Source organism: Providencia sp. PROV119 (assembly GCF_028482435.1).
GTDB lineage: Bacteria > Pseudomonadota > Gammaproteobacteria > Enterobacterales > Enterobacteriaceae > Providencia > Providencia stuartii.
Map to the genome: position 1 here is coordinate 1 of NZ_JAMPQL010000025.1, position 106,351 is coordinate 106,351.

The window sequence follows — 106,351 nt, forward strand, 5'->3', positions numbered from 1 at the left end:
GGGTACACAACACCACGACTTTTTCACGGTCGGTAATATCAAGTGGAATAAAACGAAAATGAGGGTATTGCTCAAGAATATGTAGACGAGACTGTTTCAGACCCTGATCGTAATAAGCATTCATGTTGTCGATTCCAACAACCTCATGACCACTATCTAATAAACGCTGACATAGTCTAAAACCGATAAAACCTGCACTACCAGTAACTAAATATTTCATGTTAATTATCTTTTAGTATTAAACCATTCTCACGACTCAATATAAGCCGCATTCAATATCCATTTAGAGTTAAGACCTGTAAATGTAACAATGGTTTTATTTCTAAAGAAATAAAATAATGCTCTCAGTGAGCTATTCGAAAGTTTCTGGTATGGCTTGTGATAGTGCAGATTGATTAATTTCACTTAATGTCGGTGCACCCGCGGGGCCTTGCTTACTGACAACGATGGCAGCAACTTGGTTACCAAAGTCAACACAATCGCGTAATGACCAGCCTTGGGATAATCCCGCCAATACTCCTGCGGTATGTGCATCCCCAGCACCAATCGTATCCACAACGGCAACTTGGTATGCAGGCACGAACAGTGGCTGTTGATTCGGTTGACATAGCCAAGCACCTTGGCTATCCAAGCGAACAATCAGCGTAATACCACGACGATACGCATACTCCGCTGACAACCTTACAAGGTCACCTTCACCACAGAGGAAACGCGCCTCATCACGGTTGACCGTTAAAAGGGTTCTATTGGCGGGTAATTGCTGTAAGAAATTCTGAGGAAGCGCTGCAAGTCTTGGCCCTAAATCTAAAACGAGGGTTTGTGTTGGGCAGTCATTCAGCAACCATTGTTGTAACGCTTCCCCTTGCAAGCAGCCTAGTTCGTAGCCGCTCGCATAGATAATACTGTCGTTCGGTAAAGCGAGAGTTTGTAGCTCCTCCCTATTCCACTCTTCTTCACAACCCGCGATAGAAATAAACGTCCTTTCGCCGTTAGGCTCTGTTAATGCAAAGCACCAACCATTATCTTGGGTTTCGCTAACGAAAAAAGGTGACACACCAAGCTCTGATAGCGCTTGGCGAACTCGCTGTCCCCATTGTCCATTGCCCACACGAATACCATTAATTATAGGGAGTTGTAGACGAGCTAAAGCACGAAGAACATTAAATGCACAGCCACCGATTTGCCAGCCGTGATCGTGGGCTGCGATATCTTCACCACTACGTGGCATTCTCGCGACGCTTAAAACGCAATCACCAGCAGCAGCCCCTATCACGGCAACGGTACGCATGATTAATCTTTCTCCGCTGAATGACTAAACATCAAGTATAAGCCGTAAAGCAAAAAGCTTAATACAAATGAAAGAAGAATGGATAAACTAGAGCCTTCAAAAATCCCTGTTGCCCAAGGCCCTTTAATAAACTCATTATCACTGACTAACAAGCCAGCCAGCGCACCTAACAGCCAGCACAGCAGCGGTATCCAACGAATTCCTGCGTTCGACTGACCAAACAGTTGCTCAAACTTATAACCTTGGCGACTACGCAATACGGCATAATCCAACATAAATACCGCTTCCCATGAGGCTAAGAACACGCCACAAAATAGTAAGAAAGCAATAAATGAATTAATAAATTCGCCTGAAATAAATAGGATATAAATCGCCACACCCATGACTAAAATAGCATCTATTGCGACCGCATAAACTTGGCGAATTTTTATGCCAATCGTCAGTAAGTTGAGACTCGCAGAATAGAGGCTTAGTACCGCAATAGTAATAATACCCGCAGTTGCCGTTAATAAATAAGGGATAGACATCCAACTTGGCAGCTCTGCACCAATTAACGCAATCGGGTTTTCAGCGGAAGCTAATTCCGGCAAGCGTGCCGACAGCAAAATCCCTGTAAATAACAGAATAAATAGCGGTAGCATCGCTCCAAATGTGACGGCATTAAAAATAGATGATTTTGATGACCGTTCGCTTTGATAACGGCTGTAATCTGCTCCTGCAATCCCCCAGCCAATACCTGTTCCTGCCGCAATAATTGAGACAGCAGGTAAAAAGCCCGTTAGCCAGCTACCAGAAGGCATGGATAACACTGCCTGCCAATCTGTATGCCAAATAATATACAGCGCGGCAATCAAGGTCATGGTGCCAAAGATACGCGTGATCCAGCTTTGCATAACCACAACCGTTGCTTGCCCGAGTAGGCTAATAGTGATAGCTAAACCACCAAATAACACCATACAGACAACGGTTAATGTCACTGAATCACTAAATCCAAGCACCTGAAAAAGCGCCTTTAATGTCAGTGTCCCAGTGATCATGTTGATGGCTTCCCATCCCATCAAAGTGACCCAACTGAAAAATGTCGGGGCTATATTCCCTGTTTTGCCGAAAATGGTTCGCGAGAGTGTTAGTGTGGAGGTGCGGCCTTTTTGGCCAGATAAACTGATGTAACCAACTAATGCGAAGCTGGCTATACCGATAATCGCCGCGAGCAGCGATTGCACGAAAGAGAGACGAAAAGAAACAATAATTCCGCCATAAACAATACCGAGGATCCCGATATTCGCGGCAGACCAGATCCAAAATAACTCAAGAGGAGTGGCTGTTCGCTCATGCTCAGGTACGATATCAATACCTGTATTTTCGATTTTCCATGCTTCATTTTTTTGTGCAGCGTCAGGTAGTGCACTCATTCAACTCTCCTTAATGACGTAAGGCGCTGAGTATTTTTGCGTAGGGATAAAAATCTATATTATTAGAATTGTTAATCATTGCAATCCATTCTTCAGGAAAAGATTGAATACCTGACAAAGCTCCCGAAATCGCTCCGGCCATAGCACCAATGGTGTCCGTGTCTCCCCCCAGGTTGGCACAATATTTCGCACACATGACAGGATCACCATTTGTTAGGTCAACTATGGCCAGAGCGCAGGGAATAGACTCTATCGTGTCCATACCGGCCCCGATAAAATCGTACAGCTCTTTAAGTGTTGTTTGAGGAGAGCATGTTTGCAACTCGCTAGCCTTCTTAAAGGCCAATAAAATTCGTTGGCCTAAAGATGGACTAAACGTTGAGGCATATAACTGTTGCACCTCATCGGCGAGTAGTGGAAGTTCTTGTTTTATTTGAGGCCATGGAGTTTGCTCGATAGCTCGGCTAATTGCCCAAGCAATGACACAGGCACCTGCAATCGCAATGTCCGACTTATGTGTCGGGATACAAGCCGCTTCAACGGTTTTTATAAATTGATTGCGATCAGCAGTTGAAGCAATGCACCCTACAGGGGCTATCCGCATTGCCGCACCATTGGTGACACCATTTGACACAATATCGTTAATTGGAACGCCTGCTTGAATAGCTAATAGAGATTGCTTGGATGTTGGTCCAAAAATATTTTTATCAAAGGCATTAATGCGGTCTGCCCACGCTAAAATATTTTGTGCAACCACCTTCGGCTCTACCTGACCATTACAAGCGATAATCGCATCCATTAACGCAATTGCTTGATGAGTGTCATCCGTCACTTCACCAGCACGAAACCCAATCGCGGCAATATTTTCGTCTGGCCCTGGTAAAAAGTGATCTATCCAGCCGAAAAATTGTTGAACTTTGTCTTGGCGCCATAGTTCAGAAGGCATGCCCATGGCATCCCCTGTAGCCTGACCATATAAGCATCCAAGTATCGCCGCTTCAATGTTGGGTTTCAGGCCCATTTTTACTCCCAGTACTTTCCTTAACAACACTAATTATATTAGCAGCAATTAAGTCCAATACCAGTCCAATCAGTTAAAAAATAATGCCAATGTAAGTCCAATCGATGATATTATGCATATCCTGAACTCTGTTATAAACTTAATTTGTTGAAAGTTTTATGGAAAAATACAATGCAAGTACGCTTTCTTGAATGGATTAAGAATCAACTAGATGTGAATTCCACAATGCCTCTGTATCGCCAATTGCAACAAGCGATTGAATCCGCGATTGAGCACAAAATTGTGGATGCAGGCGATTATCTTCCAGCAGAGCGCTATCTTGCACAACAGTTAAATCTTTCTCGAGTGACAATCAGTAAAGCAATGCAATCTCTTGAAAAAAAGGGAGCCGTTGTTCGGCAGCAAGGGGTTGGTACTCAAGTCGCAAAATATCTAGGTTATTCGTTATCACATGAAAGTGGTTTTACCTCTCAAGTGATTAAAGCAGGTGGTACAGTCACCACACAGTGGTTATTGCGCACACTCACCGAAGCAACGGCCGATATTGCCGCAAAATTAGGTTTAGCTGTTGGTAGCCAAATCGCGCAATTAAGGCGTATCCGTATCGCAAATGGTCAGCCTGTTTCTTTTGAAAATAACTATATTCCTGCTCAATATCTTCCTGAACCGGAAAAACTGACCGACTCTCTCTATGCCCTATGGGGGAGCCAAGGTATTACTTTCAATCATGTGCAACATAAAGTGAAAGCGATCAGTTGCAATGAAGAGTATGCAAATTGGTTAAACACAACGGTAGGGGCTCCATTATTACAGGTGAAACAAACTAGCACCCTGCAAGGTGGCGTGATCATTGAGTACAGTGAAATCATCTGCCGTGGGGATATCTATGAGTTGGAGTTTAATTCACCATAACGCTTGGCGTGATCTTATCCACGAACACGATTGATAATTTAGATTACTTAAACATTTACCTTTATTCTAATTAATAGTCGTTTTTACTATTAAAGAGAGGGGGTAAATCATGCAGGTTTCTGCTCGTAACCAATTAATCGGTACAGTTAGTGAAATTAAAGAAGGTGCAGTTAACAACGAAGTGGTGCTCAGTTTAGGCAACGGAGAACAACTTACCACCGTCATTACCTGTGAAAGCTGCAAAACCTTGGGGTTAGAGGTAGGCAAAGAGGCGGTCGCTATTATTAAGGCCCCTTGGGTGGTACTCGCCACACCGGACTGTGGTTTGCAATTTTCAGCCCGTAATCAATTCAACGGTAAAATCAGCAATATTATTGAAGGCGCCGTCAACAGTACCGTTCTCCTCGTCACCGATAAAGGTGTTGAGCTAACCGCCGTGATCACCAATGAAAGTCTAAAAGAGATGGCGCTCACTAAAGGGGTCGATATCATCGCCTTAGTGAAAGCCTCTAGTGTGATCCTCGCGACTCGCCAGTGATTGCAGCGGAGATAAAAAATAGCGGAGCACAGCCCCGCTATTTTCCTACCCCTTATTCCTCGACGTTTTTATTCGCCGCCTGTAATGTGTGATAGATGTAGTGGTGATAACTCTCTAATAATTTTTTATCTTCACAGTCATCTAACTTGCCATCACACAAATGACGCATCTTAATATTCGCTTCATAGAACGGGGAAACATGTAAATTTGCGCGCTCTAATATTATCCCTCCAAGGAAGGCAATATCGGTTAACGGACCCGTTTTAATCTGATTACCCGATTTCAAATTATCACGTAACGTAAATTGTGTGATAAAGGCGGGGTTAGAAAATTCAGATTGATATTGATTTAAGCTGATCCCCGGCTGGTGGTCACCAAAATATAAAAACATTAATGGACGTTTGCGCTTCGCCATAAATTCTACAAAATCGCGTATCGCGTTATCAGACGCGACGATTTTTTCCATATAATGGCTAAATTCACCAACGGAGTCTGCATTTTTTACCTTCCCTTTTAAACCATAATCATCATGATGGCTCTCTTTATAAGGGCCATGCTCATACATGGTTAACGAGAAAATAAATACTGGTTTATCAGTCTCTTTTGCTAAAATTTCTTTGACATATTTCAGCATATCTTCAGTGCTGATCGTCCATAAGTTATCTTGTAATTTTCCTGGGTAACCCAACTCTTGAGGCTGAATAATTCTATCGACACCTAATGTTTGATAAGCATGGCCTGAATGGTAAGCACCACGGTTAAATGGCGTCAGAACGACGGTATAATAACCATTTGCCTTCATCTCTTTAAACAAGCTGTTATTTAGATGGTCGACAATAAAGTAAAAGACACCACTTTTTTGCGAACCAAAGTCATCACTGTTTAGTCCTGTTAAAGCGGCAAATTCAGACAACCAAGTTCCTCCCCCGAAAGTTTGCACTCGCATATGGCTATGCGCGATCAACTCGTTATCCTGTTGAAACATAAATAAATCGGGTAGTTTAGTGCCGTCTGGTAATTTATAGATGCTTGGATTAACAGTGGACTCTTGTAATAACAACAAGATATCCGGTTTTTCTGTTATATCAGATGCGGGTAATGATACCGTTGCCGCTTTTTGTATAAAATAATCAGATGAACCTTTAATTTGGGGGGAATGGTAATTTGAATTTTTCGCCGACATAACCAAGTTGGTAACGGTTCCTCTACCTTTAGGTAAGGTCTCCGTCCATTGGTTGTAATAATGGGAGGCCGCAAAGCTCGCGCCAAAATAGCCACCAACGCCAAGTAATATGCCGATTAATCGCCAAGAAAATGTTTTCGTTGGGCGTAATAGACGCCAACTAAGCACTGCATTAATGATTAACAAAATCAATAATCCGATCAATGCAACGCCAGCTAACCAATAATGCCCCAAGGTTCCCATATTTGACGTATCCGTCATGATATTAATATCGGAATAAAATAATTGCTCTTTATAATAGTGAACTTTGAGTTGGTTAAGGAATTTAATAATAATAAACAGCGTACTGGTAACAACGGCAGAAAATAACCATCTAGCTGAGACAAGATAGAGCACCCCAAAGATAACGGCATAAACACTTACCGAGATCAATCCGGGGTAAATCACACTCGTTTTCTCGAAGACTAGGAAAAGGGAAGCAATGAATATCAGTGTTAGATAAACGGCGGAAAATACTCTTTTCTTCATCGGGTTTACCACAAAATATGTAAGTATCGACGACCTCCAACAGATAAAGGCCGCCACAGACTGGCTATTTTAACTAATTTAGACGATAAATCTATTCAACAAAAATGCCTTTATCTCGTAAAAAGTGCCCATCGCCTTTGCGTCTAGTGAAGCCACTTCTATCGAAAAACTCAAGAATTTGAATCGCCAATTTCCGACCAATCCCTAATTCATTGCGAAAATCAGCGGCGCCTATTTCTCCTTTATGCGTACAGTAACGCAAAATAAGCTCGGCAAATTGCTTTATTTGGTCACTACTGTAGTAGCGGTCACGGATAATCGCCGTCACTAACCCCATTTGTGCCGCTTTTTTCATCGCACGTCGGACAGCGTCTTCATCATGATTGATTTCTTTAGCCAGATCACGGACCCACCATGCCTCGGCTCGAGGGAATAAAGGCGCTATTTGTTGCCAAATTTGTTGTTGTTCCGTATCAAAGACTAACCCATGTTGTGGCATGTGTAGCCAACCACGGGTCTGTTTAATACGCTCATCAGCAATCAACTCATTAATTAATTTAAAAACTAATGATTCACTTACTGTCGGTAATGCCATGCGTTTTAAGCGTGCTTTCCCAACCCCAATTTGGTCACTGTGCACTTCATGGAAATCTTCTAATGTTTGAACGAGCCGTTCTTTCGCCACTTGGGCTTTAAAAGCAGAAAGAGCCAAATCCCCTACGCGAACGAGTTCAACCTGTGATAATAGCTGTTCAAGGGCGGGCGGGGTTAATTGACGAGCCCAACTATAACGCTTTAAATCTAACTCACCATTAGGTAACTGTAATTTCAGATGGGTAAGTTCATCATTTGTCATACAGAGGCGAGTTAACCATTCAATGAATTCAGGTAATCTCTTACCTCGACGTGGAGAGGTAAGCCGGATCACTCTTGCTGACGCCAGTGTTTCTCGCGCACTAATATCACGAATGATGAGGCGGTCGTTATCCACAAGCCACAACGGTGTATCGAGAATGAGTTCCGCGAGTAAGGGCGTCGAGCCAAATTCGGTTAATAATGAAACTCGACCTGTAATATGGCTCGCACCATGGTATAAATGGACCGGCTGCCAATGTTTAATCACCGAATCACACTCTAATTCAACAATCACTCTTGTTGCCGCAGCGAAAGGCTTCTCTGATAGCAGCCAATCACCACGTGTAATAGCCGCTTTATCAATATCTCCTGCTAAATTGAGTGCAACCCGGTCACCCGCTTGAGCTAGCTCTGCTGGCTGATTTTGGCGGTGGATCCCCCGAATACGAACAGTGGTGTCAGCGCCCGTTAACCATAAAGTATCACCAAGCTGCACTTGCCCTGCTAAGGCTGTGCCTGTGACAACAATACCGGCCCCTTTGACATGGAATACACGGTCAATCGCTAAACGAAAACGTTGTTGACGATTTTGGTGATCGGCTCTTTGCTGGTGTAATTGTTGTAAGTAAGCCTGTAATTCCGCGATTCCGCGTCCATCGTTGGCCGAGGTCACAAATATCGCAACGTCAGGCCAACCTTGGTGCTGTAGCTCATTTTTCACTTGCAAAGAAATGTGTGCAATTCGCTCTGCATCAACTTTATCTGCTTTCGTCAAAATGGCTGTTATATTTTGGCAACCAGCTAAACGTAAAATCGCTAAGTGCTCTCGCGTTTGCGCCATGACCCCATCATCACAAGCAACCACCAGCAAGGCATGATTGATCCCGCCGACCCCCGCTAACATATTCCCTAAAAATTTTTCATGTCCGGGAACATCGATAAAACCGATTGAGCTACCATCTTGTTGAGGCCAATAAGCATAGCCGAGGTCGATGGTCATGCCCCGTTTTTTTTCTTCGGGTAAATGCGCCGTATTCACCCCAGTGACTGATTGAATTAGCGATGTTTTACCATGGTCAACATGGCCAGCAGTAGCAAAAATCATGACAACAATACCTGCAATAATCCATGTTCATCATCTAAGCAACGGAGATCTAGCCATAATTTGCCATCTTTTAATCGACCAATTACTGGTTGGTCGGTGTGACGCCAACGTGCCGTCAGTAAAGCCAACGTATTGCCCCGCCCATCAAATGGCGTAAACGTCACGGCATAACTCGGTAGCCTATCAATCGGTAATGAGCCGCTACCAATTTGGGATAAACAAGGCTCCATTTCTACGACAAATTTATCGCCATAGAAGGCTTGTAATGGAACGATCAAACGTTCAGCTCGCGCTTTGATTTCATCGGCACTACGTGTTAACCAGCGTAGTGTTGGAAGCTCCGTGACCAGTTTTTCGGGGGTTAAATAGAGTTTTAATGTGGCCTCTAATGCGGCTAACGTCATTTTATCAGCACGTAAGGCACGCTTAAGCGGGTGCTTTTGAATGGCTTCAATCCACTTTTTCTTCCCGAGAATAATCCCTGCTTGCGGCCCTCCCAGTAGCTTATCCCCAGAAATAGAAACAAGGTCAATCCCTTGAGCAAGGTACGTTTGCGGCATTGGCTCGGCAGGTAGTCCATAGGCGGTCATATCGATCATTGATCCGCTGCCTAAATCAATTGCGGTCGGCAACTGATGCTGTTGACCTAATTCCGCCAATTCAGCGCCTTCAACTTCCGCGGTAAACCCTTCAATACTGTAGTTGCTGGTGTGCACCTTCATCAATAACGCGGTTTGCTCATTAATAGCGCCCGCATAATCACGCAGGTGAGTCCGGTTGGTTGTTCCTACTTCGACTAATTGGCAACCTGCTTGTGCCATCACGTCCGGTACTCGGAAAGCACCGCCTATTTCAACTAATTCGCCACGTGAAACAATAACTTGCTTGCCTTGAGCCACCGTCGCCAAAAGCAATAATACGGCAGCAGCATTATTATTCACAATGCAAGCATCTTCGGCGCCCGTGAGTTGGCATAGCAATTCAGCCAAAGCGCGATCACGATGCCCTCGCGTCGCGCCATCAAGAGAGTATTCCAAAGTCACAGGTGAGCTCATCACCTTATTAACGGCAGCAATCGCTGAAGAGGCCATCACCGCGCGACCAAGGTTGGTGTGCAGCACCGTTCCCGTCAGGTTAAACACGGGTTTTAATGCGCTTTCTTGTAAAGCACCATGGCGCCTAACCAACTCAGCAACCCAATCAGGATGCCAAGCGGGCAACTGACTATGTTGTCGGATATACTCGCGAGCTTGCTGTTGCATCTCTCGCAACTGCTCGGTTACCCAGTGGTGTCCTGACTCGATGACGAGGGTTTGCACCTCGTCAAGTTGGAGGAGTTTATCAACAGCAGGAAGCTGGCGGTATAGTTCGGCGGTGGAGTCTGCCATCGTGATTACTCTCTTTTAGTGACTATTTTTCACCGGGAAATAAAAATGGGTTAAGGCTACTACGGGCAAAGCCCTCTTCTTCCATCCGAGCATCTAGGATGATAGACGCCAGATCATCAGCAACGGCTTCGACTTTCGCATCTTTTTCTTGATAAAGAATTTTGAGATAACTACCGCAGTCACCACAACTTTCTGCTTTTACCGCAGCATTCTCATCATCAAGAGACCAATAGTGGAGATCACGGGTTTGTTCACAGTTACTGCATTTGACACGTACCATATGCCATTCTGTTTCACACAGGTTACAGTGCAAATAGCGTAGGCCTTGCGTTGTGCCAATTTGTACAATGCTAGACACTGGCATGCTGTTACAAACGGGGCAGAAGTGGCGATGATCACCATGTTCAGCGCGCGCTTTTCCGGGAATTTGTGCTGCCATTTGTGCCCAATACACAGACAATGCCGCCCAAATAAACATGGATTTATCAGCGGGAACCTTCTCAAATTGCTCGTTAAGTAGCGCAGTCGCCATCTCTTCAAGCTCATTTTCAGACGCCTTATCGAGATTCTCTAATGCAGGGCGTACTGACTCTGGAACCACTGGTAATAATTCAGCAATAATCGCATTTAATAACTTATGCCAATGGGCTGTACGTGGGAATGTTTTCGCATCAAGAGGCGGATTATTGGTCGCCGTTGCGCGCTCTAATACCGCATTCATATCCATTTCTAAAGGATTATCATGCTGCGCATTGTTTTGTGCTGTTGCCACTTCCGCTGCAAAATTAAGATAATCTGCAAAAGGATGTTCATCCACACCCAATGCTTTTAATCTTTCTGCGCGTCGTTGATACAGATTTTTTAAATTCGGGAATAGGACAGGCGGGATAAAACCAATACCTTTTTCTTTTAGTCTTTCTTGCCCTAATTCTTCTTTAGGGACGATACGAATACCCATCGCATTGCTCTCTTTCAAATTTTTAAAATGATAGCTCTAGGGGATTTCCCTAGAGCTATCTATCGTATTGTATGCTTATCAGCGGAAATTGCTGTTATCTATCGCTCAGGATAAAACAAAAGTCGCTCAGTAGCCACCTTGTTCCCTTTGTATCGTGCGTATCGCCTGCTTTTTATATCAGAGCGAAGCAATCTTTATACCGTTTCTTTAGATGAGGTGATGTGGAGAAGGAAATGATGATATTAAAGATAATGGGTGATTTCACTACGCCTGAATATCACCCATATCGCGTTATATTTGTTAAACGGACTCAGACTAATTTGAATCAATAGGTAAGCTACTGTCTTCTTTTGCGAAATGTCGCCCCATGGTAAAAATCAAACATAATGGGATTAGGGTAATTAATAATGCGTATTCTCTCGCATAGTCAGCTAACATTGCCATCATAAAAGCACCACCAGCAAAGCCAAATAAGGTTAAAAAGTAGCAATAACTTTTGTATAACGCCTCTTTGCGCTCTTGCCCTTTAAATGCCACGGATTCTGCTAATGAGCTAAAACCTAATTGTACGTTAAGTGTCACAGCAATATTGCCATATAACATGCCATTAATTTTATGGAACGCATTACCTTGCATACCCGCAATAAACGATAGCGCCCATACCGCGTGGAAACCACTTGCCTCCACTTTAAAAAAGTAAATATAAGCAATGAGCAGTAACAGCAGTATGATTTCTAAAGATAGCAGCGTAAATGTCCATGTTTTCTCATCGGTATTGTATTTATAACGTAATAACGCCAATAACATAGCACCTGCGCCAAACGAAAAAATTGCAATAACATAAGGAATTACTGCCGTAATACCGTGCTTAGCAAACTCATAGCCTAACATGATGATATTACCCGACTGAAAGGTAGCAAATGATTTGGTCGTAAAAAATGCATAGCCATCGAGCATGCCTGATGTGATTGCCAATAAAAACGCGATGGTCGGCAATTGCATAAATGGAATTTTGGGTGTTGAAGTTGTCATTGTGATTAAACCTATCAATATATTGTTATTTTTAGCGATTACAGTGCATCTGGATTTTCTGAGGCTGCTTTTTTGGTTTGGCTTAAGCGACTAATCACTGAGGTAATATAAACGGTAAATATTGGGAATACCGTCATCCCTGTCGCTGCCAATACAGTGGTAATGACTTTTCCTGCAGTTGTCACAGGAATGATATTCGAGCCCAATGTCGTTACCGTCATTGCCGCCCACCAGATCGCATCACCATAATTTTTAACTTCAGCGTTATTGCCTCGTTCAAAAATAAAAAAGATCAAACTGATAAAATACACTGTTAAAAAAAGTAGAATAATATAAGAGAGAAAGAGTGCCGTGGTGTTTCGTTTTACAACCATCATCATGAGCATCACAAAAGCGGCTCCGCCACGAAATAAAGGAATAAAACGAATTAAATAAATTTGTTCTTCCGTAAATTGAATCGATGTGTAATCTAAAATGGTCAAATACGGAATCGAAAGAAAAATAATAATAAAATATTTAGCGATAAACTTTTTTCTATTTTTCGATAGAAATAAAAAAATGAAAAAATCGATCGTAAAATAAATACAAATCCAAAATTGAATATCGAAATAAATCGAATGCGCCAAAAATGGATCATGCCGAAATGTCTCTAGAGAAATACTTGCAATCAAAAATAGCGAAGCCACAACACCGAGAAAATGCAGTGTTTTGATCAGGGTTTGCTTGCTATAGAGCGTTTGAGGTGCTGTTATGTTCATTTTATCTTTATCATCAAATAGGTAGGTAACCTATTCGATTACCTACCTAACAACATGAATATAGGTAAAGGGTTTAAGACACAAGCGGCGTGAACCAAATCGCCTGTTGCCCACTGATCAGGCGTTCCTGATTGATCCACGTAAACGGTGCTGGTACTTGCGCTTGTAGCCTAACATCAGATGCACCACGCTCTGCGGTCAGAGTCGGTGTTAATACGACTGGCTCAGGCCCATAAATTGCCGCTGAGGTGAAGTCTCGTTCTTGACGCCCCCCACACACAACCCATAGTTGGTTTAGCGTCGCTATTGCATAAGGGATAAAGTCGGCTCGTCCTGTTGGTGGATTCTCTACCGAATAGAGATGGCTTTCGATTTCAACACGTAAATCACTCGGCATTCCAGCAGGGGCCGCAATAATGTCGGCACGTAACGTGCTATAAAGTCCGCCAACTTCGAGCACTTCTAACTCATGTGCCGCCGCCAACGCAATGCGCCCAATCGGTGTAGCGGTAACACTCATGACGTTCCCAGCACTCGCCCAACCTTTATCACGCTCATTCAAGTGAGTAACACGGTATCGTGCTAAAATATCGCCCGTAGGACCCGCTAATACAACCGTGTGATAGAGTTTATCGACATCAATTTCAGGGTAACTCCCAACAACATAGCCTTTCCCATCAGCGGCTATTTTACTGAGCGTCTGCTCAAAGGTTCCCCCCTGCTTCTGCGCGTGAGACAACAGTACATTAGGGTCATTGGTGTACGGCAGTGCTGAAAACTCGGGTAGTACCAGCAACTCATTTTCACCCACTGTTGCCGAAGCCAAGTCAGAGGTGGATTTATCCCATTGAGCAGCAATGAATGTTGTTTGCGTTTTAGTGGTTGTCGCATTGATATCGGTCGGGCTGCGGTGAAAAGCCAGCGTAGGAAAATATAATTCAGGGCGACGTTTCGCCAGTATCGCTTCTCGCTGTTTATCCGCCTCATCAAGGTCGATAGTCGCACAGAAAATACCATTCAAACCCGGCTCTAATTCAAGTGGACTTAACACAGGAGATTGAGCCACTTTATGGCCTGAAGGCGCCCATATACTCGACCCACCATTATAGTAAAGCTGACCTTGTGTGATTGGATTTGTTTCAATGCCACTACGCGTAGCACAAATAACCCACATCCCATTAAATGCGCTCATATGCTGAACATGTGCAATGGTTGAGTGATCACCTAACATTTCTGCGGGCGTTGCATCAGGCATCATACGGTCCGATACTGAATGCCACCCCAAAATTTGTGCACCTTCTAATGCCGCTAAACGCGCATATTGCCAATAAGTATCATCATAGCAAATTAATAATGCTATACGCCCAATCGCGGTATCAAATGTTTTCACCCCCGTATTTCCCGGTGCAAAAACTTTTTGGTCTTGAGAGTTCAAACCAATTTTGCGATATTTACCAATAATCCCTTCCGGCCCCATTAAAACGGCTGAGTTATAAGCTAATCCGGTCTCGGTATCACGTTCTGCAATACCAACACTCATATACATCCCTGTACGCGCCAATATGGGTAAAATTGCCGCCGTTGTTTTTCCTGGGATAGTATCTAAATAAGGTGCTAATTCTGCTGAATCAGAAAATAAATAACCACTTACTGCCGTTTCGGGGAATACCGCATAATCAACGCCTTGTGCCGCCACTTTTTCCGCTGCTTCCGCGAGACGGCGAATATTCCCCTCTAAGTCGCCCCAAGCGGGAACAAAATCAACAGCAGCAACTTTACTGCTTTTTTTCACTGTTAAATGGTTCATGCTATTCGTCCTTATTTAATAACCACCGTTATTGTCAGAAGTCATATAAAGCAGCCCAACTATTGGCTAAACCAACAAATAACGAATATTCAAAAAATGGATGAGTGAAGCCGCCTCATCAATAATGATGAGGTAACAAACTTCTTAATTGATTTATTACGTTTATTTAATTAATGCGTAGCACTCTTATTTCGATATCATTAATCTCTATTATTTAGCCGCAGCCCAATTAATTTATTTAAATAATAAAATTAATTGGGCTGGATAATTTAAATAACTTTTTTCGTTTTCATTTCAGCTATTTGTTGTTCGCTATAGCCTAACTCTTTTAAAATTTCGCTATTATGTTCACCTAAAAGTGGTGCACTTTTTATTTCAGGCGTAAAAGCTGAAAATTTCATTGGGCAACCCACCGTCAAATAATGGCCTCTCAATGGTTGTTCTACTTCAACAATAGAGCCACTGTCACGCAAAGATGGGTCATACATAATCTCTTTCATACTCAAAACCGCCGAGCAAGGTACGCCGAACTGGTCAAAGTAATCTGTTAGCTCATGTTTATCTTTGTCTTTAGCAATCTCTTCAATAGCATCCCAAACATCTTGGATATGGCTGACCCGTGCTTCTGTGGTTGCAAAGGCAGGATCGGTTTTCCACTCAGGTTTACCTAATGCATCACAGGTATTGGCCCAGTTGTGATCTTGATTGATAAAATAGATATAGGCATTCGGGTCATGATCACTCCCTTTACATCGCAACATCGTTCCCGGTTGCCCTCCACCGCTGGCATTACCGCCACGCGGTACTGCATCACCAAATGAACCATTTGGATATTGAGGATACTCTTCTAAAAAACCGAGTTTTTCGAGGCGTTGCTGGTCACGCAATTTAACGCGGCATAGGTTAAGCACGGCATCTTGCATCGACATAGTGACACGTTGCCCTTTCCCCGTTTTCTCACGTTGCAGTAATGCCGCTAATAAACCAATTAATAGGTGCATACCAGTATTGCTATCGCCTAGTGCCGCTGAACTCACAACCGGTGGGCCATCAGGAAAACCCGTTGTTGATGCGGATCCCCCCGCGGCCTGCGCAACGTTTTCGTAGGCTTTCACATTCGCATAAGGGGAGTTTTCATTGAACCCTTTGATGGAGCCAAAAATCAGGCGTGGGTTTAGCTGTTGAATGACTTCCCAGGTAAACCCCATATGGTCAATCGCTCCCGGATGGAAATTTTCAACCAAAATATCCGCTTGGCGGATCAGCTTTTCCATCACCTCTTTGCCTTCAGGGGTTTTCGTGTTCAGCTCTAGCGAACGCTTATTACTATTGAGCATGGTAAAATACAATGCATCAACATCAGGAATATCTCTAAGCTGGTTACGGGTGACATCCCCAATACCCGGTCGCTCAATTTTTATTACATCTGCCCCGAACCAAGCCAACATCTGAGTACATGATGGGCCAGACTGTACCCCTGTAAAATCAAGAACACGAATGCCTTCAAGTGGAAGTGGAAAAGCCATAATCACTCCTTATTGTATGATGGATACGAGGCATCTATTTGATGCCTCACATTCATCTATTTATTATGCAACCAAACGCGCAACGTAGATCCACAACGGTGCAGCGATGATAAAACCAAGTACACTTACTGCGAGGGATGCTGTTCCCGTACGGGTATACAGGTTAAAACGGCTCGCGATAATAATTCCAGAGAAGGCAGGCGGTAATGCGCCGGCTAATACCATCATCTGTAGTTGCTCTGAGCTCATATTAAATGTCATACCAACTAGTAATAATAAGCCCGGCATCAATATTAATTTGAGTAAGGTGTTGTAGATAATTTCACCATCAAATTCGAATTTATTCGCGGCTAGTGTCAGGCCGGCTGCAAATACCGCGACACCGGAGTTAGCTTTGGCAATAAGGTCAAAGGTCGGGTCCCAAACATCAGGAATTTTAATACCGATTAATACCAAAACTGTCGCCAATACTGGTGACCAGACAACAGGCTCTTTGAATGCCGAAATAAGAGCATCCATACCGCCGCCGCCTTTTTTACCATCAGCATTGGAAGGGTTAAGTAAGAATAAGCCAATTGGGATAGTAATCGCATTCACGATAATCGAAATAATCGCCACAACTAAACCGGTTGATACGGTTTGCCCATAGATAGGATCCAAAACCGCAAAACCAAGGAAGCCAATGGTAGGAGAGCCAGCAATCAATGCACACACCGCGGCTTCACCACGACTATGTTTAAAAATGTACTTACAACTAAAGAAAGAAAAGAAAAAACAGACCAATAGCACGACAAACGAAATAATTGTTAGCTTAGTATCTGCAAAAATCATTTCACGGTTTGCACGTACAATGGAGACAAATAACGCGGCAGGCAAAGCATAGTTTAAAACCAGTTTATTAAATGCTTTTGCTTGGTCATTGGTAAATACGTTGCGTTTACCGCTAGCGTATCCCAGAACCATAATGATAATTATGGGCAATAAATCGCTCATAAATATCTTAAACATAAAATCAGCCATATGATTTTCACCTATTTTGGGCAAAAGCGTTCCTATGCCACTTAAAAGAATAAGTGGCACAGAAACCATTTAAATATTTATTTCATTGAAATAACGCTAGTTTTTCACAACAGATTTCGGATTTAAGTTACCAATATGGCCACTTTCTGTTCCTACTGCTGGATCAATAACCACATTAATCAATGTCGGTTTACCAGACTCAAGACCTGCTTTTAGCGCCTGTTGAATTTCATCTGGTGTCGTTGCGTTATAACCGATGCCGCCAAAAGCCTCGATCATCTTGTCATAACGTGCGCCTGCCATTAATACCGTTGGGCACGGATCCTTATCGCCATGTAAATTGACGCCATCGCCACGGTAAATCCCCCCATTGTTAAAGATTAAAATGGTGACTGGCAGTTGATAACGGCAGATAGTTTCAACTTCCATACCACTAAAACCAAACGCACTATCTCCCTCAATAGCCACGACAGGCTTACCGCTAGTGACCGCTGCACCAATCGCATAACCCATACCAACTCCCATCACGCCCCAAGTACCACAGTCGAGACGTTTGCGAGGTTCATACATATCGATGATATTTCGTGCATTATCGAGGGTGTTAGCCCCTTCATTCACCACATAAACGTCTTTATGGTCGACTAACACATCGCGAATTGCGCGCAATGCATTGAAATAGTTCATCGGTGATGTATCGGTATTCAGCTTAGCGGCCATCTTCTCGCTATTTGCTTTCTTATGCTCATCAATCCCAGCCATCCAATCGCTCGGTGACTTCACTGGTGTGGTTTTTAATCCTTCAAGTAGTGCGGCAACACTTGAATAGATATCGCCGACAACAGGGGCTGTTATTGGACGATTGCTATCGATTTCAGATGGCTCAATATCTAATTGAATAAATTTCGTCTCTGGCGACCAGTGTTTGCCTTTTCCGTGATCTAATAGCCAGTTTAGGCGTGCCCCTATTAATACGACGACATCGGCATTAGAGAGTGCATGGGAACGTGCTGACGCGGCTGATTGTGGGTGATTATCTGGCAATAACCCTTTTGCCATCGACATAGGCAAGTAAGGGATACCTGTTGTTTCAATAAATTGACGAATATTTTCATCCGCTTGGGCATAGGCTGCCCCTTTACCTAAAATAATCAACGGACGCTTTGCCGATGCCAATAATTTAAGTGCTTTATCAACAGATTCAGGCGCAGGTAGTTGGCGTGGAGCAGGGTCTTCAACCGTAAAGATTGTTTTGTCTGCTGCATCTTTGTCCATAACCGCAGCCAATACTTCGGTTGTTAAGTCAAGATAGACGCCACCAGGACGACCAGAAACAGCAGCACGAATTGCGCGAGCCAGAGCAATACCAAGGTCTTCCGGTTTATTGACTCGGTAGGATGCTTTAACAAAGGGCTTAGCGGTATTCATTTGATCCAGCTCTTCATAATCGCCTTGTTGTAGGTCGATAATTGCTCTATCACTGGAGCCGCTGATTTGTATCATTGGAAAGCCATTGGTCGTCGCATTCGCTAATGCCACCATACCATTTAGAAACCCCGGTGCAGACACCGTTAAACAGATGCCGGGTTTTTGGGTTAAAAAGCCGCTGATTGCCGCAGCATTACCCGCAGATTGCTCATGACGAAAACCAATATAACGAATCCCTTCAGCCTGTGCATGCCTAGCCATATCCGTCACAGGGATCCCCACAACACCATAAATTGTGTCAATGCCATTTTTTTTCAGTGCATCAACAATAATATGCATACCATCAGTCAAATTTTGGGTTTGATCAGTCGACATATCCACCTCATGAAATATGTAAAAAGAAAGTGTGGAGGGGGCTTATCAGCGGCCCCCTCATTTATTCGCGTTAAATGGCTTTATTGGTGCGCATTGAGGCGATCTGCTCCGCGCTATAACCTAACTCAGTTAACACTTCCTCGGTATGCTCACCTAACAGTGGCGCACTCTTAATCTCAGGGGTGAATGATGAGAACTTCATTGGACAACCAACAGTGAGATAAGTCCCGCGTTTTGGTTGCTCAACTTCAACAATGCTGCCGCTATCGCGTAATGATTGGTCACGAGCAATCTCACGCATGCTCAATACAGGCGCACATGGCACACCATATTTGCTTAAATATTCAACGGCTTCATGTTTGTCTTTATCGGCTAAGAATTTTTCAATTTCAGCAAAAATATCGAAGATATGTGGTTGGCGCGCCTGTGGCGTGCTGTAGGCAGGGTCTTTCGCCCACTCTGGCTTGCCAATAGCAATACAAGTTTGCTCCCAATCTTGCTCTTGGATAGTAAAATAGATGTATGCGTTTGGATCCGTTTCCCAACCTTTACACTTCAAGATCCAACCCGGCTGGCCACCGCCACCAGCGTTGCCCCCACGAGGAACGGCATCACCGAATTTACCGTTTGGATACTGAGGATACTCTTCAAGATAGCCCACTTTTTCTAAACGCTGCTGGTCGCGCAACTTCACACGGCAAAGGTTTAATACGGCATCTTGCATCGACATTGTCACGCGTTGCCCTTTTCCGGTTTTTTCACGGTGTAACAAGGCGGCTAGTAGACCAATTAATAGGTGCATTCCCGTATTGCTGTCGCCTAGTGCTGCTGCACTGACTAATGGTGGGCCATCCCAAAAACCTGTGGTTGACGCCGCTCCACCCGCAGCTTGCGCAACGTTTTCATACGCTTTTACATCTGCATAAGGGGAGTTCTCATTGAACCCCTTGATAGAGCCAAAGATTAACCGTGGATTTAGCTCTTGAATATGTTCCCAAGTAAAGCCCATATGGTCGATAGCACCCGGATGGAAGTTTTCAACTAATACATCCGCTTGCTTAATCAGGCGTTCCATGACCTCTTTGCCTTCCGGCGTTTTGGTATTCAGTTCAACAGAACGCTTATTACTGTTGAGCATGGTAAAATAAAGCGCATCGACATCAGGAATATCTCTTAACTGATTGCGCGTCACATCACCGACGCCTGGGCGTTCAATTTTAATTACGTCAGCACCAAACCACGCTAACATTTGGGTACAAGATGGCCCTGACTGTACACCGGTGAAATCGAGTACTTTGATACCTTGTAAAGGAAGATCCATGAATTACCTCATTATTTAGCTGTCGTAAATGGAATTGAATATTTATTTAGCTGTGGTGAAAGTCATTTCAAAAAATAAAGATTTTATTTAGATGGATTTTATTAATAAATAATGATTTACACCGTTATAATAAATATTTCACTTAATGTCTAGGCGACAGAAATAATGTGTTTTAATAGCTCAATTATCCTTTCCTATTAATGATTAACAGTTATTAATACCCTATTCTTTCAATAATAGAACAAACCTCTATCTATATATACCAAAATAAACAATATGGATTATTATAATAAGACATTATTACATCTTATTTAGAGAATCCTATTTGGTTGACTAAAAATCAATAACATAATTGGATACTCTTAAATAAACATTCACAAACAACAAATTATATTTAAAATCAATTAATTAACCGCATTGCTGTTTTATTGGATTAAATAAAATTCAACAATAAGTTAATTATTATTGAATAATATTCAATTATTATTTATTTGATCTACTCCTTAATCAGGTGAATAAAACAATTCATAAAAAGAAGGTGATTAATAATGATCTTTATCGGTACGTCATATTTGTTTTATTAAAATAGAATCGGTTATGTATTTTTCTATATTATGATAATAGAGAAAAAAATTATTACACTCATTATGTTTATTCTTAAAATTAATCAAAGCGCACACTTTATATGAATATAAAAAGAAAGTGTTCCATTTTTTAATCCTCTTTTTATGAAAAAAACCCACAAACAATATTTTTGTTTGTGGGTTTATTATCAGAACTCAACAATTGAAAGGTTTAATTTTTCTCTTGTTGCTGCTGTTTCTCTTTTTCGACGATTTCACGGTACCAACGCGGGTGATGCTTTTTCGCCCAACCACGGGTTACCCAACCTTCCACCATCGCACGCACAGAGCCTTTCACCCAGATTGCGGCATAAGCGTGCACGATAATCATAATGATCAGAGCTATCGCTGAAATGGAGTGCACGATAATCGCTGCACGATAAATTGGGATTGAGAAAAAGTCTGCAAAGTAAGGACGCCACATAATCACGCCACTTACAGCCAGTAGCACTAAGCAGATAGAGACAACCCAATATACCCCTTTTTGACCAAGGTTATATTGACCAACATCCCCAGCTTCTTCGTTTTTCAATACTTTACCGATATTTTTCGCCCACTTAATATCTTCTTTGTTGATAAAGTTGTGGTGAAAATAACGGAAAAACATAAAGACGAACAGCAGGAACATCGCGGTACCAACAAAAGGATGCAGGATCCTAGCAAGTTGTGATGTGCCAAAAATGTTCATGAACCAGTTCAGTGATGGGAAGAAAAACCCCAATCCACTGATAGCAGTGAACAAGAAGCAAATCACAACCGCCCAGTGATTGATCCTCTCAATCGGCTTATGCCGAATAATTTTTTCATTATCCTGCGGCATCATTTTTGATCCTCCCCTTCAACTGACTTTGAAGTCTCAGAAGATTTTGAGCCCTGAATATCTTTCAGAGCCTCTTCTTCTTCTTTCTTGGAGACGCGGTTCGGACCAATACCCACATAGTGGAAGATGGCCGCCGCAAAGGTCGCAGCAAAACCAACCGCTGCTAACGGCTTCCAGATACCTTTCCAGAAAGTGACTGTTGGACTGATTGTCGGGTTGTCCGGCAAACCATGATACAACTGAGGTTTATCAGCGTGATGCAAAACATACATTACGTGTGTACCACCAACGCCTTCTGGATCATAAAGACCCGCGTTGTTGTAACCACGTGTTTTCAGTTCAGCCACACGGTCGCCTGCCAGCGCCGTCATATCCTCTTTGCTACCAAAATGAATCGCGCCAGTAGGACAGGTTTTCACGCAAGCAGGCTCTTGTCCAACTTCAACGCGGTCGACACAGAGCGTACATTTGTATGCACGGTTATCTTCTTTGTTGATGCGTGGAATGTTGAACGGACACCCCGCAATACAATAGCCACACCCAATACAGTGCTCAGATTGGAAGTCAACAATACCGTTTTTATACTGAACGATCGCACCTTCTGACGGACAAGCTTTCAAACAGCCTGGGTCATAGCAGTGCATGCAGCCATCTTTACGGATCAGCCACTCGAACTTGCCATTTTCTTCCACTTCAGAAAAGCGCATAACGGTCCATGACTTCGCGGTCAAATCCGTTGGGTTATCATATACCCCAACGTTAGTGCCGATTTTGTCACGAATATCGTTCCACTCTGAACATGCTACCTGACAAGCCTTACAGCCAATACAGGTAGTCACGTCAATCAGCTTCGCCACTTCTTCCTTAAAGTCCCTCACTTGCGCGGGGGGCGTCAGGGAATTGGTGGCGGAGCGACGAATAATGTCTTGTGATTGCATTGACATAATTTATCTCCTTACACCTTTTCCACATTGACAAGGAATGATTTAAATTCCGGCGTTTGCGTGTTGGCATCACCCACATATGGTGTCAGTGTATTTGCAATAAAGCCTTTCACTGCTAAGCCCTCAAAGCCCCAGTGGATAGGAATACCAATCGTATCCACATCTTTGCCGTTGACTTTCAACGTATGAATACGTTTCGTCACAACTGCTTTCGCTTTGATATAGCCACGCTTAGAGCTGACTTTCACCATATCACCTTGTTTAATACCTTTTTCTTTCGCCAAACGATCACCAATTTCAATGAATTGTTGTGGCTGAATAATGGCATTCAACAACGCATGTTTTGTCCAATAGTGGAAATGCTCTGTTAAGCGATAGGTTGTTCCAACATAAGGGAACTCTGTCGCTTTACCCATTTGCGCCCAGTCATCTTTGAACACACGCGCAGCCGGGTTCGAGACCACATTTGGATGTAATGGGTTAGTATCGAGCGGAGTTTCAATCGGTTCATAGTGTTCTGGGAACGGACCTTCTGCCATTTTGTCTAGTGCAAATAGGCGACCCATCCCTTCCGGTTGCATAATAAACGGATTCACACCACTTCCCGGAGGCGCATTGCTATAGTCTGGTACGTCCATACCAATCCACTTGCTGCCATCCCACTCAAGAATTTGACGGCGAGGATCCCATGGTTTACCCATTGGGTCAGCAGATGCTCGGTTATAGATAACACGACGGTTTAATGGCCATGCCCACGCCCAACCAAGGGTATTACCTAGGCCAGTCGGGTCAGAGTTATCACGGCGCGCCATCTGGTTACCTTTCGGTGTCCAGCTACCAGCAAAGATCCAACAGCCACTTGATGTCGTACCATCATCACGCAATTGAGCGAACGAACTCAGTAGTTCGCCTTTCTTCACAATGATGTTGCCATCGGCATCTTTCAGATCCACCAGCGCATAACCATTGCTTTCCTGAGCCACTTCTTCCGGTGTTGGATTATCACGGTCAAAGTAGTTCCAAGTCATGTTCAAGACTGGCTCTGGCGACTCACCACCTTCTGTTTCATAGAGTTGGCGTATACGGTGGTAGATACCCGACAGAATTTCGCCATCGCTAATCGCTTCACCGGGTGCATCTGCACCTTTCCAGTGCCACTGTAGCCAACGCGCTGAGTTAACAATCGAACCATTTTCTTCAGCAAAACAGCAAGATGGCAGACGGAAGACCGTTGTCTGAATTGCAGACGGGTCAACGTCATTCATTTCACCGTGATTTTGCCAGAAGTTTGACGTTTCTGTGTTCAGCGGATCGATGGTGACCAAGAATTTCAGCTTAGATAGCGATTTGATAATTTTGTTTTTGTTCGGGAATGAGGCTAATGGGTTAAAGCCTTGGCAGATATAGCCATTGACTTCACCTTTATCCATCATCTCGAAATAACGCAATACGTCGTAGCCCTGATCCCATTTAGGCAACCAGTCAAAGCCCCAATCATTCTCTTTCTGCGCTTTATCACCATAGAATGTCTTCATCATACTGACGAAGAATTTCGGGTAATTGCCCCAATAGTTAACCTGACCTGGTAGGGTCATTTTGGGTGTATTCGCAGCCAAATAGCTTTCGAGGGTAGTTTGTTTTTCTGACGGTAAAGTCAGATAACCCGGTAAGCTTTGAGATAATAAACCTAAGTCAGTCAGACCTTGGATATTCGAGTGACCACGCAATGCGTTAACACCGCCACCTAGCATACCCATATTACCTAGCAGTAACTGGATCATCGCCATCGTACGGATGTTTTGCGCACCGATAGTATGTTGTGTCCAGCCAAGTGCGTATAGGAATGAGGCCGTCTTATCTTTCGCGCTCGTTTCTGCAATGTACTCGCAAACTTTCAGGAAATCTTCGATTGGGGTACCGCAGATGTTATTCACCACTTCTGGTGTATAACGGCTAACGTGCTCCTTTAGTAAGTTCAAGACACAGCGAGGGTGAGTGAGCGTTGGGTCGCGTCGTGCGAAACCATTCTCATCCATCTCGTAGTTCCACGTCGTTTTATCATACTGACGTTTTTCGGGATCATAGCCTGTGAACAAACCATCATCAAAACCGTAATCTTCACGGATGATCAGGCTGGCGTTAGTGTAGGCTTCCACATATTCTTGCTGGATTTTTTTATTATCCAGTAGGTATTTGATCACACCTGACAAGAACGCAATATCAGTACCAGAACGTATAGGCGTGTAGAAATCCGCCACTGCCGCTGTACGGGTAAAGCGTGGATCAATAACAATCAGTTTGGCTTTATTATGGATTTTGGCTTCCATCGCCCAGCGGAAACCGACTGGATGCGCTTCTGCCGCATTACCACCCATAACAACAACAAGGTTAGCGTTTTTAATATCAACCCAGTGGTTGGTCATCGCACCGCGACCAAATGTTGGAGCAAGACTTGCTACCGTTGGTCCGTGTCAGACACGCGCTTGGTTATCCACGGCAAGCATGCCGAGGGCGCGACTAAATTTTTGGGTGACAAAACCTGTTTCATTACTGGCGGCTGATGCACAGAGCATACCTGTTGTCAGCCAACGGTTAACCGTTACACCATCTTTGTTCTGTTTAATAAAATTGGCATCACGGTCTTCTTTCATCAACTTGGCGATGCGGTCAAACGCTTCGTTCCAAGTGATACGTTTCCACTCATTCGTACCTGGTTCGCGTACTTCAGGGTATTTGAGTCGACTTTCACTATGAATAAAGTCGATAAGTCCTGCACCTTTCGGGCAGAGTGCGCCGCGGTTTACCGGATGGTCCGGGTCACCTTCGATATGAAAAATGCTCTCTTTCGCATTTTTCGCTCCATCGCCTAAGCTATACATCAATAGCCCACAACCGACAGAGCAGTACGTGCAGGTATTTCGGGTTTCTTTCGCACGCAGTAATTTATACTGACGTGTGGACGCTAACGCAGTTGAGGGTGCAAAACCCAATGCTGCTGCCGTCGTACCCGCCATACCGCCAGCACAGATCTTAAAGAACTGTCTTCTGCTGACTTGCATGGGGATCTCCTCATTTACATTGCTCTTGTTACCCGGTGAATGTTTTAAATCGCATTATTCAGGTAAACTGTTCTTATTCAACGTCTTCCGTATCGTATTCAGGTTCATTGCCTGATAAATGGTGTAAATTCTTTTTACCCATAATCAATATTATGTATCATTAATGCTAGGAATTCATCTAATGCATGAAACAAATAACACGAAATTGTCAAAATCCATCAAAATGATTGGCGCAAATCACACAAGTGTGCAACAAAAAGGCAACCTCGATCAGTCTGTAACTGATTGGGTAGCCGAAGAATTACCTGTTGCTTTGGTTTATAATGGGATATCTCATGTCGTTATGATGGCGACCCCAAAAGATTTAGAAGATTTTGCTGTTGGGTTCTCATTATCGGAAGGGATCATACAGTCAAGGCAAGAAATTCGTGGAATTGATATTGTTCAAGGCTGCCATCGTGGTATTGAAGTGCATGTTGAGTTATCCAGCCGCCGTTTCATGGGGTTGAAAGAGCGCAGGCGCAACCTCGCCGGCCGGACAGGCTGTGGTATTTGCGGCACGGAACAACTCGACGAAATTTTTAAACCTATTTCCCCACTGCCATTCACCCAAACTTTCTCACTAAGTCACTTAGATAACGCATTATCTGAGCTAAAAAAAGTGCAAGAAATCGGAGCACTCACTGGATGTACTCATGCTGCCGCGTGGATTTCACCAGAGGGCCAATTGGTTGGCGGTTGTGAAGATGTAGGCCGCCATGTCGCATTGGATAAACTTTTAGGTATGAAACACCGTCATGATTGGCAACAAGGTGCCGTATTGGTTTCTAGTCGAGCGAGTTATGAGATGGTGCAAAAGGCGGCAAGCTGTGGCGCTGAAATTTTGTTTGCTGTTTCTGCTGCGACCTCATTAGCCATTGAAGTCGCGCAAAAAGCAAATTTAACGTTAGTCGGTTTCTGCCGCCAAGGAAAAGCCACAGTATTTACCCACAGTAATCGAATTACAGATTAAGCCACCGACTGATATTTCAAATAAACAATTAAAAAAGAAAAATATCAACGTCCTAACATTAAAAATAGTATGGCATGCGTAAACATTTACATAGCACTCCCTTTATTCATTTCCCAGAGAGTGCAACATCCAAAGGTTAGGCTCGATATATTCGCCCCATTGAGCTTGTGTATCGATATTAACGGGAACTAACGCCTGCGGTACAATATATTGGCCAGACTGCATAAAACGCATGCCTGTCCATGACTCCCATTGTTTAATGGTGCCAGCAATCACCATAGAACGATATACAGGCTGTAAAATTTTACCCCCTAATCGCCAATGTGTGCGTATCCAAGGGTCAAAAGGCTCCCCTTGTGTATTTTTCCATGCACAATAATCGTCAAATGATTGTAGAGGATAACGATGCTTTAAAGTGGGTCGTACAGGAACAACAACCGCCTTCGCCCCATACGCTACAGCCGCTTTTTTCAACGCATTAATCAGTAGTGCTGGAATTTGATAACCACGATATTCAGGCTCAATCGTCACTGATAATGCAGAAATATAGCGATCTTCACCTTGTTTGTTCTCAACCGCAAAATTGAAAATATCATCCCAACCAAAATCAGGCAGTTTTGTCAGATTTTCATCAGGCCATAGAAAGGAGATCGCTTTAATGACACCGACGACCTTCTCTTTTCCATCCACATTCGCGACAGCTAAAAACTGAAATTGTGCATTCGGCTTTTCATACAATACTTGCCAATATTCATCACAAACAGCAGTTTGGCTCATAAACTCTGGCCATAATTTATCCAGCAGTTCATCGGATTCATCGATAAGGTCAGGTCGCTGTACAAAATTGTAGATGTGTATATTGGTAGGAAGCTTAATGCTCATGAATATAACCTATGACTAAAATTAGCTCGACATTATAAAAAGAAAAATCACAAGAAGGATTAAGACAAAATTAACGTTAAGCAGACATCATCCAAATAATAAGTATTTCTTAATGATGTTAGCACTATCACTGCTCTTTGCCATATATTGCGATATTCTCTTGATAATTAGATGAAATAATTAAACTAACACTCTAATTATATTATTTTTATAATAATCAAAGGAATACTATATGAATGATATCAAAACAAAAAAGCTAATATATCATCTTACTAGTTTGAAAAATATAAGAAATATATTGATTGAGGGCTTAAAGCCAAGAGTAGACATTAAGAAATTTCATGATATTGCAGACAAAGAGATCATCGAAGGTAGAAAAAAACATCAATTAGATAGCTATGTTCCGTTTCATTGGTTTTCACGCAATCCCTTTGATGGCAGAGTGCAAAAAAATTTTCCTAATGAAAAATTTGTACTCATTACGATTAAAAGAGAGTTGGCTCAAAAAGAAAACTGGAAAATTATCCTAAGGCACCCTTTGGCTTTTTGCCAATAGTTTATATGCAGGAAATAGTGAACATCTGTCACCGAATTGGGTGACTATTGACAATACAGACCTCATTAGCCGCCGTAAAGATACCTTTTGTATTAACCGATCGTCATGCATATCCTGTGAAGTCTCAGTTTTATAACCAGTTAACAGATCTAACGGCGATAGATTGACTGCAGCTTGCTGATAAGATAGCAAGCTGCCACAACTTTTAGCTAAGCAAATTTTTACTTGCCGATACAGAAACTGGAGAAAATACGGCCTAACAGGTCATCTGATGTAAATTCACCGGTGATCTCGCTCAGCTCTTGCTGTGCAAGGCGCAACTCCTCTGCAAGTAGCTCACCGGAGCGAGCAACGACCAATTGCTCATGACCTTGAGCTAAGTGCATTGCCGCTGCATCAAGGGCTTGTAGATGACGGCGACGAGCCAAAAAACCACCTTCGGTATTACTATTAAAACCCATCGTCTCTTTTAGGTGATCGCGCAACAAATCAATCCCTTTCTCTTCACGTGCAGATAGGCGAATTAATGGGTAACGAACATCTTCAACAAACTCAATTTTTTCACCTGTTTTATCCGCTTTATTGCGGATCACAGTAACAGGCAATGTTTCTGGCAGGCGTGCCATAAATTCAGGCCAAATCTCTTGAGGCTCTGTCGCATCCGTGGTGGTGCTATCAAGCATAAACAAAACTCGGTCTGCCTGTTCAATCTCTTTCCATGCTCGCTCAATACCAATACGTTCAACTTCATCACTCGCTTCACGTAAGCCCGCTGTATCAATCACGTGCAATGGCATACCATCAATATGAATATGCTCACGCAAAACATCACGTGTGGTTCCTGCAATATCAGTCACAATCGCTGCTTCACGACCTGCTAACGCATTCAATAAACTCGATTTCCCTGCATTAGGACGACCCGCAATCACCACTTTCATCCCTTCACGCAACAAGCTGCCTTGGCGAGCTTCTGAGCGTACTCGCTCTAAATCCGCTATCACGTCATCCAATTTGGCTTCAATTTTACCGTCAGAAAGAAAATCAATTTCTTCATCAGGGAAATCGATGGCAGCTTCGACATAAATACGCAATGTCGTCAATGCTTCGACCATTTGATGGATTTGTGCTGAAAATGCCCCTTGTAACGAGTTCATTGCCGAACGGGCGGCTTGCTCTGAACTTGCATCAATCAGATCTGCAATCGCCTCAGCTTGTGCTAAATCTAATTTGTCATTCAAAAATGCGCGTTCAGAGAACTCACCTGGGTTAGCAATACGCACCCCATCAATCGTCAAAATACGTCTAAGTAATAAATCAAGAATGACAGGACCACCATGGCCTTGCAGTTCTAGAACATCTTCCCCTGTAAATGAGTTAGGGCCGGGGAAAAAAATGGCAATACCTTGGTCCAGTACGGTGTCATCGACGTCACGAAAAGGTAGGTAATCCGCATAACGCGGTTTTGGTAGCTTACCCAACACAGTTTGAGCAACTACAGCCGCTTTTGGGCCTGATACACGTAAAATACCGACCCCACCACGACCGGGAGGTGTTGCCTGTGCAACAATCGTATCGTTGGTTTGCATGATGTCTCTCTGTCATTCCTATAAAAAATTAAGGCGGTCATGAATGGCCGCCTTAATACTATATCCTGAAATAAGCTTCTTGCTTACCCAAGACCTCTATTATTTCTTCTCTTTTTTATCGCGGCTATGTAGACCACGTTTTTCCAGACCGCGGTAGATGATCTGCTGCTGGATAATGGTCACCAAGTTACTCACGATGTAGTACAGTACCAGACCAGAAGGGAACCACAGGAAGAAGATAGTAAAGACGACCGGCATATAGGTCATAATCTTCTGCTGCATAGGATCGGTCACGGCTGTTGGCGACATCTTCTGAATAACAAACATAGTCACACCCATCAACACTGGCAGGATGTAGTATGGGTCTTGTGCTGACAAGTCCTGAATCCAACCAAAGAATGGTGCATGACGTAGTTCAACAGAACCCATCAACATGTAATAAAGAGCAAGGAAGATTGGCATCTGGATAAGCAGCGGTAAACAACCACCTAGTGGGTTGACTTTCTCTGCTTTGTACAACGCCATCATTTCTTGGCTCATACGCTGTTTGTCATCACCAATACGCTCACGCATTGCCGCCAGTTTTGGTTGCAATAAACGCATTTTCGCCATTGAGGTGTACTGTGCTTTAGTCAGCGGGTACATAATACCACGGACGATAAAGGTAATGATGATGATAGCAATACCCCAGTTACCGACAAAACCGTGAATAAATTTCAACAGCTTGAACAGTGGCTGAGAGATAAACCATAACCAACCATAATCAACCGTTAAGTCTAAATGAGGTGCCACTTCAGCCATTTCTGACTGGATTTCAGGGCCTACCCATAGCGTCGATGAATAAGTACCAGCACCATTAGCAGCAATCGTTAATGGTTGGCTCTTATAACCGATAATCGCCTCTTTTTGACCAAGGTCGATGGTGTAGAACGTGCTATTTTCATTACTTGCAGGAACCCACGCGGTTGCAAAGTATTGTTGCAACATCGCCACCCAACCACCTTTAGTGGTGACATTGAGTTTTTTATCTTCGATATCACTAAAGCTATATTTTTTATAGTTAGATTCATCTGAAGAATAGGCTGCACCACGGTATGTATGTAATGCGAAGTTGCTGCTACCTGTATCACGTTCTTTTGGTAGTTGGATAGTTTGTTTTAACTGACCAAAGAAGGCAAGGTTCAAAGCTTGCGCTGTTGGGTTCTGAATATTGTATTCAACATCAACATTGTAGTGGCCGCGTTTCAACACATAGGTTTTTTGATAAACCACACCGTTTTTGTCGGTGAATGTCATCGGAACACGTAGCTCATCTTGGCCATCCGCAAGAATGAAACTTGATGATTCCACACTATAAACAGGGCGTTGACCATTGCTATTATCTGGGTTATCTGGGCCATGTTGGCCAATCAGACCACTTTGTGCCTGATAGATAAAATCGGGTGTAGTTTCCAGTAAACGGAAGGGACTTTCCGAATGAAGGGTTGCAGGATAGGCTAACAAGTCAGCCTCATCGATATCACCACCACGAGTATTGATGCGTAAATCTAACACATCCGTTTTCACTGTGATTAGCTTACCTTGCCCACTGCTTGTAACAGCTTGGGAATCACTGCTTGGCATATCTGTTTGTTGTGTCGTTTGGACAGTTTTTAGATCCTGAGCAGCTTTATCGCTTTCCCAGGCCTGCCATACTAAGAACGAAACAAATAGCAAAGCGATGAGTAGAAGATTGCGTTGCGAATCCATCGTTATAATTCTCTATTATCATCGTTTTTTTTAGGCGGAACAGGATCGTCTCCACCAGCGTGTAAAGGGTGGCATTTTAATACGCGTTTCGCCGTTAACCAACTACCTTTTAACATTCCAAACCTGCGCAATGCCTCAATTCCATAATTTGAACAAGTTGGATTGAAACGGCAACGAGGCCCTAACAGTGGGCTAATTGCCAATTGGTATCCCCTAATCAACCCAATCAGGAGTTTTGAGCCAAGCGACAGTGTCGACGCCATAATTTACCCAATGTTTCCGTTATTTGTTGATTATCGAGATTAGCAACCCCTTTTCTTACCAATACCACAAAATCCATGGGAGGCAACTCATGTTGATGCAAACGAAAATATTCACGGGCTAATCGCTTAATACGATTTCGCTCATGAGCTCGTTTAACATTTTTTTTGGCGATGGTGAGACCGATGCGGGGATGCCCCAGCTCGTTTAGGCGACCAAGGATTGTTATCTCTGGGGAACTCGCCCTCTGCGGCTGCTTAAAGACATTATCGAAGTGCCTGGGAGTTAACAAACGTAACTCCCGGGTAAAAGCGAGCGTAACCACTTGAATAGAGGGCTAGCTTTATTACTTAGATGAAACGGTCAGACGAGCGCGGCCTTTAGCACGACGGCGAGCCAGAACCTGACGACCATTTTTAGTGGCCATACGAGCACGGAAACCGTGTGAACGGTTGCGTTTCAGTACGGACGGTTGAAAAGTGCGTTTCATAACGATTTCTACCTAACTTTAAAATTTATTACTGATTCAGTAAACGCGTTGGCAACCAGTGGAAACTGATTTACACCTGTGCCTCTATCGCAACAATATAGAAAGAGGCAGGATTGTAATAAAACATAGGGGGTCACGTCAATGAAATGACGCAATCAAACCACTTTATTTATAGCCTGGCTGACAGGTTTGCTGACATATGCTGCAACAGCGAATGAAGCGCCATTTTCATAACTTACCTCGAAATGGTCTATCGTGAAAATCACTTCAATGCAGTACACAGGGTGGAAGATTATACGGACTCCGCCTCAAAGCGCAAGGATCATCGGCCGATCTAAAAATATTTTTTGATCCTTAGAGAAAATTTTTCATAAATCGTCTAAAGTTATCCCCAGCTTTGTGGAAAAATAGCAAATGATCGAGATCAAACAAGAGGGTTCTCCTCTAATCGCGATGTCTTACCACAATTACCTGTGGATAAAAAGCATAAAAACTGTGTAAAAGAATGAAGATCTCTTGCCAATTTTACGGTATGATCTCTGGTCACGTTTCTGATCTGAGGATCGGAAAAATACGATGAGTAAAAATGAATCACTTTGACTTCTCTGGCGCTTGCATAAAAAAGCGGCCAGTAAAAAATTCTTTGTTTAATCTGTACTTCTTTTGTTTCATTGATCTTGTTTAGGGGAGTCCACCGTGTCACTTTCGCTTTGGCAGCAATGTCTTGCCCGATTGCAGGATGAACTACCTGCCACAGAATTCAGTATGTGGATACGCCCTCTTCAAGCTGAATTAAACGATAATACACTGGCACTTTATGCCCCGAATCGTTTTGTCCTTGATTGGGTTAGAGATAAGTACATCAATAACATCAACGAGTTATTGAATGACTTTTGTGGTACTGATGCGCCAGCTCTGCGTTTTGAGGTGGGGAGCAAACCCATCACCGTTTCTCCTACCAATACTCAGGCTCGCCATACCCATGAAGCGCCAGCTATCGCCGTTCCGTCGGCGCCAGTGAAGCCAAGTTGGGATAACTCAACCAAAGCGCAACCTGATGTTGCCTATCGCTCCAATGTTAACCCCAAACACACCTTTGATAACTTTGTTGAAGGTAAATCAAACCAACTCGCTCGTGCTGCTGCGAGGCAAGTTGCCGAAAATCCAGGGGGAGCATACAACCCATTATTCCTTTATGGGGGAACGGGCTTAGGTAAAACACACTTATTACATGCTGTAGGCAACAGCATCATGCAGCACAAAGCCAATGCGCGTGTCGTATATATGCATTCTGAACGTTTTGTGCAAGATATGGTCAAAGCTTTACAAAACAATGCGATTGAAGAGTTTAAACGCTATTACCGCTCTGTTGATGCACTGCTGATTGATGATATCCAATTTTTTGCGAATAAAGAGCGTTCTCAAGAAGAGTTTTTCCATACCTTCAATGCGCTGTTGGAAGGCAACCAACAAATTATTTTGACTTCCGATCGCTACCCTAAAGAGATCAATGGGGTTGAAGATCGTTTAAAATCGCGTTTTGGTTGGGGTTTAACGGTGGCCATTGAACCACCTGAATTAGAAACCCGTGTAGCGATTTTGATGAAGAAAGCCGATGAAAATGAGATCCAGCTTCCGGGCGAGGTGGCTTTTTTTATCGCTAAACGCCTACGCTCCAATGTGCGTGAACTGGAAGGTGCGTTAAACCGTGTTATTGCCAATGCAAACTTTACTGGCCGCGCTATCACCATTGACTTTGTGCGTGAAGCGCTGCGAGATTTGCTAGCACTACAAGAAAAACTGGTAACTATCGATAACATTCAGAAAACTGTGGCTGAATATTACAAAATAAAAGTTGCGGATTTACTTTCTAAACGTCGTTCTCGCTCTGTCGCCCGTCCGCGCCAGATGGCGATGGCGTTGGCGAAGGAACTGACCAATCATAGTTTGCCTGAAATCGGGGATGCCTTTGGTGGCCGTGATCATACAACGGTATTGCATGCTTGCCGTAAAATTGAACAATTGCGGGAAGAAAGCCATGACATCAAAGAGGATTTTTCTAACTTAATCAGAACATTATCATCTTAATTGCTATGAAATTTACTATTGAACGCGAGCAGTTATTAAAACCGTTGCAACAGGTTAGTGGTCCATTAGGTGGGCGTCCAACGCTACCTATTTTAGGTAATCTTCTTTTACAAGTTAAAGAAGGCGCTTTGCTATTAACCGGAACCGACTTAGAAATGGAGATGATGGCCCATGTTCCTTTAACGCAGGAGCATGACGTTGGAGCAACCACCGTTCCAGCACGCAAGTTTTTTGATATCTGGCGTGGGCTTCCTGAAGGTTCTGAAATTCGTGTAGAACTCGATGATGACAGGCTGCTTGTTCGCTCAGGGCGTAGCCGTTTTTCACTATCGACATTACCAGCCACAGATTTCCCGAATTTAGATGATTGGCAAAGTGAGGTGGAGTTTTCGCTTCCACAGTCAATCCTCAAACGCTTAATCGAAGCCACTCAGTTTTCAATGGCTCATCAAGATGTCCGTTATTACCTCAACGGCATGCTATTTGAAACCGAAGGCCAGTTATTAAGAACCGTTTCAACCGATGGGCACCGCCTTGCTGTATGTGCGATGGATATCGGGCAAGATTTACCTTCACATTCGGTCATCGTGCCACGCAAAGGGGTCATTGAGTTAATGCGCCTCTTGGATGGCGGTGATACCCCTGTCCAATTGCAAATAGGCAGTAATAATATTCGTGCCCATGTGGGTGATTTTATTTTCACCTCAAAACTGGTTGATGGCAGGTTCCCTGATTATCGTCGTGTTCTGCCGAAAAACCCGGATAAGACATTAGAAGCTCGTTGTGATCTGCTCAAGCAAGCATTTTCACGCGCGGCCATCTTATCGAATGAAAAATTCCGTGGCGTTCGCTTATATTTCAGTGAAAATCAGTTACGCATTACGGCAAACAACCCAGAGCAAGAAGAAGCGGAAGAGATTGTTGATGTGAATTATCAGGGTACTGAAATGGAAATAGGCTTTAACGTTAGCTATATCCTTGATGTGCTCAATGCCCTGAAGAGTGAAAACGTCACTCTGTTTTTAACCGATGCTGTGTCGAGTGTTCAAATTGAAGACTCCGCAAGTAGCGCGGCTGTTTACGTTGTTATGCCAATGCGTTTGTAATCGTTTTATGATCCTTTCGCGTTTATTGATCCGCGATTTTCGTAACATTGAAGATGCCGATCTCGCTTTAGCTAATGGGTTCAATTTTTTAATTGGCCCCAATGGGAGCGGCAAAACCAGTGTGCTTGAAGCGATATACACCTTGGGACATGGTCGTGCTTTTCGTAGTATCCAAGCGAACCGCGTGATCCGCCACGAACAGGCTCAATTTATCCTACATGGGAAATTAGGCCATCTGGATGCATCGCGCAAAGCATTGTCGTTAGGGTTGAGTAAAAACCGTGAGGGTGACAGTAAAGTCAGAATTGATGGCACAGACGGTCATAAAATTGCAGAACTGGCAAAATTACTGCCAATGCAATTAATTACCCCAGAAGGGTTTACCTTACTAAACGGTGGCCCTAAGTATCGACGTGCATTTATCGACTGGGGCTGTTTTCATAACGAACCGTTGTTTTTTTCCGTTTGGTCAGACTTAAAACGGTTATTAAAGCAACGCAATGCTGCATTACGGCAGGTCAGTCGCTATGAACAAATACGCCATTGGGATCAGCAATTAGCTCCGCTTGCAGAGCAAATCAGCCAATGGCGTAGTGAATATATTGCAGGTATTGCGGAAAATATTGAGCAAACCTGCCAACAATTTTTGCCTGAATTTGTATTATCGGTCTCTTTTCAACGCGGTTGGGATAAAGAAATCGATTATTCAGAGCTATTAGAACGCCAATTTGAGCGTGATAAAATGTTAACCTATACCGCCTCTGGGCCACATAAAGCTGATTTGCGGATCAGGGCGAATGGAACCCCTGTGGAAGATATGCTTTCACGCGGTCAATTGAAACTTTTAATGTGCGCATTAAGGTTAGCGCAGGGTGAGTTTTTCACCCAACAGAGCGGGCAAAGATGCCTGTATCTACTGGATGATTTTGCCTCAGAACTTGATTCGGGACGCCGTCAATTATTGGCTGCTCGGCTTAAGGCTACGCAAGCTCAAGTGTTTGTTAGTGCAATAACACCTGAGCAAGTTAAAGACATGATTGATGTAAATAGCAAGATGTTTAGCGTAGAACATGGCAAAATAGAAGTTAAACCACAGGAATAAATATAGCGGGAAACGTTGATGTCGAATACATATGACTCCTCAAGTATCAAGGTATTAAAAGGGCTGGATGCCGTGCGTAAGCGCCCAGGCATGTATATCGGTGATACCGACGATGGTACAGGTCTTCATCACATGGTCTTCGAGGTTGTCGACAACGCTATCGACGAAGCCCTCGCCGGTTTTTGTGACGACATCGTGATCACAATCCATGCTGATAACTCAGTCTCTGTTCAAGATGATGGTCGTGGTATTCCAACAGGTATCCATGAGGAAGAAGGGGTATCAGCAGCAGAAGTTATCATGACGGTACTGCATGCGGGCGGGAAATTTGACGATAACTCCTATAAAGTCTCCGGCGGTCTACACGGAGTTGGGGTTTCTGTTGTTAACGCCTTATCCGAAAAATTAGAGCTCACTATCCGCCGTGATGGTAAAGTTCATGAACAAACTTATTGCCACGGTGAGCCACAAGGCCCACTAACTGTTGTTGGTGAAACCGATCAAACCGGAACTCGCGTCCGTTTTTGGCCAAGCTTAGACACCTTCAAAGGCGTCACTGAATTTGAATACGACGTTTTAGCTAAGCGTCTGCGCGAACTGTCATTCTTAAACTCTGGTGTCTCAATCAGACTGATTGATAAACGTGATGGCAAAGAAGACCATTTCCACTATGAAGGTGGAATTAAAGCGTTCGTTGAGTATTTAAGCCGCAATAAAACCCCAATTCACCCATCTGTATTCTACTTCTCAACTGAGAAAGATGGTATTGGTGTTGAAATCGCCATGCAGTGGAACGATGGCTTCCAAGAAAACGTTTATTGCTACACCAATAATATTCCACAGCGTGATGGGGGTACTCACCTTGCAGGCTTCCGTGCCTCAATGACACGTACACTCAACAACTACATGGATAAAGAAGGCTATCAGAAAAAAGCTAAAGTCAGTGCAACCGGTGACGATGCCCGTGAAGGCTTGATCGCGGTTATCTCTGTTAAGGTGCCTGATCCTAAGTTTTCATCACAAACAAAAGAAAAACTCGTTTCTTCTGAGGTGAAAACAGCCGTTGAAACCATGATGAATGAACGGTTTGTTGAGTATCTATTAGAGAACCCAACTGACGCAAAAATTGTTGTTGGTAAAATTATTGATGCAGCGCGTGCGCGTGAGGCAGCACGTAAAGCACGTGAAATGACTCGCCGTAAAGGCGCCTTAGATCTGGCGGGTTTGCCGGGCAAACTGGCAGACTGCCAAGAGCGCGACCCAGCACTTTCTGAACTCTACCTTGTGGAAGGGGACTCCGCGGGCGGCTCTGCAAAACAAGGCCGTAACCGCAAGAACCAAGCTATTTTGCCTCTAAAAGGTAAAATTCTTAACGTTGAGAAAGCGCGTTTCGATAAGATGCTCTCCTCACAAGAGGTCGCTACGTTGATCACCGCTTTAGGCTGCGGTATTGGGCGTGATGAATATAACCCAGATAAACTGCGTTATCACAGCATTATTATCATGACGGATGCTGACGTCGATGGTTCGCATATCCGTACGCTGTTATTGACCTTCTTCTATCGCCAAATGCCTGAAATTGTTGAGCGTGGTCATGTTTATATCGCTCAGCCTCCACTGTACAAAGTGAAAAAAGGTAAGCAAGAGCAATACATCAAAGATGATGATGCGATGGATGAGTATCTCATTTCTATTGCACTTGATGGAGCCGCGCTACATCTAAGTGCTGATGCACCGGCGATGAAAGGCGAAGAGCTAGAAAAACTGGTTGTTGAATACAATGCTGCACACAAGATCATTCGTCGTCTTGAGCGGCTCTATCCACAAGCATTACTGAATAGCTTGGTGTATCACTCTACCTTGACGGAAGAAGCTCTGAAAAGCAGTGAACAAGTCGAAGAGTGGACTAAAGGCTTAGTTCAACGCTTAGAAGACAATGAGCAGCTTGGTAGTACTTACAGCTATACCATCAAGGAAAATCGCGAACGTCAGCTATTTGAACCGACCATTCGTATCCGTACTCATGGCGTCGATACTGACTACAATCTCGACTTTGATTTTGTTCACGGTAGCGAATACCGCCGCATCACCCATTTAGGTGACATGATTGCCGACCTAATTGAAGAAGGTGCTTATATCGAACGTGGTGAACGCCGCCAGAATATCAAAAACTTCGAGGAAGCGCTGGCGTGGTTAAGTCGTGAGTCACGTCGTGGCCTATCGGTACAACGTTATAAAGGTCTTGGTGAGATGAACCCTGAGCAACTTTGGGAAACCACTATGAACCCTGATACACGTCGTATGATGCGCGTCACCGTAAAAGATGCTATCGCAACCGACTTGCTGTTCACCACTTTGATGGGTGATGCCGTTGAACCTCGTCGTGCCTTTATCGAAGAGAATGCTCTGAAAGCGGCAAATATTGATATCTAATTTGCGGCGAGAAAAAACCGTTATCAGCTTGAAAACCCTGTGTGAAAACATAGGGTTTTCTTTTATCCATGACTTAACATAACGCTAGTTTACAGTTTTTTACCCCTTGTATATTGATTAAACTCTCTTTTTTTATGTTATAAACGCTTAATACATACCTAATTAACTTAATTAAAAATAATACCCAATTAAATCTTTAAATTAGATATAACCAATCATTATCACTATGCGTTTATTTATCACTTTAATTTACTTTTTGCTGATTTCCGCTATACCCGCACTATTGGGTGGTGATATTAGTTTACTTTCCAAGCTCGCGATCACCGTAACGGGCGCATTAGTTATGTTGCTTTGTGCGGGGATCTACCGCACGCTGGCTGGGAAAATCATCACGGTATTTGTTACCTTTTTATGGGCGCTCAACCTCTCCGTTTCATTTTTCTTTTATCAAAAACACGATATCCGCTTTTCCTCGTCGATTGCCGAAACATTTATCAACACCAATAGCAGTGAAACTGTAGGCATGCTCTCCTACAACAAATACTATGTTCTATTTTATATTATTGTTTTCGCTGTTTATTTTTTGAGTATTCGTCAAGGTGCTAAATACCTCAATTGCAAAGTCACTTGGGCAAGCTTGGGGGTATTTTGTGGTTATCTTGTGTTGATCCCAACCTATTATTCCGCGTTATTCGCGAAACAAGATAGCTATCTACTTTTAGGGGAACAATATCTCTCTCACACCCCTTTTTATAACGCGTCTGCACTGATCAGAAATTTATATGAAAATAGAGGCATTCGGAAGATATCCAGTTATACTGTTCAATATCAATACGATAAAAAAGAAACTGCTGCCGATGTTTATGTCTTGATCATTGGCGAATCGGTACGCCGAGACCACCTAAGCCTTTATGGTTATCAATACGATACAACACCCAATTTAAACCGCCGTAAACCACAAATGCTGCTGTTTAATCAGGCCTATTCGCCTGCACCAGTCACCATCCTATCGGTGCCAGTGTCTCTCTCAAACATTAGCTTTTCACAGATGCAGGATAAGCAGCACTATGCTGATAACATTATTGCCTTAGCTAACCATGCGGGCTTTGATACCTATTGGATCAGCAATCAAGGTAAAACCAATAAAAAAACCAGCGTTATCTCCACCATTGCTAGCATGGCAAAACACAAGAAATGGAATGAGTTTGTCGGTTACGATGAAGAGATTTTAGACTATTTCGACCAAGCCATTAGCGATGATCCGCAGAATGGGAAAAAGAAAAAACTGATTGTATTACATACCTATGGTAGTCATGAACCATCCTGTAATCGCTTCCCTGAAGACCAATACCAAGAATTTAGCAAGCAAGAGGATGATAACTGTTATGATAGTTCGATTGCCTATACCGATAAATTTATCGATAAGATCTTGCAAAAATTAGATGGTAAGGCTGCAACCGTCATGTATTTTTCTGATCATGCCTTACAGCGATTAGACAGTGACCGTAACATTCACTACCACCATGGTGTCAATAGCCCACGCAAAGAGGCCTATGAAATTCCCCTGTTTATATGGTACAGCCAGAGTGCGTCCAAACCTGTATTGAACGAAACCGCCCTCAATCAGCCCTATTCTACCGCGAATAATTATTGGCTAATGAGTGATTGGTTAGGAATACAACAGCGCTCCTCTAAAGCCTGTTTATCTCCACTACGCGAGTGCTATCAGCCACAGAAAACGATCACCATGATTGATGGTAATCGGAACTTATTGGAGCTCAATACGCTCCCCTCAGAACAGACATCACCACAATAATCAGGCAATGGCTCGCTCTAAAATCATTGGAGCGAGTGCATCACTCTTGGTTATCCGTAAACCGTTCAGGGAAATCTTTAATAGAAATATCAACGGCATTCTTTGCCAGACTGTCAAGAAAACCAAATAGTTGCTCAGCGTCTTGTTCCGTTAAATCTGCCGCCAAGTAATCATTCCACTTATTTAATTTATCATTCAGCTCCTCAACAATTTGCTCCCCAATCGCCGTTAGCGAGATATGGTAAGCACGCTTGTCAATTAAGCTACTCTTCTTTTCGACCCATCCTTGCTCAAGGAATTTACTGATCCCGCGCGTTGTCACCGACTTATCAATCACCATTGCACGCGAGATTTGCTCAAGCGTCGATTCATCATATTGCTGAATATGAAGTAACATCAAACACTCAATCGCATTGATCCCATAAGGCTCCCCCATCCATTTCATATAGCGATGGGCTGCACGGCTAATTATCCCAAAAACACGCGCTTGGTCTGTCCGCATAAATACCCCATTAGTTGATTTTATCAACTAATTAGTTAATAATCTGTTATCCATTTAGTTGATAATATCAACTAATCTTACTATTCACACGCAGATATTACCCATATTCAATACTTTATGTCACAAAATAATGCTTTGTTGCAGCGTTTAGGTTTTAATTCAGATCGCTTACGCTTTGCCACAATCACTGCTTGCGCCTCAATTATTGCGCTGTTTGTTGCTCAATATTTTCAGCTTGTCCATCCACAATGGGCAGCGATGACTGTGTGGGCATCTGCTCAGCCTTGGCGTGAAAACTTACTCGAAAAGAGTTGGTGGCGTTTTGCCGGTACTGTCAGTGGTGTACTCGCTGGGGTACTACTCATCTACCTGCATTTTATCCACCCGCTACTGTTTATCTTTGGGCTTGCCGTATGGTTAGGGACGTGTAGCGGTATTGGGCAACTCCAAAAAGGATTTGTGGCTTATGGTACGTTACTCGCAGGTTATTCTGCCGTGATGGTAAGCATGCTTAGCGTACATGACTCAAACAATATCTTTTTGGTGGCTTGGGATAGGCTATGGACTATCTTGGTCGGCGTTCTCTCTGCTGTGATTTTTAATTATCTATTCACGCCAAAGCGAGACCAAGCACCTATAACTGTTTTAAAAAACCAGATAAATCAACAGTTTTATACTATTTTACATCGAGCCTTACATAAGAAAGAAGCGATTAAACCAGATGATATTCATCATCTCTGGCAGCAAATCGCAAGCTATGATGAGCAGTTAGAAGCAAACCGTATTGGTTGGCGCTACCATCGAAAACAGGTGACTCAAGCACGGCAACGATTAATTGCCCAAAGCCAAATATTACTGCATTTAACGCAATTTAAATCGATTGCCGCATTCCCCTTTCCAGACCAAGAGCCGTCAGAAAGAGAGTGGAAACACTTATTATCACTTTGCCCAAATGGCCCCTTAAAAAATCTTTTGGTCACGCTCTATTACGCAATTAAAGGCACCTCGATAAAGCGTGAAAGCCGAGTCGATAAGCTCAAATTACATCAAGACAAGATTTCGGCATGGCATGCATTTTCGCGGTCATTTATCACCATTGGTGTGGTTGGGGTGCTTTGGCTATTAACACAATGGCAGACACTGGCTTATCTCACTTTAGGCCTTTCAGTGATGCTAACCATATTTGCTTCATTTGATTACCCCGATAAGTTCATGAAAAATGTTTTCACGGGGCAATTTTTGGGGGCTATTGCCGCTTTAATTTGCAGTTGGTGCCTGTGGCCTTTTGCAAGCTCATCATGGCAAATGACCTTGTTAATTATCCCTGTCATCATTAGCGGCATCATTATTTTTGCTCATAGCCGATTAATATTTATTGCTTTTGATTACATAATGGTTTCACTGATCTTACTGCAACCTAGCTACCCATTTTCAATTTCTTTTACAACCAGTGTGGGGAATGCGATTGCGATTGTCTGTGGACCTCTTGTGGCTATGATTGCCTTTATGTGGATTTATCCGACTAACCCCCAAAAACGTTACCAACATCTGCTTCAACTGGCTGATCAACAATTTAAGCAAGGGGTTGCACAGCTTATTCAAGGCCATAAACCATCAACAACGCGCCTAATGCATCGTTTATTAAATGGGTTAATACTTGCCAAAAAAAGCGAGCAGTCTTTCTCTGCTACACTTGATTTCTTCGAGGTAAGGCAAGGTATCTGGTTGATTTTAGTTATACTGCATAAACAATTTATGCATCAACCCTCAAAAAAACGCGCCCTAAATGCATTAGTTTTTCGCTTACAACACGACAAAATCGATGCAAACAAGCTAGAGCGAATCATTCAGCGATTAAGTAATAACCACGATAATCCAAAGAGGCTAATGCTATTACAGGACTATTTGAACAGACTGGCGGAGCAGAAAAGAAGATAAAAAACTGCACCTCCACGTTGGATGTGAGGTGCAGATTAATATGTCTATATGGCTTATAGTAGGATGTTTAGCATACGACGTAGTGGCTCGGCAGCACCCCACAACAGTTGGTCACCGACGGTGAAGGCAGACAGATATTCTGGCCCCATATTCAGTTTACGCAGGCGGCCCACAGGGGTACTCAATGTGCCAGTCACCGCAGCAGGTGTCAGCTCACGCATGGTGATTTCACGATCATTCGGGACGACTTTCACCCATTCATTGTGAGAAGCCAGCAACTGTTCAACTTCATTGAGCGGGATATCTTTTTTCAGTTTTAATGTGAATGCTTGGCTATGGCAACGTAATGCACCAATACGTACACATAAACCATCAACAGGGATAATATTACTACCTGTTGCCAAAATTTTGTTAGTTTCCGCTTGGCCCTTCCACTCTTCACGGCTTTGGCCATTTTCTAGCGCTTTATCAATCCATGGGATCAGACTGCCTGCCAAAGGTACCCCGAACGCATCGGTTGGCATGGTGCCGCTACGAGTAAAGTCGGTCACTTTTTTCTCAATATCTAAAATGGCCGATGCAGGATCTTGTAGCTCTTTAGCCACTTGATTATGTAATGCACCCATTTGCATTAATAGTTCACGCATATTGCGCGCGCCAGCCCCTGAAGCTGCCTGATATGTTGCGACAGAAGCCCATTCAACGAGGTTATTGGTAAACAAGCCGCCTAGCGACATTAGCATCAAACTGACCGTACAGTTACCACCAACGAAGGTCTTAATGCCTTTATTCAGTCCATCTTGGATATGTTGTTGGTTGACGGGGTCGAGAATGATGATCGCATCATCTTTCATACGTAAGGCTGATGCCGCATCAATCCAATAGCCTTCCCAGCCTGATGCACGTAATTTAGGGTAAATATCATTCGTATAATCACCGCCTTGGCAACTAATAATGATATCTAGCGCTTTTAATGCATCAATGTCATTCGCATCTTGCAGCGTTCCGCGATGCCCACCATAAGTTGGCGCTTCAGCGCCATGTTGCGAGGTGGTAAAAAATACAGGATGAATTGCATTAAAATCACCTTCTTCTACCATTCTCTGCATCAAAACTGAACCGACCATACCTCGCCAGCCGATAAATCCTACATTTTTCATTATGTTCACCCTGTCTGTTTAAAATTCTCCCCCCGAATAAATGCTCTGCTCCATCCGAAAACAGGTTTTGCTCTCAGCAGAAACAAAAAATTTATTGGGTACATTAAAGCTGACAAAATATGAACCAGTGTGCAAGTGAATTTATTCACTAATAGTAAGAAGATTAGAAATGTGCCTAATGATCCCCCTATCTTGGCGCTTATACCCTACGCGCAAAAGGCTAAACGTAGAGGGGCTAATGAAAAAAAACCATCGCGACACAGGACTGCCGCGATGGCGCAGGAAAACTGAAGTCAAGAAAATCAATCACTAACAGTTCCTAGATAAGCTTAACGTTTCTTTCTACAACCCTGTACCGCCTTAAAACGTGGATTCGTTTTGCAAATCACATAAACACGACCACGCCGACGAACGACTTGGCAATCAGGGTGGCGCTGTTTAGCGGTTTTTAATGAACTCAAGACTTTCACGTTTATTTCTCCTCTTTTGATAGGAAGCGAGCAAAACGTTTCTGGAACTGCGCGGTTTTCCCTTCTTGTGAAATCATTTTTTGTTTACCGGTATAAAACGGGTGTGACTGTGAAGAGACATCCAAAGTGACATATGGAAAGCGTTCACCTTCAAACTCTATTGTTTTTTCCGTTTTAATCGTTGAACCAACTTTAAAATAAGCATCAGCACTGGTGTCGTGAAACACGACGGTTCGATATTGAGGATGGATCCCAGATTTCATCATAACGCCCCTAATTGTTATGTTATAATGTAACAATATACACTTTTAAATAGCGATGCAATCCTTTTATTGAAAAGGAACACTAAAAAATTATTAAATATTTGTTTTTATTGTGGAAATGAATGTTTTTACTATAAAACGCACTGATTTTATAGGGAGCTATAATCTTTATTTGATATTTAGACCAACTATTAGTTGATAGTTTTATTAATCATCAAAACAACTAATAGAGTAAATCAATGAACGTAGAATCAATTACTTCTCAGCATACTGTCGCTAAACAGATAAAACCTTCTTTCACTGACACGCTACTAGGTTCGATTAAGAGTATACAAAATAAGATAAAATCTTCTGCCCCCAAAGTACATGCCACACTCAGTGGTGAAAAGAAAATAGAAAGCAGGATCCCCGGCAAAATGTTCCAATTGGCTATGGAGTACCAAAAGACCTTTCCGCCACACCACAACGTGCATACTTCAAACTTAGATAGCCTTTTATCAATGGAAAATGACCCGAAAAAATCCATTATTGATTATTTTGACAGAGTCATTGTGATTGGTGATAGCTTGTCTGACTCAGAAAAGAGGATGTATCACAAGTCAAAAGGGCTTATCCCCCGCTCCTCTCAATACTATAAAGGTAAGTTTACTAATGGCAGCGTATGGACCGAATTTCTGACAATGCCAAGCATCATGCAAAGCGTGGCATTCCATAAAGGGATATCTCACGACCCGAAAGTGACGCTTATTAATAGGGCGGAAGGTGGGGCACCTTGTGCATCTTATTCAACGTCATCCCCTAAATTTAGGTTTCTCTCTAATATGGAAAAACAGATAAAAGGGTTAAATTTTACCGAAAAGGATTTAGTCATTGTTTTTATCGGTGCCAATGATTATCTCACTTATCATAAAACAGACGTGAATTTCGTCGTTTTGAGTCAAAAAAAATCAATTGAGAAGATGGTGCAAAAAGGCGCTAGGCAAATTTTAGTCATGGGGATACCCGACCTTTCTCAAACCCCTTACGCCAAAAAGGTCGCAGAGAAAAAACCCAAATACCGACAGGAAATGCAACGTATTTCTATTGAACATAATCATAAACTTAGACAACTCGTTGAGCTTATGAATTTACAGCAACCTTGTCGGATCATGTTCTTTGACGTCAATAACACCATGGATAACATTATGAATGTCGTCAATAACATAAATGCCAGAAAGCCGGGATCTTATGAGGTAAACAAGGCTTTTTCACATGGGTACATCTTCGGGAACGCTCCCTTAGAAATCGACCCTCACTATGTATTTGTTGACGAGGTACATCCAACCCAAGAAATCCATCATATTATTGCGATGGAATTGCATCATTTTATTTATAAAAACTTTAATCCACAGAACAAATCAATATTAATCAGCGAACCTTAAACCGTCTAAAAAAACAACAGGAGGCTCGTTTGTCCATACAACTAGCCTCTTATTGCCCTCCCTACACTGCCACGGCAAAATCTGCGCTTTCTTTAACATGAACAAAAACAATGTCTAGCAGCAAAGCCGCATTATCTGACTAAAAACTTTTATATAATCAGCCTCAAACGCTACCATTTATGACTTATCAAAGTGATACTAAGCGTATTAGATAATTGTCACCATTAAGGAGATACCTATGTATTACGGCTTTGATATGGGCGGTACAAAAATTGAACTTGCTGTGTTTGATGAATCACTCAACCCCATTTGGCAAAAACGCGTACCAACACCAAAAGATGATTATCAAGCTCTCCTTAATGCTTTTCGTCATCTTACTGAAGAAGCTGATACTCAATTTAACGGTCAAGGAAAGGTGGGAGTTGGCATACCCGGTATTGTCAACCACGAGAAAGGAACGGTATTTACTACAAATGTACCCGCCGCTAAATATCAGCCTTTGGTCTATGACTTAGCCGATACCTTACAACGCCCAGTCAAAGTAGAGAACGATGCTAACTGTTTTGCGCTTTCAGAAGCTTGGGCGCCTGAGTTTAAAAATTACCCAACGGTACTTGGTCTGATATTAGGCACTGGCGTTGGTGGCGGCTTTGTCACCCACGGTAAAGCCCTTCCCGGTAAAAATGGCATTGCTGGCGAAATTGGTCATATGAATGTGACCTTACAGGGCGCTCGTTTACTTGGAAACCAAGTTCCGGAAGTCATGTGCGGTTGTGGTAAACCTGCTTGCTTTGAAACCTATTTGTCCGGCCCAGGTTTTGAACGCATCTATACCTCATTTACAGGTGAACAAAAATCAGCGATTGAAATTATCCAGCTTTACTACCAAGGCGACCGCAATGCAAAACAGCATGTTGAACGCTATATCGATTTATTAGGGATGTTTTTAGGTCAAGTATTGACCATACTAGACCCTGATTTAGTGGTGATTGGTGGCGGATTATCGCAATTTGATGGTATTTACCAACTTCTGCCTGATGTTTTGCCTCAGTATTTGTATGGTATCGCGAATCTCCCTGCCATTGAAAAAGCACGATATGGTGACTCCGGTGGTGCAAGAGGTGCTGCGTGTTTAAACTTACTTGATTAATTCTATTTAAATTTTTTCATACTAAAAAACTGAAGCAGCGCTAAATACACCGTGTCTCTTTTCGTTGTTTCAGTTTTTAAATAATGAGATCGGGAACCAAAACACCGTAAAACGCCCCATATTAATGGCCAAAAAGAGATTCGCCAATTCACATCTGGCATGACTATTTTTAGCATCTCCTCGACAAACACCCCCAGTCTATCAATAGACAGATAGATTTATTGAACGCAAATTAATGGCAATAGCCTATTCTTTATCAAATGATTATTGTCACTGTTAAAAATGGTGCGTTTATTTTTTATCAAAGCTCAACTTATTAATGCTACATATTGTTTTTATTGATATTTTTATTTACCAGTATCAACAAGAAAATCTTCAATTAATGATTAAATTCATTTGACTTAAGGTTCAAAAATAAATTAAACATACGGTTAATTATAATATAGCCTCCCTTTTAACCAGTCAGAAATTATCTTAAATAATCGAATAACATCATAAGCATTCGCAATTTAACTAAGTGAAAACAGTCCATCATATTAACGAAGCTGGTGAGCTATCATCAACATATAAGGGTAAGCTGTCTAACTATTAGACAATGAAATAGGGCTAGCGACATGCCTATTTTTTATTAGTTGATTGATTAAATCACTTTACCATCGCTTACTAGTTGTGAACTATAAATACGACAAAATAATAATAAAGACATTATAATTGATTTTTTGCCAACTTCATCACAAAAAAATAATTATGATTCATGATTAAATTAAATCATGAACTATATGTTCACATATTGCTAGGAGTCATTAAATTTATTAGTCGCCTTAGCAGACCTTATCGGTTATCAGATAAGCCAGTCTTTTAAACTCTAAACGCATAATATCACTTATCAGATATTTTTAAAATATCAATTGATGTAGTGGCTGTGATTATCATGGCAAAAGATAACTCCGATATTACTAAACAATCTCTCTATTTCATATGATTAATTAAATCGTATGAAATAAAGCATCGCATTACATTAATGAGGTATATCATGGATTTTAATCAATCTCCTTTAGCTATAAATAGTGCAAACAAAAAACAATCTAGTTTTGATTTGATTGTACAAAGTAGTTGTCGTTCCGTTATGCAACAGCCATTAGTGAATTTCACTAATAATCCGTCATTAATTAGCTTACAGCAAGATGTCAATTCTGCATTAGGCACAGCAAAAGAAAATGCAAAATATTATCTTGATACAATACAACCAATGATAATTAGGAATATTTCCAGCATTAGTGCTTACTATACAATTCATAATTCAATAGCATCCCAAGTTCCGGCGGGAAAAAGTATTTCTGATTGGCTAAATATTTTAGGTGCGATTAGAGATCAATCAAACAAATATGCAAGTGAGGCGAATGTAACTAGCACACTCTTATCACAATTTAGCCATAAGCTAGATAATAGTGTAGCGAGTTTCTATGATGTTGTTGATAGATTAAACACCGCGATACTAGGTGATAACGGTGCGCTGTCTCAAAATAGAAATAATATACTCAATATACAAACACAAATAGCTGCTGATCAAGCCGGTATAACGATTAGTGCTTTAGGTATTGCTGGAGGGTTCTTTTCTATTATTGTGGGGGCTGTGGGTTCCCTCGTTACCGGAGGGGCGGCAGTAAGCATGGTGATTGGAGGGGCGGTGGCAATAGCAACAGGTCTTGCTGGTGTTATAGGTGCGGTACTTAAACTTCAGGGTGACCTTAGATTGAAAGAGAAGTTATTAATTGAAGATGCTAATTTGAAAAATGAGGTTAGAGTCGCTCAAGCATGTTCAACGGGAAATGCGCAACTGGCAACTTGTATATCACAAGCAGCTCAAGCTTCACTTGAAATGTCAAATGCATGGCAGTTTCTCTCTAATGATATAGATAACCTTATTAGTGACCTAAATATGGGAATTATCAATACGGATAATGTTAGAGAATTATTCTTATCTAGTGCTAATAACCAAGTTAAAATCGTATTAAAAGATACTGATACAATTAAATCGCAAATGAGTGGTGTTGAATATGTCATCAACCCTAAAAAGTTAACTTATGATTTAATTAATGTTAATTAAAAATCAGTACTAAAAATAGCATAGGAAGTTAATAACATGAAGTAAAATTAACTCAATCATAAGGTGAAGGTATGAACATTTTAAATTATAAAAGCCTAATGTTTAATTATCTTGGTATATTAAGCAAGTATAATAATTCGCAATGGAACTTGCCCTTTTATGCCCAGAAAATAATCATCGCAATTAATAATTCAATGCTTGTATGCGAGAAAGTTATTGAGGCTTCATCAGCTCAAATCCAAAATTGGATTAATGAACTTAAATCAATATCCAATTTTATAAATATGAATGACATATCTAGTTGTCGTGAAGCATTCTCTAAAATGCAACTTGATTCATCTAATGTCATTAATGATATATCGTTACAAATAAGTGTCCTGCAAGACTGTGTTAGTACTATAGAAGACGTCATGTCAACATCTCAAATTTTCTATGGTGATCCGGAAATTAACGCATTAAATGAATTTAAAAATGACGTAATTGGTTTTTTTAATATTGAAATGAACTTTCAAGTATATCTACTTGTAATATTATCGGATTGCAAAGCGCTAAATAATCTCTTTAGCATAAGTATACAACCATACAACTATGAACAATATAACTCGATGTTAGTTGTTAAGGTGCAAACCGAAGCCTCATTTGTAAAAGTAAAGGAATTAAGATTGTCACTTTAGGATATAGGGATTAAAGGCGCTTATTGCAAAAAGTGCATTGGTGTGACGTTATTGCTCATTATTTAGGAAAATAACCATGTCACTGAATGATTTTAAATGGAAGTATTTTGCTCCCTCTATCACCCTTTGTGTATACGTAGCTATGATTCAATATCTCTGAGCTATGCCGATGTTAGTGATATTTTGGCTGAACGAGGAATTTTTCATCATTCAGCCACTTATTGCTATTTTATCGAATAGACTCCGATAAAATATGTCAAATATATCAAGCAAACCTAACTCAGTTATGGCGTAATGACGCGTATGTATGTAAGCTATTTTCATAATGCTAGTTAAGTTAAAGGTCACAAATTGTAGGTAAAAATTGCAATGCCTGATGTGAATTGACGAATATCTAGCTGACCATGGAAATGGGCTGCTTTACTGTGTTTTTGAATCTATAGCACGCCTTTAATCTCACTTTTTTCTTTTATTAATAACCATTTTATTGTTTATCACTAGAAAAAGATAATTTAAAAAATAATATTTTTATATTGATGCATTTTTCAGAGTTTTTTAATTCTACGGTTTCAATAAGTTATAACATAATCTTACATATTGCTGTTATGATTCATTATCTTTTATTAACAATTAATGGCAAAATAACTCCTATCTAGCCCGTTTTTATCAGTCATTGATGATACTTAGAAAAATTTCATAAATAACTCATGAAAATCAGCCAGATAATAAAGACTAGTCCGATACTGAAAATCATTGAAATTGATATGATTAAGTTAACGGTAATGGTAATAACAAAATTGAAACTCTAAATATTATAGAGAGAACATTTATGAGTTTGTTTCTACAAAACTGTCTGACCTTCCCCGTCATTATTTTTAGCGGCCTACTTATTATTGTTATGTTTTATTGGTTATGCGCCGCTTTTGGATTATTAGATATTGATTTATTTAATGTTGATACATCCGTTGATGGTGGCGGCTTTGATGCTACAGGGTTTGCTGGCTGGCTCACAAAACTCGGGCTTGCAGGTATTCCAGTCACGATTATTCTGACCTTATTTACACTATTTGGCTGGTTATTAAGTTACTTTAGTGTTCATTGGTTTATTCGTTTTATTGATATTACACTACTACGCTACCTTGTCGGCTTCACTGTATTCTTCGTTATATCCTTTATTTCAATCCACTTAACCGCCCTATGTTTAAAACCATTACGTGAGAAATTGGCTAAATCTAATACGCCAAAAACAGCCCAACGATTAATGGGTAAACTCGCCACCGTACGTTCAGGAGAAGTCACCGAACATAAAGGCGAAGCCATACTAGAAGATGGTGGTGCAGGGTTAATTCTGCAAATTCGTGCCGCTGCTACTGAAAATATTAAGCGAGGTGACCGCGTTGTTATCATTAGTTATGACCCCGTGTCACACAGCTACAATGTGGTGACGGAAGACGAATTTCGCCAGTAATAAACACTATTTTGAACCTTTAACGACGACATTATCGAAACCCATGGAGAGAAAATATGGAATTGGCTGACCTAATGCCCTTTTTAACCATTATTGGGGGCATCATCATAGTCATACTTGGCTTTTTTGGGCTATTTAAAGCCTTCTATATCAAGGTCCCACAAGGAACTGCATTGATTGTTAACGACATGTCGTCGCAACCAAAAGTTCACTTTACTGGTGCTTTAGTTTATCCCGTCATCTACAAAAAAGAGTTTATGAGAATTTCTCTCTTAACTTTGGAAGTTGACCGCCGCGGTAAAGATGGCCTGATTTGCCAAGACAACTTACGTGCAGATATTACTGTCGCTTTCTATTTACGTGTTAATGAGACCACTGAAGACGTACTCAAAGTGGCTAAAGCCATTGGGGTCGACCGCGCATCCGATCATCAAGCCGTCAGTACCTTATTTAGCGCTAAGTTTTCAGAAGCACTCAAAACGGTTGGTAAGCAGTTTGAACTCTCTAAGCTATTTGAAGATAGGCAGAACTTCCGTGATCGTATCGTGGATGTTATCGGTAAAGATCTCAATGGTTATGCACTTGAAGATGTGGCCATTGACTACCTTGAACAAACGCCAAAAGCCGCTCTTGATCCAAATAATATCTTCGACTCCGAAGGTATCCGTAAAATCACTGAAATCACCGCTATCCATAATATTGAAACTAACCAGAAAGAGCGCGACCAAGAACTGGCTATTCAAAAGAAAAATGTGGAAACCCGTGAAGCAAGCCTAGCCCTTGAACGCCAACAAGCGGATGCAGAAGCTCGCCAAAAACGTGAGATTGAAAATATTCGTGCTCGTGAGCAAGCCGAAACATTACGCGTACAAGAAGAAGAGCGCTTAAAAGCAGAGCAAGCACGTATTCAAACTCAGCAAGAAATTGAAATTCGTGAAGAAAATCGCATGCGTGAAGTTGAAGTTGCTCAGCAGAACCGGACCCGCGCAGTTGCTATTGAACAGGAACGCGTTAATCGTGCTCGTGACCTCGAAATCGTAGCCCGCGAACGTGAGGTTGAACTACAACGTATTGAAAAAGAAAAAGCGTTGGAAGAAGAACGCAAAAATATTTCTAACGTGATCCGTGAACGCGTTATCGTTGAAAAAAGCGTTGCCCAAGAAGAAGAGCGTATCAAAGAGGTACGTGAAGTATCAGAAGCCGATCGCTTAAGACAAGTGACCGTTATCAACGCTCAAGCAGAAGCGGAAGAGTCTTTAGTTCGCCAAGTGAAGAAAGCCGAAGCCGATGAAGCGAGTGCAAAACACAGAGCCGAAGAAATCAGCACCATGGCACAAGCGGAACTTGAAGCTTCAGCAAAACAAGCAGAAGCCAAAAAACGCTTAGCAGAAGGGATTGAAGCTGAACATGCTGCACTCGGCCTCGCAGAAGCACGAGTACGTCAAGCCACAGCCGAAGCGGAAGAAAAAGAGGGATTAGTCCTAGCGAATATCACCGCTGAGAAACTCCTAGCAGAAGCGCGTGGATTAAAAGAAAAAGGCTTAACTGAAGCACAAGTGTTGGAAGCAAAAGCGCTTGCTGAACAACAACAAGGCTTTGCTGAAGCGAAAGTCCTCGAAGAAAAACTGGCCGCTCAAGCACGCGGTGAAGAGCAACAAGCCAATGCGAAAGAAAAACTGGGCTTGGCGGATGCGAAAGTGCTTGAAGAGAAACTGGCTGCCCAAGCTCGAGGGGAAGGTCAATTAGGTGCCGCACAAGCCGAAGTGATCCGTCAACGTCTGAAAGCAGAAGCGGATGGCTTGACCGATAAATTCAAATCCATGGATCACCTCAGCGATACTGCCCGTGCTCATGAAGAGTTCCGTATGCGTCTTGAGAAAGAGTTTGAGCAAGCTATGGCATCAATTGACGCAAATAAAGAGATTGCTCGTGAGCAAGCCGATGTATTGGCTGCTGCATTAACCAAAACCAATATCGAAATTGTGGGCGGTGACGGTAGCTTCTTTAATACCTTCTCTAAAGCGCTTAGCTTAGGTAAAGCTGTTGATGGCTTTATGGATAAAAGCAGCTTTGCTAAAGAGAGTGTCGAAAAGCTGATCAACCGTAAAGACGATAAGAAAATCGATATTGCAGCTTTACTGAAAAACCCTGAGGTTCAAGATTTGATTAACAGCTTTATGGCTGCAAAAGGTGCAAACCCGCAGGTTAAAACCGTCTCGGCAAAACCTGAAGCACCAACGGATGATCAGCTCTAATGGGGTATGCTCTAACGTGTTTAAATTATATTACTGGCTCGGTATGGCACTCATACCATAGCGAATAATCATTTAACGGTAAACGAGCATCCTAGTTCAAAGGCATACATATCGGGTATGCCTTCAACTTTTGTCTTTTGTTATAGCCAAGGAAACCAACGACGCATGTCAATTCAGGATACGAGTCACGAGCAAAACATACTGGATAGTGCTGTTGCGCAAGGCGGCGCATATGAAATATTACGCAAACGCCTTACAGAACAAGGGCAACAGCTTCATCAAAAAGCAGCGCAACTCAATGACAGTCGTTTACAAGAGTTCGGTCAAAGCCAAATGGATATTATTGGCCGTATTCGTATTCGCACAGAAAATAATTGCCAAGCAAGGGATATTGTCCGAGTTGGTGAATGGCTTCTATTTGGCTATAACGTTTTCCTTGGCCTCAAAAGAGAAACACAAATTGAAGATGTGTTTTCTCTGTATCGACTGATTGATAACCAAGGTGAGTTTGATGTTGAAGCGGTCTCCTATGACGGCACCTTCCTCAGTGATACGCGCTTTATCCAAGATTTTACTGAGCTTTACACCTATTACAAAAACACCCAATTACTACAGTTAGTTGAACGTGATGGTAAGCTATTAGCTAGCTTTCAAATTGGTGAACGTATCACCGATGTGCGGGTTTTCCGCTGGTCTATCTCCAGTGATAAAAGCAAAATCGATTATATCGACAACCGCGGTGAACGCGACATCGCCCTTCCCCCTGCCTATGACTTTGAATGGGTGAAAACAACCCGTGAAAACACGGTTAATGGCCGTTTTCCGCATATCAATATTTTAGATACTGTTTTCGTTGAAACTATTGGTGGCGACCTCACCATAAAATGCGAAAATAACACAGAAGATGGCCTCGGCATTTATCGCGAAGCGGTGTTAGATAAAAACCAATCCCTAGATGATGCCCAAATTGAATATGCCCAAACAGGCAGCCTGATCTTACTGAAAATATTACCCTATCGCGAAGAGAACTGGCGCTATCTCGTCTACAATACACTGACTCAAACAGCTCAACGCATTGATGCGATTGGTCAGGCATGTGTACAGCTTCCCGAAGACCACGGCATTATTTTCCCAGGTGGATATTACTTACAAAATGGTGAGTATAAAACCTTTGATCAACCTATGGATGGCATGCGTTTTCGTCGCTTGCGCCGTTCCCCAAACGGTGAGGATGTCCTGTATGTCTTCTATTCGCCAAACCAAGGTCGTATCGCCCTCTTTAATTATAATTTGATTGAGCGAAAACTGGCGATTCCGCTGATCGGGCATGGTTATGCCATGCTTGAGGATGGGAAAATGGTTCTCTTTGAAGGTGAAGGTGACGAAGCCACTCGAGTTCACCCGATGCAAGTTTGGCAAACCCCTTTCTATTCAGAAGAATTTGCCGATCAACAGCCTGCGCGAGGGGGCTTTTTTGGTCGCATTGGTAACGCTGATCTTGTACGTGGCATCTCAGAAATTCTGCATATTGCTAAAGAAATTGAAGGTAATCAGGTTTCCGTTGCCCGCTATGAACAACTGAGCCAACAACCGAAAAACCTACTTGATATTTATTATTGGTTCAATGACGAGCAATGTTTAGGTATCGGTAAATTACTCAAAGAGATCACACAAACCAGTGAATTGGTCTTAGATGAGTATGAAAAAGTCGAGAGTATCCGCCAGCAATCAGCAAAATCGATGAATGAAGCGGTTAATCGGCAAAAGACACTGATGTCTTTAACATTACCTGAAAGCTGGAATGATATTCAGCAGTTTGTTGATGGGTTAAATGCACTCAGTGCCCAACGTGGTCACCTGATCTCCTTACGCGAATTCCGCTATATGGATTTAACGAAACTCGCGCAGATGGAAGAAGAAATTACGCAAGCACAGCAGTATGTTTCTCAAACTACCGCGACTTTCCTAGCGAGCGATAAAGCACTACAACCATTTAAAACGCAACTTTCTCAGTTTGAAGAGCAAATGGAGAGTGCTCAAAATAGTGCGCAGCTCGATATTCCAATGAATGGCATGGAAAAAATGTCTGCCGACTTGGATATGCTATCGAATCTAATGGCTTCGCTAAAATTTGATGATGTGACTCAACAAACCAACATCATTGATGCAATTTCACAAATTTATGCCCAATTAAACCAGTCACGCGCTCGTTTACAACAAAAACGTAAATCACAAAGTGCTGTCGAGACTGTGGCTCAGTTTGGCGCACAATTCCGCCTATTTAGCCAAGGCATTACAAATGCCCTATCACTCTCCACGGATCCTGAACGCTGCGATGACCAGTTATCTAGGCTATTAGTCCAATTAGAAGAGTTAGAAAGCCAATTCAGCAGCCATGATGAGTTCCTAGAAGATATTCTCGCCAAACGCGAAGAGCTGCTAGAAACCTTTGAGTCGCACAAGCAAGCCTTATTAGATGAACGCCAACGCCGTTCACAAAACTTACAAACAGCAGCCGACCGCCTGTTAGATAGTTTGCAACGCCGCACTGCACGTTTACAGTCTCAAGATGAATTAAACGCCTTTTTTGCGTCTGATCCATTGGCAACAAAAACGCGTGAAATCATTGAAAAACTAAGAGAAATCAATGATAACGTCAAAGCGGATGATATTGATGCTAGATTAAAAGCAGCGCGCGACCAATCTATTCGCACACTACGCGATAAAACAGATATTTACGAAGATGGCGGTAATATAATTAAATTAGGGCCTCGCCATCGCTTTAGTGTTAACACCCAAGAGCTTGATTTAACCATCTTGCCGAAAGATAACCAACTTTGGTTATATCTGACGGGTACCGATTTCCAAGAGCCTATTGATAACCCTCAATTAGCTGAGTTACAACCTTATTGGTCAGCGGCACTTGAATCCGAGTCAGACGATGTTTATCGGGCTGAATACCTTGCATATTCAATTATCTACGCTGCAAGTAAGCGCCAAGATGGCCTTGATTATAATATGCTTAAGTCCGCGTTATCGGTGCCTGAGAAATTAGAGAAAATAGTACGCGACTTTGCAGCCCCACGTTATAAAGAGGGCTATGAGAAAGGTATTCACGATCACGATGCCATCGCTATTTTGAAAAAACTCCTGCCTGTCGGAGAGAGTGCTGATTTACTGCGTTATAACCCAACATCGCGAGCAATTGCTGCGATTTTCTGGGAACAAGTACAAAATAATGAATATCCGGCTTTATGGCCAGAGCGCGCCAGAACCGCAATGAATATTCATCAGCTATTCCATAATGATGATGCTTTGCTCGATTTGCAGGCGGAGATCGAAGCAGACATTAGCCTATTTTTACAAGAGCACCCGATACCTTGTGAGAGTTACCAACAAACTCAAGCCGCAGAGTATCTTAGCTTTGCGCTGGCGAGAACGCCTATTGAATTAGTTTACAGTAAATATGCTAGAGACCTTGTTGCCGCCTTGCAAACTCGGTTAGAAGACGCCCATATGTGGATAGACTTCAACCGTTCCCAACAAAACCTTGCAGGCCGCTATGCTCAGCGTTGGGCATTGATTCAAAACTGGTTACAAGGGCTATGTTCAGTGCCTGAATTTGCCCATCTTACGCCTTATATTCCGGGTGCAATCGCCATTATTATTTTAGACAAAGTCGCATCGGCACGTTATAGCGAAGCTGATCTGTACTTCAAAGTTAATGGGTTATTAGGCGAACATCCAACGATAGAAAATCAAACCCTCTCGTTGAGCTTAGATAACTATTTCAGTCGCATGCGTTTTCAAAGAAAACGGTTTATTCCCGCATTCCGTGAATATCAAGCGTTACGCCAACGTGTTGTCATTGAAGAGCGCCGTCGTTTGAAGCTGCATGAGTTTAAAGCGCACCCTCTTAGCTCCTTTGTTCGTAATAAACTGATCAACGACGTCTATTTACCGATTATTGGTGACAATATGGCGAAGCAAATCGGTGCTTTAGGGGAAGGTAAACGTACCGATTTGATGGGGCTACTCTTGATGATCTCCCCGCCTGGTTACGGTAAAACCACATTGATGGAATATGTTGCTGACCGCTTAGGCCTCATTTTCATGAAAATTAACGGGCCTGCGTTAGGTCATGACGTGTTATCACTCGACCCAGACCAAGCACCAAATGCAACTGCACGTCAGGAGCTAGAAAAACTCAATTTAGCGTTAGAGATGGGGAATAACGTGATGCTCTATGTGGATGATATTCAGCATACGCATCCTGAGTTTTTACAGAAATTTATTTCTCTGTGTGACGGAACAAGGCGCATTGAAGGGGTTTGGAAAGGAAAAACGAAAACCTATGACATGCGTGGTAAAAAATTCTGTGTTGTTATGGCAGGTAACCCATATACCGAATCAGGTGAAGTGTTCCGCATACCGGACATGCTCGCCAACCGCGCTGATATCTATAACCTAGGGGAAGTGCTTGGCGGCATGGATGATGCCTTCGCATTAAGCTACATTGAAAACAGTCTCACCTCAAACCCTGTACTTGCGCCGCTTGCTCTACGTGATCTCAATGACCTCTACCTTTTCGTTGATAAAGCAATGGGTAAATCAGTCTCAACTAATGCTCTGAGCTACCCCTATTCAGATGCAGAAATCAGTGAAATTGTCGCTGTCATTAAGCGCCTAATCACGCTACGCGATGTCGTACTCAAAGTGAATCAGCAATATATTGCCAGTGCAGCACAGTCCGATAAATACCGCACCGAGCCAGCCTTCCGTTTGCAAGGTAGCTATCGAAATATGAATAAACTGAGTGAAAAAGTGTCCTCTGTCATGAATGAAGAGGAGCTTGAACGTTTATTGGATGATCACTACCTCGGTGAAGCACAATTACTCACCACAGGAGCAGAAGAAAATTTACTCAAATTAGCTGAAATTCGCGGTAAGCTCACGGAGCAACAGGCCGCACGCTGGCAACAAATCAAAAAGGACTTTATGCGCAATAAAGCACTAGGTGGGGATAATGCAGATGTGGGTGACCGTGTTGTTGCACAACTTGCTGATCTGGTTGAAAGTGTACAAGCATTAAGCCAGCAAGCATGAAACAGTGGTTGAACCAACGACTGAAACTACTTGCTATTTTGGCTGGGCTATTGGTCATCATCCAAGTGATCAATAGCCTAACAGGCTATTCGTTAAATCGCTTTGGTATCATACCCAGAAGCTTAGAGGGCCTCATCGGTATCCCCCTTTCCCCCTTTATTCATAGTAGTTGGGGACATTTACTGAGTAACCTTCCTCCTTTACTGATCCTCAGCGCAGTACTGCTACATAGAGAGATCCGTGAATATCTATTAGCTTCGCTCTTTATTATTATTACTGGTGGATTAGCTGTTTGGTTAGTTGGTCGCTACGCCATTCATGTTGGCGCAAGTGGTTGGATTTTCGGGCTTTGGGGGTTACTGATCGCCCAAGGTTATTTTCGTCGCAAACTTTCTGACATTATCATCACTGTCTTGGTGCTATTTTATTTTGGCGCAATGGCATCCGGCTTGCTGCCCGTTCATCAATATATTTCAACTGAATCGCATATTGCTGGTGCAATATCGGGTATTTTCTATGCATGGTGGGTTAATCGCCGCAAGAAAAGCGCCCTTTCACCTACAGAAAGCTAATTTTTAGCTAACGTGATCAGATTCACTTTTAATATTTTTTTTATTTTTATGTATCCTTTTTTATCTACTTGGTTCACATATTAATAATTTAACTATTATTTAACTCTTCATTTACAAATTAGTGATTGTTAGTCTCATAAAACAATAAAAAATGGAGACTCACCTGATGAAGATAAACAACTTATTATCTGCGGTTATTATTTTTGGATTAACAACACTTTCATCTACTGGCTATGCCGAACCGAATAAAATCAAAATCGATCGAGATAGCTACGGCGTTCCTCATATCTATGCCGATGACGTATATAGCCTTTTTTATGGTTATGGCTATGCTGTCGCCCAAGACAGGCTTTTCCAGATGGAAATGGCAAAACGCAGTACCCAAGGCACCGTTTCAGAAGTGCTCGGCAAAGATTTTATTGCCTTTGATAAAGATATCCGCAGTAATTACTGGCCTGACTCCATCCATCAACAAATTAAAAATCTCCCTAAAGAAGAACAGGATATCCTACGTGGCTATGCAGACGGCATGAACGCTTGGATCAAACAAGTGAATGCGAGGCCAGATAAATTAATGCCTAAACAATTTATTGATTATGACTTCACACCATCTCAATGGAACAGCTTTGACGTTGCCATGATTATGGTGGGCACTATGGCTAACCGCTTCTCAGATATGAACAGTGAAATCGATAATCTAGCCTTATTAACCGCCTTAAAAGATAAGTATGGTGAGCAAACAGGGTTAGCAGTATTCAACCAAATAAATTGGCTAAACAACCCTAATGCCCCCACCACTATTGATGCTCAAGAATTTACCTATTCAGATACAAAAAATAAAAACAAACAATCTCAGGCGAATCAAATAAACGATTACCGTCTAATTCCCCCTATGTTTGAGCGCCCTGCAAAGGATGCCTCCGGCAAATTAATCGCATTAACAGCACAGCAAAATAGCCAATTGATTGCCAAGCAATATGAGCAAGGCGGTGCGAACGGGTTAGCAGGTTACCCAACGACGAGTAATATCTGGGTTGTCGGCAAATCAAAAGCCGATGGCGCTAACGCAATTTTGCTCAACGGCCCACAATTTGGCTGGTTTAACCCAGCCTATACCTATGGCATTGGTTTACATGGTGCTGGTTTTGATTTGGTTGGCAACACCCCTTTCGCTTATCCAGCAATATTATTTGGCCATAATGGCAACATAGCATGGGGATCAACGGCTGGTTTTGGTGATGGTGTCGATATTTTTGCAGAGAAACTCGACCCAAAACGTCCTAACTATTACCAACATCAAGGCCAATGGAAAAAAATGCTCAGCCGCCAAGAGGTCATTAACGTGAAAGATGCTTCGCCTGTCACATTAGATGTTTATCGAACGGTGCACGGCAACATAGTCAAACAAGATAACAGCGCTAACATCGCATACAGCAAGGCTCGAGCGTGGGATGGAAAAGAAGTCTCTTCTTTGATGGCATGGGTAAAACAGGCACAAGCCAAAAATTGGCAGCAATGGCAAGCTCAGGCACAAAATCAAGCACTGACCATTAATTGGTATTATGCCGATCGAGATGGCAATATTGGTTATATCCATACAGGACATTACCCTGAGCGCCAAGAAAACCATGACCCTCGCCTTCCAGTGCCAGGTACCGGGGAGTGGGATTGGCAAGGTATGCAACCCTTTGCCAATAACCCAAAAGTGTATAACCCGAAATCCGGTTATATTGCCAACTGGAATAATTCCCCAGCCAAAAACTATCCCGCTAGTGATTTATTTGCTTTCTTATGGGGTTCGGCTGATCGAGTGACAGAAATAAATAGACTGATAGAATCAAAAGCTTTGTTAAACCAAGAGGATATGTGGGATATCCTAAAACAAACCAGCCGTGTTGACCTCAATCATCGCTTATTCACCCCTTATATCATCCGTGCTACGCGTGATTTACCTGCCGATGATGATGCAGTAAAACTTGCTAATATACTGAACCAATGGGATGGCATTAATCATCTTACAAAGGATGGTAAGCATTATATTCAACCAGGCTCGGCAATATTAGATATCTGGCTCAAGGAGATGTTAAAAGCGACTCTCGGTCAAGCTGTACCGGCTCCCTTTGATAAATGGTATTTAGCCAGTGGCTATGAAACAACACAAGACGGCCCTACAGGTTCACTGAATATTAGTACGGGGGCCAAAATCTTATATGAATCGTTATTAGGACAACGCTCTGCAATTCCTCAAGCGATTGATCTCTTTGCAGGCAAACCTCAAGATGAGGTCATTCGCCAAGCATTACGCAATACTTATCAGCAGATGACCCTAAAATATGGTGATAATCTTGCAAGCTGGCAAACCCCTGCCACGGCACTCACTTTCAGAGCCAATAATTTCTTTGGCGTTCCTCAAGCTAATGCAAAAGAGCGTTTTCATCAAAATGAGTATCATAATAGAGGCACAGAAAATGATTTGATCGTGTTTAGCGATGGTAAAGTGAAAGCTTGGGATGTCGTCGCACCAGGCCAAAGCGGTTTTATTTCACCTCAAGGCAAACCATCACCTCATTATCAAGACCAATTGTCGCTCTATGAACAATTTGAAAAGAAACCATTATGGCTCACAACGGAAGAATTGACGCCGCACATCGAATCTAGCGAACAGGTTGAGATCGAAAAATAGTCAATCTCAACAGGGCCGAGGTAACACTCGGCCCTATTTCATTTGCTGTACACGATAGACACAACGTCCCGCGCCATTTAACAAATATTGCTCACGCTCAACTGTCACATCACTTCCCATAATATCGCGAAACAGTTGCAATTCTGAACGACAAAAATTTTGGCAGACGGTCGCCGCAGCACAGATAGGGCAATGATTTTCAATAAATAACCAGCTATTACCATCTTGCTCAATATGTGCCATATAACCTTCTTCGTTGCGAACATCGGCTAATGCCTGTAATCGTTCAACAAAAGGTAAAGAGCCACATCGCGACAAATATTTCGCCTTAACTTCCCCTTCTCGTTGGCTAATTAGCTTTTCCAGCCCTTCATTACCAAAAATATTTTTTACAGAATCAATGAGCTGCAATGTTAATTGAGCATGTGTGTCAGGAAAGCGCTGATGCCCTAATGCTGTGAGCACCCAATTCTGCCTTGGTCGGCCCGCTCCGGTTTGAGAGGTACATTGCACCCCTTCAACTAAACCTAAAGACGTCAGTTTCTGAATATGCTGGCGTGCCGCTTCCCCCGTCATTGCCAAGTCTTTTGCAATCACAGCTGTCGAGATAGGACCTTTTGTTTTTATGCAAAACAAAACCTTATCAACCGCTTGGCTGATATTTAAATTATCAAAGTAATCACTTGCATTAATCATTCTGTCACTCTAATATCCAAGTCAGTACTTGGATATTAACGTTTTTTTAACTCTCTCGTCTAGCAGGTCTCGCTATGAGCAATGAACCCTCCACGACAACTCAAGCTAAGTGGGCTGATTTACTTAGTGGTCGTAACGCATTATTGACGATTGCCCTCACCGGTGGTGTCGCTCTTCATGCTATCAATATTTATATTGTGACAACTATCTTACCTAGTATCGTCAATGATATCGGTGGTCTTGAATATTATGCGTGGAATACGACGATTTTTGTTGCTACTTCAATTGTGGGTTCAACACTGTCGAGTAAAATACTCAATCAATTAGGGCCTAAATTCGCCTATTTAACGGCTCTGCTTATTTTCTCATTAGGCTCCATTTGGTGTGCACTGTCACCATCAATGTTAATGTTACTTGGCGGGCGAGCGTTACAAGGGCTAGGCGGTGGAATTTTATTCGCCTTAAGCTACGCCCTTATTCGCATTGTGTTTACTGAAAACCTTTGGTCACGTGCCATGGGCATTGTTTCCGGTATGTGGGGAATAGCGACACTTTGCGGTCCTGCTATTGGTGGAGTATTCGCTCAAACGGGTCATTGGCGCTGGGCTTTTTGGTCATTACTTCCCGTTGCACTTCTACTCGTTCTAATCGTGATAAATCAATTGCCTAAAAGGACAAATCAATCCCAACAGATCAGTAAACTGCCTGTTCTCGCCATTTCACTATTAGTGATTTCCGTCTTAGCGATTTCCATCGGTAGCTTATCCAGTCAGTTGATATTCAATGCCATTGGCCTATTCGTTGGCCTTATCTTATTGGTCACTATCGCAAAAATCGATGGTAAAAAAGGTAAGCGATTACTACCAACAGGCACTTATTCATTAAAAAATTCACTCGGTGTGATTTATTTAACGATGAGCTTGTTGGTGGGTGGTATGACAACGGAAATTTATGTTCCTTATTTCTTACAAACCATCCACCACTTCTCCCCATTATCAGCAGGCTATCTTACAGCGATTATGGCAGCAGGTTGGACGATTGGCGCATTATTAAGTGCCAATAAAACTGGCCCAATCGTGTTAAAAATACTTCGTACAGGGCCAATCATCATATTTATTTCATTAATTGTGTTAGCCATTTTGACTCCTCATACGGAGCTTGTGAGTTCAATCTTACTGTTTACAATTTATTTAGTCGCAATGATGGGAGTTGGCCTTGGTATTGGTATTTGCTGGCCACACTTGGTGTTAAAAGTGTTCAGTGTCGCCCCTAGTGGTGAAGAAAATCTCGCGTCTTCATCCGTCATTACCGTTCAACTATATGCGACTGCGCTTTCTGCCGCGCTCGTGGGTGTCGTCGTGAATAACAGCGGGTTGATTTCCCCTGGTGGAATAGCAGGCGCTCAACAAGCCTCTGTTTGGTTATTTATTTTATTTGCCATTTGTCCATTCTTTGCCGCACTGTTGATCAGGAAAGTGAAGTAATACTTCCGCGTGGGGGATACGTGGTAAAAGCAGGGAAGTGTCATTTAATTCACTTCCCTTTATTCATTAACGTTAATTTTTACGGAAAAAGTAAGGGATACACAGCGTGCTGATTATGACAATAATCGCTGTCGATACCATGACACCAAAAAAGGCTTGATCAAACGCTATGTGCGCTTGATTTATCAATAAATTAGCACTTTCGTGCGGCAGATGCTCCGCAACAATAAAAGCTTCATCAATGCTATCATAAGCTTTATTATCAACGACTAAGCTATCGGGCAATGATAATTTCATTGTATAAATGGCACTCATCAATCCCCCCATAAAGGTTACACCCAACACACTACCAATTTCATATGCGACTTCTTCAATAGACGCGGCCATACCGGCTTTTTTATCTGGCGCATTGAGCATCACGGTTGTTGAAGCTGTCGTAAAAATAATTCCTAAACCAAAACCAATTAAAAACAGGAATAACAATAAGATGAAACCTGTTGAGGTTTGATAAATAGAAATGAGACCAAGTACCCCTGCCAAAGTACAAACAAAGCCAATGACGGTTAAACGTCTTTCCCCCATTGTATGTAATAACATTCCAGTTAATGGGCCTGCTAATACAGAAGCAATCGGGATCGGGATAATATACAGCGCCGCTTGAAGTGGCGTATACCCCTGAACTAATTGTAGTCTTTGGCTCAATAGGAGTTCGACACCCACAATAATCACCATCGATAATATCGCCATTAAAATACCGGCACTAAAACGAGGGTTAGAAAATAATTTAAAATCAATCATTGGTGATTCAGACGCTATTTGTCTGCGGCTAAATAACCATAAAAATAGCCCACCGATAACCCCAACAATAGTCAACTCCCACCAATTGGTATAAGGCTTACCCAGCTCTTTTAGAGCATAAATAATGCCAACTAACCCGACTAGCACTAACCCAGAGCCAAGATAATCAATTTTTTGTGAGCCTGTTCCGCCACATTTAGGAATTAAAAAATAGGCAAAAGGTAATACCAGCAATACCACAGGAACATTAATTAAAAAGACCGATCCCCACCAAAAGTGGTTAAGCAGCGCACCACCAACCAAAGGGCCTATCGCAGCACCACCTGATGCCACCGCCGACCAAATACCTATCGCAAGTGCACGCTCTTTTGGATCTAAGAAAACGTGTCTAACAATCGATAAGGTTGCAGGCATACTCAGCGCCGCTCCCACAGCTAAAAAGCCTCTGGATAAAATTAGGCTCATTGCCGTCGGAGAAAATGCCGCACATAAAGAAGCGACCGCAAATAAAGGTAGCCCTAACAGAAACATGACCTTATGGCCAATGCGATCACTAAGCATACCCGCAGCAGGCAACAGCCCAGCGACAATTAATGGGTAAGCATTCATGATCCACAATTTTTCAGAAGATGTGGCGCCTAAATCATGCGTTAATCGCGGTAACGCGGTATATAACACCGTCACATCGATAACAATCAGAAAGAGTACACTTGATACTAAAAGTAAAATAATCCAGCGTTTATAATTTGCTAGCATAAAATCATCTCAACAAGTTTATTTAATCACTATTTATTCATGATCGTGCTACAATATAAATCCATACGTATGTATTGAAAAGAGGTTTTTGTTAAATGGGACGTCAACGAACTATCGATCGAGATAAAGTGCTCGATGCCGCTGAAAACATCGTACTTAACCAAGGTGCTGCTGCTCTGACGATTGATGCAGTCGCAAAATCCATGGGGATCTCTAAAGGAGGGGTTCAATACTGTTTTGGTAACAAAGATGCCTTAATCGATGCAATGTTTGAACGCTGGGGTTATACCTATGAGCAAATATTTAACCGTGAGATTGAAAAAGACAGCTCCCCAGAAAATCGTATTAATGCCCATCGGCTTGCAACCTATGAACATGACAAAGTCGCGATGGCGAAGGGGGCAGCATTAATGGCAGCTTTACTACAAACCCCTGAATACTTAGAAAGTACCCGTGTTTGGTATCGTGATAGATTGCGCCATATAGACACCTCAACAGAGCATGGCAAACGCGCTCGGCTGATGTTTCTTGCTACCGAGGACGCCTTTATGTTGCGCTATTTTGGTTTGATGGAAATAGACGAAAACGAGTGGCAAGAGATGTTCCATGATATGTCACGTTTTTTAGGCTAACGTGACAAACCTAGGAACTTATCCTATAAAAAAACAATCGTTCGTTGTATCGATACAGAGATACAAAAAATCGCTATTTTTCATTACGACGAAATAAATGGACGGGAATGATGCCAGAAACGGTAAGCAAATTAGGCGTATTTTTATTTGTGGGTATTTAGCCACTTCTTTGCCTGCAAAATTAAAGGTAAATCTACCATTTTGCCATCCACTTTAAAGGCGTACTGCTCTTGAGATTGTTGTAATACTTTTTTTGACCAAGCCAGCTGCTGCTGTGTTATATCAAACGATCGCTTGATAATAGCAATTTGATTGGGATGAATAGCTAATTTTGCTGTAAAACCAAGAGCTTTAGCATGCAAACACTCTTGCTCTAAAGCAGCCAAATCATCAATATCTGGTGTGACACAGTCAATAGGAGCTAAAAGATTTGCAAGGCGAGAAGCAAGCACCACTTGTGTTCTTGCAAACAACAGTGATTCACGAGACATGTCACACTGCATATCAAGAGAAAAGTCTAAAGAGCCGAATGCAAGGCGCTCAACACCTGAATGTGCGATATCATAAACACGGTGTAACCCCCATGCCGTTTCAATGATAGCAATCATCGATAGTTGCGGATTATCAAAGAGATGTTTTTTAACATCGTTGATCATCGCTACAGATTCAACTTTAGGTATAACAAGGTGAGATAAATAGATGAATAAGTTATTTTTCTTTAGCCAATCAATATCTTGATCATATTCAATACTATTTGGCTGGTTAATTCTAATGGCTATTTTTTGCGTTACCTCCTTTCTTGGATAATGGAGTAACCAATCCATAACTTCCTGCCTAGCAAGAGATTTATGTAAAGGATGGACTGAATCCTCCAAATCTAAAATCAACACGTCTGAGCCACTAATACACGCTTTATCAAAGAATTGAGGGTGATCTCCGGGTACAAATAAATAAGTTACAGAACAATTAGTCATCGTGAACCTTCCTAATCAATCATTTGAATAACATATTATTTTCCCTTACATCTCAATTGAGAATAAAAAAAACAATAATTCTCATTTACTATTTTTTTCGGCAATGCTAACTTTATTACCAATATCTTTCAAGTATTCAAAATTATTTTTCTAGTTAATGATATTCATCATTAATTAATTCGTTCTCATAGCTATAAGAGGCTAATCATGACGAATACCCCTAAACAAACAAATGTTTTAAATATTAATGCTGAATTTTCTCATCATAATAGCCTTAGGCGTTTAATTCATTGCTTGTTTGCAGAAAAACTGATTGATAAAAAACAATTTTATTGGGATTTTGATTATTGTGGATATATTTATCAATCCATAACATCATCATTTAAAATCCTTTTCACCGATGTAGATATATACCCTGCCAATACCGTATTAAGTTATGGAAATATTTATATAATCGATAAAAACAATCAAAAGGAAATTATTCAAACGATAGATGACATGCTTGATATATTAAAAGAAGATTTAAATATAGCGTTTACCCCTAACAATTTAAATAAATTAAAAAATGATATAAAAAACAGTGTCGATAATGACATTAATGCACGCAACTTCCGCATTAATTGGTCACACGATATTAGCCAACAAATGTCTAAATACGGTTTTAATGACTTAACTGATTGGGTCGTTCATAAATACAGTATCCGCGATGCGGCTTTGTTTCTCGACCAATGGGGCTCACTTGAAGGGCATCCCTATTATCCAACATGGAAAAGCCGACCAAACATGAAAGCCAAAGATGTTATGGCTTACTCTCCTGAATTTAATGCTACGGTGAATCTTACTGTCGCAGCTCTACGCCGAGATATGGCCTATATTGAAGCATTGCCGCATGTCGCTAATATTCACCTCTGGTTTCTTCAACAATTTCCACTTACTGGTCAACAATGGTGTGATTGGCTTGGGCAGCAAGGTAGGGATCCTCAACAATGGCTTCCATTACCCATTCATCCCTGGCACTTAAATCATTGGGTAAAAGAGCAAGCAGCAGAACTCATTCAAGATGAAATACTGCTTATTGATGGGCCTCAATTAGAGACCAAACCGACGATGTCCTTTAGGACCATGCTCCCCACAGATGCCACTAATAAGGCATTTGTTAAATTACCCATCGCAGTTTGGATGACAAGTGAAATGCGTAGCTTGCAAGCAAAATCCATCCATATGGGGCCTAGAATTAGTCAGTTAATCGATACCATCTTAAAACAAGAGAAAAACTTTCATGGGAAATTAGAATCTCTACGTGAAGATCTCGGTATCCACTACCGACATGCCATTGAACAAGATGATTCAGCTGGGCGCTTTCTTTCTGTCGTATTTCGTTGCACGAATTCTTATGAAAGAAGTGACAATTTATTGCCTATCACGGTTGCAACACTCTTTACTGCTTTACCAAATCAACAAAAACCGATTTTCACTGAACTTATTGAAAAATCAGGATTAACTCCTCGTGAATGGTTCCGCAGCTATACAAAAGTTATTTTAGAGCCTGTTATATCTATGTATTTGATATATGGCATTGCTCTTGAAGCTCATCAGCAAAATACCCAAGTACTCTTCACATCAGAAGGTATCCCAGAAAAATGTTTAATCCGTGACTATGGTGATGGCCGAGCCTTTTTACCCCTATTGCACCAACAAGGCTATCAATTACAAGCCTACTCTTGGCCCGGTATTTTACCGACCGTTTTTGAAGAGGATATAGAACCTGTACGGAGTTTTTTGATTGACGCTTGTTTTGTAAGCCATTTACATGAACTAGCTGTCCATATTACTCGTTTTTACCGCTTAACTAACCACCAGCTTTGGAGGGAATTAAAAAATATAACTCAATATATTTTTGAATCAGTTAAGCCTCGAATTGATGAAAGTTTTTGGAGGCAAGAATATGAAATATTTATGAATTCACCTTGGCAAACTCGCTCACTACTCACTATGCATATCCAACGATATATTAATTATCGAATACAACATGGTTTAACGAACCCATTTTTATTATTTCAATAAATAAACTTTATCTAACAGAAGGTAATACTAGGTTTGTTCCCTTCCTTGTAAATAAAGCGAATAAAACGACTAATTCAATATGAAAAATAACTTATTAACTATACCATTTAAAGACATAGCAAAACATAAAATTACCTATCACTCTTTATTTTGTGTGGTAATTTCATTCTTTTATCCTAATACCCTTTTTGCTAAATCAGATAATAAGCTCAGCAAAGATAGTATCATCGTATCAGCTAAGGGTAATAATAACCTACAACCTAACCTTTTTTCTTCAAGAACAATGCAAGCGGGGCTATTAGGGGATAACGATATTATGGATATTCCCTTTAATATCACTAATTACAATTCAGCTTATTTAGAATCACAACAAGCACAACAAATTTCAGACATTCTTTCTCACGATACTTCGATACAAATTAGTAGCTCTAAAGGTGGACTACTTGACTCATTATATATTCGAGGCTTCCCTATAACGGAAGGTAATATCGGTGAGTTTGCGCTTAATGGTATCTATGGTGTATCCCCTAACTTTCAATTATTAGCAGACTACGCTGAACGTGTTGATATTCTAAAAGGACCAGCATCTCTGTTATATGGTATGTCACCAGAAGGGGGGGTTGGTGGTGTTATCAATGTCGTAACCAAACGTGCCAGTGCGCAGCCTATCACTCGCTTAACCGCCCAATATCTAAGTGACTCTCAGTTAGGTGGTAAATTAGATGTTGGCCGTTTATATGACCTAGGGAATAACCAATATTTTGGTATTCGCGTGAATGGAAGTTACACCAATGGTAATACTGCCGTTGACCATCAAGACCGTCGGCTCGGCGTCGGTGCTATCGCGCTAGATTATTCTAGTGAACGCTTTCGCGCTTCATTGGATCTCATTACTCAAAACCAAAATATGAATGCGACTAATCGTCCATTTTTTTTAGGGGAAAATGGGGTTGTTCCACCTGCGCCTAGTGGGAAAACCAATTTAGCTAGCCCATGGACATGGTGGAAATCCAATGATGATTCCGCCTTATTACATATGGAATATGATGTGCTAAGCAATACCTCATTATTTATGGATATTGGTGGTGCTCGAACCCGTATCGATCGGGTTAATGAACAAACCTACACCGTCCTTAATGATCAAGGGGATATCTCCACATATATCATGAATTTTCAAAGCAAAACCCAGCGTTACTCTGTTGGCACTGGTATCAAAAGTGAATTCATGACAGGAAATACCTCTCATCAACTCGCATTACAGTGGAACCGCTATTTTGATCGTTATAATGTCGGTACAAATGCAGGCACACCATACAATACCAACTTATATCACCCTACTTATATCGATAAACAAATCCCTGATTACCCAGAAATAACAAAACGCTCCGAAAATACACTTTCAGGGGTTTCATTGGTCGATACAATTGGCTTTTTTAACGATAGCTTTATGGTCACCCCCGGTATTCGCTATCAAAATATAAAATCTGATAGCTTTACTTTAGGGGCTCTTTCAACAACTTATGATGAATCCGCTATTACCCCATTAGTCGGTTTATTGTTTAAACCTACTGATAATATCTCGCTATATGCGAATTATGTTGAAGGTCTCAGCAAAGGAAGTACTGCTCCGGTTAATGCTAAAAATAGCGGCGAAATGATGAAGCCATTTCGTTCTAAGCAATATGAGTTAGGCGTTAAATATGAACAACCCGTCGCAATAACAACACTGAGCCTTTTCCAAATCAGTAAACCAAGCGGGTCATTAGACCCTAACAACCTGATTTATTCTGCCAACGATGAACAACGTAATCGTGGTATTGAGCTAAGTGTCTCTGGTAAGCCATTTGATTCTCTCCGTTTAACCGGCGGCGTCACTTATATTCAAGCAGAGCTCACCAAAACTGCATCTGGGCAAAATAAAGGAAATGAACCGATTGGCGTTTCCCCTTGGGTCGCAAATTTTGGTGCGGAATATGATATCCCTTCTGTTTCAGGTTTAAGTATCAATGGCAATATCAATTACCATACTCGTCAATACGTTAATAAAGAAAATACTCATTCAATACCTTCATGGACAACCGTCGATATTGGCTCTGCCTATAAGACTAAGATATCGAATACGCCTGTTACGTTGAGACTAAATATCACCAATATTTTAAATGAGCGTTATTGGTCTGGTGTAGCCTCCTACAGCACATTCGCTCAAGGCTCTCCGCGAACCGTACTCGGTTCTATTTCAGTTGATTTCTAAGAGGTGAAATCATGGTGAACCAAACTAACTTAACCCATTTTTTATCGGTACCTTATCAATCTATCAAAACCGTAGCGCCAACAGAATTACCGCCGCTCATGGATGAGCAGGTCAAACGGCTATGTTTTGAAAATAATGAAAGGCTGGTAGAACTGGTTAAGCAGTATGGTTCCCCATTAAATGTGATTTTCCCTCATACCATGCAACAAAATATTCTAAAACTGAATGCTGTTTTTCAAGAACATGGTATAACAGGGCGCATTATGTATGGCGTGAAAGTTAACCAATCCAATATCCTAGTCAAAATAGCCGTTGAAGAAGGTATTGGCGTTGATGTATCAAGCCTTCATGAATGGCAAGATGCCTATGACTATGGGATTTCACCAGAAAAAATTTGTGCTACTGGTCCTGCGAAGACCAATGAATTTCTTTGGAAACTGATATTACATAACTCACTGATTGTCGTTGATTCTCTTGAAGAATTACAAGATATCCTCAACCTATTATCAGGAACATCATTCATCGCGAGGGTTCTATTTCGCTATCAACCACAAATGAGCCGCTCTAGGTTTGGCATGAAATCTGCTGCATTTATAACGGCACTTCAATTAGCCAAACAGCATGCAGGTTTACTTTGGCAAGGTATCCATTTTCATTTAGGTGGCTATAAAAGCGCTTCACGCGTACAAGCTTTCCGTGAATTACAGCCACTTATAAAATCAGCACTGTCATTGGGGTTTGAAATTAAAACCATTGATATTGGCGGCGGGATACCGGTTCAATATGTTTCAACAGGACAATACCAATCATGGATAGATAATCAAACGAGCCAATATTACCAAAATAACCGTATACCAACCGATTTTTACCCTTATGGAGGGGAACAATCAGCCACCCAATGGTTAACTACATTCCTATCATCCCAATACACAGAAAACGAAACCATCTCTCAATACCTTAAGAAAAACCATATCACACTAACGATAGAGCCCGGCAGATGTTTAGTCGATCAAAGTGCAATATCGCTATTTCGAGTTGTGCGTGTTAATCAGCAATTCCAACATCCTATTATTTTTGTTGAAGGCAGTAGCTTTAGTGCCTGTGAAACTTGGTTTAACTCAGAGTTTTTACTCGATCCACTACATGTTTTAGTACCACACTCAAAACAACATAAACAGCGCCCCACCCGAGTATGGATAGCAGGACATAGCTGTTTAGAAAATGATGTGATCACCCATCGCTTAATTTTATTTACTCACCTTCCTCAAGCCGGTGATTTGCTCATTTTCATAAATACAGCCGGATATCAAATGGACTTACTTGAAAATCAATTTCATCGGCACCCTATTCCTTGTCGATTGTATGCACTGGAAAATCATGATGGGCAGTTTATTTTTTTCAAAGATAACAAATAGGAATATTTATGATCAGCAGCAAAGTCACTGATTTGATCGGCAATACACCTGTTTTACGTATCGCTGTTCCCCACAAAAAAAGTGCTCTATTTCTAAAAATGGAAAAGAACAATCCAGGGGGAAGTATGAAAGACAGAATGGCTCGAAACATGGTTATTGCTGGCCTTAAATCAGGAAAAATAAAACCTAAAAGCACTATTATCGAATCCTCATCAGGTAATACCGGAATAGGACTCGCGCTGGCAGCAATCGAGTTTGATTTGCATTTTATCGCGGTTGTTGACCACCATGCCGCCCCCGACAAAATTTCTATTATGAAGGCGCTAGGCGCAGATATTCGCTATGTTACAGGTGATTATCAAGAGGATGAAGTGGCTGTTGTTGAACGGCAACGCCTTGCCAGCGAGTTAGCATCTCAACTGCCTAATGCAACCTTTTTGAATCAATCAGATAATGCCGCTAATTCAGGAGGTTATGCAGCTTTAGTCTGTGAGCTTATTGAGCAAATAGGTAAAATTGATGCTTATGTCGGTTGTGTCGGTACAGGTGGCTCTATTACTGGCATCTCTCAAGGGTTAAAGGCTCATAACCCACAAACGATTACCGTCGCTGTAGAGCCTGAAGGCTCAATTATTTTTGGTAACCCAGGCAAACCCTATTATCAATCAGGAACAGGGACGCCAAAAGGGGACACCGTAGGCTTAGTGCTCGATTACAGTTGTATTGACCATAATGCTCAAGTTTCTGACTGCCAAGCTTTTGAAACAACCCGTTTTCTCGCCAACAAATACGGTTTATTAGTAGGAGGGTCAACCGGAGGCATTGTCTATAAAGCCTTAGAATATATAAATACAGATATTCTTAGCGGCAATGTCGTGGTCATTGTTGTTGATGGCGGTGAAAAATACCTGAATACAATATTCAACGAACAATGGTTAAGCGCTCGCAACCTGATTTCAGAGGAGATTTCGCATCAACTCAATCGTTGGCTAACGAATACCATTCCACTAGAGCAAGCTAACTAGAGGAAACCATGATGATAGATAACAAACAGCTCAAGGTTGTTGTCTGTGGGGGAGGCCAAACCGGTCATTTAGCGGTTGCTCTGTTTAGCCATTTCGCTCATGTTAAGGCATCATTACTTACCCAAAATCCTATAACCGTCGAACGCCACCAGCAGCAGAACCAAAAATTATCAGTTCACTATCATGATGGAAAAGTTATTGATTATTCGATTGAATTAATAACTAATTTACCGCAAATCGTCATACCTCATGCCGATATAATTATTCTTACTGTTCCTTCCCATCAACAAGCAAATTGGCTAAATTTTATCTCACCCTACTTATCGACATCCCACACGGTGTTTATTGGCGCCATTCCCGGTATAAATGGCTTTGATTGGCTTGCTGAACAATTTTTTAAAGATAAACCTAATGTCGTAATATGGGGCATGAAAGATGTGCCTCATATTGCATGGGGTTTAGAACTTGGCACAAAAGTTTGTTTCGGTGGTGAGAAATCTGAACTCTTTATTGCGTTTCATCATCGAGAAAATGAAACAAATAAAAACCAACTCCATTGTTGGTTATCGGAAATATACTCGGCTCCTATTACTATTCTTGATAATTACTTAGAAATAACCCTCACTCCCGCAAATCCTATTATGCACAGCTCAGTCATTTATGGGCTGATAGGCCCCTACGCTCAATGGCATCAACGCAATTTTGAATCTCCACTGTGCTGGTGGAATGATTGCCCTGAACTTGGTGCTTATTATTTACAGCGCTGTGATGAGGAGCGACTGGCGATTTGCCAATATTTAACCAAAGAATTGGCAATCTCACTTAATACCGTAAAACCTTTAATTGAAGAATTACGAGAAGCTTATACCGAACAAATCGAGGATGCCAAAACACTATGGTCAATTCTTCGTTCAAACAAGGCCTACCATGGTATTCAATTACCTCTTATAAAGGCTGAAGGCGGTGGCTGGGTCTTCAATAAAAACCATCGCGTTTTTCAGGAAGATATTATTTATGGTTTGTGCTTACTCGTTAATTTAGGGAAGCATCTCAATATCCCTATTCCCTATATGCAAGAGATCTACACTTGGTGTATGGATTATTTAGGGCTAAAACCTGAAATTCATCACCCTATATTTACCAAGATAGACCTCACTCAATATAGGGTGGCTAAACGGTGAAATTGCTTAAAAACCATCTGATTATTGGGTTCTTATTCGGTATTCAAATAATATCAATGGGTGCAATGGAAATGAGTGGGCCATTTTGGCCTATTCATTTGCAAAATAACAGCTCAGATTCACTACTCCCTTTCGCCCTAACAATGGTCTATGTAGCCCCCATGATTGGCATCATGCTAACCAGTACTTTTTGGGGGAAAGTTGGTGACCGGATGGGGAATAAAGCAATGATAATCCGAGCCTTGCTTGGGTTATCAATTACCCAAATTTTACTGTCATTCTGTAATGACCCTTGGTTAATTTTACTATTAAGGTTTATTCAAGGAGCATGTGCGGGGTATATAGCGCCAGCGCAAGCTTACGGAGTGGCGGTAACAGCCCCTAGAAAACGGACTCATCTCTTTGCCCTACTACAAATATCAACCAATATAGGCTCTCTATTAGGGGCGCTGGCTGGCGGGTTAATTTTAGATTATCTCAATTTCTTTTGGATCAATATGATGGCTGGGTGGCTTTGTATGTTAAGTGCCGTGGCTGTTTTTCTATTTTTACCATCAGATAAGCATTCCCCCCTTTTATCCCCCGCCAAAACAGCCCATACAACGAAAAAAAACGGTTCCCCTCAAACTATCGTTAAACAATTGATGTTGCTTACAGGGTTATTATTAATGATCCGGCTTATCACCCTGCCCAGTTTCTCCTTATATATCGAAAAAACCTACTCAACAGACTATTGGGTAATAGGGCTTATTTATGGATTACAAGCGATGGGGGTGATCCTATCGGCTCAATTATGGGCTAAATGGTTTGAACACCAATCCATTGTTGCCTCTTTGACACGCTTAAGATGGATTATCTTTGGCTGCGCGGCTATTGCCATCAGTCTCGCAAACGCTTCAATTATTTGGTTTGCCTTACTCTATTTTATTTGGGGAATTTTACTGGGCGCGACCACTCCCATCTTAACAGCACTGATCTCCTCAGCATCGCCAGCAGAACATCAAGGTTATGTACTTGGTTTATCGCAAAGTATTAATCAATTTGCATCAATCGGGGGGATCTCTCTCGGCAGTATTCTTATTATTTACCCTGGAATCAATATGCTTTTTTATTATATTTCAGTCGGTTATCTAATATGCCTTAGCACGATTATTTTACTAACAAAACATATCATCAATAAGGAACAATATGAAAAAAAAGTATAGGCTACACCAGCAAATGGCTAAATTTTTACTTATTCTTTTTGGGTTATTATTTTCCACAATAATCTCAGCAAAACCGACCGTTGTTACAGATATACTTGGTAGAAAGGTCACCGTAAATACCCCCATAAAAAAAGTCATTTTAGGTGAAGGGCGTATGCTCTACCTTGTCGCCATGCTAGATAAAGATAATCCAGCAAAACGTATTGTTGCGATGGGGAATGATATGCAAACGTCAGATCCTGCAACATGGCGACAATACAGTACTTATTTTCCTCAACTGAACCGTATTCCCACATTTGGCGGCACTGAAAAACGTTCACTCAATATTGAAAAAGCATTAGCGCTACAACCCGATGCTATCATCATGAATATTGAGGCAAAAACAGCAATAGAAGAACAAGGGTATGATAAAGCATTAGAGAAAGCAGGGATCCCTATTGTCTATATTGATTTTCGCTATAACCCATTAAAAAATACGACGCCAACGATGCGCCTATTCGGCACTTTATGGGGTAAAGAAGAAATAGCAGAAAAGTTTATTGAATTTAGAGATAAGCAATTAAAACGAGTGAGTGATGTATTAAGTAACCAAAATCCTAAAAAGCCACGTATTTTTATTGAGCGCATTGGTGGATATACCGATGAATGCTGTCTGACATTTGGCAATGGTAACTTTGGGCGTTTTGTTTCACTCGCCGGAGGTGAAAATATCGGTGAAAAAAATGCGCCTAACACATTTTATATGATGGATCCGGAGCAAGTTATTGCCGCAAATCCTGATAAAGTCGTTGTTACCAGTGCAAACTTTTCATCATTTATGCCTAATGGTGATTGGATTGGTTTAGGGCCAAATGAAAATATGGAAGCGGCAAAAGCGAAGCTAAAAAAATACCTAAAAAAGCCTGCTTATACCGGAAGTAATGCCGTCAAAAACCAACAATTTTATGCAATTTGGCATCAATTTTATAATAGTCCATACGATTTTATTGCAATCCAACAATTAGCACGTTGGTTCCATCCCGAATTATTTCCAGATTTAAATGCAGATGAAACATTTAAGGCGCTTTACGATAAATTTTTACCGATCAGCTATGAACCTGGTTACTTTGTAAGTTTAGGTGATAAATAACCATCTTGATAAGAAGGAGGGGGTATGACTATCAATACCTATCATATTGAACTGAAGCCAATACAATTTCTTTGCTCATCAGAAGAAACGGATCAACGCCACGTCGACTATTTAAGTAAAAAAATAATTGGTGAGGGTATTTGGACAACCCCTATTCCTTGCGAAATAAACTCCGGCATTATTATGGATGGCAACCACCGCTATCAAGTGGCTAAGCGGTTAAATCTGACTTTTCTCCCCTGTATTTTACTAAATTACCAAGATGAACGAGTCAAAGTAAACCATCAAAACTCAGATCAACCTTATAATATACAAACAATTTTTGATGTTATTTTACACCAAAACAAACTCCTTCCTTATAAAGCAACGTGTCATTACTTTTCACCATCATTGCCAATAATTGGTATTGATCTCAGCATGTTAAGATAAAAATAAAAAATCCGATTATGCAGTTAAAAGCATAATCGGATTTAATGTATTTAAATTTTAAATAATTCTAATTTATTCAACCGTCACTGATTTAGCCAAGTTACGTGGTTGGTCAACGTCAGTACCTTTGATCAACGCAACATGGTAAGAGAGCAGTTGTAGAGGAACCGTATAGAAAATCGGCGCAATCAACTCTTCAACATGTGGCAACGGAATAATTTTCATATTCTCACTCGCTTCAAAGCCTGCATCTTGATCTGCAAACACATAAAGCAAGCCACCACGAGCGCGTACTTCTTCGATATTAGATTTCAATTTTTCTAACAGTTCGTTGTTAGGTGCAATGATAATGACAGGCATATCGGCATCAATCAAAGCCAATGGACCATGTTTCAATTCACCCGCCGCATACGCTTCTGCGTGAATATAAGAGATCTCTTTGAGCTTTAATGCACCTTCAACCGCAATAGGGTACTGCTCGCCACGACCCAGGAATAGAGCATGATTTTTATCAGAGAAATCTTCCGCCAGCGCCTCAATCACTTTATCTTGAGATAACATGCTTTCAATGCGCGCAGGCAGTGCATGCAGAGCATTAGCAATACTCTCTTCTAATTCAGGACTTGCGCCTTTTATACGTCCCATATAGGCGACCAGCATCAACAGTACGGTTAATTGCGTGGTGAACGCTTTGGTTGAAGCAACGCCAATCTCTGCACCTGCTTTAGTCATTAGTGCAAAGTCTGATTCACGTACCAATGAAGAGCCAGCCACGTTACATACCGCAAGAGACGTCAAATAGCCTAGCTCTTTCGATAAACGTAATGCTGCTAGCGTATCAGCCGTTTCACCTGACTGTGATAGCGTGATCATCAGGCTGCCTTTACGATGAGCGGGCTTGCGATAGCGGTATTCAGAGGCAATCTCAACATCACAAGGAATGCCAGCCAAAGATTCAAACCAGTAACGTGCAACCATCCCCGCATTGTAAGATGTACCACAAGCTACAATCTGAATATGCTCAACTTGAGATAATATTTCACTTGCTTTAGGGCCTAACTCACTCAGATCGATGCCATTGTCTTTGCTAAAACGCCCTTCAAGGGTGTTTTTAATCGCCATTGGCTGCTCATAGATCTCTTTTTGCATATAGTGGCGATAAACACCTTTATCACCTGCATCATATTGAACATTAGATTCAATTTGCTCTCGTTCAACAGCCTGACCTTGCTTATCAAAGATACGCACAGTGCGACGAGTAACTTCCGCAATATCGCCTTCTTCAAGATAAATAAAACGACGTGTAACAGGCAATAATGCAAGTTGATCCGATGCGAGGAAGTTTTCACCCACACCTAAACCAATCACTAATGGGCTTCCCGAACGGGCTGCCACCAATAATTCAGGAGTACGACTATCCATGATCACCGTGCCATAAGCACCGCGTAATTGTGGGATAACGCGCTGAACCACTTCAACTAAAGCACCACCTTTTTGTTGTTCATGATGAACAAGGTGTGCGATCACTTCGGTATCAGTATCAGAACTAAAGATATAGCCAAGTTGCTTTAACTCTTCTTTAAGTTCTAAATAGTTTTCAATGATCCCATTATGAACAACGGCAATAAAACCAGAAGTATGTGGGTGAGCATTACGTTCACTCGGAACACCATGGGTTGCCCAACGGGTATGTGCGATCCCCGTTCCACCTGATACAGGGTTTTTCTCCGCTTCTTCCGCCAGCATTTGTACTTTACCAACTTCTCGTAAACGCTGAAGATGGCCTTCATGATCAACGACAGCCATACCAGCAGAGTCGTAACCACGATACTCAAGGCGGCGAAGCCCCTCTATCAAAATTTCTGCGATATCACGTTGTGCGACAGCACCTACAATTCCACACATATTAAATTTATTCCTAAACAAAGGGCTCCAGCCCTTATGATGTCGCTACCTGATTGTTGTTACAGCTTTTGCTGCTCCCCAAGCCTTGTAGAAAATGGGGTTTATTATATTTTTATCTTATTAACGCTACTATTGGAGAGGCACATTCACCTCTCCTAAAAATGTATTTTATTTTTTCTTCACTGGACGCTGCCAGTTTTTAATATGGACTTGTTTCACACGACTCACGACTAACTCACCTTCATTAACATCACGAGTTACCGTTGTACCAGCACCAATGGTTGCACCATTTGCAACAGAAACAGGAGCAATTAGCTGGGTGTCGGAGCCAACAAACACATCATCACCAATGATGGTTTTATACTTATTCGCACCGTCATAATTACAGGTGATCGTTCCTGCACCAATATTGACGTTTTCACCAATCTGAGCATCGCCCAAATAGGTTAGATGGCCAGCCTTAGAACCAACACCTAATGAGGCATTCTTCATTTCAACAAAGTTACCTACATGGGCTTTGGCTGCCAATTTAGCACCAGGACGTAAACGAGCAAAAGGACCGACTGTACATTCCGCAGATAATTCAGAGTTTTCTATCACAGAATAGGGGCTGATAACCGAGTTATCACCAATAACACAATTTTTAAGAATACAGCCTGATTGAATATGTACGTTATTACCTAACGTCACATTACCTTCAATAATCACATTCGTATCAATGATAATATCGCGCCCATGTGTCAATGTACCGCGAATATCAAAACGTTCAGGGTCAATTAGCATTACCCCTGCAAGCAGGAGCTTTTCTGCTTGTTCTCTTTGATAAATACGTTCAAGAGCGGCAAGTTGTAAGCGGTTATTCACCCCTTCCATTTCACTCAAACGACTAGGGTGAACAGTTTCAATCTTGTTCCCCTCTTTATGAGCTAATGCAATAACGTCAGTGATATAGTATTCACCCTGAGCATTATTATTATCCAGTTGGGATAACCAACGTTTAAAGTCTTTACCACTTGCAACCATGATCCCAGTATTGATTTCTTGGATCTTACGTTGCTCTTCAGTTGCGTCTTTTTGTTCAATGATACCGACAACTTCACCGTTTTCACGGATGATACGGCCATAACCAGTTGGGTTATCTAAAATTACCGTTAATAAACCGATACCACCTTCAGGCTTAGCTTCAATTAAGCGTTGCAGCGTATCTTTCGCAATTAATGGCACATCACCATAAAGCATGATGATATCTTCATCATCTTGAAAGTGTGGGGCAGCTTGTTGCATTGCGTGCCCTGTACCGAGTTGCTCTGCTTGTAATACCCAATTGAGGTTTTGTTCACCCAATTTTTCTTTCAGTAAATCGCCACCATGTCCATAAACAAGGTGAATGTCTGATGCCCCAACAGATTTAGCTGTATCAATAACATGCTGAACCATTGGTTTACCTGCTAATAAATGCAGGACTTTAGGCAGTTCTGAATACATTCGAGTGCCCTTTCCAGCAGCAAGAATGACGACACTTTTTCTTTGCACAGTCATAATTTCCTGAAACTCCAACTTTGGGATAAAAGTAAACCTATTTCCTACATAAATTACTACATATTTCGCACAAATAAAAAAGCCAGTCAGGTATTAACCGACTGGCTTTTCTTTATACTGCCTTCATTACATCAGCTTTTTAGTTAACTCGATAACTCGAAGTTTCGCTATTGCTTTCGCAAGTTCTGCCGATGCCTGAGCATAATCAACATCACCGTGAGCTTTACGGACATGTTCTTCCGCTCTGCGTTTAGATTCCAGCGCACGCGCTTCATCTAAATCTTTACCACGGATAGCTGTATCAGCCAGTACGATAACGCCATTTGGTTGCACTTCTAAAATACCGCCAGAGAGGTAAATTAGCTCTTCTTCACCAAATTGCTTAGTAATACGTACCATGCCCGGTTTTATGGCAGTCAGCAGTGGGGTGTGCTGTGGATAAATTCCCAGTTCACCTTCACTACCTGTCACCTGAATTTTTTGTACCAGCCCTTCAAACATCTGTTTTTCAGCGCTGACAACTGTCAGGTGGTATGTCATTGCAGCTACCATATCAACCTCCCGTCAGCCAGATTAAAGCTTCTTAGCTTTTTCCACAGCTTCTTCAATGGTACCAACCATGTAGAACGCTTGTTCTGGCAGGTGGTCGTAATCGCCGTTCAGAATGCCTTTGAAGCCACGGATAGTGTCTTTCAGGGAAACGAACTTACCTGGTGAACCAGTAAAGACTTCTGCAACGAAGAATGGTTGAGACAGGAAGCGCTGGATCTTACGAGCACGAGCAACAACCAGTTTGTCTTCTTCAGACAATTCATCCATACCCAGAATTGCAATGATATCTTTCAGTTCTTGGTAACGCTGAAGGATAGACTGAACGCCACGTGCAACATCATAGTGCTCTTGACCAACGATGAGTGGGTCAAGCTGACGGCTAGTTGAATCCAGAGGGTCAACCGCAGGGTAAATACCCAGAGAAGCGATTTGACGGCTCAGAACCACTGTTGCGTCCAAGTGAGCAAAGGTTGTTGCTGGTGATGGGTCAGTCAAGTCATCCGCAGGTACGTAAACAGCCTGTACAGAGGTGATAGAACCTGTCTTAGTAGAAGTGATACGTTCTTGAAGAACACCCATCTCTTCTGCCAATGTTGGCTGATAACCTACTGCTGATGGCATACGACCTAACAGAGCCGATACTTCTGTACCTGCCAGTGTATAACGATAGATGTTATCCACGAACAACAGAACATCACGGCCTTCGTCACGGAATTTCTCAGCCATAGTCAAACCAGTCAATGCTACGCGTAGACGGTTTCCTGGTGGCTCATTCATCTGACCATAAACCAGTGATACTTTGTCAAGAACGTTTGAATCTGTCATTTCATGATAGAAGTCGTTACCTTCACGGGTACGCTCACCAACACCTGCGAATACTGAGTAACCTGAGTGCTCAATCGCGATGTTACGGATAAGTTCCATCATGTTTACCGTTTTACCAACACCCGCACCACCGAACAGACCAACTTTACCACCTTTCGCGAATGGACAGATCAAGTCCATGACTTTGATACCTGTCTCTAGCAGTTCAGTTGAGCTCGATAGCTCTTCGTAGCTTGGTGCAGCGCGGTGAATAGACCAACGCTCTTCTTCGCCGATATCACCTTTCATATCAATAGGGTCACCCAGAACGTTCATGATACGTCCGAGTGTTGCTTTACCTACTGGTACTTCAATTGGGTGTTCTAAATTTTTAACTTCTAAACCACGGCTTAGGCCATCTGATGTACCCATTGCGATACAACGAACAACACCACCGCCTAACTGTTGCTGAACTTCCAGCACCAGTTTTTCTTTACCGTTAACAACCTCAAGCGCATCGTACACTTTTGGTACTGCATCTTGAGGGAACTCGACGTCCACAACGGCGCCGATTACCTGGATAATCTTTCCAGTAGCCATCTTGAATCCTCTACGTAATTCGTAAACCTAGCTGTTAAACCGCGGCAGCACCCGAAACAATTTCGGTAAGCTCCTGAGTAATGCTGGCCTGACGAGCTTTGTTGTAAACCAACTGCAACTCTTTGATCAGGTTTCCACCATTATCGGTAGCAGCTTTCATTGCTACCATTCGTGCGGCCTGCTCACTAGCCAGGTTTTCAACGACGCCCTGATAAACCTGCGACTCGATATAACGACGCAGCAGGGTATCCAGCAACGCCTTAGGATCGGGTTCATATAAATAATCCCAAGATTTTTTCTTCAATGACTCGTCATTACTTTCAGGTAATGGCAGAAGTTGAAGAATAGTTGGCTCCTGAGACATTGTATTGATGAACTTATTGGTCACCACATACAGTTTATCCAAACGCCCTTCATCATAGGCTTGTAGCATAGTGTTAACTGGGCCAATCAAGTCTGAAAGCGTTGGGTTATCCCCCATTCCTGTCACCTGTGTGACAACATTGCCACCAACAGAACCAAAGAATGATACTGCTTTAGAACCGATCAAAGCCAAGTCAACTTGAACGCCTTTTTCAGACCACGTCTTCATGTCTGACAACAGCTTTTTGAACAGGTTAATGTTCAAGCCACCGCACAAACCACGGTCTGTAGAAACAACCAGATACCCAACACGCTTAACTTCACGCTCTTCAAGGTATGGATGTTTATATTCCAGATTCCCTAACGCAAGGTGACCAATCACACTGCGCATAGTCTCTGCATAAGGACGGCTGGCCGCCATGCGTTCCTGCGATTTACGCATTTTGGACGCAGCGACCATTTCCATCGCTTTAGTGATCTTCTGCGTGTTTTGCACGCTGGCGATCTTGGAACGTATCTCTTTTGCGCCGGCCATTTCTGCTTCTCCTTTTAACCAGACGGCCCATTTAAATTTACGGGCCGAATAGTATTACCAGGACTGAGTTGCTTTAAATGATTCGAGCAGTTTTTTCAACTTGCCTTCGATATCATCGTTATAGTTACCCGCCTGGCCGATTTCATTCATAAGGTCAGCATGCTCGCGCAATGCATAAGAAACTAATGCAGCTTCAAACGCACCAATTTTCGCTAACTCAACATCTTCCAGATATCCACGTTCTGCAGCAAACAGAGACAGTGCCTGCTCTGCAACTGACATCGGTGCATATTGTTTCTGTTTCAGCAGTTCAGTTACTTTCTGACCATGATTCAACTGCTTACGCGTTGCATCATCAAGGTCTGAAGCAAACTGAGAGAATGCTGCCAGTTCACGATACTGAGCAAGTGCTGTACGGATACCACCAGAGAGTTTCTTGATGATTTTCGTCTGAGCAGCACCACCAACACGCGATACAGAAATACCCGGGTTAACCGCTGGACGAATACCAGAGTTAAACAGGTTAGATTCTAGGAAGATCTGACCATCTGTAATCGAAATTACGTTAGTCGGAACGAATGCAGAAACGTCACCAGCCTGAGTTTCAATGATAGGCAATGCTGTCAATGAACCTGTTTTACCTTTAACTTCACCTTTTGTGAAGTTTTCAACGTATTCAGCGTTAACGCGAGCAGCACGCTCCAGCAAACGTGAATGCAGATAGAAAACGTCACCAGGGTAAGCTTCACGTCCAGGTGGACGACGTAGCAATAGTGAAATCTGACGATACGCGACAGCCTGCTTAGACAGGTCATCGTAAACGATCAGTGCATCTTCACCACGGTCACGGAAATACTCACCCATCGCACAACCAGAGTATGGTGCTAAGTATTGCAGTGCAGCTGATTCAGATGCAGTTGCAACGACAACGATGGTGTTAGCTAATGCGCCGTGTTCTTCCAGTTTACGAACAACGTTAGAAATCGTTGATGCTTTCTGACCGATAGCAACGTAAACACATTTGATGCCAGAATCACGTTGGTTGATGATTGCATCGATTGCCAAAGCAGTTTTACCTGTTTGACGGTCACCGATGATAAGCTCACGCTGACCACGACCGATTGGAATCATCGCATCGACTGATTTATAACCAGTTTGTACAGGTTGATCAACAGATTGACGGTCGATAACACCTGGAGCAATCACTTCTACTGGTGAGAAGCCATCGTGCTCAACAGGACCTTTACCATCAATAGGTTCACCCAGTGTATTCACAACACGTCCTAGCAGGCCACGGCCCACTGGAACTTCAAGAATACGACCAGTACATTTAACTTTCATGCCCTCAGCTAAGTCAGCATAAGGACCCATAACAACCGCACCAACGGAGTCGCGCTCCAAGTTCAATGCGATTGCGTAACGGTTACCAGGCAGAGCGATCATTTCACCCTGCATGACTTCGGCTAAACCGTGAATACGAATGATACCGTCACTAACGGATACAATCGTACCTTCATTGTGAGCTTCACTCACAACATCGAACTGAGCAATACGCTGTTTGATCAGTTCGCTGATTTCGGTGGAATTCAGTTGCATATGCTCCAGTCCCCTTAAGACTGCAAGACGTCAGTTAAACGCTCTAAGCGACCGCGGACACTCCCGTCAATAACGAGGTCTCCAGCACGAATAATCACTCCGGCAATAACAGACTTATCAATTTTGCAATTCAGCTTAACTTTGCGTGACAGACGTTTTTCCATCGCTGCAGAAATTTTGGCTAGCTGCTGTTCATTCAATTCGTTAGCAGAGATAACATCAACTTCAATCGTTGATTCCAGGGTATCGCGCAATTGGATAAATTGAGCTAACACTTCTGGTAGCGTACTCAAACGCCCGTTTTCAGCCATAATACGAATCAGATTTTGAACATGCTCGTCAATTTCATCTCCACAAACAGAGATAAACGTTTTTGCTAACCTATCAGGGGCAATAGACCCAGAAAGTAGCTCACCAACCTGTTCATTGCGCGTCACCTCAGAGGTGAAGGCCAGCATATTTTGCCATTTTTCAACAGATTGATTTTCCACAGCAAAGTCAAAAGCTGCTTTGGCGTAGGGGCGAGCTACAGTAGCGATTTCAGACATGCCCCTCCCTCCTTACAGTTCAGCGACTAGTTTATCAACGATGTCGCTGTTAGCAGCTTCATCCACGGAACGTTCGATGATCTTCTCGGCACCTGCGACAGCAAGCATCGCAACCTGTTTACGTAGCTCTTCACGTGCACGTTTACGCTCAGCATCAATTTCTGCTTGGGCTTGTGCGACGATTTTTGTACGTTCTGCTTCAGCTTCTGCTTTTGCTTCTTCAATCATCTGATTGCGTTGTTTATTCGCTTGTTCGATGATGACCTGAGCTTCAGCTTTCGCTTTTTTCAGTCGGTCGGTTGCGTCGGTTTGCGCCAGTTCCAGGTTCTTTTTAGCACGTTCTGCGGAAGATAAACCGTCAGCAATTTCTTTTTGACGTTTTTCAATGGCCGCCATAATCGGTGGCCATACATACTTCATACAGAACCAAACAAACAGGACAAACGCGATAGCCTGGCCGAGGATTGTTGCATTTAGATTCACAGACAATACCTCTTATTCAATTATCACTTGATATTCAAAATAGTTAGCGGTTTAGGGCTAACTAGCAAACATCACATATAGGCCCAGACCAACTGCAATCATCGGAATAGCGTCGACTAGACCCATTACGATAAAGAACTGAGTACGCAGCAGAGGGATTAAATCTGGCTGACGAGCAGCTCCTTCTAAAAATTTACCACCTAGGATGCCGATACCGATAGCAGCACCGATTGCCGCTAATCCCATCATTACAGCGGCAGCCAAGATACCAAGTTCCATGATAGTCTCCAGTTTGTTTCAGTTTAATCAATAATTGATAGTTAAATTAATGCTCTTCAGATGCCATCGACAGATAGACAATCGTTAGAACCATAAAAATAAAGGCTTGTAACGTAATAATCAGTATGTGGAAGATAGCCCAAGGTAGGCTTAACAACCACTGTGACCACCACGGAAGCAGAGCCGCGATAAGAATAAAGATCAATTCACCCGCATACATATTACCAAACAGTCGTAGACCGAGTGATATAGGTTTTGATAGCAGGCTTACCCCTTCAAGAATTAAGTTGATAGGAATAAAAACTGGATGATTAAATGGCTGAAGAGTTAACTCTTTAGTAAATCCACCAATTCCTTTCATCTTAATGCTGTAGAAGAGGATTAGGATAAACACGCCAATCGCCATAGACATAGTGATACTGACATCTGCTGTTGGAACAATACGCAGAGCAGGTAAACCTAAATAGTGCTCACCAATGTATGGAATAAAGTCGATAGGGAGTAAATCCAGAAGGTTCATCAAAAATACCCAGACGAACACAGTTAATGCCAAAGGAGCAATAACTTTGCTCTTGCCGTGATACATATCACGAACGGTATTATTAACAAAACCAATGATCAGTTCTATTGCAGTCTGTAACTTACCGGGTACGCCACTAGTCGCTTTAACTGCAACTTTTCTAAATAGCCACAGGAACAGAGCCCCGAGAACTATCGAGAAAAAAAGCGAGTCAATGTTCAACGTCCAAAATGTTGGACTAGCGTGGGGATCGACCAACTCAAAGGTACGTAGATCCAACTGAAGGTTTTTCAGATGGTGACCTATGTACTCATTTGTAGTCATCACTTCTCCTGATGCAGACATGATGCCTCTTACCCTTTTGTAGTTTAAAATTACTTACCGTTTAAAAACGGCTGGTGCAACAATCTGAACAATTAGCACAGCTAAATAGGCCAAACCCAGTGGTGTTAATGACGCTTTAAACACACCAAAAGCAACAACTAGTACGATAATAGTTGTAACAACCTTTAGCCCTGCTCCTAATGCAAAGAACCAGGCAATGCGGACAGGTTCATCCTCTTCTTTTGCTTTCTGAAAGTGGACTAGCAGCATAAATACGATATTTGGTAACCAGCATGCTAAACCACCCGCAAGAGCAGAGGCCCCCCATTCTATACTATTTGCACAGAAAGCCCCACTGAGGATCACAAAAGTTATTAACTGAAAAGACAACTGCTTTACAGCATATTTGTTGTCGTAAAGGGATACAGACATAACTTTTTGTACTCCCAGCTATTCTCAGCCTCAGAAACGCTAAGTGTTGTATAAAACTGTCTTTGCTTAAATGTGTCAAGAGACAAAAACGAGCAAATTATACGGGCAGGCGAAATGAATTCAATCAGTAAGTAGCGAAAAGGTGAATAAATATTTAATTTTTTCGAGATAGCGCAGAAATGTGGCAATAATAATTAATAAATAGTTAATGACTCGACAACTAAAAACATTTTTCTGTGATGAGTATCACAATATTTACTGTTCAGATTATTAGCGGACTCCCGCGTTCTCACTAAGAAAAAAAAAGATTTGAGCCATAAATCAAATAATTAAAAGCGATATTTTTTAAACAAAAAAAAGCCATAATAAATCAAATATTTCATTATTAATTAACTAAGACACAAACTGGATTTATCTAAAATATCCATTTAGAGATATTTTTTAATCTCTAATGTTCATTTTTGCTAGTTATTCGTTATTACCGTGTAAATATCACGTAAAACCCGAATTGAGAGAATAAGGTAAAAATAAAAATAGCAGTAACATTGTAAATGCTACTGCTAAAGCTCTAAAAGATAAAAATTTATTGATGAAAAGCAACTTTATTTTAAAGATAAAATCACTAAATGACGTTGTTCATCAAGTTCAGGCACTTTCAATTCAACGATGGTATCAATTGAAAAATTATCAGGTAAGTCAGTCAGTTCCTCTTCACGCACCGCTCCCTTCAATGCATAGAACTTCCCAGAAGCATTTGGCAGATGATGGCACCAGCTCAACATATCACTTAAGGAAGCAAATGCGCGGCTAATTACGCCATCAAACCCTGCTTCAGGCTGATACTCTTCAACACGTGATTGAATCGGCTCAATATTATTTAACCCTAGCTCATGTTGGACTTGTTTGAGGAAGCGAATTCGCTTCCCTAAACTATCAAGTAAAACAAAATGCGAATCAGGTCGAACAATCGCTAACGGTACTCCAGGCAACCCCGGCCCCGTTCCAACATCAATAAATGATGTGCCCTTAAGCTGACCGTTCACCACTATGCTATCCATAATATGACGGATTAACATTTGTTGAGGGTCACGAACAGAGGTCAGGTTATAAGCCTTATTCCATTTCGCCAGTAGTTCGACATATCCCACTAGCTGCTGCTTTTGTTGATCGGTTAATTCAATGTTCGCGAGAGCCGATAAGCGCGTTAGTTGTGCTAATAAACTCATTATTAAGCGCTCCTACGCAACATGCCTTGCTTTTTTAACCAAACAAGCAAGATGGAAATTGCTGCTGGAGTAATTCCCGAAATACGCGAAGCTTGACCAATTGAAGTTGGCTTATGATCATTTAGCTTAGCCATCACTTCATTTGATAACCCTTTGACTTGCTTATAATCAAGATCAACAGGCAATAAGGTGTTTTCATTGCGTAGTTGGCGCTCAATCTCTTCTTGCTGACGAGCGATATAACCTTCATATTTCACTTGAATTTCAACTTGATCCGCAGCTTGAGGATCGGTGATCCCCGGTGCAAAACGGCTTAGTGAAATTAATGTTTGGTAATCCATTTCAGGGCGACGTAATAAGTCTTCCCCGTTCGCTTCTTTAGAAAGCGGAACTGACAGTATCTGATTGATTTCATCATGACCTTCAGATTTTGGATGAACCCAAATATCTTTTAGGCGTTGACGCTCTTTCTCAATCAACTCAACTTTGTTGTTAAAGTGAGCCCAACGGACATCATCGACTAATCCTAACTCACGGCCTTTTTCTGTTAAGCGCAAGTCAGCATTGTCCTCGCGTAACATTAATCGATATTCTGCACGAGAAGTAAACATACGGTAAGGCTCTTTTGTTCCTAGGGTGCAAAGGTCATCCACCAGCACTCCCATGTAAGCTTGGTCACGACGAGGGAACCAACCTTCTAAATCAAAAGCATATTGAGCCGCATTTAAGCCAGCTAGCAACCCTTGCGCACCAGCTTCTTCATAACCTGTAGTTCCGTTAATTTGACCAGCAAAGAACAAACCACTAATAAACTTACTTTCAAGTGTTTGTTTTAGGTCTCTAGGGTCAAAGAAATCATACTCAATGGCGTAACCCGGACGTACGATCCTTGCATTTTCCATCCCTTTCATTGAGTGGACAATTTGCATCTGTACATCAAATGGTAGGCTGGTGGAGATCCCATTAGGGTATATTTCATTGCTCGTTAACCCTTCAGGCTCTAAAAAGATCTGGTGAGCGTCACGATCGGCAAAGCGCATGACTTTATCTTCGATCGATGGGCAATAACGAGGACCGATCCCTTCAATGATCCCAGCATACATTGGGCTACGATCAAGGTTATTTCTAATCACATCATGGGTTTTTTCATTCGTATGAGTGATATAGCAAGGCATCTGTTGTGGATGTTGATCCTGTGTTCCTAAAAAGGAGAATACAGGCATTGGATCATCACCAAGCTGTTGAGCTAATTGGCTAAAATCTATTGTTCTAGCATCAATTCTTGGTGGTGTACCCGTTTTTAAACGATTAACACGTAAAGGTAATTCTCTTAGGCGCTGTGACAGTGAAACAGATGGGGGATCCCCTGCTCGTCCACCACTGTAATTTTCTAAACCAATGTGGATTTTTCCATCAAGGAAAGTACCGACTGTTAACACAACTGCTTTGGCTTTAAATTTCAGCCCCATACGGGTTACCGCACCAGTAACCGTGTTATTTTCCACAATTAAGTCTTCCACGGGTTGTTGGAAGATCATGAGATTTGGTTGATTTTCTAAAGCTGTTCTTACCGCTTGGCGATAAAGGACGCGGTCTGCTTGTGCTCGAGTTGCACGAACAGCTGGCCCTTTACTGGCATTGAGGGTTCTAAATTGAATACCCGCTTTGTCTGTCGCGATAGCCATTAGGCCACCAAGGGCATCAATTTCTTTTACCAGATGCCCCTTACCGATCCCACCGATGGCTGGGTTGCAAGACATCTGGCCCAATGTATCAATATTGTGAGTCAGTAATAGGGTTTGACGCCCCATACGTGCAGCTGCCATTGCTGCTTCAGTACCGGCATGACCACCACCAATTACGATGACGTCAAATTGCTCTGGATAAAACATGTGTGAACCTTAACGTTAGAAAAATGCTGAGTGTTGCATTCGAGGAGAGAATTCTACTCAAGTTTTAAGGATAGACCAAGCTAAGTTGATCCGAGCCTTATTATATAAAGATCTTTTTATTTAAAGATCTCTTTATTAGATCTTTTATTAGGATCATCGATATCTGTGGATAACTGACTTTTCACTTTAAAGATCATAAAAGTGTAAAGGATCATATACTGTGAATGATCCGTGATCCTTTTGCGTATAAGCTGGGATCTAAAAGGGGGGTTATGCACAGGCACCCGACCCTTTAAAACTTATACTATGGATAACTACGGGTTAATACCGCGATCTTACCAGAGTTATCCACATCTGTTCGTTGTTATTTTGAACAAACTAGAGTTCGTTTGCCCAAATTTTAACCCATTCCCCTGCTGGATCTTCCGGTATTTCGTGTTGCTGTACATCGATTTCTAGTGGCTCACCGATCCTTTTCGCCCCATGATCGACTAATAGGCGACTTAATTTATGGATCGCGCCACAGAAAGTGTCATATTCAGAACTACCGATACCTACACTACCAAACAGCACCTGACTAAGATCAGGGGATTGGCTTTCAATTTGTTCAGCTAGAGGTTGAATATTTTCAGGAAGATCGCCTGCCCCATGAGTGGAACTCACCACCAGCCATAAACCTTCACGTGGAAGTGAGTCAAGATCAGGCCCATGCTGCACTTCTGTTTCATAACCAAGTTCTTCTAAGATCTCAGCCATATGTTCTGCAACATACTCAGCACTGCCCATTGTGCTGCCACTAATTAGGGTTACTTTTGTCATGGTGATTCCCGATAGCAATATTAGGGCGTTATTGTACGCTGTGAATGAGCTGGGATCTACCTGTGGATAATGTGGTTATATAAATTTTTTTCTATGGGGTGATTGTTCTCATGATCGGGTTCTGTAGCGAGATCAGCGTTTCTGTCGATTGAATTTCATCGATAGTTTGAATTTTGTTGATAAGTACGTCTTGGAGGGCATCAATAGATCGGCACATCACCTTAATAAAAATACTGTACTGCCCAGTCGTATAGTAGACCTCAACTACTTCTTCTAGGGCGTCTAATTTTTTGAGGGCGGTGTGATAATCTTTAGCACTTTTCAAAATAATGCCAATAAAGCAGCACACATCAAAACCGAGTTGTTTCGGGCTGATATCAATACGTGTTCCTGTAATGATCCCTGCCTGCTTCATTTTTTCTACACGGACGTGAATAGTACCTGGGCTAACGGAGAATTTTTTAGCAAGTTCAGCATAAGCTGTACGTGCATTGCGCATTAATTCGTGAAGTATGTCACGATCGAGATTATCGATTTGATAATTTTCAGGCATTATTACCTCCTTAATTTAACGAATTCTCATTTTTATACCCATTTTTTTAGATAAAATAAATGAGAAAGTGTTTTTTTAATGAAGTATATTGAATTCCACCCCTGTTTTGTTGCTTAATCTACACATCGGCTAACGCAGCTAACAAATTATGGGTAAATAAAATGGACAAATCATTCATCGAACAACAGCAGCAAATCAGCTTTGTTAAATCTTATTTTTCACGTTTACTTGAAAAAGAGCTTGGCTTAATTGAAGTTCAAGGTCCTATCTTAAGCCGTTTAGGTGATGGAACTCAGGATAACTTGTCAGGCCATGAAAAAGCGGTTCAAGTAAAAGTAAAATCAATTCCTGACGCAACCTTTGAAGTGGTTCACTCCTTGGCTAAATGGAAACGTAAGACATTAGGCCGTTTCGATTTTAAACAAGGCCAAGGCCTTTACACTCATATGAAAGCGTTACGTCCGGACGAAGATCGCTTAACACCAATCCACTCTGTTTACGTTGATCAGTGGGATTGGGAAAAAGTGATGGCAGATGAGGAGCGTACACTTCCTTATCTGAAGCAGACAGTGGGTAAAATCTATCAGGCAATAAAACAAACAGAAGCCGCAATTAGCAGCGAATTTGGGCTGGCACCGTTCCTGCCAGACCAAATTCACTTTATCCACAGTGAAGAACTGCTACAGCGCTATCCTGATTTAGATGCAAAAGGCCGTGAACGTGCGATTGCTAAAGAATTAGGCGCTGTTTTCCTTATCGGTATCGGTGGGAAGCTATCAAACGGTGAAGCGCATGATGTGCGTGCACCAGACTACGATGACTGGACAACTGAAAACGAAGATGGTTTTAAAGGCTTAAACGGTGACATCATTGTGTGGAACCCAGTGCTGCAAGACGCATTTGAAATTTCGTCAATGGGGATCCGTGTTAGCCCTGAGTGCCTGACTCGTCAGCTAAGCTTAACAGGCGATGAAAAGCGCATGGAGCTAGAATGGCACCAAGCATTAGTCGAAGGCAAAATGCCACAGACTATCGGCGGCGGTATTGGTCAGTCACGTTTAGTGATGTTACTGCTCCAACGTCAGCACATTGGCCAAGTTCAATGTGGTGTTTGGTCTCCAGAAACTCGTGAATCTGTTGCGGGTATGCTGTAGTTAGCGACTAAAGCGGCGCAATAACCTGCTTTTTAATCCGGTATCAAAGCGCCAGATATGATCAAATATCTTCATGATGCCGGGTTTCCCATAATTTGAAACAGATACCGCATGGAAGCGGTATTTCCCTACCTGCTGAAGGGATCTTATCTTTTTGATTAATTCGTCAGGCAAACGTTGAGAAACAAAATCGGAAATCACCACCGCGTCAGCATCTGACCATGTCGGGGTTTCGAGTTTTTTGACCGTTTCTTGCAAACAGTTAGCTAAATCTGTTCCTCCACGAAATGTTTGGTGTAAAAAACGAATACACTGCTCTAAACCATCCACGGAGAGTAAATCATAATGGACGAGTTCAGTAGAAAATAACATGATGTGACATGAACGGTTATCCGCTAGCGCAATTTTTAATAATGCGAGGCAAAATGCTTTTGCACATCGCTCATTTATTCCCCCCATAGAGCCTGAAGTGTCAATACAGACAATAAAAGGCCCTCTAGGTTGCTCTTCATGATGATGGTGAGTTACGGGGCGCAATACTCGTCTTTCTTGCCAACTTTCTCCTTGGAGACGATAAGTGATTAACTGCTTTTCAAGCAGTTTTCGATAGAACTCAAACTCAATTTCTTCAAGCCCTAACATCGCTAATTCGGTAGGTAATAGTCGTAATACATCATCACTTTGGCTTAATCCATCAACTTGCTCTGGTATTGTTTCAGGGACTTTCTCGAAGATAGTCATTGGCTCTAGCAGCACGCTATCTTCAGGCAGGGTGCGAGCAGATTGGCTGCGGCCTAATAATTGAGCTATCTTTTCCAATTCAGGTTGTTGACGTAAAAAATCACTATATTGATTCAATAACTTATCATTATAGGCTGATGCTGTATTTAGCCCTTTACTTAAATCCCATAACCGGCCAGCAGCCCGCTCATTTTCACCTAAAATCTCTTCGAGATTACCGCTTAACGCGAGCCGTTGTTGTAGTTCAGCGAGTAACTGCTCTTTTTCTTGCTCTAATAACTCTTTATGTAAAGTTGTCACCTGCAATATCAAACTGATCCGCCAGCGTTGGATAAATAAACTTTGCCTAGCGCTTTTATTCTCTATTTTACCTGAACTTAATTTGCAGGCTTCGGCATAAAAAGGAGAGTCTATGGCTTTTAGTGTTTCAATAATCTCGGGTAATTGATTAAAAAATAACTCAGTCGCTTGACCAAGAGACTGTTGATAAAGTTGAAACTCCTCAGCGAGTTGAGCAGGCACTAAGGCATCTTGCAGCTTTTGTTTAAGATCTTTTTTCCATTCCGATAAATCTTTTAACAGGGCTTTTTTAAGTCGAGGGTGTTTTTCAAAGAAAACGGCGAGTTGAGGTGTGGCAAGAAGAGAGATAATAATCTCTTCTATAAGCTGGCTTTCATTAACGGAAAGCAATAAGTCTAGCGTGGCTAAACTCAGCATAGTTAATCCGCCATTTTTCCTGTTATTTGATTACGTAACTGAGTGAGCTTTTCAGTTAACTTCATAAAGCTTCCTTCGATTCCTGCCAGCCAGCTTGATTCAATAAATAAATTGGGCTGTTGTTGTTCAAATTGATAACGCGCCGATTGAATATCTTGTTGGATCTTATCAAGCTTTTCTAACCATTGTGTGTTATCCGTTTTATCGACGGTGGTGGTGGATTCTTGTAAATAAAGAGTGGAAGCTTGGTGACTCACATCTAATAGCTGAATCTGATTTAAGTTATTAATTTCAGCAGCAATTTCTTGTGCAAAACCAATACCATTGAGGTGAGCTGATAGAGTAGTACCTTTCGTTAGAAAATGAGTCAGTAACTTTTTATCCGTGGTAATAAACGTTACTTTTATATCATGTAACTGTAGTGGCTTATGCAAAAATAGTGTTAAACGCCCCTCTTTGATATTTTCTGGAAGAGTGTACGTTGGCTTACGAGCAAACATTGGCGTATTTTTATTGACCTTAAAAGCATTTTGATTGTTTTGATCTTGGGTTGATGAGGTCCACTCTTGGTAGAGCATTTCTATTTCACGAGAGAGTTTTCTCTGTTGCCAGCCATCTTCTTCTAATATGGACTTGAGTAATTGAGGTAAAGCATTCATCGATTGCATGTCATGCCATAAACAATCTTTTAATAGGATGATATCAAGGGGGGAAATGGTATTTCGCCCATTAAAAAACGCACTGGCTTGTAATAAATAGACCGCTTTTTTCCAGCGTCTATCCGAGACATAAAGGTGTTTATCGGTGGCATCCAGTTGCTGGCGGAGTTGATAAATAAGTTCAAAACAGTGATCGGGCAGCGTAATTTTAGGGATTTGCTGTTGCCACTCTTTATATTCATCATCACTGATTTTTAAGTGTTCAGGAACCAGTGACTCATCTTGGGGGGATTTACCTGTCAGCAACGCTCGGAAGTTTTGTTTTTCTTGTACTTTATCGAGCCAAATACGGATAAGCATTCGGTCAAATAGCGCTTCCAAGCTATTGTCAGCATCAGGAAGCTCGTTAGATGCGGTGACTAATAAACGCATAGGAATAGCACTTTCACCATCTCCATTACGGAATTTCCGTTCATTGATAGCGGTGAGTAGGGTATTTAAGATAGCGGGGCCAGCTTTCCAAATTTCATCAAGAAAAACCACCTCAGCATCAGGTAAATAGCCTTTTGTTAGTCGTTGATAGCGCCCTTCATCTTTTAAAGCTTGGATGGATAATGGCCCAAAAATTTCCTCTGGTGTGGAAAAACGGGTCATTAAATATTCGAACGCATTCGCGTGGCGAAACGCATACTTCATGCGGCGTGCAATTAAGCTTTTAGCGATACCTGGAGGCCCTAAAAGAAAGACACTTTCACCACTTAATGTGGCCAATAAACATAAACGAATTGCTTGCTGGCGTTCATACAAACCACTTTCAAGGTAATTGCTAAGTTGGGCGATTCTTTCCGCTAACTGCATATTCGTTCCTTTTATTATTTATGTCATTTATTGCTAGGTTATCCATCGAGGTGCCAATTTTGCAACGAATTTTGTCATTTTTCTTTGATTTAGACTCACTATCAACAAAAACGATTCAGCTATAACTAATTCAATACTTTCATCTTTTTTTCTCTTTTTGGCGTTAACGAAACGTTTCGATGGTGATCACAAATCTTAGCCAACAACATTGTGTTGTTCATTTTCTTATCTATGATTAGATTTAGCGAAACGTTTCGCTCATAAGGAAACGGCGGGAACAATGAAAAAAGGTATTTTGCTTAATTCCAATATTACATCCGTGATAGCAAAGTTAGGTCATACCGACCATATCACAATTGCTGATGCTGGGTTACCTATACCACAGCTGGTTGAACGTATTGATTTAGCTATTACACAAGGTTTGCCCGATTTGATGTCGGTATTGAGTGTCATTACTCAAGAGATGCAGATTGAAAAGGCAATTTTGGCTGGCGAGATCACGACCGTTAATCCTGAAATGGAACATGCGATATTGGCACATTTGCAGGCATTAGAGCTTGCCCAAGGAAAACCAATAACAGTGGAATATTGTAGTCATGAAAGCTTTAAAAAAATGACTCATGACAGCAAAGCGGTGATTAGAACAGGGGAGTGTTCACCTTTTGCTAATGTGATCCTTTGTTCTGGTGTGACGTTTTGAGGTGTGTATGCAGCCTTTATTAGAGCTTATTGGCATTGAAAAGTCTTTTCCCGGAGTAAAAGCACTAAACGGTGCTGCACTTAAAGTTTACCCAGGAAAAGTGATGGCGCTAGTCGGTGAAAATGGTGCGGGTAAATCCACCATGATGAAAGTGCTTACAGGTATCTATAGTAAAGATGCTGGCGCTATCCGTTATTTAGGGAAAGAAGTGGTCTTTCATGGCCCTAAAAATTCACAAGAAGCAGGGATTGGTATTATTCATCAAGAGCTTAATTTGATCCCTGAACTGACAATTGCTGAAAATATTTTCCTTGGTCGCGAATTTGTTAATAAATTCGGCAAAATCGACTGGAAAACCATGTTCAGTGAATCCGATAAGCTACTAAAACGCCTGAACTTGGATTATGACAGCCATCAATTGATCGCTGAGCTTTCTATTGGCGAACAGCAAATGGTTGAGATAGCGAAAGTGTTAAGTTTTGAATCGCAAGTCATCATCATGGACGAACCAACGGATGCCCTCACAGATACGGAAACAGCATCACTCTTTCGAGTTATTGAAGAGCTTAAAGCGCAAGGGCGTGGAATTGTTTATATCTCTCATCGCTTAAAAGAGATTTTTGAAATCTGTGATGATGTAACCGTGTTTCGTGATGGACAATTTATCGGTGAAAAACCCGTCAAAGAATTAGAAGAAGAAACCCTGATTGAAATGATGGTGGGCCGTAAATTAGAAGACCAATACCCACGTATTCATGTTCCGGTGGGAGAGGTTCGCTTACAGGTTGAAAATGTATCAGGCCCTGGTGTCGATAATGCCAGCTTTTCATTGAGAAGCGGTGAAATTCTAGGTGTTTCTGGTTTGATGGGAGCAGGGCGTACTGAATTAATGAAGATCATTTACGGCGCTGCGACAAAAAAATCAGGTGAAGTACGCCTTGATGGCAAAAGTATTTCATTAAAAACGCCACAAGATGGTTTAAATAACGGCATTGTCTATATCTCGGAAGATCGTAAACGTGACGGTTTAGTACTAGGCATGTCCGTCAAAGAGAACATGTCGTTGACAGCACTTCGTTACTTTAGTCGTGCTGGCGGCAATCTTAAACATAAAGAAGAACAACAGACGGTCGGTGACTTTATTCGCTTATTTAATATCAAAACACCTTCCATGGATCAGATTATTGGCAACCTATCGGGAGGAAATCAGCAAAAAGTCGCGATTGCGCGTGGTTTGATGACAAGGCCTAAAGTCCTGATTTTAGATGAACCAACTCGAGGTGTGGATGTTGGGGCTAAAAAAGAGATCTATCAATTAATTAACCAATTTAAAAAAGAAGGGCTGAGCATCATCTTAGTTTCTTCTGAAATGCCAGAAGTGATTGGGATGAGTGACCGCATTCTCGTTATGCATGAAGGGCATATTAGCGGTGAGTTTTCAGCTAAACAGGCCACTCAAGAAGTCTTAATGGCTGCCGCTGTTGGCAAAAGCTACGGCTCAGTTCAGGAGTTATCAGAATGACATCGAATACCACAACCTCAAAACGTTGGTTCAGTAAAGCATGGCTAATGGAGCAAAAATCACTGATTGCATTATTAGTGTTAATTGCCATTGTTTCATCCCTTAGCCCGAATTTTTTCACCCTTAATAACCTGTTTAATATCCTGCAACAGACATCGGTTAACGCCATCATGGCTGTGGGGATGACGTTGGTGATCTTAACCTCCGGTATTGACCTATCTGTTGGTTCATTACTGGCTTTAACAGGGGCTGTTGCGGCATCGATGGTGGGGGCTGATGTGAATGCCTTCGTCGCCGTTGCGGGAGCATTAGCCCTTGGGGCTGCTATTGGTGCTTGTACGGGGGTGATTGTCGCCAAAGGTAAAGTTCAAGCCTTTATTGCGACATTAGTCATGATGTTGTTATTGCGGGGGGTGACACGTGTGTATACCGATGGTAGCCCGATCAATACAGGTTTCAGTGATAATGCAGATCTTTTCGGCTGGTTTGGTATTGGTCGTCCCTTCGGGATCCCAACCCCTGTTTGGTTGATGATCATTGTGTTTGCCTCGGCATGGTATCTATTACACCATACCCGTTTGGGTCGATATATCTATGCATTGGGTGGAAATGAAGCCGCGACGCGCTTATCCGGCATTAATGTCGACAGAATTAAAATTATTGTCTATGCCCTGTGTGGATTATTAGCGGCATTGGCGAGTGTTATTGAAGTTGCTCGACTGTCGTCAGCACAACCAATGGCTGGTAATGGTTATGAGCTTGACGCAATTGCCGCTGTTGTTCTTGGCGGTACAAGTCTGGCTGGTGGTAAAGGACGCATTGTTGGAACTTTGATTGGTGCTCTTATCTTAGGTTTTCTCAATAATGGCTTAAACTTACTAGGTATATCATCAAACTATCAAATGATTGTAAAAGCGGTTGTCATCTTACTTGCCGTACTCGTTGATAATAAAAAGTAACTTATACCCTACAGGAATACGATTATGAAAATGAAAAAACTCGCAACCTTGCTATCAGCCGTCGCTTTAAGTGCTACTGTGAGTGTTAATGCGATGGCGAAAGAAAGTATCGCTCTGGTTATTTCCACACTGAACAACCCGTTCTTTGTGACAATGAAAGATAGTGCTCAAAAAGAAGCCGATAAATTAGGTTACGAACTAATAGTACTCGACTCTCAAGATAACCCTGCTAAAGAGCTAGCTAACGTTCAAGATTTAACTGTTCGTGGCACTAAACTCATGTTGATTAACCCGACCGATTCAGATGCGGTTGGGAATGCCATTATCATGGCCAATAAAGCAAAAATTCCTGTTATCACCCTAGACCGTGCAGCTAACAAAGGTGATGTAGTCAGTCATGTCGCTTCTGATAACCGAATGGGCGGTAAGATGGCGGCAGATTTTATCGCTGAAAAAACAGGTAACGACGCCAAAGTGATCCAACTCGAAGGGATCACAGGAACTTCCGCAGCTCGTGAACGCGGTGAAGGTTTTAATACCGGTGCAAAAGAGCATAAATTTAATGTATTAGCCAGCCAGCCTGCTGATTTCGATAGAACAAAAGGCTTAAACGTGATGCAAAACCTACTGACAGCGCATCCTACTGTGCAAGCGGTATTTGCTCAAAATGATGAAATGGCATTAGGGGCGCTAAGAGCGTTACAAACCGCAGGACGTGATGATGTATTAGTTGTCGGGTTCGATGGAACCAATGATGGTATTAAAGCGGTTGAAGGGGGCAAACTAGGCGCAACAATTGCACAGCGCCCTGATCAAATTGGCATTGTAGGTGTACAAATCGCCGATAAAGTTTTGAAAGGTGAAAAGGTCGAGCCAACAGTACCTGTAGAACTAGAACTGGTTGTTAAAAAGTAATAAAGATTAACCGCCGTTACCCTTAACGGCGGTTTGCTCTATTTGCGAATAAAATAAAAAAGGCAAAAGGAAATAAATGTTATGGGCGCAGCTAAACTTGTGGTTTTAGGTAGTATCAATGCTGATCATATTCTAAACATCGGGCAATTTCCGCAACCGGGAGAAACGGTTAGAGGGAATCACTATCAGGTTGCTTTTGGTGGTAAAGGTGCGAATCAGGCGGTTGCTGCTGGACGAAGTGGTGCTGACATAACATTTATTGCTTGCGTCGGTAACGATAACATTGGGCAAAGCATCAAAACGCAGCTCAAAAATGATCATATTGATGTTGAATGTATTGATGTCGTTGATAATGAAACAACGGGTGTTGCACTGATTTTTGTAAACCAACAAGGTGAAAACGTAATTGGTATCCATGCTGGAGCCAATGCGCATTTAACTAAAGAAAGAGTGAACCACTATCAGCAAAAAATCATTGATGCAGATGCCGTACTGATGCAATTAGAATCCCCTATTGAAGCGGTTCAGTTAGCAGCGGAAATTGCACAAAAAAACAGTACAAAAGTCATCTTAAACCCTGCACCTGCCCAAGCTCTTCCTGACTCGTTACTTGCTTTAGTCGATATTATTACGCCAAATGAAACAGAAGCGGAGCATTTGACTGGAATTACCGTCAAAGATGATCAGAGCGCACAAGCGGCAGCTCAAGTATTGCATGATAAAGGTATCAGTAAAGTCATGATTACGTTAGGGGCGAGAGGCGTTTGGTATAGTGAAAAAGGTTCAACAGGTAAAATTATCGCTGGATTTAAAGTGAAAGCCGTCGATACAATTGCGGCAGGGGATACCTTTAATGGCGCTTATGTTACCGCTTTACTTGAAGGGAAAAGTGATGCTGAGGCTATTGTTTTCGCTCATGCAGCGGCTGCAATTGCGGTAACTCGACCCGGTGCACAACCCTCTGTACCATGGCGCAATGAAATCGATGCATTTTTAACTCAACAGGAATAGCTTGTGGCAACAATGAAAGATGTTGCGCGCCTTGCTGGCGTGTCGACATCCACCGTTTCTCATGTCATCAACCAAAATCGCTATGTCAGCGAAAGTGTGACATTACGAGTCAAAAATGCGATTGAGCAGCTAAATTATGCTCCATCGGCGTTAGCTCGTAGCTTAAAAATGAATCGTACTAATACGATAGGTATGTTACTGACAACCAGTAATAACCCTTTTTATGCAGAAGTGGTTCGTGGGGTTGAGCGCAGTTGTTATGAACGTGGTTATAGTTTGATCCTCTGTAATACTGAAGGCGACCTTCAGCGGATGAATCATAGTTTAGAAACACTATTACAGAAACGCGTTGATGGTTTACTGATGATGTGTACAGAAGTTCAGGGGCCATCAAAAGAGGTTCTTTCCCGTTATCCCGCAGTGCCTACCGTGATGATGGATTGGTCTCCCTTTGAGTCTGATGGCGATATTATTCAAGATAACTCTTTTCTTGGCGGGGAGATTGCCGCACGTTATTTAATTGATGCGGGGTTCACCCAAATTGCTTGCATCGCAGGCCCCCAAGACAAATCACCGGCACGTGCGCGTTTCCAAGGTTTCATGCAGGCGATGAAGCAAGCATCGCTGAATATTCCTGATGAATATATTATTTTTAGTGATTTTGAATTTGCTGGTGGCTTTAATTCAATGAATAAACTGTTGGCGCTTGCTAACCCACCTAAAGCTATTTTTGCCGGGAATGATGCCATGGCCGTTGGCGCTTATCAGGCGATATTTCGTAAAGGACTGAAAGTACCTGATGATATCTCAATCATTGGCTACGATGATATCGACTTATCACCTTATATGATCCCGCCATTAACGACGATTCATCAACCAAAAGATGAATTAGGTAAATTGGCTGTCGACCAGCTTATTTTTCGGATGGATAACCCTGAAGCCGACGCTAACGTTTTGGTGTTGACGCCCAAACTGGTTGAGCGCCAATCCGTTAAACGAAATTAGTTCTTATCTGATGGTTTAGACTTATTTTTTATTAAGTTTTGACCATCACTTTTCTTCAACAACAAGAAGACAAATGCAGAAAGTAATGTAATAGCACCGATAGTTATAAAGGTGTAATGGAAATTATCTACAGTATTCCCATGTGGTAAGCCTTCATAGAAGCTCAATATTGCCGCACTGACTGCAATACCAAAACTGATCGATAGCTGTTGAGTCACCGCTAACATACTATTCCCCGCACTGGCATTATTATCTGTTAAATCAGCTAAGCAAATCGTATTCATCGCAGTAAATTGCGTTGACATAACCATCCCAAGCACAAATAGAGGTATCACCAGTAAATAGATAGACATAGTCGGAGTCTGGAGAGAAAACTGAGCTATCATAAAACTAATAATGACCGTCACGGTAAACAGTGTTTTTCGATAACCAAAGCGAGTCAGTATCCGAGTTACTGCTGATTTTGCGATAATTGACCCTATAGCCATTGGAGCCATCATCATACCGGCGATAACCGCTTCGTAGCCAAAACCAACCTGCAACATTAATGGCATCAAAAATGGAATACTTCCTGTCCCTAATCGAGTGGCAATATTACCGCTAATACCAATACTAAAAGTACGGGTTTTAAATAAATTTAGTGGAATGATGGCATGTTTTATACGTCGAGCATGAAAAACATAAAGAAATAGGCATACAAAACCACCGAGTACGATGGATGCTGGAATGTAACCGGGCAAGGACTTGTCGCCAAAGAGATCCAGACTGACTGATAACATGACAAGACCAAAGCCAAAGAGAATAAACCCAAGAACATCAAACTTACGTTTTGGCATTTTAAAATCAGGCATTGATTTTAAGGCGTACAAGATCCCTAAAATACCAATCGGAATATTGATAATGAAGATCCAATGCCATGTGGCATAAGTCACTAATACACCGCCTAGTAAAGGGCCTAAGATAGGACCTACTAATCCAGGGATAGTAACAAAGTTTAATATTGGGAGTAATTCACTGCGTGGATAGGCACGGATCAATGCAAGGCGCGCAACAGGCATCATCATTGCCCCACCAATACCTTGGATAACGCGGGAGGTGACTAAGAATGTCAATGACGGTGATAGCGCACAAAGAAGGGAACCAAAGGAAAACAGTGAAACAGCGATAATAAAAATGCGACGAGTGCCGAACCTATCTGCAAACCATCCACTCACAGGAATTAATAATGCAACTGTTAATGTATAACTGACAATCGCAGATTGCATGGCGAGTGGTGAATGGTGGAGGCTTTTGGCGATATCAGGTAGCGCCGTGTTCAAAATGGTTGCATCAAGGGCTTGCATGAAAAATGCCATTGCGGCTATCCATGGAAGGCCTGACATGCTTTTAGCTGTTTTTAACATCGGTAACCTATTAAATAAAAAGTTAAAGCAAACATGGAAAGTTATCGTGTTAGGTTTGTTTTCCAGTAATAGTTAATAACTTATAGCAGAGATCAAACGCTTTGGCGCTATTACCTTTTATTATGGCATTTGCCAGTTGCTGATGAATGTCTACTTCAATAACGTCATTTTCTGTAATCGCATCAAAATAGAATTGATAGACAGAACGGAATAAATTGGCAAAGGAGATCAAAAATGGATTGGCACAAGCTTCATAAATCGTTAGATGAAAACGGTGATCAACATCTATCCAACGCTGCCTATCAAATTGCTTTTCTAATAATTGCATTTCATTGGCGAGTGCTTTGAGTAAATTATTTTGCTTGTCTGTGGCATGTTTTGCGGCAAGGTAGCAAGCTTGCGGTTCAATCGCGAGTCTTACAACATGAAAATGCCTAATAACGACCGTTTGTTCATCACTGCTTATCCACCATTTAAGCAGATCTTGATCCAAAAAATTCCAGTGGGATGAAGGCATAACTCTTGTGCCAATGCGAGGACGCGCAAGTAACATCCCTTTTGCTGCTAACATCTTAACCGCTTCTCTAATCGCTGTGCGGCTGGCTTGGAATTTATCAGATAACTCTATTTCACTGGGAAGAATAGAGCTTGGTAAATAAGTGCCTTTCAAAATCTCTTGGCCTAGCTGTTCGGCAATAAGATAAGAAAGGTTTTTTTGCGAAGCAGTTTGCTGCTCACTAAATTCCATAATTAGTCCCAATACATAACCTTGAGCAATTATATTACGTGAGTTGGGGGATAATTGCTGCTGAAATAATCAATTCTACCGTTGTTTTAGTTGATTTATCACCGTTTTGATGAAAAAAAGCGCGAACGAAAAGAAAATGCAAAATAAGGGTTGCTAGAATTTTCTGACTCCCTATAATGCGCATCCGTTGTCACGACAAACT

The 106,351-nt window shown here is 41.9% G+C and carries 86 protein-coding genes; 36 read left to right on the top strand and 50 right to left on the bottom strand.

The features are described from left to right. The 4 genes from PSF11_RS17590 to PSF11_RS17605 form a co-directional block, all read right to left on the bottom strand. The coding region (locus PSF11_RS17590; protein ID WP_196712844.1) for an NAD-dependent epimerase/dehydratase family protein at positions 1-220 on the bottom strand (220 nt) is incomplete at its 3' end. Between the two features lie 132 nt (positions 221-352). Next, a complete protein-coding gene (locus tag PSF11_RS17595) occupies positions 353-1,288 on the bottom strand; it encodes a PfkB family carbohydrate kinase (protein ID WP_004924186.1) in 936 nt (311 codons plus the stop codon). Between the two features lie 2 nt (positions 1,289-1,290). Further along, on the bottom strand, positions 1,291-2,700 hold the full coding sequence (locus PSF11_RS17600; RefSeq protein WP_004924182.1) for a purine-cytosine permease family protein: 1,410 nt from the start codon (positions 2,698-2,700) through the stop codon (positions 1,291-1,293). Positions 2,701-2,710: 10 nt separating this feature from the next. Further along, positions 2,711-3,721 carry an ADP-ribosylglycohydrolase family protein gene (locus tag PSF11_RS17605; RefSeq protein ID WP_014657179.1) on the bottom strand — a complete coding sequence of 337 codons (1,011 nt, stop codon included), beginning with the start codon at positions 3,719-3,721 and terminating at the stop codon, positions 2,711-2,713. A 171-nt stretch (positions 3,722-3,892) separates the two neighbouring features. On the opposite strand from PSF11_RS17605, the gene PSF11_RS17610 reads away from it, so the two are divergent. Beyond that, on the top strand, positions 3,893-4,633 hold the full coding sequence (locus tag PSF11_RS17610) for a GntR family transcriptional regulator (protein ID WP_014657178.1): 741 nt from the start codon (positions 3,893-3,895) through the stop codon (positions 4,631-4,633). 109 nt (positions 4,634-4,742) lie between these two features. Continuing rightward, a complete protein-coding gene (locus PSF11_RS17615) occupies positions 4,743-5,171 on the top strand; it encodes a TOBE domain-containing protein (RefSeq protein ID WP_004924171.1) in 429 nt (142 codons plus the stop codon). Positions 5,172-5,223: 52 nt separating this feature from the next. Here the strand turns inward: PSF11_RS17615 and PSF11_RS17620 are convergent, their stop codons facing one another. The 14 genes from PSF11_RS17620 to fdnG form a co-directional block, all read right to left on the bottom strand. Then, the gene (locus PSF11_RS17620) at positions 5,224-6,882 is read right to left on the bottom strand and encodes an LTA synthase family protein (protein ID WP_072502664.1); all 1,659 of its coding nucleotides are present in this window, start codon (positions 6,880-6,882) and stop codon (positions 5,224-5,226) included. Positions 6,883-6,973: 91 nt separating this feature from the next. After that, positions 6,974-8,842, bottom strand: coding sequence for a selenocysteine-specific translation elongation factor (gene selB, locus PSF11_RS17625; RefSeq protein ID WP_072502663.1), 1,869 nt, complete (start codon positions 8,840-8,842; stop codon positions 6,974-6,976). After that, positions 8,839-10,230, bottom strand: coding sequence for an L-seryl-tRNA(Sec) selenium transferase (gene selA, locus PSF11_RS17630; RefSeq protein ID WP_004924163.1), 1,392 nt, complete (start codon positions 10,228-10,230; stop codon positions 8,839-8,841). The genes selB and selA overlap by 4 nt, the downstream gene beginning before the upstream one ends. A 22-nt stretch (positions 10,231-10,252) precedes the next feature. Next, on the bottom strand, positions 10,253-11,188 hold the full coding sequence (gene fdhE / locus PSF11_RS17635; protein WP_014657174.1) for a formate dehydrogenase accessory protein FdhE: 936 nt from the start codon (positions 11,186-11,188) through the stop codon (positions 10,253-10,255). A 315-nt stretch (positions 11,189-11,503) separates the two neighbouring features. Continuing rightward, entirely contained in the window at positions 11,504-12,220 is a 717-nt protein-coding gene (locus PSF11_RS17640) for a YoaK family protein (RefSeq protein ID WP_014657173.1), read from the bottom strand. 38 nt (positions 12,221-12,258) lie between these two features. After that, entirely contained in the window at positions 12,259-12,978 is a 720-nt protein-coding gene (locus PSF11_RS17645; RefSeq protein WP_072502662.1) for a potassium channel family protein, read from the bottom strand. A 73-nt stretch (positions 12,979-13,051) separates the two neighbouring features. Beyond that, positions 13,052-14,785 (bottom strand): nitrilase-related carbon-nitrogen hydrolase, encoded by a 1,734-nt coding sequence (locus PSF11_RS17650; RefSeq protein WP_053110688.1) that lies wholly within the window; start codon positions 14,783-14,785, stop codon positions 13,052-13,054. Positions 14,786-15,054: 269 nt separating this feature from the next. Further along, positions 15,055-16,311, bottom strand: coding sequence for a formyl-CoA transferase (frc, locus tag PSF11_RS17655; protein ID WP_014657171.1), 1,257 nt, complete (start codon positions 16,309-16,311; stop codon positions 15,055-15,057). A gap of 63 nt (positions 16,312-16,374) precedes the next feature. Beyond that, on the bottom strand, positions 16,375-17,319 hold the full coding sequence (gene yfdV / locus PSF11_RS17660; protein ID WP_014657170.1) for a transporter YfdV: 945 nt from the start codon (positions 17,317-17,319) through the stop codon (positions 16,375-16,377). 108 nt (positions 17,320-17,427) lie between these two features. After that, positions 17,428-19,131 carry an oxalyl-CoA decarboxylase gene (gene oxc, locus PSF11_RS17665; protein WP_072502661.1) on the bottom strand — a complete coding sequence of 568 codons (1,704 nt, stop codon included), beginning with the start codon at positions 19,129-19,131 and terminating at the stop codon, positions 17,428-17,430. A 70-nt stretch (positions 19,132-19,201) separates the two neighbouring features. Then, the gene (gene frc, locus PSF11_RS17670) at positions 19,202-20,452 is read right to left on the bottom strand and encodes a formyl-CoA transferase (protein ID WP_014657168.1); all 1,251 of its coding nucleotides are present in this window, start codon (positions 20,450-20,452) and stop codon (positions 19,202-19,204) included. Between the two features lie 795 nt (positions 20,453-21,247). Continuing rightward, complete coding sequence (fdoI, locus tag PSF11_RS17675; protein ID WP_004924143.1) at positions 21,248-21,898, bottom strand: formate dehydrogenase cytochrome b556 subunit; 651 nt, start codon at positions 21,896-21,898, stop codon at positions 21,248-21,250. Continuing rightward, positions 21,895-22,839 (bottom strand): formate dehydrogenase subunit beta, encoded by a 945-nt coding sequence (fdxH, locus tag PSF11_RS17680; protein WP_072502660.1) that lies wholly within the window; start codon positions 22,837-22,839, stop codon positions 21,895-21,897. Before fdxH ends, fdoI begins: the two co-directional genes overlap by 4 nt. A gap of 11 nt (positions 22,840-22,850) precedes the next feature. Next, positions 22,851-25,898 carry a formate dehydrogenase-N subunit alpha gene (gene fdnG, locus PSF11_RS17685; protein ID WP_080728249.1) on the bottom strand — a complete coding sequence of 1,016 codons (3,048 nt, stop codon included), beginning with the start codon at positions 25,896-25,898 and terminating at the stop codon, positions 22,851-22,853. A gap of 181 nt (positions 25,899-26,079) precedes the next feature. Here fdnG and fdhD point away from each other — a divergent pair, with 181 nt between their 5' ends. After that, the gene (fdhD, locus tag PSF11_RS17690; protein WP_014657166.1) at positions 26,080-26,910 is read left to right on the top strand and encodes a formate dehydrogenase accessory sulfurtransferase FdhD; all 831 of its coding nucleotides are present in this window, start codon (positions 26,080-26,082) and stop codon (positions 26,908-26,910) included. 102 nt (positions 26,911-27,012) lie between these two features. On the opposite strand, the gene PSF11_RS17695 is transcribed toward fdhD, so the two are convergent. Continuing rightward, positions 27,013-27,792 carry a transferase gene (locus PSF11_RS17695; RefSeq protein ID WP_072502659.1) on the bottom strand — a complete coding sequence of 260 codons (780 nt, stop codon included), beginning with the start codon at positions 27,790-27,792 and terminating at the stop codon, positions 27,013-27,015. A 232-nt stretch (positions 27,793-28,024) separates the two neighbouring features. Between PSF11_RS17695 and PSF11_RS17700 the strand changes: the two genes are divergently transcribed. Further along, positions 28,025-28,348: a DarT ssDNA thymidine ADP-ribosyltransferase family protein gene (locus PSF11_RS17700; RefSeq protein ID WP_060560777.1), complete on the top strand. Its 324-nt coding sequence runs from the start codon at positions 28,025-28,027 to the stop codon at positions 28,346-28,348. Positions 28,349-28,569: 221 nt separating this feature from the next. Here the strand turns inward: PSF11_RS17700 and mnmE are convergent, their stop codons facing one another. The 5 genes from mnmE to rpmH all read right to left on the bottom strand — a co-directional run bounded on the left by mnmE (position 28,570) and on the right by rpmH (position 32,434). Beyond that, complete coding sequence (gene mnmE / locus PSF11_RS17705) at positions 28,570-29,934, bottom strand: tRNA uridine-5-carboxymethylaminomethyl(34) synthesis GTPase MnmE (protein ID WP_004924119.1); 1,365 nt, start codon at positions 29,932-29,934, stop codon at positions 28,570-28,572. Between the two features lie 99 nt (positions 29,935-30,033). Continuing rightward, positions 30,034-31,683: a membrane protein insertase YidC gene (gene yidC, locus PSF11_RS17710; RefSeq protein ID WP_004924116.1), complete on the bottom strand. Its 1,650-nt coding sequence runs from the start codon at positions 31,681-31,683 to the stop codon at positions 30,034-30,036. A gap of 2 nt (positions 31,684-31,685) precedes the next feature. Then, complete coding sequence (yidD, locus tag PSF11_RS17715) at positions 31,686-31,946, bottom strand: membrane protein insertion efficiency factor YidD (protein ID WP_014657163.1); 261 nt, start codon at positions 31,944-31,946, stop codon at positions 31,686-31,688. Continuing rightward, positions 31,910-32,269, bottom strand: coding sequence for a ribonuclease P protein component (gene rnpA / locus PSF11_RS17720; RefSeq protein ID WP_004924110.1), 360 nt, complete (start codon positions 32,267-32,269; stop codon positions 31,910-31,912). The genes yidD and rnpA overlap by 37 nt, the downstream gene beginning before the upstream one ends. Positions 32,270-32,290: 21 nt before the next feature. Next, positions 32,291-32,434: a 50S ribosomal protein L34 gene (gene rpmH, locus PSF11_RS17725; protein ID WP_004906236.1), complete on the bottom strand. Its 144-nt coding sequence runs from the start codon at positions 32,432-32,434 to the stop codon at positions 32,291-32,293. 696 nt (positions 32,435-33,130) lie between these two features. Between rpmH and dnaA the strand changes: the two genes are divergently transcribed. The 5 genes from dnaA (at position 33,131) to PSF11_RS17750 (ending at position 40,979) form a co-directional block, all read left to right on the top strand. Then, a complete protein-coding gene (dnaA, locus tag PSF11_RS17730) occupies positions 33,131-34,522 on the top strand; it encodes a chromosomal replication initiator protein DnaA (protein ID WP_004924106.1) in 1,392 nt (463 codons plus the stop codon). A gap of 5 nt (positions 34,523-34,527) precedes the next feature. Then, the gene (dnaN, locus tag PSF11_RS17735; protein WP_004924103.1) at positions 34,528-35,628 is read left to right on the top strand and encodes a DNA polymerase III subunit beta; all 1,101 of its coding nucleotides are present in this window, start codon (positions 34,528-34,530) and stop codon (positions 35,626-35,628) included. Positions 35,629-35,635: 7 nt separating this feature from the next. After that, entirely contained in the window at positions 35,636-36,730 is a 1,095-nt protein-coding gene (gene recF, locus PSF11_RS17740; protein WP_004924099.1) for a DNA replication/repair protein RecF, read from the top strand. An 18-nt stretch (positions 36,731-36,748) separates the two neighbouring features. Beyond that, positions 36,749-39,163 carry a DNA topoisomerase (ATP-hydrolyzing) subunit B gene (gyrB, locus tag PSF11_RS17745; RefSeq protein ID WP_004924097.1) on the top strand — a complete coding sequence of 805 codons (2,415 nt, stop codon included), beginning with the start codon at positions 36,749-36,751 and terminating at the stop codon, positions 39,161-39,163. A 226-nt stretch (positions 39,164-39,389) separates the two neighbouring features. Continuing rightward, positions 39,390-40,979, top strand: coding sequence for a phosphoethanolamine transferase (locus tag PSF11_RS17750; protein ID WP_072502658.1), 1,590 nt, complete (start codon positions 39,390-39,392; stop codon positions 40,977-40,979). A gap of 40 nt (positions 40,980-41,019) precedes the next feature. Here the strand turns inward: PSF11_RS17750 and PSF11_RS17755 are convergent, their stop codons facing one another. After that, positions 41,020-41,481, bottom strand: a complete 462-nt coding sequence (locus tag PSF11_RS17755; protein WP_072502657.1) for a MarR family winged helix-turn-helix transcriptional regulator — start codon at positions 41,479-41,481, stop codon at positions 41,020-41,022. Between the two features lie 117 nt (positions 41,482-41,598). Here PSF11_RS17755 and PSF11_RS17760 point away from each other — a divergent pair, with 117 nt between their 5' ends. After that, positions 41,599-43,419 (top strand): FUSC family protein, encoded by a 1,821-nt coding sequence (locus tag PSF11_RS17760; RefSeq protein ID WP_072502656.1) that lies wholly within the window; start codon positions 41,599-41,601, stop codon positions 43,417-43,419. Between the two features lie 53 nt (positions 43,420-43,472). Here PSF11_RS17760 and asd read toward each other — a convergent pair whose 3' ends face one another. The 3 genes from asd to PSF11_RS17775 form a co-directional block, all read right to left on the bottom strand. Beyond that, the gene (gene asd / locus PSF11_RS17765; protein ID WP_004924086.1) at positions 43,473-44,579 is read right to left on the bottom strand and encodes an aspartate-semialdehyde dehydrogenase; all 1,107 of its coding nucleotides are present in this window, start codon (positions 44,577-44,579) and stop codon (positions 43,473-43,475) included. A 329-nt stretch (positions 44,580-44,908) separates the two neighbouring features. After that, positions 44,909-45,049, bottom strand: a complete 141-nt coding sequence (gene ykgO, locus PSF11_RS17770) for a type B 50S ribosomal protein L36 (RefSeq protein ID WP_014657160.1) — start codon at positions 45,047-45,049, stop codon at positions 44,909-44,911. Positions 45,050-45,051: 2 nt separating this feature from the next. Beyond that, complete coding sequence (locus PSF11_RS17775) at positions 45,052-45,312, bottom strand: type B 50S ribosomal protein L31 (protein WP_014657159.1); 261 nt, start codon at positions 45,310-45,312, stop codon at positions 45,052-45,054. 239 nt (positions 45,313-45,551) lie between these two features. Here PSF11_RS17775 and PSF11_RS17780 point away from each other — a divergent pair, with 239 nt between their 5' ends. From PSF11_RS17780 to PSF11_RS17820, 9 genes are all read left to right on the top strand, one after another. Then, entirely contained in the window at positions 45,552-46,733 is a 1,182-nt protein-coding gene (locus PSF11_RS17780) for an SGNH/GDSL hydrolase family protein (RefSeq protein ID WP_072502655.1), read from the top strand. 238 nt (positions 46,734-46,971) lie between these two features. Beyond that, complete coding sequence (nagK, locus tag PSF11_RS17785; RefSeq protein ID WP_272682851.1) at positions 46,972-47,883, top strand: N-acetylglucosamine kinase; 912 nt, start codon at positions 46,972-46,974, stop codon at positions 47,881-47,883. A 1,033-nt stretch (positions 47,884-48,916) separates the two neighbouring features. Continuing rightward, positions 48,917-49,990, top strand: coding sequence for an HBL/NHE enterotoxin family protein (locus PSF11_RS17790; RefSeq protein ID WP_014657156.1), 1,074 nt, complete (start codon positions 48,917-48,919; stop codon positions 49,988-49,990). A gap of 71 nt (positions 49,991-50,061) precedes the next feature. After that, positions 50,062-50,664: a hypothetical protein gene (locus PSF11_RS17795; RefSeq protein ID WP_004924062.1), complete on the top strand. Its 603-nt coding sequence runs from the start codon at positions 50,062-50,064 to the stop codon at positions 50,662-50,664. Between the two features lie 829 nt (positions 50,665-51,493). Then, positions 51,494-52,132 carry an OB-fold-containig protein gene (locus PSF11_RS17800; protein WP_004924054.1) on the top strand — a complete coding sequence of 213 codons (639 nt, stop codon included), beginning with the start codon at positions 51,494-51,496 and terminating at the stop codon, positions 52,130-52,132. Positions 52,133-52,188: 56 nt separating this feature from the next. Further along, positions 52,189-54,387, top strand: a complete 2,199-nt coding sequence (locus tag PSF11_RS17805) for a flotillin family protein (RefSeq protein WP_004924051.1) — start codon at positions 52,189-52,191, stop codon at positions 54,385-54,387. Positions 54,388-54,552: 165 nt separating this feature from the next. Beyond that, the gene (locus tag PSF11_RS17810; protein ID WP_014657155.1) at positions 54,553-59,493 is read left to right on the top strand and encodes a DNA repair ATPase; all 4,941 of its coding nucleotides are present in this window, start codon (positions 54,553-54,555) and stop codon (positions 59,491-59,493) included. Then, a complete protein-coding gene (locus PSF11_RS17815) occupies positions 59,490-60,065 on the top strand; it encodes a rhomboid family intramembrane serine protease (protein WP_004924046.1) in 576 nt (191 codons plus the stop codon). Before PSF11_RS17810 ends, PSF11_RS17815 begins: the two co-directional genes overlap by 4 nt. 151 nt (positions 60,066-60,216) lie before the next feature. Beyond that, entirely contained in the window at positions 60,217-62,748 is a 2,532-nt protein-coding gene (locus tag PSF11_RS17820; RefSeq protein ID WP_072502654.1) for a penicillin acylase family protein, read from the top strand. Positions 62,749-62,781: 33 nt separating this feature from the next. Here PSF11_RS17820 and PSF11_RS17825 read toward each other — a convergent pair whose 3' ends face one another. Then, the gene (locus PSF11_RS17825; protein ID WP_040132622.1) at positions 62,782-63,444 is read right to left on the bottom strand and encodes a helix-turn-helix transcriptional regulator; all 663 of its coding nucleotides are present in this window, start codon (positions 63,442-63,444) and stop codon (positions 62,782-62,784) included. 74 nt (positions 63,445-63,518) lie between these two features. On the opposite strand from PSF11_RS17825, the gene PSF11_RS17830 reads away from it, so the two are divergent. Beyond that, positions 63,519-64,928 carry an MFS transporter gene (locus tag PSF11_RS17830; protein WP_072502653.1) on the top strand — a complete coding sequence of 470 codons (1,410 nt, stop codon included), beginning with the start codon at positions 63,519-63,521 and terminating at the stop codon, positions 64,926-64,928. Between the two features lie 72 nt (positions 64,929-65,000). Here the strand turns inward: PSF11_RS17830 and PSF11_RS17835 are convergent, their stop codons facing one another. After that, complete coding sequence (locus PSF11_RS17835; protein WP_004924034.1) at positions 65,001-66,482, bottom strand: MFS transporter; 1,482 nt, start codon at positions 66,480-66,482, stop codon at positions 65,001-65,003. Positions 66,483-66,577: 95 nt separating this feature from the next. On the opposite strand from PSF11_RS17835, the gene PSF11_RS17840 reads away from it, so the two are divergent. Next, on the top strand, positions 66,578-67,114 hold the full coding sequence (locus PSF11_RS17840; RefSeq protein WP_272682852.1) for a TetR/AcrR family transcriptional regulator: 537 nt from the start codon (positions 66,578-66,580) through the stop codon (positions 67,112-67,114). 143 nt (positions 67,115-67,257) lie between these two features. Here PSF11_RS17840 and PSF11_RS17845 read toward each other — a convergent pair whose 3' ends face one another. Next, on the bottom strand, positions 67,258-68,088 hold the full coding sequence (locus PSF11_RS17845; RefSeq protein WP_060560771.1) for an HpcH/HpaI aldolase/citrate lyase family protein: 831 nt from the start codon (positions 68,086-68,088) through the stop codon (positions 67,258-67,260). Between the two features lie 207 nt (positions 68,089-68,295). Here PSF11_RS17845 and PSF11_RS17850 point away from each other — a divergent pair, with 207 nt between their 5' ends. From PSF11_RS17850 to PSF11_RS17885, 8 genes are all read left to right on the top strand, one after another. Continuing rightward, the gene (locus PSF11_RS17850; RefSeq protein WP_060560770.1) at positions 68,296-70,152 is read left to right on the top strand and encodes an IucA/IucC family protein; all 1,857 of its coding nucleotides are present in this window, start codon (positions 68,296-68,298) and stop codon (positions 70,150-70,152) included. Positions 70,153-70,231: 79 nt separating this feature from the next. Continuing rightward, entirely contained in the window at positions 70,232-72,403 is a 2,172-nt protein-coding gene (locus PSF11_RS17855) for a TonB-dependent receptor (RefSeq protein WP_072502651.1), read from the top strand. An 11-nt stretch (positions 72,404-72,414) separates the two neighbouring features. Next, entirely contained in the window at positions 72,415-73,818 is a 1,404-nt protein-coding gene (locus PSF11_RS17860) for a Y4yA family PLP-dependent enzyme (protein ID WP_272682853.1), read from the top strand. An 8-nt stretch (positions 73,819-73,826) separates the two neighbouring features. Next, the gene (locus tag PSF11_RS17865) at positions 73,827-74,843 is read left to right on the top strand and encodes a PLP-dependent cysteine synthase family protein (RefSeq protein ID WP_004924012.1); all 1,017 of its coding nucleotides are present in this window, start codon (positions 73,827-73,829) and stop codon (positions 74,841-74,843) included. Between the two features lie 8 nt (positions 74,844-74,851). After that, positions 74,852-76,024 carry an NAD/NADP octopine/nopaline dehydrogenase family protein gene (locus PSF11_RS17870; RefSeq protein ID WP_072197197.1) on the top strand — a complete coding sequence of 391 codons (1,173 nt, stop codon included), beginning with the start codon at positions 74,852-74,854 and terminating at the stop codon, positions 76,022-76,024. Next, positions 76,021-77,229 carry an MFS transporter gene (locus PSF11_RS17875; protein WP_072502649.1) on the top strand — a complete coding sequence of 403 codons (1,209 nt, stop codon included), beginning with the start codon at positions 76,021-76,023 and terminating at the stop codon, positions 77,227-77,229. The genes PSF11_RS17870 and PSF11_RS17875 overlap by 4 nt, the downstream gene beginning before the upstream one ends. Then, the gene (locus PSF11_RS17880; protein WP_072502648.1) at positions 77,213-78,358 is read left to right on the top strand and encodes an ABC transporter substrate-binding protein; all 1,146 of its coding nucleotides are present in this window, start codon (positions 77,213-77,215) and stop codon (positions 78,356-78,358) included. The genes PSF11_RS17875 and PSF11_RS17880 overlap by 17 nt, the downstream gene beginning before the upstream one ends. 24 nt (positions 78,359-78,382) lie before the next feature. Then, a complete protein-coding gene (locus tag PSF11_RS17885; RefSeq protein WP_061064555.1) occupies positions 78,383-78,787 on the top strand; it encodes a ParB N-terminal domain-containing protein in 405 nt (134 codons plus the stop codon). Between the two features lie 72 nt (positions 78,788-78,859). Here the strand turns inward: PSF11_RS17885 and glmS are convergent, their stop codons facing one another. The 15 genes from glmS to asnC all read right to left on the bottom strand — a co-directional run bounded on the left by glmS (position 78,860) and on the right by asnC (position 93,757). Continuing rightward, positions 78,860-80,692 (bottom strand): glutamine--fructose-6-phosphate transaminase (isomerizing), encoded by a 1,833-nt coding sequence (glmS, locus tag PSF11_RS17890; protein WP_004923999.1) that lies wholly within the window; start codon positions 80,690-80,692, stop codon positions 78,860-78,862. 168 nt (positions 80,693-80,860) lie between these two features. After that, positions 80,861-82,231: a bifunctional UDP-N-acetylglucosamine diphosphorylase/glucosamine-1-phosphate N-acetyltransferase GlmU gene (glmU, locus tag PSF11_RS17895; RefSeq protein WP_004923994.1), complete on the bottom strand. Its 1,371-nt coding sequence runs from the start codon at positions 82,229-82,231 to the stop codon at positions 80,861-80,863. Between the two features lie 126 nt (positions 82,232-82,357). Then, positions 82,358-82,783 carry a F0F1 ATP synthase subunit epsilon gene (locus tag PSF11_RS17900; RefSeq protein ID WP_004923991.1) on the bottom strand — a complete coding sequence of 142 codons (426 nt, stop codon included), beginning with the start codon at positions 82,781-82,783 and terminating at the stop codon, positions 82,358-82,360. A gap of 21 nt (positions 82,784-82,804) precedes the next feature. Further along, on the bottom strand, positions 82,805-84,187 hold the full coding sequence (gene atpD, locus PSF11_RS17905) for a F0F1 ATP synthase subunit beta (RefSeq protein WP_004923990.1): 1,383 nt from the start codon (positions 84,185-84,187) through the stop codon (positions 82,805-82,807). 34 nt (positions 84,188-84,221) lie between these two features. Continuing rightward, a complete protein-coding gene (atpG, locus tag PSF11_RS17910; protein ID WP_004923989.1) occupies positions 84,222-85,085 on the bottom strand; it encodes a F0F1 ATP synthase subunit gamma in 864 nt (287 codons plus the stop codon). A 54-nt stretch (positions 85,086-85,139) separates the two neighbouring features. Continuing rightward, entirely contained in the window at positions 85,140-86,681 is a 1,542-nt protein-coding gene (atpA, locus tag PSF11_RS17915) for a F0F1 ATP synthase subunit alpha (protein ID WP_004923988.1), read from the bottom strand. Between the two features lie 14 nt (positions 86,682-86,695). Then, complete coding sequence (atpH, locus tag PSF11_RS17920; RefSeq protein ID WP_004923982.1) at positions 86,696-87,229, bottom strand: F0F1 ATP synthase subunit delta; 534 nt, start codon at positions 87,227-87,229, stop codon at positions 86,696-86,698. A gap of 12 nt (positions 87,230-87,241) precedes the next feature. Then, complete coding sequence (atpF, locus tag PSF11_RS17925; protein ID WP_004923980.1) at positions 87,242-87,712, bottom strand: F0F1 ATP synthase subunit B; 471 nt, start codon at positions 87,710-87,712, stop codon at positions 87,242-87,244. Positions 87,713-87,769: 57 nt separating this feature from the next. Continuing rightward, on the bottom strand, positions 87,770-87,991 hold the full coding sequence (atpE, locus tag PSF11_RS17930; protein ID WP_004923979.1) for a F0F1 ATP synthase subunit C: 222 nt from the start codon (positions 87,989-87,991) through the stop codon (positions 87,770-87,772). A 46-nt stretch (positions 87,992-88,037) separates the two neighbouring features. Beyond that, positions 88,038-88,856, bottom strand: coding sequence for a F0F1 ATP synthase subunit A (gene atpB / locus PSF11_RS17935; protein ID WP_004923976.1), 819 nt, complete (start codon positions 88,854-88,856; stop codon positions 88,038-88,040). A gap of 33 nt (positions 88,857-88,889) precedes the next feature. After that, on the bottom strand, positions 88,890-89,267 hold the full coding sequence (atpI, locus tag PSF11_RS17940) for a F0F1 ATP synthase subunit I (protein WP_004923974.1): 378 nt from the start codon (positions 89,265-89,267) through the stop codon (positions 88,890-88,892). Positions 89,268-89,869: 602 nt separating this feature from the next. Further along, positions 89,870-90,493: a 16S rRNA (guanine(527)-N(7))-methyltransferase RsmG gene (gene rsmG, locus PSF11_RS17945; protein WP_036942414.1), complete on the bottom strand. Its 624-nt coding sequence runs from the start codon at positions 90,491-90,493 to the stop codon at positions 89,870-89,872. A 2-nt stretch (positions 90,494-90,495) separates the two neighbouring features. Next, on the bottom strand, positions 90,496-92,385 hold the full coding sequence (gene mnmG, locus PSF11_RS17950; protein WP_072502647.1) for a tRNA uridine-5-carboxymethylaminomethyl(34) synthesis enzyme MnmG: 1,890 nt from the start codon (positions 92,383-92,385) through the stop codon (positions 90,496-90,498). A 378-nt stretch (positions 92,386-92,763) separates the two neighbouring features. Further along, positions 92,764-93,204, bottom strand: coding sequence for an FMN-binding protein MioC (mioC, locus tag PSF11_RS17955; RefSeq protein WP_004923965.1), 441 nt, complete (start codon positions 93,202-93,204; stop codon positions 92,764-92,766). A gap of 91 nt (positions 93,205-93,295) precedes the next feature. Beyond that, complete coding sequence (asnC, locus tag PSF11_RS17960; protein ID WP_004923964.1) at positions 93,296-93,757, bottom strand: transcriptional regulator AsnC; 462 nt, start codon at positions 93,755-93,757, stop codon at positions 93,296-93,298. Positions 93,758-93,918: 161 nt separating this feature from the next. Here asnC and asnA point away from each other — a divergent pair, with 161 nt between their 5' ends. Beyond that, positions 93,919-94,911, top strand: coding sequence for an aspartate--ammonia ligase (gene asnA / locus PSF11_RS17965; protein ID WP_004923963.1), 993 nt, complete (start codon positions 93,919-93,921; stop codon positions 94,909-94,911). On the opposite strand, the gene viaA is transcribed toward asnA, so the two are convergent. After that, the gene (gene viaA, locus PSF11_RS17970; protein ID WP_004923962.1) at positions 94,912-96,369 is read right to left on the bottom strand and encodes an ATPase RavA stimulator ViaA; all 1,458 of its coding nucleotides are present in this window, start codon (positions 96,367-96,369) and stop codon (positions 94,912-94,914) included. It lies immediately after the preceding gene. Positions 96,370-96,371: 2 nt separating this feature from the next. Continuing rightward, positions 96,372-97,886 (bottom strand): ATPase RavA, encoded by a 1,515-nt coding sequence (gene ravA, locus PSF11_RS17975; protein ID WP_004923961.1) that lies wholly within the window; start codon positions 97,884-97,886, stop codon positions 96,372-96,374. A gap of 280 nt (positions 97,887-98,166) precedes the next feature. Here ravA and rbsD point away from each other — a divergent pair, with 280 nt between their 5' ends. The 6 genes from rbsD to rbsR all read left to right on the top strand — a co-directional run bounded on the left by rbsD (position 98,167) and on the right by rbsR (position 103,998). Then, on the top strand, positions 98,167-98,586 hold the full coding sequence (gene rbsD, locus PSF11_RS17980; protein ID WP_072502646.1) for a D-ribose pyranase: 420 nt from the start codon (positions 98,167-98,169) through the stop codon (positions 98,584-98,586). 7 nt (positions 98,587-98,593) lie between these two features. Then, a complete protein-coding gene (gene rbsA / locus PSF11_RS17985) occupies positions 98,594-100,108 on the top strand; it encodes a ribose ABC transporter ATP-binding protein RbsA (protein ID WP_004923958.1) in 1,515 nt (504 codons plus the stop codon). Continuing rightward, positions 100,105-101,067 carry a ribose ABC transporter permease gene (rbsC, locus tag PSF11_RS17990; protein WP_072502645.1) on the top strand — a complete coding sequence of 321 codons (963 nt, stop codon included), beginning with the start codon at positions 100,105-100,107 and terminating at the stop codon, positions 101,065-101,067. Before rbsA ends, rbsC begins: the two co-directional genes overlap by 4 nt. Positions 101,068-101,091: 24 nt before the next feature. Next, on the top strand, positions 101,092-101,982 hold the full coding sequence (gene rbsB, locus PSF11_RS17995) for a ribose ABC transporter substrate-binding protein RbsB (RefSeq protein ID WP_014657139.1): 891 nt from the start codon (positions 101,092-101,094) through the stop codon (positions 101,980-101,982). A gap of 81 nt (positions 101,983-102,063) precedes the next feature. Next, a complete protein-coding gene (gene rbsK / locus PSF11_RS18000; protein WP_072502644.1) occupies positions 102,064-102,993 on the top strand; it encodes a ribokinase in 930 nt (309 codons plus the stop codon). Between the two features lie 3 nt (positions 102,994-102,996). Then, positions 102,997-103,998 carry a ribose operon transcriptional repressor RbsR gene (gene rbsR, locus PSF11_RS18005; protein WP_014657138.1) on the top strand — a complete coding sequence of 334 codons (1,002 nt, stop codon included), beginning with the start codon at positions 102,997-102,999 and terminating at the stop codon, positions 103,996-103,998. On the opposite strand, the gene mdtD is transcribed toward rbsR, so the two are convergent. Both mdtD and PSF11_RS18015 read right to left on the bottom strand, forming a co-directional pair. Further along, positions 103,995-105,401, bottom strand: a complete 1,407-nt coding sequence (gene mdtD, locus PSF11_RS18010; RefSeq protein WP_004923945.1) for a multidrug transporter subunit MdtD — start codon at positions 105,399-105,401, stop codon at positions 103,995-103,997. The two genes, rbsR and mdtD, sit on opposite strands and share 4 nt — an antisense overlap. Positions 105,402-105,450: 49 nt before the next feature. After that, entirely contained in the window at positions 105,451-106,149 is a 699-nt protein-coding gene (locus PSF11_RS18015; protein WP_004923944.1) for a FadR/GntR family transcriptional regulator, read from the bottom strand. Between the last annotated feature and the right edge of the window lie 202 nt (positions 106,150-106,351).

What these genes read in the sequence shown, in the direction of transcription:
- PSF11_RS17595 (WP_004924186.1), bottom strand. Translation starts at nt 1,288, where the DNA reads ATGCGTACCGTTGCCGTGATAGGGGCTGCTGCTGGTGATTGCGTTTTA.
- PSF11_RS17600 (WP_004924182.1), bottom strand. Translation starts at nt 2,700, where the DNA reads ATGAGTGCACTACCTGACGCTGCACAAAAAAATGAAGCATGGAAAATC.
- PSF11_RS17605 (WP_014657179.1), bottom strand. Translation starts at nt 3,721, where the DNA reads ATGGGCCTGAAACCCAACATTGAAGCGGCGATACTTGGATGCTTATAT.
- PSF11_RS17610 (WP_014657178.1), top strand. Translation starts at nt 3,893, where the DNA reads ATGCAAGTACGCTTTCTTGAATGGATTAAGAATCAACTAGATGTGAAT.
- PSF11_RS17615 (WP_004924171.1), top strand. Translation starts at nt 4,743, where the DNA reads ATGCAGGTTTCTGCTCGTAACCAATTAATCGGTACAGTTAGTGAAATT.
- PSF11_RS17620 (WP_072502664.1), bottom strand. Translation starts at nt 6,882, where the DNA reads ATGAAGAAAAGAGTATTTTCCGCCGTTTATCTAACACTGATATTCATT.
- selB (WP_072502663.1), bottom strand. Translation starts at nt 8,842, where the DNA reads ATGATTTTTGCTACTGCTGGCCATGTTGACCATGGTAAAACATCGCTA.
- selA (WP_004924163.1), bottom strand. Translation starts at nt 10,230, where the DNA reads ATGGCAGACTCCACCGCCGAACTATACCGCCAGCTTCCTGCTGTTGAT.
- fdhE (WP_014657174.1), bottom strand. Translation starts at nt 11,188, where the DNA reads ATGGGTATTCGTATCGTCCCTAAAGAAGAATTAGGGCAAGAAAGACTA.
- PSF11_RS17640 (WP_014657173.1), bottom strand. Translation starts at nt 12,220, where the DNA reads ATGACAACTTCAACACCCAAAATTCCATTTATGCAATTGCCGACCATC.
- PSF11_RS17645 (WP_072502662.1), bottom strand. Translation starts at nt 12,978, where the DNA reads ATGAACATAACAGCACCTCAAACGCTCTATAGCAAGCAAACCCTGATC.
- PSF11_RS17650 (WP_053110688.1), bottom strand. Translation starts at nt 14,785, where the DNA reads ATGAACCATTTAACAGTGAAAAAAAGCAGTAAAGTTGCTGCTGTTGAT.
- frc (WP_014657171.1), bottom strand. Translation starts at nt 16,311, where the DNA reads ATGGCTTTTCCACTTCCACTTGAAGGCATTCGTGTTCTTGATTTTACA.
- yfdV (WP_014657170.1), bottom strand. Translation starts at nt 17,319, where the DNA reads ATGTTTAAGATATTTATGAGCGATTTATTGCCCATAATTATCATTATG.
- oxc (WP_072502661.1), bottom strand. Translation starts at nt 19,131, where the DNA reads ATGTCGACTGATCAAACCCAAAATTTGACTGATGGTATGCATATTATT.
- frc (WP_014657168.1), bottom strand. Translation starts at nt 20,452, where the DNA reads ATGGATCTTCCTTTACAAGGTATCAAAGTACTCGATTTCACCGGTGTA.
- fdoI (WP_004924143.1), bottom strand. Translation starts at nt 21,898, where the DNA reads ATGATGCCGCAGGATAATGAAAAAATTATTCGGCATAAGCCGATTGAG.
- fdxH (WP_072502660.1), bottom strand. Translation starts at nt 22,839, where the DNA reads ATGTCAATGCAATCACAAGACATTATTCGTCGCTCCGCCACCAATTCC.
- fdhD (WP_014657166.1), top strand. Translation starts at nt 26,080, where the DNA reads ATGCATGAAACAAATAACACGAAATTGTCAAAATCCATCAAAATGATT.
- PSF11_RS17695 (WP_072502659.1), bottom strand. Translation starts at nt 27,792, where the DNA reads ATGAGCATTAAGCTTCCTACCAATATACACATCTACAATTTTGTACAG.
- PSF11_RS17700 (WP_060560777.1), top strand. Translation starts at nt 28,025, where the DNA reads ATGAATGATATCAAAACAAAAAAGCTAATATATCATCTTACTAGTTTG.
- mnmE (WP_004924119.1), bottom strand. Translation starts at nt 29,934, where the DNA reads ATGCAAACCAACGATACGATTGTTGCACAGGCAACACCTCCCGGTCGT.
- yidC (WP_004924116.1), bottom strand. Translation starts at nt 31,683, where the DNA reads ATGGATTCGCAACGCAATCTTCTACTCATCGCTTTGCTATTTGTTTCG.
- yidD (WP_014657163.1), bottom strand. Translation starts at nt 31,946, where the DNA reads ATGGCGTCGACACTGTCGCTTGGCTCAAAACTCCTGATTGGGTTGATT.
- rpmH (WP_004906236.1), bottom strand. Translation starts at nt 32,434, where the DNA reads ATGAAACGCACTTTTCAACCGTCCGTACTGAAACGCAACCGTTCACAC.
- dnaN (WP_004924103.1), top strand. Translation starts at nt 34,528, where the DNA reads ATGAAATTTACTATTGAACGCGAGCAGTTATTAAAACCGTTGCAACAG.
- recF (WP_004924099.1), top strand. Translation starts at nt 35,636, where the DNA reads ATGATCCTTTCGCGTTTATTGATCCGCGATTTTCGTAACATTGAAGAT.
- gyrB (WP_004924097.1), top strand. Translation starts at nt 36,749, where the DNA reads ATGTCGAATACATATGACTCCTCAAGTATCAAGGTATTAAAAGGGCTG.
- PSF11_RS17750 (WP_072502658.1), top strand. Translation starts at nt 39,390, where the DNA reads ATGCGTTTATTTATCACTTTAATTTACTTTTTGCTGATTTCCGCTATA.
- PSF11_RS17755 (WP_072502657.1), bottom strand. Translation starts at nt 41,481, where the DNA reads ATGCGGACAGACCAAGCGCGTGTTTTTGGGATAATTAGCCGTGCAGCC.
- PSF11_RS17760 (WP_072502656.1), top strand. Translation starts at nt 41,599, where the DNA reads ATGTCACAAAATAATGCTTTGTTGCAGCGTTTAGGTTTTAATTCAGAT.
- asd (WP_004924086.1), bottom strand. Translation starts at nt 44,579, where the DNA reads ATGAAAAATGTAGGATTTATCGGCTGGCGAGGTATGGTCGGTTCAGTT.
- PSF11_RS17775 (WP_014657159.1), bottom strand. Translation starts at nt 45,312, where the DNA reads ATGAAATCTGGGATCCATCCTCAATATCGAACCGTCGTGTTTCACGAC.
- PSF11_RS17780 (WP_072502655.1), top strand. Translation starts at nt 45,552, where the DNA reads ATGAACGTAGAATCAATTACTTCTCAGCATACTGTCGCTAAACAGATA.
- nagK (WP_272682851.1), top strand. Translation starts at nt 46,972, where the DNA reads ATGTATTACGGCTTTGATATGGGCGGTACAAAAATTGAACTTGCTGTG.
- PSF11_RS17790 (WP_014657156.1), top strand. Translation starts at nt 48,917, where the DNA reads ATGGATTTTAATCAATCTCCTTTAGCTATAAATAGTGCAAACAAAAAA.
- PSF11_RS17795 (WP_004924062.1), top strand. Translation starts at nt 50,062, where the DNA reads ATGAACATTTTAAATTATAAAAGCCTAATGTTTAATTATCTTGGTATA.
- PSF11_RS17800 (WP_004924054.1), top strand. Translation starts at nt 51,494, where the DNA reads ATGAGTTTGTTTCTACAAAACTGTCTGACCTTCCCCGTCATTATTTTT.
- PSF11_RS17805 (WP_004924051.1), top strand. Translation starts at nt 52,189, where the DNA reads ATGGAATTGGCTGACCTAATGCCCTTTTTAACCATTATTGGGGGCATC.
- PSF11_RS17810 (WP_014657155.1), top strand. Translation starts at nt 54,553, where the DNA reads ATGTCAATTCAGGATACGAGTCACGAGCAAAACATACTGGATAGTGCT.
- PSF11_RS17815 (WP_004924046.1), top strand. Translation starts at nt 59,490, where the DNA reads ATGAAACAGTGGTTGAACCAACGACTGAAACTACTTGCTATTTTGGCT.
- PSF11_RS17820 (WP_072502654.1), top strand. Translation starts at nt 60,217, where the DNA reads ATGGAGACTCACCTGATGAAGATAAACAACTTATTATCTGCGGTTATT.
- PSF11_RS17825 (WP_040132622.1), bottom strand. Translation starts at nt 63,444, where the DNA reads ATGATTAATGCAAGTGATTACTTTGATAATTTAAATATCAGCCAAGCG.
- PSF11_RS17830 (WP_072502653.1), top strand. Translation starts at nt 63,519, where the DNA reads ATGAGCAATGAACCCTCCACGACAACTCAAGCTAAGTGGGCTGATTTA.
- PSF11_RS17835 (WP_004924034.1), bottom strand. Translation starts at nt 66,482, where the DNA reads ATGCTAGCAAATTATAAACGCTGGATTATTTTACTTTTAGTATCAAGT.
- PSF11_RS17840 (WP_272682852.1), top strand. Translation starts at nt 66,578, where the DNA reads ATGGGACGTCAACGAACTATCGATCGAGATAAAGTGCTCGATGCCGCT.
- PSF11_RS17845 (WP_060560771.1), bottom strand. Translation starts at nt 68,088, where the DNA reads ATGACTAATTGTTCTGTAACTTATTTATTTGTACCCGGAGATCACCCT.
- PSF11_RS17850 (WP_060560770.1), top strand. Translation starts at nt 68,296, where the DNA reads ATGACGAATACCCCTAAACAAACAAATGTTTTAAATATTAATGCTGAA.
- PSF11_RS17855 (WP_072502651.1), top strand. Translation starts at nt 70,232, where the DNA reads ATGAAAAATAACTTATTAACTATACCATTTAAAGACATAGCAAAACAT.
- PSF11_RS17860 (WP_272682853.1), top strand. Translation starts at nt 72,415, where the DNA reads ATGGTGAACCAAACTAACTTAACCCATTTTTTATCGGTACCTTATCAA.
- PSF11_RS17865 (WP_004924012.1), top strand. Translation starts at nt 73,827, where the DNA reads ATGATCAGCAGCAAAGTCACTGATTTGATCGGCAATACACCTGTTTTA.
- PSF11_RS17870 (WP_072197197.1), top strand. Translation starts at nt 74,852, where the DNA reads ATGATGATAGATAACAAACAGCTCAAGGTTGTTGTCTGTGGGGGAGGC.
- PSF11_RS17880 (WP_072502648.1), top strand. Translation starts at nt 77,213, where the DNA reads ATGAAAAAAAAGTATAGGCTACACCAGCAAATGGCTAAATTTTTACTT.
- PSF11_RS17885 (WP_061064555.1), top strand. Translation starts at nt 78,383, where the DNA reads ATGACTATCAATACCTATCATATTGAACTGAAGCCAATACAATTTCTT.
- glmS (WP_004923999.1), bottom strand. Translation starts at nt 80,692, where the DNA reads ATGTGTGGAATTGTAGGTGCTGTCGCACAACGTGATATCGCAGAAATT.
- glmU (WP_004923994.1), bottom strand. Translation starts at nt 82,231, where the DNA reads ATGACTGTGCAAAGAAAAAGTGTCGTCATTCTTGCTGCTGGAAAGGGC.
- PSF11_RS17900 (WP_004923991.1), bottom strand. Translation starts at nt 82,783, where the DNA reads ATGGTAGCTGCAATGACATACCACCTGACAGTTGTCAGCGCTGAAAAA.
- atpD (WP_004923990.1), bottom strand. Translation starts at nt 84,187, where the DNA reads ATGGCTACTGGAAAGATTATCCAGGTAATCGGCGCCGTTGTGGACGTC.
- atpG (WP_004923989.1), bottom strand. Translation starts at nt 85,085, where the DNA reads ATGGCCGGCGCAAAAGAGATACGTTCCAAGATCGCCAGCGTGCAAAAC.
- atpA (WP_004923988.1), bottom strand. Translation starts at nt 86,681, where the DNA reads ATGCAACTGAATTCCACCGAAATCAGCGAACTGATCAAACAGCGTATT.
- atpH (WP_004923982.1), bottom strand. Translation starts at nt 87,229, where the DNA reads ATGTCTGAAATCGCTACTGTAGCTCGCCCCTACGCCAAAGCAGCTTTT.
- atpE (WP_004923979.1), bottom strand. Translation starts at nt 87,991, where the DNA reads ATGGAACTTGGTATCTTGGCTGCCGCTGTAATGATGGGATTAGCGGCA.
- atpB (WP_004923976.1), bottom strand. Translation starts at nt 88,856, where the DNA reads ATGTCTGCATCAGGAGAAGTGATGACTACAAATGAGTACATAGGTCAC.
- atpI (WP_004923974.1), bottom strand. Translation starts at nt 89,267, where the DNA reads ATGTCTGTATCCCTTTACGACAACAAATATGCTGTAAAGCAGTTGTCT.
- rsmG (WP_036942414.1), bottom strand. Translation starts at nt 90,493, where the DNA reads ATGAGTTTATTAGCACAACTAACGCGCTTATCGGCTCTCGCGAACATT.
- mnmG (WP_072502647.1), bottom strand. Translation starts at nt 92,385, where the DNA reads ATGTTTTATCCAGAGCAATTTGACGTCATCGTAATTGGTGGTGGTCAT.
- mioC (WP_004923965.1), bottom strand. Translation starts at nt 93,204, where the DNA reads ATGACAAAAGTAACCCTAATTAGTGGCAGCACAATGGGCAGTGCTGAG.
- asnC (WP_004923964.1), bottom strand. Translation starts at nt 93,757, where the DNA reads ATGCCTGAAAATTATCAAATCGATAATCTCGATCGTGACATACTTCAC.
- asnA (WP_004923963.1), top strand. Translation starts at nt 93,919, where the DNA reads ATGGACAAATCATTCATCGAACAACAGCAGCAAATCAGCTTTGTTAAA.
- viaA (WP_004923962.1), bottom strand. Translation starts at nt 96,369, where the DNA reads ATGCTGAGTTTAGCCACGCTAGACTTATTGCTTTCCGTTAATGAAAGC.
- ravA (WP_004923961.1), bottom strand. Translation starts at nt 97,886, where the DNA reads ATGCAGTTAGCGGAAAGAATCGCCCAACTTAGCAATTACCTTGAAAGT.
- rbsD (WP_072502646.1), top strand. Translation starts at nt 98,167, where the DNA reads ATGAAAAAAGGTATTTTGCTTAATTCCAATATTACATCCGTGATAGCA.
- rbsA (WP_004923958.1), top strand. Translation starts at nt 98,594, where the DNA reads ATGCAGCCTTTATTAGAGCTTATTGGCATTGAAAAGTCTTTTCCCGGA.
- rbsC (WP_072502645.1), top strand. Translation starts at nt 100,105, where the DNA reads ATGACATCGAATACCACAACCTCAAAACGTTGGTTCAGTAAAGCATGG.
- rbsB (WP_014657139.1), top strand. Translation starts at nt 101,092, where the DNA reads ATGAAAATGAAAAAACTCGCAACCTTGCTATCAGCCGTCGCTTTAAGT.
- rbsK (WP_072502644.1), top strand. Translation starts at nt 102,064, where the DNA reads ATGGGCGCAGCTAAACTTGTGGTTTTAGGTAGTATCAATGCTGATCAT.
- mdtD (WP_004923945.1), bottom strand. Translation starts at nt 105,401, where the DNA reads ATGTTAAAAACAGCTAAAAGCATGTCAGGCCTTCCATGGATAGCCGCA.
- PSF11_RS18015 (WP_004923944.1), bottom strand. Translation starts at nt 106,149, where the DNA reads ATGGAATTTAGTGAGCAGCAAACTGCTTCGCAAAAAAACCTTTCTTAT.